We start from the raw sequence: 115,343 nt of genomic DNA, 5'->3' as shown, positions 1-115,343 counted from the left end.
ATAGAGAAATATGTTTTACGCCAGATTGATGATCACGAATGGCTTCATGAAGAACCTGACCTTGCCTATCATGAAGCAGAAAGTCTGCGTCTTGCCTTACAGTTGGATATTAAAACACCAGAAATAATTGCATGGGATGAAACAGGCAGTTCTTGCGGAGTACCTTCAGTGTTGATGACAAAGCTAGATGGGGATGTGGAGTTAACCCCGAAATGTATGGACAACTGGTTGAATGGCTTGGCAGAGACACTATCGACGATTCACATGTTAGAAGGCGTTGATTTCCCTTGGGATTATTATACATATAATGACATATCATCATTAGATATTCCGACATGGTCAGACTATCCTGATGCATGGGGCGAAGCAATTAGAATTGTGCGAGGATTTCGGCCAGAGGAAAAGTTATGCTTCATTCACCGAGATTATCATCCAGCAAACGTTCTTTGGAGTCAAAACAAAGTCGGTGGAGTTGTTGACTGGGTGAACGCGTGCTTGGGACCAGCTGGGGTTGATGTGGGACATTGTCGCCTTAACCTTGCACAACTGTTTGACGTTGCCACGGCCGATCAATTTCTAACTGCTTATCAGCATTATGCGGGTTCAGCTTTTCGCTATGATTCATATTGGGATCTCGTTTCCTTGATTGATATTCTTTTTGGACCGCCAACAGTTTATCCTGGTTGGGCAGCTTTTGGCGTAACTGGATTGACGGATGAAATGATGAAAGAAAGGTTGGATGCATATTTGTTAAGTATCTTAAGAAAAATTTAAGGAATGTGAAAAGAAAGCTGTGACAGTAAACATTGAACTTGTCGCAGCTTTTTATTGTGCTTGCAAAAGAGAGAAAATAATCAGGATTAGTGGTTAATCAATCGATGTATTGCCCTAATTAGATATAGTACCTTGACTGTCGTGGTAACTCGATGTATATTATACTAAAGGGGGTGAGCCTTTGGGAGATATTAAACTATCTTCTGATTTGCTTCGTGGCCATTCAGATACGATGATTTTAAAGCTGCTTTTAAGTGGTGATAAATATGGCTATCAGATTAGTAAAATGATCTATGCGAATTCAGGTGAACAGTATGAATTAAAGGAAGCCACCATGTATTCAAGTTTAAAGAGAATGGAAAAAGAGGGAAGTATAACGTCCTACTGGGGCAATGAAAATCAAGGTGGACGAAGGAAATATTACAAAATCACGGCAATTGGTGAAAACACATATGAACAAAATATAAAAAATTGGGAGCAGGCTAAACAGATTCTAGATGGTCTGCTTTGAAAGGATGATTTAGAGGATGCAAGAACAACTAAACAAGTACGTCCATAATATCTTTGCCCCTTATCAAGAAGTGAAAACGGCGAAAGAGTTGGAAGAAGAGCTTTTGAATAATTTAAATGAGAAATTTAATGATTATAAAAAGAGTGGATACAGTGATGAGGAAGCTTATCAAATGACGATTAACTCGATTGGTGAAGTGTCGGAATTAATCGAATCCATCAACCTCCAGCAAACTGAACTTCAAAAAGCGATACAAATGGACTTCTCACGATCAAGTTTAGTGGATTCCGATTTTCGTTCAGTTTCGGTTCACGACGGTAAGTTTAACAGCAGTGATTTAAAAGGGTCCGATTTTTCCGATTCCGATTTAACGAATAGTACGTTTAAATCCAGTAATTTGGCAGATACCATTTTTGTGAATGTGAATCTAACAGAGACGCTTTTTAAAGCAGCAAATTTAAAGGGAGCGACGTTCAAAAATTGCATCTATGAAAAAACCTTTTTCAAAACAAGCAATTTGGCGGGTCTGAATTTTGAAGGTGAGACGTTTGAGGGTACGGTATTTGAAGGGTGTAACTTAAAAAAGGCATCGTTTAAACATAGTACTTTAAAAAACGTACAGTTCCGCTTATCCGATATAAAGAAAGCTGATTTCAGCGGCGCCACGATGGATAAATTGACGTATAATTTTTTGAAGGCAGGAAAAGCGGACCTTAGTAATGTAACGGTCGTTTAAGAATTTGGAATTGGAAACCGTTAATATGATATGTAGCTCGCAAAGTTAGTTCCAGCGCGCAAATCAGAAAAGCGGCTCGCAAAGTGTTGAATCCGGTTCGTAAATCAGATGTCGGTTCAGAAAAGTGGGTGTACCACATCATAATCACGATTTTCGTTATAGATAGTACGTTAAAGCAGTGAGAGTTGTCCATTCTCACTGCTGTTTTGCAATTTTTGATGAATCGACACTTATTCCACCGCTCCACTTTCGAGAATATTCAATTTGACATTCACTTGAAAAGGGATATTTGGATATAATTTCTCCCATTCCTTCTTATCCCAGCTTCTCGTTCTTGTTCGTACTTGTTCACCAACTCCAAGCGGGTCAACATCAAGTTTCTGAAGTTTTACAATTAGTTTTTCAGCTCGTTTTTTTAATACATTTTCCATCTTCTTTTCAATTTTTCTGATCTCTTTTTTATCAACCTTATCACCAGTGAACTCTCGTAAAACCGCTTCTATGTTTAAATTAATTATGATAGGCGAATTGGTCATCGGTTCAGGGATGTTGTATGAAACTTTTGAGGCAATATTATAGACGGACGCAAATAACTTTTCCCCTAATTTCGCTGAAAAGCCTTCTTTGTTAGAAGATTGTTCTACTAACATTTTAAAAATGACATTTTCATGCTCTTTTGTTTGATACACGAATTCCCCTTGATTAAATAGGGCGACACCAGTAATGAGTGGATTCCCATTTTTAGGCTTGATTATTGGGAGAAAAGGGTCCATACCTTCTGCATTCTGCGCATATGAAAATAAATGCAGATTAGTTTTTGGGAGAATTCCGCTTTGGATATTATGTTCAATTGCATTTGATAAGTATGTGCCTTTATCTACGTTTCCTAATTGTTTGATTAAGACATCCTCAGCCTTGCCATCTACAATGGCTAAATACACGGTATTCCCAACAGAAGGATCGCGAATTAATGTATCTGTCATTCGCGTTAAATCATGTTTAGCAAGCTCCTTACTATATAAGATGACTTCTATTTTTCCACTGTAAATGGGTTTATCCGTTTGTTGATTCATTTTTTGTCTGACGTCTTTGCTCAAAGAAGCAGTCGCCGTAAAGGTAACATTATTTACTTTCTTATCCGGCATATAGTAAGGAATGACAGCGGTAGATGTAAAATGGTCTTTATCGATGTAATCATAACTGACGGCTGTTGCTATGTTAATTTCATTTAATACTGTAGGTTCGATATCCATACACCCCGAAAGAAACAAGCTCATAATCGAAGATAGTACTATGGTTTTAATTCTCATGCGTTTTTTTCCTTATTTTTGACATAATGTATGATAGACAAAGCAGGATAGGGATATAAACTGTATAAAGAATAAAACCAACATAGGACATATAATCTTGAAAGGTATTGACAGTTTCACGATCTTTCAAAGCGAGTGACATAACAATTAATATCACTAGAAAAAGAATGGATATCCTGTTAGGTTCTACTTTAAATAGGACAGACGTTCCTTTCGTAGCTGCCCAAATAAATAGGCAAATATTAGGGAGGATAAAGATCACCCACGTTGCGATGCCGATATATTCAAACCGTTCTATAAAAGGAACTTCGACGATACTCCAAAAAGACAGTGTAGCCCATACATACCTGCTGATTTGATTTTCGGAGTAAAATCCGATTGAAACAATCGTCAGCAATAAATACGATAGGATTGATAAAATATTTGCCAGTTGCGCCCATTTATTTGCTTTTTTTTGATGCTTGATTAATGGGTAGAACATGAGTAAAGTCGAAAAGCCCATATAGCTAAGTGACATATCTCTCGTTGCCAAAGCTATTTCTTTATATGAGTGATTCCATACTGGTAATAAGTTGCGAAATTCTGTATATTCCAATGGGAAAAAGATTGTTAATATCAAATAAGAAGGAATGATGACGCCCAAAAAGCATATTCCAGTTAAAACTTGAAAACCTCCAGAAACTGTATAATAAATTAAGAGTGCAAAAACGATACTAAAAGTCATTACATTAATTTGTGGAAACATCCATGCCTGAACAACTTCAACATAGGCTCGATAAACAGCAATGCCCATGAGCAGCCAATAGGTGATCCAGATCATATTCAAAAAGCCACCTAGGACTTTTCCGAAAAGCTGAGTATGGATGCCCATTAAGTCCTGCTTCTGCGAATTTAGAAGAGTAAACATACACCAAATTACGATTGAGAACAGGAGTCCAGCAGCAATGACTGCAATCCAGGCATCGTTTCCGGCTGATTTTATGATGAGTCTTTGAAAGCCCAGAACTCCTACCCCAATTTGTACTTTTAAAACGAGAAAGAAGACTAAGAATGGAGAAATTTGTTCATTTTTATTAATCATATGTGAATAGAGTCTCCTTTTACTTAGTCTTTCTGTTTTGGGGCAGGGCGTTTAGATAGCAATGAAAATGGCAGACGGATAAGAGAATCCTTTAAGCTATGAAGCTTTGGCGGGTATAGTGGCTCAAGATAAGGTCTTCCTAGTGTCGTGATTCTTAACAAATGTATGAGCATAAAACAAAAGCTAATCGCAACACCTAATATTCCAATATAATAAGCCATTAACAGAAATGGGAATCGAATGAGCCGAATCGTATTACCCATTTGATAAACAGGTGTTGTAAAGGAAGCAAGAGCTGATAATGCTACAATAATTAATAGTACATTACTCGTTAAACCTGCTTCGACCGAAGCTGTCCCGATGACGATACCACCAACGATACCAATTGTTTGTCCAACTTTGGTAGGTAGTCTTGCCCCTGCCTCACGGAGTAACTCAATGACCAATTCCAACACAAGTGCCTCTAGAATAGGAGGAAAAGGAATTCCACTTCTTGAAATAACGAGCGTATTGATCAGATTTTTAGGAAGCAATTCGTAGTGATAAGTCAAAATTGCTACATATATCGGTGTAATTAAAATCGAGAATAAGACAGCAAAAAATCGGACGAGACGAAAAAATGAAGCCATTGTCCAATTAAGAAAATAATCCTCAGAGGCAGTAAAAAATTCCACCAACGTAGCTGGTCCTAGAAGTCCGTGTGGTGCACCATCTACTAATATGACTAGCTTGCCTTCACCTAGCACGGCAGCTAATCGGTCTGGTCTTTCTGTATCAATAAACTGTGGAAACGGCGTATTTTTTTTATCCACTATCATTTGAGAGATATAGGAACTATCAATAATCTGTTTCACATCTAAATTCGAGATTCGTTGAATAACGGTGGAAACATTCTTTTTGTTACAGATGCCATCAATATGGAGGACCGCCACTCTTGATTTTGATAATTTTCCTACAGTTAACTCCTCCACCTTTAACTCTTGGATCGGTAATCTTTTTCTAATGAGATTCAAATTCGTATCGAGAGATTCTACAAGCGATTCCTTTGGTCCAATTACGCTAAACTCTACCTCAGGCAATGAAACAGTTCGGGACTTTTGTGAATCAGCTTTTACTAAAACGGCCTGATCTTTTTTCCCTTCCATCGTTATTGAAATATAGCCAGTTAATAAATGCTTTTGCATATCGGCAGGTTTCTGAGTGAAAAGTAAATTTTCAATCGGCAAGGCTGAAACAGCAGCTTCAAGAGTAGACGAAGATTTATTTAAATATGGAAGCAGGTCTCTGTGTAAAATATCCGTGTCGATTAAAGTATTAAAATAAGAAATACAGAGAGTATCATGCTCTATGCCAAACATAAAGATTGTAAAATCTTTAGACTCCTTTAACTGTTGTATGACTTCATCAAACTGAGGTGCTAGCGAATGATTGCTTTTTTGGAAAGGGAACTTTTTCATTTTTCGTCACCTCAGATTTCTTCGTTTGACATATATTTTAAGCAAAGTGGAAATTATTATGCGTATTAGCTAAATTAGTCATCAACAAGATCATTCATTTTTATCCATATAGAGTAGGTAAATCTTGTGAAAGAAAGGCTAGACATTGGTTTAGTCTTTTTTTATTTTGAATTTTCTGAATTTTATCGTTAGTTTGTGTAAAATAATGTTAAAATGATCGTAATGAGTCCAATCTAATTGTTTGGAGGTAAATCAAAATGACAATTGCAGTTAAACCAAAAAAGTTGAAAGCTAGTCGTATCAGAGCTATTAGTAAATTTGCTGCTTGGTGTTATCTTGAGTCGTATCATATCGTTGCAGAAGAAGAGCTGGATGATATTTTTGACAACGAAGATGAAACATACATTAAAGAATTGTTGTTACATGGTTTACAATCTAAAGGATTACTGGTAAGAGACTGAAAGATTTATAATTTAGCTACTAATAATTGGTGGAATTTAAGCTAGAAGGCAGAATTTATAGGTAATTTTTACAATGAAAAATATTTAATCACATATTCAATTAATATTGCAACCTTCTTTCTAACCTGATAATATAAATATCAATATAATATTTCCTTTTAATACGGTCCAGAGAGGCCGAAAAGGGTGGCTTGATAGTCTTATATTTTTAAGTCTAACTACGTACATTCATGCCCTTTTGTCCTCTGTGACGGAAGGGCATTTATTTTTGTTTGAATAGCACCTCTTTTAAATAAAGTCCTGTGAGACTTGAAAAGAGAATGGAAGATATTCTTGTAATTGATCAATTGCATATCCATTCCCTCAAAGCATAAAAAGTTTTTTTACTAAAAGAATAAACTGGAGGGTAAAACAATATGAATTATCGTAATAAAACAGTTGTAGCGTCAGTAGCGGGTTTAACGTTAGAAGGCATGGACATCATGTTTATCTCTTTTGCCATGTCAATGATTATTGCAGAGTTTCACATTGATTTAGCAACGGGAGGGCTTATTTCTTCCATAACGAATATCGGCATGCTTGCTGGCGGGATTATCTTCGGAATCTTGGCAGATAAGTTTGGCCGGGTGCGAATTTTTACCTATACGATTATATTGTTCGCTATAGGTACAGCTTTAACAGGACTAGCTACAAATATCGAGCAGGTGTACGTGTTTAGATTTATCGCTGGATTGGGTGCAGGAGGAGAGTATGGGATTGGGATGGCTCTTGTTAGTGAGGCGTGGCCAAAAAATAAACAAGGACGAGCTTCTTCTTATGTAAGTATTGGGGCTCAATATGGTGTCATTCTCGCAGCATTGCTTAGCGCCATCATTCTGCCTACCTTGGGGTGGCGCGCATTGTTCTTCGTTGGTGTCCTTCCAGTTATATTTGCTTTTATTGTGAGGAAGAACCTAGATGAATCTCCTGAATGGATGGAAGCTCAAAAACAGAAAAAGTTCGTCAGCAAACAAGAGAAAGGCAAACTGCTTCAATTATTTGAAACACCTAGAACAACGATGACGACGATCTCCCTAGCAATTATGGCAACGGTGCAGATTGCAGGCTACAATGGTTTAATGATTTGGTTGCCATCCATGCTGCAACAATCTCAAGGCCTATCTGTTTCAAGCTCAGCCCTTTGGACAATCAGTACAGCAGTTGGCATGATCATTGGGATGTTAACCTTTGGACAATTCATGGATCGAATTGGAGCGAAACGAGCCTTTGGTATTTTCCTTCTTGCCTCCGCATGTGCTGTATTTCTATACTCGTATGCAGAAGGCAGTGCAGGGGTATTAATCGGTGGTGCTATTGTCGGCTTCTTTTCCAATGGGATGTTTGCCGGATATGGAGCCTTGATCAGCAGTTATTATCCTGTTCAAATTAGAAGTACAGCTACCAACACAATATTTAACTTTGGAAGAGCGATAGGTGGACTATCACCAATCCTCGTTGGTTATATTCTACAAAGCTATGATATGACAGTAGCTATGACTTATTTAGCAGTCTTATATATCATCTCTTTTGTTGTGATGCTTAGTCTTAAGAAAAGACAGCCTACAACTTTAATAAATGGATTAAATCATTAACAAAAAGGGTGTCCGCTTTTGGGCACTCTTTTTTGTGCGACAAGCAGTCGCACAAAAAGTTGAGTTTCATGTCAGATGGACGTTTGTGAGTTATTTTTTCACAAAAAGCGTGTTATGTGCCAAAAAAATGATTCAATAATAACTCTTTCAATCCTCGTTTTTTTATTGTGTTTTTAGTGATCATCTACTTTTAATTAATATTGACAACCTCTGCCCGAACATTTACGATGTAGTTGATTAGTGAATAGATTATTATTCTTGTTATGTGAGGCTTCTATGCTGGAGATCTGCTGCTCTGAAACGGCCAAAGACACCGATGGGTCAACAGGAACCATCGACATAAGGTCGTTTGTGTTTCATGTAGCTTTAAAAATCCTTTGCAGTAGTGTTAAAGCTTAAACGATTGAAGGATTGTATGGACGCATTATTCATCAATCTCTAACTTAATTGATTGCCAGGCTTAGTCTTGTTATACACATCTTTCACAAGATCGTGTATTTTTTATGTTTCAATTATCTAGAGTTATGCGTACTTTACCGATTTTTGGGTATTTATGAACAAAGGAAATTCATCCTTATGATGAAAAACAAATGGAGTGGTGAAAATTTATTGAAGAAACATGAACAACAGCTTGATTATCTATTGTTATTTACTTTATTCTGTCTATTTATTTATAGCTTACTAGCTGTTTACAGTGGATCAGGCCAGTATGAAACCCAGGATCCTTTTTATTTTGTAAAAAGACAAGTAATTTGGTATGTCATCGGCACAGTGGTAATGGTCGCGGTAGCGAAATTTGATTTTGAATTGCTAGAAAGATTGGCAGCTCCACTTTATTTTATAGGGATTGGTTTATTACTTCTCGTTCACATGTTTGGAACGTTTAAAAATGGGGCTACAAGATGGATTAGCTTTGGCTTTTTTGAATTACAGCCATCAGAGTTTATGAAGGTGTTTTTAATCATCTATTTAGCAACCATTTTACAACGGCTTGCCAATCGGAATCTTACTTTCAAACAAAGCATTCTCATTACGATAAGAGTTGTCATCCTCATGATGATTCCGTTCTATTTAATATTGGTCCAGCCTGATCTAGGTTCAGCACTTGTCATTGCTGCCATCACATTTAGTTTAATTATTGCATCAGGAGTCTCATTCAAAATGATTGCTCTCTTGGCGTCTTGTTTTACAGCTTTAATTGGCTTTCTCGTCTATTTACACAACCATTTTTTCGACATTTTTTCAAAAGCTATTAAGCCCCATCAATTGGAAAGAATCTATGGCTGGCTGAGTCCAGAAGAGTTTGCTTCAAGTTATGGCTATCAACTAACTCAAGCCATTTTGGGAATTGGCTCTGGACGTATGGCTGGAAGTGGATTTAATCAGGGAACGCAAGTCCAAAGCGGTAAAATACCTGAAGCACATACGGATTTTATTTTCTCTGTCGTTGGGGAGGAATTTGGTTTTATTGGCTCATCTATTTTAATAAGTTTATATTTTATTCTTATTTACCGAATAACGGTTATTGCTTTTAATTCCAATCATCTGTTTGGTACATATATTTGTGCTGGAGTTATAGGGCTAATCACTTTCCAAATCTTTCAAAATATATCGATGACCATTGGTTTAATGCCGGTTACTGGAATTGCTCTGCCGCTTTTGAGTTATGGAGGAAGTGCGCTATTAACGAATATGATTGCATTAGGATTAGTATTAAGTGTGAACATACGATCAAAAAAATATATGTTCAGTAGGGATTCAAATCTGTGAGTCCATTAAAAAAATTTGCATGAACTGTTGACATTTTGTCAAAGTTGCCATATATTGATTAAAGTTTAATAGTATTATAAGGATTCTGTTAGGTGAGGCTCCTGTATAGAGAAACGCTGCTGCCCAGAAATGTCGAGAGACGCCAATGGGTCAACAGGAAAGATCGGAATAAGGTCTTTTTTAATGTAGCTGGTAATAGACCTATGCTATACAGTGCTAAAACTAAAACGAGGGAAACTGGTAAACACCGAATTATGCTATGTTCGTTATTTGTTTTGAACAGCTTATACGGTTTATTTGATGCGAAAACCAAGCCTTCATTTCCTCTTTTTTGGAAATAAAGGCTTTTTTAATTATGTTAATAATTTATCTCTTACAAGTTAGCAACCTATTTTTCATATTCATGGAGGTGATGAAGATGGACGGAGAACCCAGTTCGAAAGTGATAGGTAAAAAAGGTAAAAGAGGAAGTAGGGTGACATTTCAGTCATCGTCTATCGATTCACTGAAAAATTCGATCCTATAGCCCTTTTTACAATGATTTGATTGGGGGTAATGACGATGGATCAAAACATGATTCAGGAAATAAAAATAATTTTACAGGAACAAAATCAACAATCTTTAATGGATTTTCTATCTCGTTTTCAGCCTTTTGATATTGCGACAATGTTAAGTGAACTTGAACAGGAAGAACAATTAACGTTTATTATAATATGTCCTAAACCACTCGCAACTGAAATCCTTGAATACTTAGAGCCAGAATTGCTGTATGTAATTTTACATCGAATCAAGGATGGTTTTACATCTGCGTTGTTAAATGAAATGTCAAGTGATACTGTTGTTAATTTACTGTTATCGATTCATCCTCATCAAGCAAAAAAGTTGATGGCGTTTTTATCAGAAAACTATAGGAGAAAAATTAATACGCTGATGAATTATGAGCCGAATACAGCCGGGAGATTAGCGACAGTCGATTATATTGCCGCACGCATTAGCTGGACGGTCGAGCAAGCTTTGCAACACGTAAGGAAAGTGGGACATGGAGCTGAGATCGTTTCATATATTTATGTGTTAGGAAGCCATGGAGAACTTGTTGGCATTGTATCGTTGAAGGAAATTATATTAGCGAAAACAGGAACAAGGTTAGAAGAAATTCTTCAAGGAGAGCCCATTTCGGTTACCGTAGATATGCATCAACAAGAAGCAGCTGATGTCTTGTCAAAATACAATTTTGTCGCCATTCCTGTGGTTGCCAAAGATCAAAGAATGATTGGCATTATAACTGTTGATGATCTAATTGATGTCATTCATGAAGAAGCAACAGAAGACTTTCAAAAGCTGGGGGGCAGTCAGCCTTTAGATGAGCCCTATTTTAAAAACTCCATTTGGAGCCTTTTTAAAAAGAGAATTGGCTGGTTATTGATCTTATTTGTTGCGGAAGCCTATACAAGTAATGTACTGCGGCATTATGAAGACACACTCTCACAGCAAATTGCCTTAGCCTTTTTTGTTCCGCTTTTGATTGGGACTGGTGGGAATACGGGCTCTCAAACGGTCACGACATTAGTTCGGGCACTAGCGGTTGGGGAAGTGCAATTTAAGGATATGTTCAAGGTTTTTAGAAGGGAAGTATCTACAGGGCTTTTTCTAGGGATAACTATGGGAATTGTTGTACTCTTTCGTGCCTATTTACTTGGTGTCAGTATGAATATAGGGCTTGTTGTCGCAGTGTCCGCTCTATTTATTGTGATTTGGGCGTCGATGGTTGCTGCTGTTTTACCGTTAATTTTGCATAAGTTAAGAGTCGATCCAGCGATCGTTTCCGGGCCCTTTATTACGACCTTAGTTGATGGAACAGGTCTAATCATTTATTTTACGATGGCAAAGATTGTACTTCAGCTCCAATAGATGTATTAAATCTGCCTGGTTCCCCCCTTACTTGCAGCAGGGATCAGGTCGTTCTCATTCTTTTTGGGGGAAAAGTGGCGGGGCTTTGCAAAAGAACAGTACCGTACCGCCACTTTCATAAGGAGATGCAATTTTTAGAACCTGAATCTTTTTCATCGTTTTAGTTGGGACCAGATGCTCATGGATGTTTATGATCCAATTTCGCCAGTCGACCCAAGCCGATTTGAACGACTAAGCAATCGTCCAAATAACCAAATGGAAACACGTAATCGGGGATAATATCAGTGGATAAAATAAAATATAAAAGAACACTACCAAGGATTGTACGCTCTTCTGATGAGATATTTTCTTCCAAATACCTGTTGTACATCTTGTTTAATTCATTAATAAACGGACCTGCCCCTCTAACTTGATCGACCTTTTGTTCAAACTCATCCAAAATCTTATGCTCCCCTTCTTTTGTAAGAGCAAATTGTTCATACTTCGTTAATTCATGATGAATTTGCTCTAGGTTAAATTGATGTTCTAAATGATTAGCCGAGACAAGAATTTCTTGGATCGTTTCGATCGAAATAGATAAATCTGAAGTAGCGTTCTTTTCATGTAGTTCAACATCGTAACCAGCCGCCTGAATGAATTTGGCTAAAGGAATGCCTAAATGATGAGCGAACAGTTGTAAATGCGATGGCTTTGCTTTTTGTTTATTATTGGCTATTCGGGATATGGTCGCGGTATCAATACCGGTTAACATACTTAGCTTACGCATGGAAAGGGAGCGCGTCCTTAACAATGTTTTGATCAAGGAACCAAGATTTCGCTCTTCTTCATTCTTCATCGACATCACTTTTCACTCCTTTATGAATTTTTAATGAAGTGTTGATTTTTTCTCAACAGTTTTGAGAGGAACAAGCACTTTTTGTCAATTCGAACAATACAATGTAAAAAAAGAATAAGGAGTGTTTCGACATTGTCTTGGCTAATCATTTTGGCTTTTGCCGTTTCATCAAGTATAGATAATTTAGGAGTAGGAATTTCTTATGGGATTCGCAAGATCCGGGTTGGGATTGGTGCTAATGTATTAATCGCTGTGATTTGTTTTCTTATGAGTATAACAGGAATTACATTTGGAATGTGGCTCTCCCAGATCCTTCCAGGTATGTTCCCAGTTATTATTGGAGCCCTTTTATTAGTCATTATTGGGGTTCGAATCATTCTTTTGGCCACCCCTCGTAAAAAAGAAAAATCACAAGTCGTTCAAGATTCAAATACACAGTCAAAAAGTATAAAAGGTATTTTAGAAAATCCTGAAGTGGCTGATCTCGATCAGTCTGGAGCAATTGGTTGGGGCGAAGCTGTGGTTCTTGGTGTTGCATTATCCGCCAATGCACTGACGAATGGTTTAGGTGCTGGTTTACTTGGATTTTCACCGCTTGCTATTTCCTTAACAGCTGCAATTGGTAGTTTCATCAGCGTGTGGATAGGTGTGAAGTTAGGGTACAAATTGGCAGATGTCCGGATTGGTTCATTTACTTTAGGTCAATTTGGAACCATCTTGAGTGGAATCATTATCTTAGTGCTTGCATTTACAGCATTCTTTTAATGTAGGCAGATGTTCATCAGGAGCTGTGAAGTTTAAGAAAAATGTCTTAGTGAAAGAAAAGACAGAGTGATCAATAAACTCACACGCCCCTTTACATAAAGTGAAACTAACCATCAATGGGGGGGTTCTTCATCCCCACTGATGGTTAGTTGAACCAATCGGGGATTTACAGGCTGTTTATCCTCCACCTACTTTTTCTTGATTCTCTCACAAAAATTGAGGTGGGGGTATTACAGCCTGTTAAACCGGGATAAATGGATGTTACTTTATAATACGATAAATCAATATGCAGTATGCCAAGTGGAAATGCGGAGCGTGTTTTTCTAATATAAATATTGGGGAATAATGGAGGGATTTAATAACAGAATATGACTATATTTGACAAGATCATTCACGAACGTTGACAAAACGTCAACGCGCATGTATATTTCCTATTAGCACGTACTTTTCTAACTACATGGCTATGTTAGTCAGAGTTCGATAACGTAGTTCACTAAATATAGATGTTGGACGATTTTCCTAAATCATTTCTTTATTATCTGTAATTCCTACATATTCGCACCGCCCCGGTGGTTATATAAAAAAACGATGAGCATCTGATGCTAATCGTAAGATGAAAAAGGTTTACTTCAGAAAATATGAACTCAAAAACTTCTATCTATGTTATGTATGGGAATAGGGAGTGTTTTTATTTTAACTAAAACCATTCACGTTGTTTAATAGATTATAGAAAGGAGGATTAGTATGTTTGAAGAAATGAGCAAAAGTAATCTTGGTTCGGTGTTAAAAGGAATCTTGAAGGAACGGTCATTATCCATGCGCAAACTCAGTGAGCTCACTGGAATCGATACGGCTACGATCTCGCGGATCATAAATGGTAAAAGAAAAGCCAATCCCGAGCACTTACAAAAATTTGCTCACAGTCTTGGTATGCCTACCGCAGAATTATTTGTAGCGGCTGGTTATGATATTGAACAGAAGCCGAAGCAGGAAAAGCTAGATTCAGATATTCAGAGGTCTGTTAACAGCATACAAAATCTTCTTGAATCCTCGAATATCGATATGAAAAATTTTACGATAACAAGTGTGGAACAGAAATTAGCTAGTTATGAACAATATACACAAACAGAGGAAGGGAAGGAAACCATTCTTAATAGCTTTGGAGAGAAGCTTCAAAAAGTAGGGAGCATCGGTCCGTTTATTAATCGGTTAAAGGATATGTATGAGAAATTTCGTTTGATGAAAGGAACACCAGGTGAACTTGCCTTAATTGGAAGTGCGCTCCTATACTTCATTTTACCAGTAGATGTCATTCCGGATTACATATTTCCGATTGGCTATTTAGACGACGCGATTGCTGTACAACTTGTAACAAATGTACTATCAATAAAAAAATGAGACTAAAATATCTCTAATTTTTTTAACTTATTAAATACCTGAATTAACTTTTATAAATTGGTTTTTTAACAACTGTTTCGGTAAGATTTTAATTTAAGTGATAGGTGATGTTATACATGAAGAGAAGAAGGGTGAAAAGAAAATGGAAAAGAATTCTTTTCCTGTTGGTTACTCTTACAGCATTAATGGTGGTTCTTTATAGTATTTATCAATATAAACAAGGATTGTCTGTTGCGAGCGATGGGATGTATAAGGATGACGGAACAACGTTTGATCCGTTTCAAGGTGCGGATCCTCAATTTGGGGAAATTAATATTCTATTAATTGGAAGTGACACTAGAGGTGAAGACATTGGGAATTCTGATTCCTTAATGATAGCTCACTATAATCAGAATACTCATGATTTCAAAATTGCTTCCATTATGCGAGATACATATGTTGATATTCCCGATCATGGGAAGCATAAAATTAATGCGGCTTTTGCTTTAGGGGGACCAGAATTATTAAGGAATACGATTAAACAAAACTTTGATGTGGATATTAATTACTATGCGATTGTTGATTTTGACGGTTTTTCGAAAATTGTCGACATTATCGCACCTAACGGGATAGAAGTGGATATTCCATATGAAATGTCTTATGGAATTGATATGACATTACATCCAGGAAAACAAACTTTGCATGGGAAAGAAATGTTAGGATATGTTCGTTTTCGCCAAGATCGCTTAAGTGATTTTGGTCGAGTGGCAAGGCAACAAGAAGTGGTGTCTAAGGTTAAGGAACAGGCTGCGACTATGCAAAGTGTAGTTAACCTTCCAAAGTTACTCGGAGTTGCGGATCCATACATTGATACTAATGTAGATATAGGAACAATGTTTGCAATCGGAAAAGGTTTAATTGCTGGAAAATCTAAAAAAATGGAGTCTTTAAGAATACCTATTAAAGATTCTTATGAGAATGAACGGGTTAACGTGGGGGCCGTCCTAAAAATTGATTATGAGAAAAACAAACAAGCTTTAAAAGAATTCTTATCACAGGACAATGAAAACCTCGCTAATCAGGAATAAAAAAGCAAAAAAAGGTCTGATATCACTGCTTTAGTTCATTAAGGCAGTGAGCGTCAGACCCTTTTTGGGATACCCCTTTATTCCATTACATAATTCTCCGTAAAATATGGTCTCGATTCTGAGTTGAAATCGACACCAACTCCAAGCTCTTGATATTCAGGGCGAAGCTTATTTTCCCGGTGACCGAGTGAATTCATTAACCCTTCGTGAGCAAAGATGCTGCTTTGCTGGCCTGCTGCAAGATTTTCTCCTGCCATTTTAAATGTGATGGCATCCGCTGCCATTCTGTCGAAAGGAGACTTACCTTCGAGGTCGGTGTGGTTGAAATAGTTGTGAACGGCCATATCAGTACTATGATGGCGAGCTGTTTCACGAATTGCATCATTCCAAGAAAGCACACCAAGGTGATGATTCACCCGCGATGCATTCGTAAGGTCGAACAATTGGTACTCAAACCCTTCCTTTAACTCAGAGCTAGGATTCCCAAAGAAATCTTTCTTTTTTGCTTCAAGTTTATCACTGATAATTTGCAGCGCGGTCACCGTATTATCTTCATGCTTGTCGTAAAAAACAGTTACATAGCTATGATCGATATGAAAAGTATGGTATTCATCATTGTCCATTTGATAAAATACAAACCCTTTTTGAATTTTCGTTAGCGGGTTCCCTAACTGCGATAGGACTGTGTCTTTTGCTGTGCCAAGTTTCAAGCCCTGTTTGGATGAAATTAGATCTTGGTTTGTATATAACCCGGCCACTTTTCCTTGTTCATCATAGGCGACCATGAAGAAGTTTTGATAATTTTCATGATAGGCATGCCAATCCACTCCGTATTCATTTAGAGAAGAGCGTTTCGGTGCTCCAACCTGATTTTCTACATCCGTTTTCGAATCACCGAGCTCAATGTTATGAATGGAAAAGGCTTGCTTTGGTGTAGCTAACGGAGGCTTAGTAACTGGGTTAACATCAGGCTGCTCTTCATTTGATGTAGAATGTAATTTTCCATTCACCATGCCAACGAGATTCCCCATGCCATCCTTCAGCTTTTCAATTCCAGATGAGACCTCTGGTGAATTTTTGAGAGATGTTACGTCTGATTTCAGCTCTGAGAATGCAGCCTGAAAACCCGATTCCTTCAGCTTCTCTCCATAAAAAAACCAAAATACACCAATAATAATCAATATAGTAAAAAGAAAGCGCACCTTTCTCAAAAATTATTCCACTCCTATCCGCCAAGTCGGTATCTGTGACTATTCTAGTTGTTTTATTGTACCAGTTTGGAAAAAAGCATGCATACTTTGTTAACTGGGTTTTTTTGGTGGAATGAAAAAATAGGTCCGATGCGTTAATTGTGAATATATTTAGAATAAACATGTAAAAGGAAGTGGATCGAAGTGAGATATAAACAACTTGTTTTTATGGAGCCTATTTTTACCTAATGTCTTTATGTTCCTTATTCCACAAGGCCCAGCATTCGGTTTTCCATTCACATGGTTGACTTATCATGGAAAGGAATCGTTAGAAACAAGCTTTCAAATTTTGAAATGGAGCCGTTTAAAGCAAACGAATTTTCATAAACTACCTTTATTAGTGAATAGCTTTGTTCTTTACTACTTCTTGATTCTTTTGAATAAAGGGTTGAATGCGATGATGAATGATGAGAGAAAACTTTAACTTATCCGCTAAAACGAGAGCTATTAAAAGAATGAAAGTAGAAATTATCAAGTCATACGATCTCCCTCTATCTCACAAAAATGTCAATCCACTATAAACCTTGCTATAATATACGGGAAAGATCAATCCAGATAGAGGTGCTTATAATGGAAGAAATTAAAACAATCAAGCCAGAAGAAGTAGAAGCAAAGTTAGAGGCAGGCGAGAACCTAGAACTTGTCGATGTTCGTGAGGATGATGAAGTAGCAGAAGGAATCATTGAAGGGGCTAAACATATTCGAATGAACGAAATCCCTGCTAATCTTGACTATTTTGATAAAGAGAAAGAATATATTTTCATCTGCCGCTCTGGTGGCCGCAGCGGAAACGTGGCACATTACTTACAAGAACAAGGCTACAAAGTTGTAAATATGGAAGGCGGAATGCTTGAGTGGAATGGTGAAGTCATTGTGAAATAAGGAAGATTTTGACGGGCTATTCCGATAAAGATGGGTCAGACCCCACATTACTATATATGGTTTATATAATGTATGACACAATAAACCGTATGTAGAGTGTGAGGCCAGACACATTTTTTACTAAAAGATGAATAGTATCATTAATTTTGGGGAACCCTGTATCTAAAAAGGCAGGGGATAGCCGATGATTCAAGTGAAATTGTTTGATCATGAGCATGAAAAGGATCTAGAAGATGAAATGAATGTATTTCTTGAAGACATTCGTGATAATAAGATTGTGGACATCAAATACAATATTGCGACGACTGGGGAAGAAGAAGATGATCAAATTTATTGTTTTAGTGCGATGATTATCTATAAGAAGTGACAGAAGTATGTAGAGAAAAGGAATTCAGCTCACGGCTGAAATATAAGAAAAATGGCTGATATAATTGGCTGATATATGAAAAAAGCGGCTGATATAGGCAAGTATTCTGACTGACTCAGGCGGCCGAACTGCTTCATTTAATAGAATATTCCCGAAGATCATTTATTTATGCGTCAAAATTGAAAAAGAGCAGACCCCAAATGAACTGCCCCGTAAATGTTAGACATTACACTAACATTTACGGGGTGTTTTTTATGGCCAAATTTACAGCGGAAAAGAAATTAGAAGCCGTTCAAAAATATTTACATAATGAAGGTGGTTATGGGACCTTTAGTGAGATCTATTGAACCACTCCTAATACAATCAAAAAATGGGTTTTACAGTATCGATATCATGGTGAGGAAGAATTTATAAAAAACTATACAAATTATACAGCTCCGTTTAAACTAGACGTACTCAATTATATGAACGAGCATGGGACATCTTTGTATGAAACTGCTGCTATTTTCAATATTCCAGCACCTAGTACGATTTCGACTTGGAAGCTGAAAGTTGAAACAGAAGGATTAGATGCCTTAAATTGAAGAAAAAGGGGCGTCCATCCATGCAAAAAGAAACAAAGAAACCAACCAGTAGAAGGATCATTAGAGGCCTTACAAGCAGAAAATGAACGTTTACGAATGGAGAATGCTTACTTAAAAAAGTTGAATGCCTTAGTTCAAGAACAGGAAAAGTTACAGAAAAAATTAAAGCGCAAGTAATCTATGAGCTAAGGAAACAATGCAAAGTTATCGACTTTATTAAGATTGCAGGTATTCCAAGACGTACTTATTATTATTGGGTAAAACAACTGAATCGTCCTGATAAATACCGAGATGTTAAAACAGTCATCGAAGAATGGCTAAAGAATTAAAGAAACGCCAGATTCTATTGGACCCGAAGACCGTACTTCGTTTAATGAATCGATTGGGACTGAAATGTCTAGTACGTTTGAAAAAATATCGTTCTTATCGTGGAAATGTAGGTAAAATTGCACCGAATATTTTAAAACGTGATTTTTCTGCAAAGAAACCGAATCAAAAATGGGTAACGGATGTAACAGAGTTCCATTTGTTTGGAGAAAAACTGTATCTATCCCCTATTTTGGATTTATTTAATGGAGAGATCATTGCTTACAATATCGAAAAACGCCCTGTTTATCCACTTGTTTCAAGGATGTTGGACCAAGCACTTAGACGATTGAAACCAGGAGACGAACTCATCCTTCATTCAGATCAAGGCTGGCAGTATCAAATGACACTCAAACAAAACAATAGTACTCAAAGTATGTCCCGTAAAGGAAATTGTTTAGATAACGCAGTTATTGAAAACTTCTTTGGCTTATTGAAATCTGAGTTACTCTATCTCCAAAAGTTCGAAAGTATGGAACACTTCCAGCAAGAACTAGAAGAATATATGTACTATTACAATTACAAAAGAATGAAGGCAAAATTAAAGGACCTGATCCCAGTAGAATACCGGATTCAGGTCCAAGAAGCTGCCAAGATTTTTTGTCTAACTTTATTGGGTCAGTTCACCCATATGATTTTGGTATCTGCTCTTAATATTATGCGTGACCCTTAGCATGGAGAGCTGCGTTCATTCCAGCAAGCCGTCCTGTTACAAGCGCAGAGGTAATATTGTAGCCTCCTGTGTAACCGTGAATGTCTAAGATCTCTCCGCAAAAATAGAGGCCTGGCATGATTTTCGAACCCATTTCCTTTGGTTGGATTTCTTTCACAGATACTCCGCCACCGGTAACGAAGGCTTTTTCAATGGAATGAGTACCATTAACAGTGAATAGAAAGTCTTTGCATAGCTCAGAAAAACGGCGGACTTTTTCATGTGATAAATTGCCACCTTGTTCTTGCAAATCGATGCCGCTTTTTTCAAGCAGGAAATGTAAATAACGTTCTGGAAGCAGGCCTTTTAAAGTGTTCTTAATCGCTTTTTTCGGGTCTTCTTTCATTAATTTAATCACTTCTTGAAAAACTTCTTCTTTGTTTGCATCCGGCAAAGCGTCGATTTTCATCGTTACAGCTTGCGATTTTGCTTTTTTTAATTCTTTGACGACAAATTGACTACAACGAAGAACAGCAGGGCCTGAGATACCAAAATGGGTGAAGAGCATATCCATTCTGTGCGTGATCAGCGTTTTGCCCTTTGCGTTCAAGACGCATAAGGCAACGTCGCGAAGTGCAAGACCTTGCAGAGATTTGTCCTTAATGAATGGCTCATTGCTTGTTACAGGTACTTCGGTTGGGAAAAGCTCGGTAATCGTGTGACCTGCTTTCTTTGCCCATGCATAGCCATCACCAGTAGAACCAGTTTGTGGTACAGATTTGCCGCCCACTGCGACAACAACGCTACCTGCTGTGAAGGTTTGTCCATCTTTTAAAAGCACACCTGCTGTTTTGTCATTTTCATAAAGCACCTCTGCAACAGGGGAATTTTTATAAACCGTTACTTTCAAGCTGTTCATGCGTTCAAGCAACGCATCGACTACGCTTTGGGCACTGTTATTAACAGGAAACATCCGCCCGTGATCTTCTTCTTTTAACTCAACACCAAGCTTCTCAAAAAATGCAATAATATCTTCATTATTAAATTCGGAAAAGGCACTATATAAAAAGCGTCCGTTTCCCGGAATATGTTTAATAATTTCATCTATCGAAAGACGATTGGTTACATTACAACGGCCACCGCCTGATATGGCTAGCTTTCGTCCGAGTTTCTCTCCTTTATCAATAAGAAGCACATTCGCTCCTTTTTCTCCAGCGGCAATCGAAGCCATTAATCCAGAAGGGCCGCCGCCAATTATGATTACATCATATTTCATGTTTTCACCAGCTTTACTATTTTCATTTCTTCATTATATAGCATAACTAGCTAGTAAGTAAAAACGACAATTGAAAACATTTGCTTGTACCTCATGTGAGATTTTGCTAAAATCTTTGAGATAATAAAAAAATGCTTATTTTTAAAGATCAATATAAATTTTTAATAAGAAGGTAATATGGTAAGATAAAGAGCGTGAAAACGTAACTGACATAGGCAGGAAGGGATTAGATGTCTTCAAAGCTTTTAAAAGGAGCGTTCATATTAACGCTCGGTTCGGTTTTATCGAAAGTATTAGGGCTATTTTATGTTATTCCGTTTAATAATATGGTGGGTAATGATGGTGGAGAATTGTACCAGTTTTCATATGTCCCATATACAATATTCATCAGTTTAGCCACGGCAGGGTTACCACTTGCTGTATCGAAATTCATTTCAAAATACAATGCATTAGAAGAATATGCAGTCAGTCAAAAGCTGTTTAAATCAAGTCTGAAAATAATGATTGTAACAGGATTTCTTGCTTTTTTAATGATGTATTTGATTGCCCCTGTATATGGCGAGTATGTAACACAGGGAATAAAACTGAAAGCTGATGATGTAACGGCCGTTATCCGAGCTGTTTCCTTTGCATTACTCTTTATACCGGTTATGAGTTTGGTTCGCGGCTATTTTCAAGGTCAGCAATTAATGGAGCCAACGGCAATTTCGCAAGTTATTGAACAAATTGTACGAATTGCTTTTCTTTTATCAGGTGTATTTATCGTGTTAAAAGTAATGGATGGCGATTTGGTGACCGCGATTAGCTTTGCGACCTTTGCGGCTACGGCCGGTGCAATTGGGGGAATGTTTGTTCTTCTTTGGTATTGGAGAAAGCATAAGCCAGTATTAAAAGAACAGTTGTTGGCAGATCGAGGGCAAATGGACATATCATTGCCTGAAATTTATAAAGAGGTCTTTGTATCATCGATTCCGTTTATTTTCGTCGGAATTGCGATGCCGCTTTTCCAGCAGGTGGACTCACTAACCTATTCGAAAGCTATGGTTTCTATAGGGCTCGCTGAAGAAGCAAAAGGTGCGCTTGGGATTCTTAATCTATATGTTCAAAAACTCGTGGTGATTCCGATGACACTGGCTACTGCTTTTTCAATGGCATTGATTCCGGCTGTAACAAGAGCTTATGTAAATCAAAATATGGGTGGTTTCACACGACAGCTTAATCAAGCATTTCAAATCTTATTATTCGTAACCATACCAGCAGTTATCGGCATGTCCGTTCTTGCGGATCCAATCTATTCATCGTTTTATCAACATGATCCAATTGGGGCAAGCATCCTACAAGCCTATGCTCCGACAGCTATCCTGTTTGCCTTGTTCTCTATCTCAGCTGCCGTTCTGCAAGGAATTAATCAACAAAAATATACGGTATTAAGTTTACTTGTAGGATTGCTAATTAAACTAAGTATAAATATTCCATTCATTCAAACGTTTCAAACAAAAGGAGCGGTTTATTCTACAACGTTAGGTTTCTTAGCAGCGTGTATTCTAAATTTGTTTGTGATTCGTTACTTTACCCAGTTCAGTTATAGACTTGTTCTGAAAAGGAGCATACTCATTTGCATCTTTTCAGCAATTATGGCACTTGTTGTATGGGGAATCGAAAGTTTATTATTTTTATTAGGCTTCCAAACCGAATCTCGATGGCAAGCGATTATTATGACAATAATTTCTGTAGGTTTCGGTGGTCTTGTCTACGCAGCCTTCTCCCTAAAAAGTAAATTAGCACATCGCTTATTTGGGAGTCGAATTGATCGTTTAGCACAAAAATTGGGAGTAAAGGCGAAGGGATAAGTAAAAAGAAACTGGGGAAGAGTAATCATTCTCCATAATAGTGCGTGTTCAAAAAGGGAGGATAAAAAGAGCCGAGAAATCCGCAAGCTTTTTTACCGGACTATTTGAACAATCTCTAATAGTTAGAGGATGTCCCAAAAGGGTCTGGCCTCACATCTACGATATATCGTAGATGTGCGTCTGACCCTTTCGTTGTTGGATTGTATGTATTTATTATTAGATTGATTAGATGACTGAATTAATGGGGACCATTTGCATGGAACTTTTATTTCTTTTAGAAGTATCCTGTTATAATGAAATATGCGCATTTAAACAATAAATGTTAAAGAGATGCAAGAACAAATAGTACCGGAGGAACTTATGAGAATTGATAAATTATTAGCAAATGTCGGATATGGTAGCCGAAAAGAAGTGAAAAGTTTGCTTAAATCAGGCGCTGTCATCGTGAATGAGCAAGTTGTGAAAGATGCGAAGGCACATGTTGACCCAGAAGTGGATCATGTAACGGTACATAACGAACAAGTGGTATATAGAGAGTTCATTTATTTGATGATGAATAAACCACAAGGACTTATTTCTGCTACGGAAGATAATTTTCAGGAAACGGTCATTGATATACTTGAACCAGAGGATGCAGCAATGGAGCCCTTTCCTGTTGGTCGTTTGGACAAGGATACAGAAGGGTTACTTTTGATTACAAATGATGGCCAGCTCGCTCACCAGTTGCTTTCCCCAAAAAAACATGTCCCGAAAACGTATTTCGCAGTCATTAACAGTGAAGTGACGGAGAGTGATATTGAGGAATTCAGTAAAGGTGTAACACTGGATGATGGCTATCATACGAAGCCAGGAGAGTTGAAAATTTTAAAATCAGGACTTACTTCTGATATTGAATTAACGATTATGGAAGGGAAATTTCATCAAGTAAAAAGGATGTTTGAAGCAGTGGGCAAACGGGTTGTCTATCTGAAGCGTATTTCGATGGGGAGCCTTGCGCTGGATGAAGGACTTGAACTTGGAGAATATCGTGAATTGACCGATGATGAACTTGGGGCTTTACGGACAGGACAACAATAATAGGCAAAAAAATGAGGCGGACTGTATGAGTCGGCCTCATTTCTAGTAGATGGGTACGATTCTTATATTTCTTTAACTTGTAAATTCATGGTGAAAAATCTTTAAAAAACTGCAGATTTAGCTTTAAGATGACAACTTTACTTTTTTGCTTGTTGTGGTCCATAGTCCGCGGCTTGGGCTTTTGACTAAGTCGTTATAAGCTAACACATTTAAATCGCGCTGTATTGTTCGAGGAGTGATGCCAAATTCTTCTACAAGGTCCTGAGTAGAAACCGTACCGTTATTACTAATAAACATATAAACGGATTTAATACGGGTTAACATGCGATTTGTTGAAGGTTTCAAAAAATCACTCCTTATTCTTTTTCATTAGCATCAATACAAATGAAAACAACCGATATGATGGACAGCATTTCAACTGCCACTATGTACTTGCTTTACCCATCCTAAAAAACTCCCCTGAAACATGACGCAAAATTCAAGTTGTCATTTGTCTTTATTCTACCTCTTTATTCATTGAAATTCTAGAAAAAAACTATGGAATTTACAAAAATTTTACTTTTCATCGTTAATCTATGCGTGTATTCTTATTTTATTCATCTTCAATCGCTTTTTTGGGGGAAATACTGATTGGTTCTATGTGAATTACTAGGTATAATTCCAATGTATTCAATTATTGTTAATAGGGGGAAAAGGGTTGCTAGAAGAAAGATTTAGAAATGATCTTGTTTACCGGAAAGAGAAAGTGTATTTTATTTTCACAATGATTTTTAGTATTATGATGTATGTATTTTTAGCCGTTAGCATTATTGGAATTGTGATTGTTGGAGCGCTCATTTTATTGTCATTATTTGTCCATGGCTTATCGATGGCCCATATTCGTCGTAATGGCGTTCGGATTAGTGAAATACAATTTTCTGGCGTTTATGAAAAAGCAGAATTACTTGCGAAAGAGATGGATATGAAGATACCCACTATGTACGTGTTGGAGTCTTCGGGGATGTTGAATGCGTTCGCCACTCGTTTTTTTGGGAAAAATATGGTTGTTATTTATTCCGAGCTATTTGATTTGACAGAAGAAGGAAAGGAAGATGAGCTGATGTTCGTGCTTGCTCACGAATTCGCTCATATTAAGCGAAGACATGTGTTGGTGCATATGCTTGTTCTTCCTGCAATGTTTATTCCACTAATTGGCGAGGCGTATATGCGCGCTTGTGAATATACATGTGACCGCTATGCGGCTTATCATGTAAAGAATATTGAAGCATCTAAGCGGGCTCTTACTATGCTTGCCATCGGAAAGAAACTGGCTCCGAAAGTAAATCAGGATGCCTTTGTGAATCAAATTCGCGAAGAGTCGGGATTTTTTGCTTGGTTAAGCGAAAAGCTCTCCACACACCCTCACCTTCCAAAGCGCTTAAATGCGTTGGATAATTGGTCATTTCCGGAAGAAAAGGAACTAATTAAAGAGAAAAAAACAACTGTCATATTAGGGATTAGCCTCAGTATCCTGCTATTTGCAGCTCTGCCTATTGCAGCAGGGGTCGGTATTGCTTCAGCGATCGATTCTCTTTCGAATAGTGATTTTGCTGCTATGTTCCAAGAAGACTCTGGAATGGAAGGCTATACACCGCTTATGATCGCAGTCTCAGAAAATGACACGGAGATTATGCTTTCGCTTCTTGCAGATGGTGCAGATATGAATGAGACCGACGATTACGGCCAAAGTGCACTTCATCTAGCAGTGTCCAGTGAAAATACCGAAACAGCTAAAATACTGCTGGAAAAGGGTGCAACTGTTGATTTATTAGACTCGTATGCCACGACACCGCTGAATCTTGCAGCTTATTTAGAAAATGTGGAACTAGTTGCATTACTTCTTGAGTATGGTGCTGATCCAGCCATAAAAGATATGGAAGGCTTATCGGCTATGGATTATGCGCAGGACTTACAAAACAAAGAATTAATCGAACTTTTTAATAAATAATTGGAAAAGACTTCTTTCTTTAATTGGAGAGAAGTCTTTTTTATTAAAAGGTCTTGCATATTAAAATAAAATATGCTAATTTTGTTATGACTTACAAAACGTAATAATTACGATTTGTAACGTGGATGAGATGGAAATTAAGTACTTAGTTACCATTTGGTGACGAGAAAATCGTAAATCCGGCTCGAAAAGTACTCATTCTGGCGTGAAAAACTCAAATCCGGCTCGAAAAGTGCTTAAAGCGGCACGTAAACCTTAAATTTGGTTCGCAACGTGCTCATATTGGTGTGTTTATCTCAGATAATAGACTACAACTTTTGTGAATAAGTGTATTTCTATTAAAGATTACTTGTAATCAGAAAAAATTTAGAAAGGAAGATTCGAATGGAAAAAATACCAGTTACAGTACTAAGTGGCTATTTAGGAGCAGGTAAAACAACATTGCTCAATCATATTTTACATAACCGTGAGGGACTTAAAGTTGCCGTCATCGTAAATGATATGAGTGAAGTGAATATTGATAGTGAATTAGTGCAAAAGCAAGGCGGTTTTTCTCGAACAGAAGAGAAGTTAGTGGAAATGTCCAATGGTTGCATTTGCTGTACATTGCGTGAAGACTTGCTTGTTGAAGTGGAAAAGTTAGCAAGACAAGGTGATGTTGACTACATATTAATTGAATCCTCTGGGATTAGCGAGCCTATTCCAGTTGCTCAGACATTCTCCTATATTGATGAAGAACTGGGGATTGATTTAACCAGATTCTGTAAACTGGATACAATGGTAACGGTAGTCGATGCGAATCGATTTTGGCATGATTTCGAATCAGGTGATTCACTGCTTGATCGTAAAGAAGCGGTGGGAGAAGACGACGTTCGAAATATCGCCGATTTATTAATTGACCAAATTGAATTTTGTGATGTTCTTATTTTGAATAAATGTGATTTAGTTGCACCTGAAGATTTAGAAAAACTAGAAAGAGTTATAAGAACGCTTCAGCCTCAAGCGAAGATTATTCGTTCTGTTAACTGTACAGTTCAACCGAAAGAAATTATGAACACGGGGTTGTTTGATTTTGACAAAGCAAGTGCCGCGGCAGGTTGGTTAAAGGAGCTTAATCTAGGACCTGCACAACATACGCCCGAAACGGAAGAATATGGAATAGTATCTTTCGTATATGAAAGAAAATTTCCTTTCCATTCAGAAAGATTTAATAAATGGGCCGGATCGATGCCCATTCAAATTGTACGTGCAAAAGGAATTGCCTGGTGTGCAAGCAGAAATAACGTAGCCTTGCTACTATCACAAGCCGGTCCATCTGTAAGTATTGAGCCAATCTCCTATTGGGTAGCCTCTTTGTCAATATCGCAACAGGAAGAAATCTTACGACAAAATCCAGGTTTGAATGAAACATGGGATGAAGAATTCGGAGACCGTCATACGAAACTAGTGTTCATAGGGATGGAGTTAAATGTTGAAATGATTACAAACGAATTGGATAAATGCTTACTTACGCCAGATGAGTTCAATGATGAATGGAGTAAACTTAAGGACCCGTTTGTCTGGCAGCTGACTCAGCAATAAGTAAAAGAACTAGGAAATGATATGAAGTCATATTTTGTAAATCTTAATAATTATGATTTAATACTGTATTAAATGTTGTACGAAAGATTTTCGTTTTTATTTTCACTTCAGATCGAAAAAAACGGCTTTGGTTTGTGAATTTCAGGTTCCGGCGCGCAATCTTGATTTCAGCTCGAAATGATCTCTTTACGTGTCCCTTGATTTTGCTCTGACCTCGTATTTTTCAGTCGTAATTACAGGTAATGGCCTGGAGAATCCCAAAAAAGAGGGGTATCGATCGTTCATGGTATATAGAAACTAAAACAGACTTGTTCAATAAGTGGCAAGTCTGTTTTAGTTTTATTCTATTTTATAGATACCTATTTCAAAAAATATTAAGTTAGTATCTTTTCATGATTCGGTAATATTGTAAATTCCACCGTAATTCATCCTAATGGTTTTAAGGTGGGATTTTATGTTGGTTTTTAAAGATATTTATCTTTTCCCTTTCATTCTTAATGGAAATTAACTAAAATAGGGATTAATAAAAACAGAAGATGTAGACGTTTTCAATGATTTGAATTAAAAGGGGCCTGTGATGATTACAACCATGAATAGTTATTCTCCTTATATGACATTTACCAAAGAGGAATGGGCAAGATTACGTTTTAACACACCGATGACATTGACAGCAGATGAGTTAGAAGAATTACAAGGAATCAATGAAAATATATCAATGGATGAAGTTACAAATATTTACGTTCCGTTAGCGAGGCTTATTAATTTATATGCGACGGCTTCTCAGCAGCTTCACTCTGTAACTGATACCTTTTTTGGAAAAAACACCCGTAAAATACCTTATATTATCGGGATTGCGGGTAGTGTTGCGGTTGGGAAAAGTACGACATCAAGAATAATTAAAGCTTTGCTCTCGAAATGGCATAATCATCCAAAGGTTGAAATTGTAACAACAGATGGCTTCCTTTTTCCGAACTCCGTATTGGAGCAAAAGGGGTTAATGCAAAGAAAGGGATTTCCAGAAAGCTATGATATTCGTGAACTTATAAAATTTCTGGCACAGTTAAAATCAGGCGCTCCAACCATTTCAGCACCAGTTTATTCACATTTGTATTATGATGTCCTGCCAGGTCAAAATGAGATCATCGATCAGCCAGATATCGTGATTGTAGAAGGAATAAATGTGTTGCAAACCCCTATACTTCAGGATCAGTCATTACCAAGTGTATTTGTCTCAGACTTCTTTGACTTATCCATTTATGTGGATGCAGTGGAGGAAGATTTGAAGGAATGGTATATAGACAGGTTCATGAAACTAAAGGAAACAGCTTTTCACAATCCGAAGTCTTACTTCCATCGTTATGCGTCTCTTTCCGATGGTGAAGCTTGCATTGTTGCTGCGGATATTTGGAATCGGATTAATAAAGTAAATCTGCTTCATAATATTGAGCCGACTAAGACGCGAGCTGATTTAATTCTAACAAAGGCTGCCACTCATGATATTCGTACCATTAAGTTGCGGAAGATTTAAGCCGACTTTTTATAAGAGAGAAGAAAGGAAACGTATAGATGACTGCTGACCACTCCCATGGCTAAAGCCGAAGGGGTTCTTTCTCACAAACATCTCACTTACTATCTTCCATAAGAAATGGCAGTGGTGAGCAATACTTGAAAGAATTTCACTTAAGGGGCAAGGTCGGTGCCGACTACGCCGTTCAATCGACGATACTTTTTATAGGGTTGTCATTTAAGATGACGATATGTTGAACGTTGAAAATTTTACATGACAGACGTTTTTCCTAACACAACTCCCTATTTTCAGTTTTCAAGAAACATCCTAGATAGGGATATTATATAATTGTCGTTGTATTTTTCAAATACTTAAAGTATCACACACCTTGGGTTTTAGTGGTACTCCGTATGTGACCTCACTATTATCCCGTGTCTAAAGCCGTGCTAACAGCTTGCACGGGCAAATCTTCAGTAAAAAATAACATCTAGGAGGTACCACCATGAAAGTTGAAGTATGGTCTGATTATCAATGTCCGTTTTGCTATATTGGCAAACGCCGTTTTGAAAAAGCAATGTCCCAATTCGCACATCAATCAGAAGTAGAGGTTGAATTTAAAAGCTTTGAATTAGATCCACATGCCAAAAGAGATACGGGGATGAATATTCACGAAATGCTGGCAAAAAAATATGGTACATCAGTTGAACAAGCGAAAGAAATGAGTGCCAATGTAATAAGCCAAGCAAAAGGAGAAGGATTAGACTATCACTTTGATACGATGATACCTACCAATACATTTGATGCGCATCGGTTGATGCAATTTGCTTTTGCAAAAGGAAAAGAAAAAGAGATGAACGAGAGGCTATTTCATGCGTACTTTACAGAATCCCAGCATATCGGGAATCAAGAAACACTTGCTTTACTTGCTGAACAAGTCGGTCTGGATAAAACAGAAGTAACTGACATGCTTGCGGGTGATCAATTCACTGAAGAAGTAAGGGCAGATGAACATGAAGGAAGTCAATTGGGAATTTCAGGGGTACCATTTTTCGTTATTAATCGAAAATACGGCGTTTCTGGTGCGCAACCGACCGAATTGTTTTTAGAAACATTAAATAAGGTTTGGGCTGAAGAAAATCCACTGCAAATCTTAAATGAAGCTTCAACGGATAATAGTTGCAGTGATGGTTCTTGTGCTGTTCCCGAAAAGTGATCACATTTAATAGAAATGAATAGGTACGAAAATGTTAGACCTCCCGTCTACTATATATCGCTTATATGACGTGTAAGTGACACTATAAACGACGTATAGAGTGTGAGGTCAACTTCTTTTCGTTTTATACTTTTTTTAAAAGTTATGAATTAATCCGTTTGATTCGGATAATCACAATATTCAATAATGGTTCCTTCAGTATCAGCTGGATTTAAATAGATAAGTCTTCTGCCATGTTTGTTGATACGTAAGGAGTTTTCCAAAATCCGAATGCCTTGTTGTTTCAGTTCGAGTAAAGCTTCATCCAAATCTTCAACTCGATAAGCAATATGATGAACGCCTTTGCCTTTTTGCTTAATGAATCGGGCAATCGGAGAAGTCGTGTTGTTTGTTGGTGCAAGCAGTTCGATTCTTTCCCCGTTTAATTCAATTATTGCAATTTCACTTTCTACACCAATCACCTCACTTTTGTAACGATCTATTAATTGCCCACCTAACACCCTCAGGTAAAAATCAATACTATTTCCTAAGTCACGTACAGCTATCCCAATATGATCAATTTTTTTATCCATATAAACCTCCAAGTTTAAATCTATTCCTATAGTAGCACATGCCATTGACTAACTAAGCACAATGATATTGCCTCTTCTTAAATGATTAATGAGGAGCAATTTTGATTGCGTGAATCGTAATAAATCTAGTACCATAAAAGGAGAAAAGAGCCTATTCATTTGAGATGATTTCTTCAATTGGTTTTACTCGAGACGAGCACTTTTTTATCCTACAAGGTTTCTAGAGAAGTATTGGGTATTTTTAATAGGCTTGGTTCTCAATATTGCCATAGGTCGATAATGATTCAGAATGAAGTTGAGTGATTAATTTAGGGGGGATTAATTTGAAGCGTACAGGTGAGTATATACTAGCAATTGTTGGAATTCTACTTTCAATAATACTGACTTTTATCGGGATTTTCTTTATAGCTTTGAAGCAAAATGATGGAATTAGACAAGCAATAGAAGGGGAGTTAACCAATGATCCAACCATTACAATGGAAGATTTCTCTATGGTAATGGATGCTATCGGAGGGTTTGGCTGGATGATTATAGTTGCATCAGGAATTGGCATTGTGCTTGGTCTTGTTTCTATTTTCATTCTAAAAAGTGAGCGTCAGACGATGGCTGGAGTTTTCTTCATCATAACGGCTGTGCTCGTTGGCTTGTTATCGGTCGGTTTAGGATTGCTTCAGGCAATTTTATTCCTGATTGCTGGAATCATGTGCCTCGTTCGTAAACCGAAAAATATAGAAAAAGATCCATATGTAACGGTGTGAAAGAATTTATAGGAGGGTGTCTCATAAGGGCCTGGCCCTTGCTTTGAGACCACCCTTTTTTTCATTGCTTCTGGATTGGGAAATATTGTCTAAGGGAAGGCGGCCGCCTTCTTGGGCACTTTCGAAGTTGTGCTTTAACTTCATGATTCGAATAAAGATTTGTAAAGTAAAGTGTAGAAAAAATTGCACGACACTAAACAATTTTGGCATTTAATGTGTCCAAGCAATACGATCACTTTTAAACATAAGCGTGAAATCAATTATTTAACCCAAATACCCTTTTGCTTCTATATTTCGCGTATAATGAAAGCTTGGACAAATGGGAAACATAATAAAAATTCATAATAAATGAGGCAAACTGATGAAAAGTTTTAAAGAATATAGATTAAGTGATGAAATAGTAAAAGCGTTAACGAGTATGAATTTCACGGCTCCCACAGAAGTTCAAAGCAAAGTGATTCCGCTAGTGCTTGAAAATAAAGATCTTGTTGTGAAATCACAGACAGGGAGTGGGAAGACGGCTTCATACGGAATTCCTATTTGTGAAAAAGTGGATTGGAATGAAAACAAGCCACAAGCACTTGTCTTGACTCCGACGCGAGAGTTAGCGGTTCAAGTGAAAGAAGATATTATAAACATTGGCCGTTTCAAACGAATTAAAGCGACCGCAGTTTATGGTAAGCAACCATTTGCAAAGCAACAAGCTGAGTTAAAGCAAAAGAGCCATATTGTTGTAGGGACGCCTGGCAGGGTGCTTGATCATATTGAACGAGGGACAATTGCTTTAGATAAACTAACTTATCTTGTGATAGATGAAGCAGATGAGATGTTGAATATGGGTTTCATTGACCAAGTAGAAGCGATTATTCAGGCGCTACCAAGAAATCGTGTAACCCTTCTTTTCTCCGCAACACTGCCGGAAAGTATTAAGAACATGACGCATAAATATATGAATAAACCAAGTGATATTGAGATTAAGGCAACAGGCCTCACGACAAATACAATCCATCATACCGTTATCGAAGTTAACGAACAGGAGAAATTTAAACTTCTTCAAGATATAACGGTTGTAGAAAATCCAGATAGCTGTATTATTTTCTGCCGAACGAAAGACCGCGTCGATCAGTTAGTTGATGAGTTGACCGATTTGGATTATGACTGTGATAAAATTCACGGAGGGATGGTGCAGGAAGATCGTTTGGCTGTCATGAATGATTATCGTAGAGGGGAATTCCGTTATTTAATTGCAACTGATGTGGCAGCAAGAGGAATTGATATTGATAGCATTACACATGTAATCAACTATGATCTTCCATTGGAAAAAGAAGGATATGTCCACCGTACTGGAAGAACAGGGCGTGCTGGGAAAACAGGGCAGGCGATCACATTTGTCACGCCTTTTGAAGATCGATTTTTAGCAGATATTGAAGCATATATCGGTTTTGAAATTGAAAAAAGAAAGGCCCCATCCGACGATGAGGTTGCCGGTAAGCAAGCAGCTTTCGAAATGAAAATGAATGCTCAACCAGTGTTGAAGAAAGATAAAGCAGACACATTAAATAAAGGAATCATGAAACTCTATTTTAATGGTGGCAAGAAAAAGAAGTTACGGGCAGTCGACTTTGTTGGAACCATTGCAAAAATTAGCGGTGTATCTGCTGATGATATTGGGATTATCACCATTGAGGACCATGTATCCTATGTTGAAATCTTAAATGGAAAAGGTCCGCAAGTTTTGCGGGTGATGAAAGATACGACAATTAAAGGGAAACAACTAAAGGTAAATGAAGCAAAAAGGAAATAACAAAGAAGGTTTTAAAAAAAGGGTCGGGCCTCGCACAAGTGGTTGTGGTGTCTGACCTTTTTGTTATGAGGTGGTTGAAAAATTAGATGCAACTAACCTTATCGAATATCGACTCAATTAATGCTATATTTGTTAAAGGGAAGCAAGAGAACAAATTGTCAGCCAAATAAAGTGAAAATGGAAATTAAAAACATAAGAGTGCGATATGCGTATTGGGAATAATAAATATTGGATTTCTGTAGATGTTTTGAGGTATAAATAAGTCAGGGTTTTTAAGAAAGAGGGGAAAAGAATTTGGAAGAGCGCAAAGAGATATTTTCATGGGTAAAGGCTATATTAATCGCCGTTTTACTTGCATTTGCTATTCGTACCTTTATATTTGCTCCAATTATCGTAGACGGTGAGTCGATGATGCCCACATTACACAATCATGAGCGTGTTGTGCTAAATAAAATGGGAACCGATATTGAAGACATTCATCGGTTTGATGTTGTCGTTTTTCATGCGACTGAAAAAAAGGATTATATTAAACGGGTCATTGGACTTCCAGGTGATCGAATTAAATATGAAAACGATGTTTTGTATGTCAATGACAAACCTGTAGAAGAACCCTATTTAAATGAATACAAACAAATGACGGACGGAGTATTGACATGGGATTTCACCTTGGATGAAACCGTTCCAGAAGGTCAATTATTCGTCATGGGAGATAACCGTCAAAATAGCCTCGATAGCAGGGAAATTGGCACCATTTCCATTGATCAAGTCGTCGGAAAAGCAAGCTTTGTCTATTGGCCGGTGAAAGAAATTAAATTAATAAAGTAAGACAAATGAGGATGTCTGAAAAGGGTCTGACCTCACTACCTATATACAGGTAGTGAGGTCAGACCCTTTTTCTTTGCTTGTGCTGAATTTTCATAAGTCCATCTCTAAAAGACGTGATGCTTTAGTGTTAGTTAAACCCATTCATCACTTCACATTTGAGATTTTCGTATTATAAGAATGTAACGATCATATCCTGCGCCAATAAGGAATATACTCTATGGTTCTGCTTGCTAAAGAACTAGAAAAGTTTTGTCGTTTTACTTGATAAAAACGGATAATATATCATTGCCGAAAAGGAATTAACAGGTTACAATTGGAAATAAATCAGGTGTTTTTTAATAAAAATGTTAGAAAAGTAATAGTCTAGTAATAAATAGAAGAGAAAATCTGGGGGAAATAGGTGGGGGAAAATTGAAAAAATATCTTGTGCTGTTTGCGGTAATTGCAATGGTCGGGGGATTGGTTCTGCACGTAAAGCATGGAGAAGCAGCTACTCATGTAAAGCCTAGTGAAGTTCAAGGCGTTGGTCAGCATACGAAGCATGGACTTCTGCTTTCTAAGAAAGAATGGGTCGAACAGGAAATAACATTGATTGATTCGAGAGATGGAAGAGAAATACAAAAAATAAAACCTTCTTCATTTAATAGTGAAGAAAAAGCAGCGAGTCTTGCCCGTGAATTGGAACAGAAATACGATCAGCCTATGGTCCCGGCCCGACTAAATTCTGATGGGACAATGAAAGCAGGCAGTAACAGAGTCGTGGTAGATAAGGCAGCCTTTGTAACAATGCTACAGAATGTTACATTTTTTCAAAGAGAAATTGAAGTACCTATTACGGAAAGTGCGCCTAATATAACGGCTGAAGCGGCTGCAAATGTGAATCAAGATGTGCTAGCCTCTTATAAGACCCACTTCAATGCTTCTATTAAAGGAAGAACGACCAATATTGTTTTATCCGCTAAGGAGATTGATGGGGTCATATTAGGTCCTGGAGACAGGTTTTATTATAATTTAGTTGTCGGTGAAGCTACTGCTGAAAGAGGCTACCAAAAAGCTATGGAAATTGTGAACAAGGAAATGGTAGAAGGAATTGGCGGTGGAATTTGCCAGACATCTAGTACACTCTACAATGCTATAGACAAGTTAGGCCTAGAAATTGTAGAGCTGCACCACCATTCGCTGGGTGTTTCCTATGTTCCGGTAGATCGTGACGCTACCGTAGCGTATGGAGGAAAGGACTTTAAGTTTTTAAATAATAAAGACTTTCCTGTTATGATTAAGGCCATAGTGGATACAAAAAATGGAACGCTTGAAGTCCAAGTACGAGCAGCCGACCAATCTGTTGCAAAAAAAGGCTGAGTATAAAGTGAGAGATTGTAGAACATCGGTTAACATCAAAATTCAAAATCAATGATATAATATATAAGTAGAGCCTAGCCTAGACAAAATTATTTGTTTAGGTTTTGTCTTTTTTATGTGACATACATAAAGGAAACATCCATCAGTGGGTTTTTTCATCCCCCACAGATAAGTAGTTCAACCGGGATAAAAGAATAATGTGGACGGAGTGTGATGAGTGATAGTGAGATTTAAAAAAATGATACCGAATTTTGTTACGTTAGGAAATTTGTATTGTGGTTTTTTATCGATAGGCTTTGCGGCAAATGGTCAATATAGTAATGCTGCCATCTTAATCTTGATTGGTATGATGCTGGACAGTATGGATGGCCGGTTGGCACGAATGTTACAAGCGGACAGCGCATTAGGAAAAGAACTAGATTCATTGGCCGATATTGTTACATTTGGTGTTGCTCCCTCGTTTCTTGTTTATTATACATATTTTTTCCATTTTGGTTTGTTAGGATTGATTGTAGCTGGACTGTTTCCACTATTCGGTGCATTCCGCTTAGCAAGATTTAACATTAGCTCAACGAAATCATCGATGAATTATTTTATCGGAGTTCCGATTACAGCGGCCGGTGGAATTCTGGCGTTACTTACCTTATTTGGAGGTAAACTACCCAATATCATTACGACAGTTGTCTTTACAGCGCTTTGCTTTTTAATGGTGAGTAAAATCCGAATTCCTAGCTTGAAAGAAATACCACTTCCAAAATACGGTACAATTGTAACCGCATTTCTTGGCTGTTCTCTATTTGCGATTTATAAAGGCACCTATCAAAACTTTCCTTATCTCATCTATATCGCCACCCCGCTTTATATCACGTATTTAGGGTATCGATTCGTGAAGAGCAGGAAAGATTCAGAATGAAATTGGAGATTGTCTAAAAAAGGTCTGAACCTTTCGTTATGGGGCAGTCCCTTGTCATTTATTTTATATCTTTTTAAATTGAAGGGAATTTTGAGGAAATGTTAAAATAGAACAGTGATGTGAATAGGAGTGAGCGTACTGTGAATAAAATAAATTGGCGTAATGAAATAGAGAGCCGTAAACTAGATTTGTTGCAAGATACACAAAATCTCTTAAAGATTAAAAGTGTTTTAGACGAAGAAAATGGAACAAAAGAAGCTCCATTTGGCACAGGTGTAAAAGAAGCGCTCGACTACATGTTAAGGCTTGGAGAGAAAGCGGATTTCACAGTTAAAAATGTAGACAATATCGCTGGTCATATTGAAATGGGAGAAGGGGAAGAGGTCGTCGGAATCCTTTGCCATGTAGACGTGGTGCCAGAAGGAGACGGCTGGAGCTCAGACCCATTTGGAGCTGAAATTCGCGATGGAAAAATCTTTGCCCGTGGCGCGCTTGATGATAAAGGGCCGACAATGGCGGCTTTCTATGCGATGAAAACAGTGACAGAGCTTGGTTTACCTTTAAGTAAGCGTGTCCGAATGATCATCGGTACAGATGAAGAATCCAAATGGCGTTGTGTGGACCGATATTTTGAAGTAGAAGAAATGCCATCATTAGGCTTCGCACCAGATGCTGATTTTCCAATCATAAATGCGGAAAAAGGAATTTGGGATTTTGCGATGATTCAAGAGCCTGCAAATATGAATCAGAAGACAGCCATAGTAAATGTGAAGAGCTTTATATCTGGCCGAAGAACGAATATGGTCCCTGATTTTGCAACAGCTATTGTGGAAACGGCTAATCAAGAAGAAGTAGCACGTCTTTTCAATTCGTATGTAAAAAAACACTCGTTAATAGGTAATGCCACATCTACGGGGAATGAACTATTATTTGAGGTTAAAGGTGTATCAGCCCATGCGATGGAACCAAATAATGGTGTGAATGCAGGGTTGCGCCTAGCAAATTTCCTATCAAGTTTAGAACTGGATGAGCACGCTAATACGTATTTTAGTTTTATTAATGAATATTTAATTGACGATACACGTGCGAGCAAACTTGGAATTGCCTATAGCGATGAAATGACGGGGGAGTTGACGTTGAATGCGGGCAGATTCAATTATTCGAAAGAAAGTGAAAGCAGCATCGGCTTCAGTATGCGTTATCCGGTTACGTATAAATGGGAAGAACAGACAACGAAGCTCAAAGCTCATCTGAAATCCTTGGATTGGCGCCTTGTAACGAACTCTCACTCCACTCCGCATCATGTGGATAGTGAAAGCTTCTTAATTAAAACACTACAAAAAGTATATGAAGAAGAAACAGGTGAAAGAGCTGAATTGCTTTCGATCGGCGGAGGTACTTATGCCCGTTCATTGACAGAAGGAGTCGCATTCGGTCCGCTATTCCCGGGCAGTGAGGATCGTGCTCATCAAAAGGATGAATACATGGTGATTGAGGATCTGGTAAAAGCGGCAGCTATTTATGCTGCAGCCATCTATGAATTGGCAAAGTGATGACAAAGGGGGAATCTAATATGGAAAAGATGCTTCTTGATGGTGAAATGCGTAATCGTAGCGAAATAAAGGTAGAATTTGAAGATAGAGGCTATCAATTTGGTGATGGTGTATACGAGGTCATCCGAGTTTATAACGGCAAGCTGTTTACGAGTGAGATGCACCTGACGAGGCTAATTGAAAGTGCGAACAAAATCAGTATCAAAATTCCATATACGGTAGAAGAAATCGAGGCTCAGCTAAAGGAACTTGTAGCCGAAAATGAGATCGCATTTGGTACGGTCTATATGCAATTTACAAGAGGAGTTTCGCCTAGAAATCATCCATTCCCAAGTACGGATGTTGCACCGGTTTATGTCGCTTACACAAAAGAAGTTCCATACAATGGCGCACTAAAGCCAGGAGCGAAGGCAATCACAATCGAGGATATCCGCTGGCTTCGCTGTGATATTAAAAGTCTAAACTTGCTTGGAAATATTCTTGCCAAACAAAAAGCGGCAGAAACGGGCTGCTTTGAAGCGATTCAGCATCGTGGCAGTACGGTAACTGAAGGAAGCTCATCGAATATTTCTATCGTAGTGAATGGTGAACTGAAAACACATCCAGCTACTAACTTGATCTTAAACGGGATTACTCGACAAGTGATGCTTAAGATATGTGAGGATTTAGGCGTTGCTTATAAAGAGGAAGCCTTTACTTTAGAAGAACTCGTGGTAGCTGACGAGGTCATCATGACGAGCACTACGGCTGAAATTACGCCAATTACTGAAATAGATGGTCAATCAATTGGCAGCGGTGAACCAGGTACTGTGACACGTCAAATACAACAAGCTTTTCATGCAGAACTCGAGCGTCAGTGCGGTCATATTATTGAATCCGTTGCGAAATGATCCAAAAATTTTTAGTCCCAAAATAACGAAACCAACGCCAAAAAAATCTGATGATAACTAGTTAGATTACAATATGAAGGTACGCTTTCCGTAATCGAGGGGACAGAGCAGTCTGTCCTCTTTTTTTGAATGTAATCAACTTGCATATAGTGAAACTTCAATCAGAGGGGGCTTCTTCATCTCACACCTATTTTTATTCTCTCGCGAAAAGTAATACAGCTTGTTAAATAAGGATAAAATAAAAAATAAAAGGAAGTTGGAAGATGACGAAAACACATTTCTTTTATGCGTTAACTTTGCCAGATGAAACGAAAGGATTTTTGAAGCAGACAAGTGAAAGGATCAAGAGTGAATTCGCTTTTAAAAAATGGCTGCACCAAGATGATTATCATATCACACTTGCGTTTCTTGGAGATGCACCAGAAGAAATGAGACAAAAGAGTTTGGAATTCGTGAATGATGCTCTTACGGAAGCATCTCGGATAGATCTGCAATTGGATAATATCGGCATCTTTGGAAATGTTGAAACGCCCCGGATTCTGTGGGCGGGGATGAAGCCGTCTGAACAGCTGAACAATCTGCGGAAAAAGATATATGTAGCATGTGAGGAAGCTTGCTTTACTTTGGATAAAAAGCCATTCAAACCACATATTACGCTCGCAAGAAAGTTTACTGAAAATGCTTTTCAACTTCATCGAATGCAAGAACTTGCCGATATATCTAATAGAGCCCATCGATTTCAAGGTGCTGCCGTTACGTTATACCAAACTCATCTTGGTCAAGCGCCATCCTATCAACCAATCGCAACATTTTCACTAAAAAAAAGGGTCTGACCTCACTCTGACCCCTAGTTTATAGTGTTATAGATATATTGTAGTTGTGGGGTCTGACCCTTTCAATACCCTCGATAAAATAGCCTAGGACGGTGATGAATATGGGACAGCTGATAAAGCTTCAAGATTATATATCAAGATATGAGCAGGATATATATCGTTATCCCAGCCAATTTGTTCGGCTCAAGCAGCAGCAGTGGGAGAAACTGAAAACAGCTTACACAGCTGGCGAGCTTGTGACGCTTTATGCAGAACAAGAATATGTTGGACAAATGGAAGCAGAACGTGGTGAAAAAAAAGGATTATTTAACAAAGTAAAAAGTCTAATAGGAAAAGGCACTAAAGACCTGCCAGAATATAAGGAAAAGCCTTCTGATGAGACGAATGTTTTCTCGTTGAAATTTCCTACAGAGCCAAAGAGTCTAGATGATTTAAAGCAAAACTACTTGAATCAACTTTTGAAGTTTCAATTAAAGTGGGGAAGCTCCACGATTCATGAAAAATCATGGATGGATAACTCCTATATTTTAGATGAAAAGTTACGTTTCTTTTTACAACGTTTTCCCGATACATATCTAGTCCTCTACAAGCCAATCTTTGTGTTGAAAAACGCCCCAATTGAATTAGAGGTCATTTTATTAGGACCTACCGATGTATGGTGCATAACCTTTTTGGAGGCAGAAGAGGATGCAGCTTTCATTGGGTCGAATGAACGGTTTTGGCTACGTCGGCACCATCAATATCCGGATAAGAAACTATTAAATCCATTAATTGCCTTGAATCGGACCGGAAAAATTGTTTCCCAGTTATTTGAGTTGTATGAGATTAGCCTACCCATTCATAAGGTTGTCTTATCACGCAACGGATACATTGATTATCCGCAAGCTCCTTACGATATAACGTTTCTCGACAAGCGCATCTTTCCAGAATGGTTTGAGAAAATGAGAAGCGTACAAACGCCATTAAAGCACCAACAGTTAAAAGCGGCACAAGGATTGCTAGAATACTGTCAGACAACATCGAGCAGAAGATTGGAATGGGATGTGGATCAACATAATCAATTTGTAAGTGAAGATGAATCCCGAAAAAGCTGACTAGAGGTATTAGACCTGAAGCACAGAATATGAAAAGTAAGTTTCACTTTATTGGGGATTTGCACGTAAAGATCAATCAAGCTTTACAGGAAATATAGACATAATTTCATGTGTTTTGATGATACCACTTGACGAAAAACTAGCTTTTAACTAAAATTTAAAAAGGATAGCTATTGTTAAATTGTTCAATAGCTATCTTTTTTATTCTAACGATACATTTATCATGTATAATTAAAAAATGGATACCACGACTTACTCTTGGATTTTATTGGATGAGAAGCGATAAGTTTTTAGGAAACACTAAGATTATATACTCAATCTGAAAGTGAAGTTTTTAAACAGCTATTATATAAAGAAAACACCACGAGGCAATTAAGTGAGGAAATTGAAGGTGAACCAATTGGAACATTTATTAGGGCAGGAGTGGGAGATATTTCCTGCTGGAGGAGCAACAGGAGAAGCCTTCATTGCTGTCAACAATGATGAAAAACTTTTTCTAAAACGGAATTCATCTCCATTTCTTGCTGTCCTATCAGCAGAGGGCATCGTGCCTAAGCTCATTTGGACAAGAAGGCTTGAAAATGGAGATACCATTACAGCACAGCACTGGTTAGACGGCAGGGAGTTAACGCATGAAGAAATGAACGAAGAGAACGTTGCTCATCTTCTACGGAAAATTCATCAATCTAAACCGCTATTAAGCATGCTGAAAAGACTGGGAAAATCGCCATTGCTGCCCGACATCATGTTAGAGAATATTACAAATAACCTCGACTTGGAGATACAGAGCATTTCGTCGATACAGCGAGCGTTGTATTTTTTACAAGAAAATTTATCTTTGATTGAATGTGATGATAAGGTTGTCTGTCATTGTGATGTAAATCATAACAACTGGATGGTTACAAAGGAGAATAAGCTGTATTTAATTGACTGGGATGGCGCTATGATTGCAGACCCGGCTATTGATTTAGGCATCCTCCTTAACTCATATATACCAAAAGATCAGTGGGGATCTTGGCTTGAGCGGTATGGAGTGAAGCTGGAGCCGGGCCTTCAATTGAGGATGAAATGGCATGTGTTAGCGCAGTTGCTAATTTCGATTCAATGGCATAAACGTAAAAGTCGGTTAAAGGAAATGGATATTCTCCTTAAAAACCTTGAATCCATTTTAGAATAGTTATGAATATTGATTCATACCATCCACCCACTGTGTTAGCTGGTCTTGGTGAGTTTGGATGTGTTCGTCTAAATCCGAAGTGGAAATGCCACTCTGACTATATTGGTACACATCCTGTAAAATCGATTTTACATTTTGATTAACGCCGTTGTTGACCAATAATGACTTCACAAGTCGTTCTACCTGCTCGTATTCTGAAATAGAGCCACAGCAGTCTGTTTGATGGTTGCTTAATATATCTTTTAATAACGTCATTTGATGCTCGTGTGAAAGCGGCATAGCGTCACCCTTTCTGAAGTTTCTTTTAGGGTACGCTCTGCTGCTTTTCTTTATTCATTTGATAAGTCGTCGATTGTGCACACATGTAGAATAAATTCATCTTGCAGAGGTGTACAATTCCGTGTTATGGTTTGAACGAATCTTTTTATTAGGGGTGTCATCATGCGTTTAAGAAATAAGCCCTGGGCTGACGAGAAATTAAATGAATTCTCCCATTATGTTATTGCAAACCCAGAAGAGCAAAAAGGGAAATGGCAAGCTGTATTTGGGAACGATAATCCGCTTTATATTGAAGTTGGAACAGGGAAAGGTCGCTTTATTACTGAAATGGCCAAAGCTCATCCAAATGTGAATTTTATTGGAATTGAAGTATATAAAAGCGTCATCGTTGCTGCGCTTGACCGTGTCATCGAAGCAGATATTCCCAATCTAAAGCTGCTCAGTGTGGATGCAGCCGACTTACTAAAATTTTTTGCGAAAGGTGAAGTAGACCGAGTGTATTTGAACTTCTCCGATCCATGGCCAAAGACACGTCATGCAAAACGTCGGTTGACCTACAAAACGTTCCTGAGCATTTATGAAGACATTTTACCACAAAACGGTGAAATTCATTTTAAAACCGATAATCAAGGATTATTTGAATCATCGTTAAAGAGCATTTCCGAATATGGAATGCTACTGTCTTATGTCAGTCTGGATCTTCATCATAGTGATTTTGAAGGCAATATCATGACGGAATATGAGGAAAAATTCTCGAATCTAGGTAGTAGAATTTACCGAATGGAAGCTCAGTTTCGATAAAAAAAGTGCAGCCTGCCTATGAGCAAGGCTGCACTTTTTATTGCTCAGGAAACAAAATTAATTATCTGAATCACTTAATTTGTAAGCGCTCTTTCCAAGATCGAATCCAATCAATCTGATGGAGAGAAGGCGCTTGTACTTTTTATTCAACATTTCCAATAATTAGATAATAATGATACACTTGACTTGTATAAAAACAGACTGGTGACGGTTTTAAAAGCGGGGGAAATCTATGGAAACATTACAAATTGGAGAAATTAAGCTAACTTGGTTGAATGGTGGCGTTACTTATATGGATGGGGGAGCAATGTTTGGTGTTGTTCCTAAACCGCTCTGGTCAAAAAAATATCCAGTGAATGACATGAATCAAATTGAATTGCGGACGGATCCCATTCTTATTGAAGCGAATGGATTAAAGCTGCTGATTGATTCAGGAGTGGGAAATAGCAGATTTTCAGAAAAACAAATACGAAACTATGGTGTAAAAGAAGAATCAAGAGTGGCCGAAGATTTAGCAAAGCTTGGGCTAAAGCCATCCGATATTGATTATGTGTTAATGACACATTTACATTTTGATCATGTATGCGGACTAACTAAGCGTATAGGAGAAGAGTGTGCACCTGTTTTTGAGAATGCTTCCATAATTACATCTGATATCGAATGGGAAGAAATGCAAAATCCAAACATTCGTTCAAGAAATACATATTGGCGGGAAAACTGGGAAGCTATTGCCCATTTAATTCAGCCTTTTAGTACAGCTATGCAAATAACAAAAGGGATCAAAATGATTCATACAGGCGGACACAGCGCTGGCCATTCGGTTGTCGTCATCGAAAGTGGCGATGAAATGCTCATTCACATGGCTGATACTATGCCAACGCACGCACATAATAACGTTTTATGGGTGCTTGCCTATGATGATTACCCGATGGACTCCGTCTATCAAAAACAGAAGTGGATGAAAGAGGGGCTAGAAAAAGGAGCATGGTACAGCTTTTATCATGATGCCTATTACCGAGCAGTAAAGTGGGACAAAACGGGAAAAGAAATTCTAGCCGAAGTAAAACGCGAACGACCATAACAGATAAGGAACCATTCCACAACGAAAGGGTCAGACCCCACAACTACAAATACAGTTCAAATTAAGTGTATGTAACACTGTAAACTGTGTATGGAGTGTGAGGTCAGACCCTTTTGTGACAGTTTATTTTTTCGAAATTAAATCAATAATTGTTCCAGTTGTTGCATCGGCAACAAATTCGAATTGTTCTTGGGTATTGTTAATACTCCTTGTAATGCCACCCTTATACACTTCATAATCGAGGTCGTACTTTTGATACGTTTCAGGCTTCATCAAAATCCAAGAACCGTAAATTTTTCCATCCTTCTTAACGGCTGCTTTCACAACATCTAATATCTTTTCAGGAGAAGGAGGTCCTGATTGCTCCAATACTTGTTTCGTTGCATAGCCTGCAGCAAAACCTGCAGTAACCCCTAGTATGAATGTTTTCCAGTTCATTCTCTGATCCCCTCCATTTTCTCACGTGTAAATCTATCTCTTAGTATACAAAAGATTGTCATCACTTCCCAATAATTAGTCACTGATATAATGTTCTATGGTGTACGTGTTCATATTATGCAAACTATTTTATTGCTAGGGCAAAATAATCTGTAAGTGGTAACGAACATCAACTTTCTGTAAAATGGAGGAGTACATAAAATAGTCAGATTCGAGGTAGAGAAAATGAATCAAGAAACTTTAGCGTTATTTAAGACGTTGACTGAGTTGCCAGGCACTTCTGGGAATGAACATGCCGTCAGAAAATTTATGAAATCTGAGCTTGAGAAATATTCAGATGAAATTGTTCAGGATCGCCTTGGTAGTATTTTTGGTCTGAAAAAAGGACCAGTAGATGGACCGACTGTACTAGTTGCCGGTCATATGGATGAAGTAGGGTTCATGGTTACATCGATTACGGATAATGGAATGGTTCGCTTCCAGCCACTTGGCGGTTGGTGGAGCCAAGTTTTACTTGCGCAACGTGTGCAAATTATTACTGATAACGGTCCGGTAATAGGGGTTATCGGTTCGATTCCTCCTCATTTACTTGAGGAGTCTCAACGTTCGAAGCCAATGGATATTAAAAATATGCTGATTGATATCGGTGCCGATGATAAAGAAGATGCGATGAAAATCGGCATTATCCCTGGTCAACAAATTGTCCCGATCTGTCCATTTACACCGATGGCAAATGAAAAGAAAATCCTTGCGAAATCATGGGACAACCGCTATGGTTGCGGTCTTTCCATAGAACTTTTGAAAGACTTACAAGGGGAGACGTTGCCAAATAATTTGTATTCAGGAGCAACGGTTCAAGAAGAAGTAGGCCTTCGCGGTGCACAGACTTCTGCATTCATGATTAAGCCAGATATTTTCTTCGCTTTGGATGCGAGCCCAGCAAATGATATGTCCGGTAATAAATCTGAATTTGGACAGCTAGGTAAAGGAGCTCTCTTAAGAATCCTTGACCGTACGATGGTGACGCATAAGGGGATGCGTGAATTTATTTTAGATACAGCAGAAACCCATTCAATTCCATATCAATACTTCGTATCACAAGGTGGTACTGACGCTGGACGTGTGCATCAAGCGAATGAAGGAATACCAAGTGGAGTAATTGGCATTTGCTCAAGATACATCCACACAGCTGCCTCTATGATCCATGTCGACGATTATGCGGCAGCACGTGAGCTGATTGGGAAATTAGTACGTGCATGTGATAAAACGACGCTTGAAAGCATTCTAAATAACGGGTAAAGGTGTTTGATAAGTACGATGTTACGAATTGTAGTCGGGAGTTATAACCCAGCAAAAGTGCAAGCAGTGAAGAATGCATTTTCAGGAGAACTTGTTGAAATCTTATCACTAAATGTTCTATCTGGTGTACAGGAACAGCCCTTTTCTGATGACGAAACGATAGAGGGAGCCGTGAATCGGTCTAGAAACGGCTTGAGTGAAAGTGATGCACAAATTGGAATAGGCCTTGAAGGCGGAGTTGTCGAAACAAAACATGGATTGTTCCTCTGCAATTGGGGAGCACTAACAGTCCGGGAATCATCAGATGTGTTCATTGCGGGCGGTGCGAGAATATTGCTACCAGATGTAGTAGCCAAAAGATTGCTCGCTGGAGAAGAGCTTGGACCGGTTATGGATGATTTCACAAATCGTGCCGGCATTCGTAAAAAGGAAGGCGCGATTGGCGTATTTACAAATGAACGGATTACCCGAGAAGACATGTTCAGCCATATTATGAGCATGTTGGTAGGGCAATATGAATATAAATTTGGACAACAGCGATAATTTAAAAAAAGGTTCTTTCTTCGTAATGAAGGAAGAACCTTTTTCTGTTAAACGAACGGTTCTCACATACATGCAATATTTGAAAATATGAATTTATGGGTCAAAATCAAAAAATATGCGTCAAAGTAATTGTTCGATAAGCTATAGAGCTCTCAAAAAACATCCATGAGCGTCTGCTCTAAAGCTCAACGATGAAAAAGGTTCAGGTTGTCGAATTGTATAACCTTATGAAGGTGGCGGTGCGGAGCTGATTTTGCGAAGCCCCACCCCTTTTCTGCAGAAAAAAGAAAGAGATTGTCCCAGAAGGGTCAGCCGCTTTCTCCTTTGTACTATGCGTTTTTCTTTAGCTTTGGTAACTTAGTTTTTTTCTCTTTTTTGCTTCTATTAAACTTCATGACAGAAGATGGTTTCCAATGAATCTTCTTTCGTTTTAGGTTCGTCTTTTTTGCTCTTTTCTTTTCAGAATGGATTTCGCTAACTTCTTTCTCAAGATTAAACTGGGAAACGACCGTTTGTAAATCAGCTGCGATATGGCTTAGTTCTGTTGCGGCTTCGCTTACCTGTGTAATTGCCATTAATTGGCTTTCGCTTGAGGCACTGACTTCTTGTGAAGCGCCGGTGGTTTGCTCTGATATTTGATACACATCCCCCATTTTTTGAACGAGAATGGTGTTTGCGTTTTGGACATCTTTAATGGAACGTTGGATGGTACCAATTTTCAAGCTGATTCGTTCCACATGTTGAACGATATTTTCAAACGCGCTCTTTGTATAGTCGACTGAATGACTTTGAATCGTTTTATATTCATTAAATTTCTGCGATTCAATCATTAATGCATTCATTTGTTCATTCATTGTATGGATGACATCTTGGATGCTATTGGCTTCATGTTTGGAACGTTCCGCAAGCTTTCGTACTTCGGTTGCCACTACACTAAATCCTCTTCCAGCATCCCCAGCTCGTGCGGATTCAATGGCTGCATTTAAGGCGAGAAGATTTGTGTTTTCAGCAATGTCTTGGATTGTTCCAACAATACCTGATATTGCAAGTGATTTTTCAGATGCACTCTGAATTTGCATCGTCAAATGTGTAGCCAATTGTAGGAATTGTTCAGATGTCACCTGAAGGCTTGCGACTGTTTTCAGTCCAACATGCCCTTCATTCTCTGTTTGTTTTGCCTCTATAACAATTTCTTTACTTATAATTTCTGTTTCTGAGATGGAATCCGTTACCTTTTGTAAAATAACATTGCTTTCCTCAAGCTCTAAAGATTGTAGTGTCGCGCCAGCTGCAACTTGTTTAATGGCTGCATTTACTTGATTGGATTGAGCAGAAGTTTCTTCAGAAATAGCGGCTAGATTTTGTGAAGAAGAGTTCAATTGATCAGCTGAATTTCTAACTTCAAGTAATGTGTGTTTAACTTTTTCCGCCATTTTATTAAAAGTTTCTGCTAAACTCATCATTTCGTCTTTTCGTTTGATGACTACTTGATGTGCCAGATTACCGCTACCGATTTTATCTGCGCCATGTTTTAAAGCGAAAATGGAAGAACGCATCGATGCCATTAATAGATAGCCAATGGACGAGAGAATCAAAATGATAATAACGCTGATTACAACAAGAGAAATAGTAATCCGTTTGACCTTTTCTTCATTTGCACGTTTCATTTTCGTTTCTTGCTCATGCACAATGGTTTCTAAATCAGAAGCTGATTTTTCAACTGTACGTGCTGATGTATCAAATGCCAACGTCATGGTTGTTGTGTCCAGATAGGTTGTTACGATCGATCTCATTGTCTTTCTATATTTGCTTAGTTGAGTAATAAGAGCCTCTTTTTGCACAAGAGGAATGGCTGAACTAGCTATTGTATTCTCTAGGTCAGTTATCCGAGACGAATATTCTGTATATGGAGTATGTTCTTTCGTTGCCATGTATTGTTGTTCGAATAGCCGAATCATATAGAATTGGTTGAAAAGCTCTTGCTGATTCGAATGTTTAAGCAGATCCGCCACTTTATTTCCGTCAGTTTCAAGCTCTGCTCGAAGGCCTTCCGTGTTGAAATAGCCCGTTTTTTCATATAGTTGAACAATTTGCTTAAAGCTCTTTTCGTAGTCTTTAGAATGAATCTCAATGAGTTTGAATTGCTGAACCATGTCAGGGTAGGAGATGTATTCTGCTTTTAATGAAGCAGAAGTATCGATAATTTTCCTGACACGCTCGAATACAAATCTTGCATTGGAAGCTTTCGGATTTTTCAAATACTGTCGCTCGAATTTTCGCGTATCCGCCATTTCATATTTAAGATCTTTACTATCCTCAATAGCTTGATTGAGAATCGACTGTTCTTCTCTAACGTTATTTTGCATTCTCATTGCGATCATGTTAAAAACGATTAATAGAAGAACACTAACTAATGATATGAAAATAATAAGTCCGATTTTTGCTTTAATTGTTTTCATGAACTTCCTCTCTTTCCGAATAAGTAGGTAATTGTATGTACTATACTATTGCGATATAAGAAATATTTCCTATATTATAGATTTTTTAGTTGTTGATAACAATAGAAAGTTGTAAAAGGCAGACGATCATATAAAGAAAAAATCGGCAAAAAGACTTAGGTTTATAGTAGGGTGTAATACTTGCCAATTTAAATGCAAAACAACTATGGCGTTAAAACGCCACCCTTTATCATGTATCATGAAGGATTCATCCTGTAACACGCTACACTCCCCTAATCACAATGGTGGCGGTGCGGAGCCGAATTTTGAAGTATTTTCTTAATAAAGTACGTATATCTGCAATGTAGATTGGCTATAGTAGTAAGTTGCGAAGCCCCGTCCCCATGTCCTTCATACAAACAAGTTTGCGTATTGTTGGTTTATCCTGAAGTAGTTTGGTATCATCAAAATAAGTGTTGAGGGATAAAATTTATCGAATACATGGAGGGAATTAGAATGAAGAATTTAGAATCTATGGAGCAATTTACAACGTTAAAAAATGAAGGGAAACATATTTTCTTGTTTTCAGCAGATTGGTGTGGAGATTGCAGAGTGATTGAACCGATTTTACCAGGCATTGAAGCGGCATACGCTGATTATTCCTTCGTACATATTGACCGTGATAAATTTATTGATCTTTGTGTAGAAAATGATGTTTTTGGCATTCCAAGTTTTATTGCGTATGATAACGGAAAAGAGCTGGGGCGTTTTGTTAGCAAAGACCGTAAAACGGAGCAAGAAATCAAAGACTTTATCGAATCCTTATAATATTTCATATCAAGTATGAAGAGCGTCTTATTTTAAAAAGCTAAACCAACTCAAAATAAAGTACGTAAGCCTGAGCTCCGTCCTTGTTCCTTCATACAATAATCAAAGGAGTGAAGAATGCTGAATGAAAATGGATAGTAAGAAGATCATGAAACTTATGAAAGAGCGGTTAGGTTCGCAATACCGCAGCTATGACTTTAATAGTAAGACAGATGTTCTTCGAATTGAAAACACGGTAACTGGAAAAGGCATTTCAATTGAGTTGCCAAAAATCGTTGCAAATTGGGAAAATTCAAAAGAAAAAGCGATTGATGAAGTTGTTTATTATGTAGAGGAAGCATTGCAGGTGATGGGTGAAGAGCACACATTGATTGGTAAGGAAAAAAACATCTTTCCAGTCATTCGGTCCACCTCATTTCCTACAGAAGCGACATCTGGGAATCCGTTTTTATTTGATGAACATACAGCTGAAACACGGATTCTGTATGCGCTTGATTTGGGAAATACATACCGGCTAATCGATCGTCAGATGCTAGAGAAAGAAGGGTGGGAACCTGAACGGATACGACAAATTGCAAAGTTTAACGTCCGATCGCTCAAAACACCCTTGAAATCTGATACGGTTGCTGGTAATACATTTTACTTCCTGAATACGAATGATGGTTACGATGCAAGTCGTATCGTCAACGAAACTTGGTTAAAAGAAATGAAAAAAAACATGAAAGGTGAGATGGCGATTAGTATCCCGCATCAAGATGTAATCATTATCGCAGATGTCGAGAATGATACTGGCTATGATGTGCTTGCACAAATGGCGATGAGCTTTTTTGCAAGTGGCCATGTCCCAATCACCGCTCTTTCTTTCTTATACGAAAATGACGAGTTAGAGCCAATCTTTATCCTCGGCAAAAATAAAAAGAGAAGCGAGTAATCAAGCAAAACCTTATAGGATGCGCATTCTGACAGTGAAACATCACTGAGTGGGATGTGCTTCTTTTTTTATCCCGGTTTAACAGGCTGTAATACCCCGACTGATGGAAGTTTTCCTCTTTTATCATGAAAATATAATATGACTGTATTGATACTGAAATAGAATCCACGTATACTAGGTCACCTAGAGAATATGAAAATATCACAAATAAAACGGTTTCCTCACATAATTTTGTGAAACTCATTGATTAATTGGTGTATACTGGGTATATTCCAACTGGCTTATGATGCAGGTAATGGGTACGCATAATAGTTGGTTTACCTATATTTTATAAAAAAAAGATCGTTGACTATAAGTTGGTAGAAAGAGTGATTGTATTGAAATGGCTCAAAAAAATAAAGAAATGGTTTCAAGATGAAGAAATTATTGAAATAGAAGAAATTATGATAGATGAAGAGATTGATAAAGAAACCTTAAAAACAATGGATTTGACCCAACTGAAAAAGGTGAAAGAACTTTCAGTCTCCCATGATGAACCCGTATCCTCCCGTTTAGACCCGGATACTCGGATATTATTTCAATACCCAAAGGGTGAATTTAAATTCCCTATTATCCCAGATAGTAAATTGAGAGAAAGGCGTCCCAAAAAGCCTGTCCGTCCAATAAACAAAGAAAGAAACATAAATCATCGGGAGAACAGTTCGGAAACAGTTCACAAGCAACCAGTAAAGCCGGAAGAGAAGAAACAGGAAGTAGCACCAAAAACGACTAAGATTATTCCGTCCAAAAAACCGTTTCGGCCAACTGAAATTCCATCTCCTATTTATGGGTATAAACGACCGGAACCCTTTAATAAGACCGAAGATGACCATGTTGAGTATGAATTAGAAAGCTCAATAGAATTACATGTTCCCGATCCAATAGAAACTAAAGCGATACTTCGAAAAAATGATAGGGAAGAACCAGAGGAAAAGCTTGAAACGATAGCAGATACAGAGTTTGAAGAACAAAAGGTCGGCGAAGATGTATCAGAATTAATCGATGTCTATGATGAGAAAGAAAAAAATGAGAATTTGACGGACTTAATCAAAGAAGAAGAAAAAGCGGAGCTTAAAGAAATAAGTATTGATACTACCGCTGCTACAATTGAATCGCTAGTACCAAATGTAGAAGAAACCGAACAAAAGACTGCCACGATTTCTGTACATGAAGTTGAATCAAGTGATACAACGACAATCGCAGAACCTTCTCTTGAACAGGAACATTTCGTTCAACCAAAACCTACAAAAAAACATATTCCCTTTAATGTAGTTATGTTGAAGCAGGATAAAGAAAAGGTCGATAGGCTGAAACCTTTCGGGTCGACGAGGAAATCTATTGTCGAGGATTGGAACATTTCCCGGGAAAATGTCGAGTCAGGGTCTGAAGTTAAGTTTGAACAAGATGCGAATGAAGTACATAGCAAAGAAGCTCGTGTAATAACTAAAGACTTAGTTGAATCGAAATCCGAAGTACACCTTACTTCTATTCAAAGTCTTGTACATACCGAAGAACCGGTAAAAGAGATCATTCCTGAAGACATTCCTACAGAACCGTTAGAAATGAATCTACAAAATCAAATTGTATCGAATCATACAAAGAGTGAGGAAGAAAATCCATATTACGCATTTCCTTCCATCGACCTATTAACACCAGCAGCAACTACAGAAAATGACAATGAATGGCTTGAAGGACAAACGGCACTATTGGATGATACATTGAAGAACTTTAATGTTCGTGCGAAAGTCGTCAATGTCACGCAAGGACCTGCTGTTACAAGATTTGAGGTCCAGCCAGAGCCAGGTGTGAAGGTGAATAAGGTTACGAATTTAATGGATGATATTAAACTAAGTCTTGCAGCGCAGGATATTCGGATGGAAGCACCGATTCCCGGTAAGCATACAATTGGCATTGAAATTCCAAATCGAAAAAGTATGCCTGTTTTTTTGCGGGAAATTCTCGAAAGTGATTCATTCAAACAAGATCCATCCCCGTTGACAGTTGCACTTGGACTTGATATTTCCGGTGAACCGATTGTGACTGACTTGAAAAAAATGCCGCACGGACTCATTGCCGGGGCAACGGGCTCAGGGAAAAGTGTGTGTATTAATTCTATGCTAATTAGTTTACTGTACAAAGCTACACCACAAGAGGTGAAACTGCTACTCATAGATCCTAAAATGGTCGAACTTGCTCCATATAACCGTCTCCCTCATCTCGTTAGCCCGGTTATTACAGATGTAAAGGCAGCTACTGCTGCTTTGAAATGGGCTGTTGAAGAAATGGAACGGCGCTATGAGCTATTTGTTCACGCGGGAGTACGTGATATCGGGCGTTTCAATGAAAACGCAGAGGCTGCGGGTCAGCACGCGAACAAACTGCCATTTATCGTGATTATTATTGATGAGCTTGCCGATTTAATGATGATGTCGCCTGCAGATGTGGAGGAGGCCATTAGTCGAATTGCACAGAAAGCACGTGCTTGCGGAATTCATTTGATTGTTGCAACTCAGCGTCCTTCAGTTGATGTTATTACTGGATTGATTAAGGCAAATATCCCGACAAGAATTGCTTTTTCAGTCTCATCTCAAGTGGATTCACGCACAATTCTCGACAGCGGTGGTGCAGAAAAGCTGCTAGGTAGAGGCGATATGTTGTTTGCAGAAAATGGATCTTCCAAATCGGTTCGGCTTCAAGGTACGTTCGTCACTGATCATGAAATTGATGAGGTTGTCCATCATGTGAAGAACGAGCAGCAGCCGCAATACTTATTTGAGCAAGAAGAATTATTAAATAAAGTACAAGTTACGGAAGAAATCGATGAACTATTTTTTGAGTCATGCGAATTTGTCGTCTCTCAAAATGCTGCTTCAACCTCAAGCTTACAAAGGAGGTTCAAGATTGGTTACAATCGGGCAGCTAGATTGATGGAAATGATGCATGAACAGGGGATTATTTCTGAATCCAGAGGTAGTAAACCGAGGGATGTGCTCATCAATGCAGAAGAATTAGAATACTTTTTAGAGGAAAAATCGGTGATGTAAGAATCGGGCAGTAATTCGCCGACTACAGTATGTGTGTTGCGGCCACTAGTAGGATGGGCTAACGTGTACAGACAATACTCTTTTGAAGGTGTTTCTGTTCTTTGTGTAAAGGAAATAGGAAGAGCTAGGTTTACTTAAAAAGTAGAAACAAATAACACGGGGAATTTAAGGGGTTTTGTAAGAGGATGTATGGAAGTACTACTCACGCAGGCCATATTACTGGAGCTAGTTTGTCTAACTAAGATGACTTTAATACTAGATATGGGTGTTTAATAGCCATATTCGTGTCTTTTATAGGTGAACATCCTAGACGAAAATGTATATACTAAGAATTATAACGTATTAATTGGCAAATGAAGGGTCGATAAAATCAACTATGTTAAAATGGTAATATTGTGTGATGGTTGATTTTTTTAAATAGTGATATAATGAATACTCATGTATTAAAAACGTGAAGTTAAGATTTCTATTCTATGGGAGATACTGAAAGGGAAGCCATTAAGCTCCCTTAGAACTTCCAAATTAGTTAACAAGTAAAACAAAAAATGACATCATATACCGTGATACAGATAGACGATTGGTGGAGGATCTATTTATGACTGTTTACCATTTTGTAGGAATTAAAGGCTCTGGGATGAGCGCGCTTGCTCAAGTACTTCATGATATGGGGTATGTTGTTCAAGGTTCTGACTATGATAAGAAATTTTTTACACAAATTGCATTAGAAAATGCAGGCATTACAATTCTACCTTTTGCTGAAGAAAATATTCAGCCTGGAATGACAATTATTGCAGGAAATGCATTCCCAGACACTCATCCGGAAATTGTTGCAGCGATGAAGCTGGGATTGCCAATCCTTCGCTATCACAAATTCCTCGGAGACTTATCGAAGGGATTCATCAGTGTGGCTGTAACAGGCGCACATGGGAAAACATCGACGACAGGATTACTTGCCCATGTAATGGGAGGAGCAAAGCCAACTTCGTATTTAATCGGTGATGGTACGGGGAAAGGGATTGCTAAATCGGACTATTTTGTATTCGAGGCGTGTGAATATCGCCGCCATTTCCTTTCTTATTATCCTGATTATGCAATCATGACGAATATTGATTACGACCATCCAGACTATTTTGCCAACATTGAGGACGTATTCGAGGCGTTTCAGAAGATGGCTCTGCAAGTGAACAAAGGAATTATTGCTTGTGGCGATGATGAACAACTTCAAGGAATTCAAGCAAAAGTTCCAGTGATCTTATACGGATTTGCGGAAGAAAATGATTTTCAAGCACGGAATATTCAAGTTTCCGAACAGGGCACAACATTTGATGTTCATGTGCGGAATAATTACTATGAGACGTTTACGATTCCGACCTATGGTAAGCATAATGTGTTAAACGCTGTAGCCGTTATTGCACTGTGTCAATATGAAAATTTGGATACGGAAACGGTGAAGGCGCAATTGACGACATTTACTGGGGTGAAACGTCGTTTTTCTGAGAAAGAAATTGGCAATCAAATCGTTATTGACGATTATGCCCATCATCCGACTGAAATTACAGCAACGGTTGATTCTGCACGTCAAAAATATCCCAATCGTGAAATTGTGGCCGTATTTCAGCCGCATACGTATTCAAGAACTCAGGCATTTCTAAATGAATTTGCCGATAGCTTAAACTTAGCTGATCAAGTATATCTATGCGAAATCTTTGGTTCGGCACGTGAACATCAAGGGAAGCTTTCCATTGAGGATCTTCAAGAGAAAGTCCCAGGAGCTGAGCTGATTTCAGAGGAAACAACAGAAATCCTTCGCAAACATGACAACAGTGTCATTCTATTCATGGGCGCCGGAGATATTCAGAAATTCCAGGCTGCATATGAGAAATTACTAGAAGTGAAATAATATAACAAATGCCATCGGAGATTATTACCCGGTGGTTTTTTTGTGTTATAAATAAAAAACTCAGATTCCCTATATGGAAAATCTGAATTCAAGATACTCAATGGAGGAAATGGTGCCTTGTACAAAGGTGGAAAAACGTTATATTTTTGCTCCCTTTTTTATATGATTCCAGATGATGGAATCATATAGGAAAACAGTCTTAGACATCTGCCTTGAATATGCTATTCATGCTATAAGAGCATCACTTCTGTATTTGGGGGTTAATAAATATTAGTCTAGTTGATTAGTGTCCTACTTGTAAATCTTTTATAGAATTTCATTGGTAAATCACGAAGTACGTTGCCATCAATGTTTATATGGTAGAGGCAATTCTAATGAGGTTAAGACAATTCGAAATGATATTTGACCTTACACTTCAACTCTAACTTATCTTTCTTTTTGTTATCGTATTCACACTTTGACTCTGACTTGTTTTTTTTATCTTTCTTTTTGTTATGGCACTCACATTTCAGCTCTGACTTATCCTTTTTATCTTTCTTTTTATTATGGCACTTGTTTTTCTCAGGATCAGGACAGTAATCACGAGCTTCCATATAATACTTATTTTTCTTTGGGTTATAAAGTTCCATAAAATCACCCTTTCTATCGCCTTAATACAGGGTATTCAATGAACGAAGGGGATGCTTGTACCAAGCAGGAAAATCACTCTATTTTTGCGCCTTTTTCTATAGAAAAGAGGAGAGGCTTCGCAAATTCAGCTCCGCAATTGCCATCTTCATAAGGTGATACAGTTTATAGAACCTGACCCTTTTTCAGCGTTAGGTTAGAGCAGGCGCTCGTGGATGTTTTATGTCGGACCATGCATGTGTCTTTGTTAAAGTAAAAATAGAATGCTATATTTGAACAAAAACAGCTTGTGCGATTAATCCTTTAAGCTTTCTTTTTAGAGTGTTAATGTATTGGTTTCGTTCCTTTAAAAAAGGCAAGATCATTGAGAAATCCATTTAATAAAAAGATGGGCGCAATATATTCGCATAACTGGAATAAACATGCACCCATTCATAAGCCCTTTATATAAGTACATCCTGTATCGATAAAAACAAAATCTATGGTCAGACGATTTATTAACACTGATTACTATCCATGTTTTCATCATTATTTTCAATTTTTGTCTCTTTATTTAAATACTTCCAATAATATGCTTCTATGGCAGTATCAATCATCCGTTGTTTAATAAAATGGTCGAAAGTCTTTTTCCCTTTCTTTTTTTCTTCCAACGCTGCATTTCGATCCTTCTTGAGCTCGTCAATCCACTCCAATAATTCCTCACGGTTGGAATCAAGAAAATCGTTATAAATTTCTCTGAAAGGATGTGACTCAGGAATTTTAGGACGCTTTTTCCATTCTGACATAACGATTTATCCCCTCCTCCTTTGAATAGGGTATTCATCTATCTGTCCAAAAGCTCCCAAATTTTTAAAAGAGAATGGGAATAATAATTAGTTTGCCCATAATAAGGCGAACAAAAGACTTATTATTTTAAATAAAAATAAGCTCTTGTCCCTTACAAAACTACGCCTACTTGCATTATATAGCAGGGAAGACATATTAAAGTGTCAAACTTATAGGGAGATGAGAGAATGGGTTATATTGCAAGATCATACAGTGGTGAGGAATATTACGAAAGTTGTCCGAGAAAAGAAAGTAAGAAAGATAATAGGAAAGATCACGACAAAAAAGATGATAGGAAAAACCAATGTTTTATTTCAACTCATGAGTTCAAAAAGGATGACATTAAACTTCCGCAGAACACACCTCTAACACTTTTTGAAGATTTTACAAACAATCATAATAAAACATTTATTGTATTAACTCCAGACCATGATGTACAGGTAACTATTAAAACAAGAGAAAAAAAAGAAAAAGATTGTGACAGACATTGTGACAGGCATTGTGACAGACATTGTGACAGACATTGTGACAGACATTGTGACAGAGTAATTAAAGAAGATATCATTAAAGATAGTACAAAAATATTTCAAGTTGAGGATTTTAAAAGTCTTGTTGTTACACCTAGACATGGAGATTTTACAACGATTGATGTAGATATCCAAAAAACGTTCTGTATCTGCTGTCATAATGAAAATGATGAGAAACATGATAAGCATCATGATTGTGATTGCTAATAAGCATGAATAAAAAACCCCCTTGATATACAAGAGGTCATTGGAAGAGGGCATGGTTAAATGAAATCATGTCCCTTTTTTTAGGAGATAGGCACGTTACTTAGTAAAGATATATTTAACGGAGCGTCTCTAATACCTCTAAATAAAATTTCTTATTAATCTCCTGCATCTGTGTTATATCTTCACTTATTTCCTCCAACTTGCTTTTAGTTGTAAAATTACTATTTTCCTCCACGTCCTTTGATCCTGTTGTAGAATGTTGTCCAAGCAATAAATATAGCAAGGCATATGAGCTTAAGCTATGGTCAATATTGATGATAGTTTGCCCGTTATGCAGCATTGTGGTATCGTTCTCGTTTTTATTAATTTTTCTTTCAATTTCTTTTTGTAGCAGTGTTTCTAACAAATCCTTAATTTCCTTATTCTTCGAAGAAAACAAATTCCTCACCCCATTTCTAATAATTTATGCTGATGGAATTCAAAGAAGCAATCCCTTCCATTCTTTCTTTGTAATAAATAAACCCTTCAACCTGTATATAGGCGGGTTCAACGTTTGTGAAACGAAGCTGGAAGTTCGAGAATGAGAAGGTTTCATTTGGCGGAATTATCTCATTTGAGACTGGCTTGAATAAGTACTCCTTATCCCTATTACTTTTTGAATTTTCGATCCGTTCCCAAAAAAAAGTTTCGTTTTGAAGAGGTTTATTAGGAAGGACGTATTTTCCGGAAAAGTCGTATGGTTTGTCCGAGTTAATCTTGAGTAAGATAACTGGACTGTGTAGGGGAAGAGCCGTTTGATTATGAAAATGAAAGGTTCCTATAACGGTATGCTCCTGATTATTTTCTTGATCTATAATCGTCGAATAATTGAAATAGGAAATGGGATTTGACACTTGAACTTGCTTTTTATTATGTAGACATGTCCTTATTTTTTCCTGAAATTCGATACTTTCGATTTCCATTTCCTTGAGTTTATTTTCTAATTCTTGAAGTAGTTTGTCCGTCATATTTTCACCAGCCTTAAAAAGAATGAAGAGAGGAAATCTCCTCTCTTAAATCTTATGCAAGCTTATTAGTTATCATGACCAGGGAAAATGACTGGGCATTGTGGAGGAACGACTGGTGCTTGGCATTGTTCTGTCAAGATATCTCTTGGCTGGCAGAAGTCTGCTTTCACTTCGATCGTAACGTCAGCAACTGCTTGAATGCTTTGGCATGTTGTTAATGTAAGATCGACGCTTTTTAAACGATCATCGTGGAAATTAAGCTTAGCAGTGCCATCTAGATCTGTTATTCTAACTACTAATCTTGTGCCTTCTGGCGCACATAAGAATAAACTTTCATGAGCTTCTACACGGATTGGGCAAGATTTAAAGACGAAATGTGTATGATCATGAATACCTCTAAATTCAATGACAATGAAGAAGACCTTTACGAAAGAGACTTTTTCCAGTGTTACTAAGGCACCGTCAATGACAAACGTTTTTTCCTCACGCTTATCGATTTCTTTTACCTTAACCTCAGCATTTGGACCAAGCGGTTTTCCACGCTCATCAGTTAAAATGAAGTGTGTTGTTAAATGCTTTACATTATCCAGTTCATGGTCAATTTCAAGCTCTTCGGCTGAAACAAATTGTCTAATCGTATTCTGTAATACAACCCAATCATATACTTTTTCAGCATTGATACATAAAAGCTCTTGAGTGGGCCGTGGTGAATGACTCATATGATCGACTCCCTAATAAAATTTTTATTGTACAGTACAAAGTATGTAGACCCCCTAGTCCTAGTTACGGTATGAACGCCCATTTTCTGAAAGGGAATCATCAGAACTTTGAAATGATTCTTTCTGCACAGCCTAGATGGAAGAACATACAATACTCTATATCATTTTTAATGGGGGGGTAAATGTGTCCAATTTCACTGAGGAAAATCAGCTCAGTACGCTGATTCGCCAACTTAAAAAATACAAAAAAGTGTTAAAAAGCTATCGGGAGAATGATATCACAGAGGAATATTTGACCTTAAGACATCAGCATGAACTAATTGCAGCTGAAAGGGAGGTTGAAAAGCGAGTCCATTCAGAATTAGTCGAACAGATTCAAACCATGACCAATCAAGTAGAGGAAATGAAAAATCAATATACCATTTTAGAAAAAGAAAATGAGGAATTAAAAAGGAAACATACAGATCAGGAAAGAGACGCTGATGCTGTAAATCAAAAAAATATCGACTTGAAAGAAAAGACGCAAGAACTAGAGGAATTAAAGCAATCATATGAAGCTCTAAACCAAGACTTAGAAGAGTTAAAACGGTCTTATGAAGAAATGAAACAAGAGCTAGCAGAATCCAGGTTGTCAGAACAAGACCAGAAACGAGTCCTTGATGTGTTAAAGCAAACTCATCAAGAACTGAATCAGGAACTTACAGATTCTGGTTTGACCCAACAGAGTCAAGAAAAAGAACTTGAAGAAGTAAAACATGTGCTTCTGGAAACCAGAATGGCTCAACAAGATCAGAGCCAAGAGCTTGAAGAGATAAAGCAATCATATGAAGAGATGAATCAAGAGTTAGAAGAAACTGCATTGAGGGAACAAAGCCAAAAACAAGAACTCGAAGAATTACTTCATGCTTATCAAAATCAGGACCAAGAGCTTGAAGAGATAAAGCAATCATATGAAGGTATGAATCAACAGCTAGAAGTAACTGCATTGAAGGAACAAAATCAAAAACAGGAACTCGAAGAATTACTTTATGCTTATCAAAATCAGGACCAAGAGCTTGAAGGGATCAAACAATCTTATCAAGAAATGAACCAAGAGTTAGTAGAATCCAGAATGGTAGAACAGAACCGTAGCCAAGAGGTTGAAGAACTAAAGCAATCATATGAAGATGTGAATCACCAGCTAGCAGATTCTAAACTGAAGGAACAAGACCAACGACAAGAGCTCGAAGAATTACTCCAGTCTTATCAAAATCAGGACCAAGAGTTAGGGGAACTAAAACAATCCTATCAGGAGTTGAACCAAGAGTTAGCAGAATCTAGATTAGTGGAACAGGATCAGAGCCAAGAACTTGAAGACCTAAAGCGATCATATGAAGAACTCGATCACCAGCTTGAATCTTCAATATTGAAGGAACAAGACCAAAACCAAGAGCTAGGCGAACTAAAACAATCCTATCAAGAATTAAACCAAGAATTAAAAGAATCTAGAATGGTGGAACAAGAGAAGACTCAAGAACTTGAAGACCTAAAGCAATCACATGAAGCAATCAATCACCAGTTAGCAGCTGTCACATTGAAGGAACAAGACCAACGACAAGAGCTCGAGGAATTACTCCAGTCTTATCAAAATCAGGATCAAGAGCTTGTAGAATTAAACCAAAAATTAACAGGATCTAGAATGGTGGAACAAGAGAAGATTCAAGAACTTGAAGACCTAAAGCAATCACATGAAGCAATCAATCACCAGTTAGCAGCTGTCACATTGAAGGAACAAGACTATCGACAAGAGCTCGAGGAATTACTCCAGTCTTATCAAAATCAGGACCAAGAGCTAGGTGAACTAAAACAAACGTACCAAGAATTACTAGACTCCAGAATGGCGGAACAGAACCAGAGACAAGAGCTAGAAGAATTACTCCAATCTCATCAAAATCAGGACCAAGAGCTAGGTGAATTAAAACAATCCTATCAGGAATTGACCCAAGAATTAACAGACTCCAGATTAGTGGAACAGAACCAGAGTCGAGAGCTAGAAGAATTAATGCAAACATATGAAGAAGTGACCCAACAGCTTGAAGTAATCACATTGAAGGAACAAGATCAGGAGCAAGAGCTAGAAGAATTACTTCAATCTTATCAAAATCAGGATCAAGAGCTAGGGGAACTAAAACAAACGTACCAAGAAATGACCCGAGAATTAATGGAATCCAGAATGGTGGAACAGAACCAGAGCCAAGAGCTAGAAGAATTACTCCAATCTCATCAACAACAGGACCAAGAGTTAGGGGAACTAAAACAAACGTACCAAGAAATGACCCAAGAATTAACGGACTCCAGAATGGTGGAACAGAACCAGAGCCGAGAACTTGAGGAATTACAGCAATCTTATGAAGCGATCAATCAGCAGTTAGCAGATGTAACTTTGAAGGAACAAGACCGTCGACAAGAGCTAGAAAAATTACTCCAATCTCATCAACAACAGGACCAAGAGCTAGGCGAATTAAAACAATCCTATCAGGAATTGACCCAAGAATTAACAGACTCCAGATTAGTGGAACAGAACCAGAGTCGAGAGCTAGAAGAATTAATGCAAACATATGAAGAAGTGACCCAACAGCTTGAAGTAATCACATTGAAGGAACAAGATCAGGAGCAAGAGCTAGAAGAATTACTTCAATCTTATCAAAATCAGGATCAAGAGCTAGGGGAACTAAAACAAACGTACCAAGAAATGACCCAAGAATTAACGGAATCCAGAATGGTGGAACAGAACCAGAGCCGAGAACTTGAGGAATTACAGCAATCTTATGAAGCGATCAATCAGCAGTTAGCAGATGTAACTTTGAAGGAACAAGATCAACAACAAGAGCTAGAAGAATTACTTCATGCTTATCAAAATCAGGGCCAAAATCTTGGAGAATTAAAAGAATCTTATCAAGAATTGAGCCAAGAATTAACAGACTCCAGAATGGTGGAACAGAACCAGAGCCGAGAGCTAGAAGAATTAATGCAAACATATGAAGAAGTAACCCAACAGCTTGAAGTAATCACATTGAAGGAACAAGATCAACAACAAGAGCTAGAAGAATTACTTCATTCTTATCAAAATCAGGACCAAGAGCTTGAAGACCTAAAGCAAACATATGAAGAATTACTCCAATCTCATCAACAACAGGATCAAGAGCTAGGCGAACTAAAACAAACGTACCAAGAAATGACCCAAGAATTAACAGACTCCAGAATGGTGGAACAAGAGAAGATTCAAGAGCTAGGCGAATTAAAACAATCCTATCAAGAATTGACCCAAGAATTAACAGACTCTAGAATGGTGGAACAGAACCAGAGCCGAGAGCTAGAAGAATTAATGCAAGCATATGAAGAATTGACCCAACAGCTTGAAGTAATCACATTGAAGAAACAAGATCAACAACAAGAGCTAGAAGAATTACTCCAATCTCATCAACAACAGGATCAAGAGCTAGGGGAACTAAAACAGACCTATCAGGAATTGACCCAAGAGTTAGCAGAATCCAGATTAGTGGAACAGAACCAGAGCCAAGAGCTTGTAGACCTAAAGCAAACATATGAAGAAGTGAATCACCAGCTAGCAGATTCTATCTTGAAAGAACAAGACCAACAACAAGAATTTGAAGAATTAAAGCAGACTTATCAAAATCAGGACCAAGAGCTAGGCGAACTAAAACAATCGTACCAAGAAATGAACCAAGAATTAATGGGCTCCAGAATGGTGGAAAAGAACCAGAGCCGAGAACTTGAGGAATTACAGCAATCTTATGAAGCGATCAATCAGCAGTTAGCAGATGTAACTTTGAAGGAACAAGACCGTCGACAAGAGCTAGAAGAATTACTCCAATCTTATCAAAACCAGGGCCAAAATCTTGGGAAATTAAAGGAATCTTATCAAGAATTGAGCCAAGAGTTAGCAGGATCTAGAATGGTGGAACAGAACCAGAGCCAAGAGCTTGTAGACCTAAAGCAATCATATGAAGAAGTGAATCGCCAGCTAGCAGAGTCTAGGGTGAAGGAACAAAGTCAAAAAAAGGAGTTTGAAGAAGTAAAACAATCCTATGAATTACAGAAAAATGAGCTAGCAACATCAAAATTTGCTGTACAGGTTCAGAAAGAAGTACTCGAAGTATTGAGACAATCTTATGAGGCGCAGAACCGAGAGCTAGCAGAAATCAGACTTGCTAAACAAAGCCGATATCAAGAGCTTGAAGAAGTAAAACAATCTTATCAAAATCTAAAGAAAGAACTTGAAGAAACCAATTTGACGAAACAGGATCAGCACCAAGAGCTAGAGAGGTTAAGACAATCTTATGACATGCAGAGCAGGGAGCTAGCAACATTCCAGTTGATTGAAGCTAATCAAAAACAAAAAAATGCAGAATTACAGCAATCTTATGAAGAACTGAAGCAAAAACACAAGGAATTAATCGAAACAAATAAAATCGAAACAGAGGAAATGATGCATTGTAATAATACCGATAAAGCCCATGCATCAATGAGAACGCCATTGGATTTAATGAGGTCGTCTCAGCAGAAAAGTACTCAGCAGAATAATGTCCAGCAGCAGATTCAACCTAGGCGAATGACTTTTCGAGAAATGCAATCGAGTCCTATGCTTCAACAGGAGAAAAAACAATAAACCCTTAAAATGGAATCAAACAAACTCGCTATAACAAACCGTTATAGCGAGTTTTACAGACTTTTTCGAACGAGAAAGCCCACTTCTTTAGAGGTGGGATGGTAGTGAGGTCGAAACAGGCATGTCTTTAGACATGTTCATGTTTCGTTTTTTTTTTGCTTTAAGTGAACGTATCATTTGCGAATGGAACAAATGTTCTGTATGATTGAATTGTGGAGTTATTTGAATAATAAGAAAGGAGGAGAACACCGTGTTTGTGACTCATTCATTTAAAATCCCTTATGATAAAAAATTGTATTCAGAGTTAAGGTTCATGCAACGAGAAGCAGCTTCCGTTTGGAATGATATTGTCAGAGAAGCAACTTCTTATTATTTTTCCTTTAAAAAGTGGTTAAGTAAAACGGAAATCCAAGCGATTCGGAAACAAACGTATCATCTTCATTCTCAAACTGTTCAAGCTATTGCAGATAAATATGTTGCCAATCGTGAAACCATTCGTCAGCTACGAGTAACGGACAAAAAAGCAAAATATCCGTAGCGTAAAAAATACTATTATTGTATTCCGTTAAAACAAACGTCTATGGAGATTTCAAACGAAGCGATCAAAATTAAAAAAGTAGAATACGAAGTAAACCTCTCTACCCTTTTAACGAAAAAGAAAAAGAAAAACTGGAATGAAAAAGTTCCTAAGAAAAACAAATCGGCCACCATTCCTAATCTTTCAAAAGAAGATTTAAAAAACTGTAACTACGCTGAGATCGTTTGGAGGAACGGAGCCTACTGGTTTTGTTATTCGGTATCTGTACCAGAAAAAGACACTTCAACGTATGCTTTTAAAGCGGCGGGTGGAGATTTGGGTGAAATTCACTCCGTAACTGTAGCGACCGAGGATAAGGCATTATTAATTTCGGGTCGAGCGATGCGTAGTATTTCTCAATTCCGTGCAAAGGTATTAGCCGATTTGAGTAAAAAAATGTCTCGTTGTAAAAAGGGCTCTCGTCAATGGAAAAAATAAAAGACAAAAAATCAGCTTGAAGAGTTGGAACATAAGACAACAAAAGAAGCCGTTTCTTTTTTAGAAGAAGAAAAAGTAACGAACTTTGTCATCGGAAACGTATCTGGTTTGGAAAAAAACACAAAGAAAAATAGGAAAAAGAAACGGAAATACAATAAAAAAAGACGACAACAATTATCGCTATGGAATCAGGGGAAAATCAAACAAAAGCTGAAATACAAAGCCCAATTAAAAGGGATCAGCATGGAAGAAACAGAAGAAAGCTATACCTCCCAAGATTGTCCGTTTTGTGGGGGGCGACACCAAGCAAACGGAAGAAACTTCATATGTTCTGTTCACAAAACAGAAATCCATCGTGATGTGAATGGAGCGCAAAATATTGTGCGCAAAAAATATCACATGGAAATGAAACCACTTCTTTCGGTTTTATATAAGCAACCGGTATGGAATAAGCGTTTTTTGTCCATGGAAGAAAGACAAAAAGCAAAACATCCAAAGGATCAACCGAAAAAAGAGAAAAGTATCGCCGAACGAACGGCGTAGCAGGCACAGACCTTGCCCTTTCGATGGACTGTTTTTTATCGAGAGTTGTTCGCCCAAGTTTTGCCTCTGCGACTTCCTTTGGGAGTTTGTAAGTAAAATGTTTGCGAAAAAGAATCCCACTGCTTTAGCTGTGGGATTGGTCAATCATTACTTCAAGTTTTCCGGATTTAACTTCTCAAGCTCTGGAATGACAAAGCGGCCATCTTGACGGATTAAGACGTCATCAAAGTAGATGCTTCCGCCGCCGTAATCAGGGCGTTGAATGTTCACTAAATCCCAGTGAATGTTGGAATGATTGCCATTATAAGCATCATCATAGCATTGACCTGGTGTGAAGTGGAAGCTACCGTCAATTTTTTCATCAAATAGGATGTCTTGCATCGGATGAAGGATGAATGGATTCACACCAATAGCGAATTCTCCAACGAACCGAGCTCCTTCATCTGTATCGAAAATTTTATTTATGCGCTCTGTATCATTCGCCGTTGCTTCAACAATTTTGCCATCTTTGAACGTTAATTTCACATTTTCGAATGTAAATCCTTGATAAGGTGATGGCGTATTGTATGTAATCGTTCCGTTTACTGAATCACGGACAGGAGCCGAATATACTTCACCGTCAGGAATATTTAATTCTCCAGCGCATTTAATTGCCTTGATGTCCTTGATAGAAAACGTTAAATCGGTGCCAGGTCCAGTTAAGCGGACTTTGTCGGTACGATTCATGAGCTCAACAAGGCTGTCCATTGCCTCGCTCATTTTGCCGTAGTCTAGATTGCATACATTAAAGTAAAAGTCCTCAAATGCCTCCGTACTCATTTTAGCCAATTGAGCCATTGAGTTTGTCGGGTAACGAAGCACAACCCATTTTGTTTTAGGAACACGGATTTCTCTATGTACTTTTTTACCGACTGTATTGCCATGAATGGCCATTTTTTCTGCAGGTACATCTGATTGCTCATTGATATTGTCACCTGCGCGCAGGCCGATATAGGCATCCATATTTTTCATAACATTCGCTTCGAATTCAGCAATCATATCAAATTGATCTTCTTTTGCACCCATCAGTAAGGCGCGATCTACTTGATGGTCTTTTAAAGAAACAAATGGGTATCCACCTGCTGCATATGCTTCTTTAACAAGGGCATTGACGAGCTCGCGTTGTAGGCCGAAGTTTTCGATCAGGACTTTTTCCCCTTTTTGTAGCTTAACAGAGTAGTTGATTAAATTTTTTGCCAGTTGTTCAATTCTAGGATCTTTCATTAGTATGGCCTCCATAAAAATAAGATAAAGAGATAGGAATTCACTCAAATTGTTAAGAAAACGTAGATTTGTTGCGTACCTCTATCACATCATTATTGTAACCGATTTTCTGTATTCTGTTGCATGTAATGGTTCGAGAGGAGAAATAATTTTCACTCGTGAAAAAATTTGTTATTCTAAGACTACGATGAGGAAGGAATATGTATCATAATTGTGGAAAATGTTTAGGGATGATGTTTATCTCAGAACAGAAAGGGTATTGATAAGAACAGACAAAATATTGTGTAAACATAAGTGAAACATTTTTCGGAGGTATGGACATGGAAATAATTTTATATTTAAGTGCTGCCGTTTTCGCAATCGCTTTTTTCATTTTAGTTGTTTTTTTAGCCAAAACATTAAAGTCGCTACAATTTACACTTGATAGTGTGTCGAAAACACTAACTGGGTTAGAAAGCCAAATGCAAGGTGTGTCACTTGAGACGACGCAATTATTGCATAAAACAAATGCACTCGCAGAAGATTTACAAAAGAAATCAGAAAACCTAAATACCGTGGTAGATGCAGTGAAGGATGTGGGAAGTTCCATCCAAAACTTTAATACATCTGTTCAAAAAATTTCACAGAAAGTGCAGCATGAACTCGAAAATAATCAAGATAAGATTTCCCAGATTGTACAGTGGACAAATGTTGCGATGGAAATCCGCGATAAGTGGAAATCTAAGAAAAAGCAGACTATGTCAGCTGACGAACCATCTTATAGTCAACAAGAGGAATTAGCATCAGACAAAGTAGTAAAAAAGCGTTTCTTACGTTCTAGATAATACGTAAGAAAAAGAAAACTATTAAATACAAAGTTGAGAGGAGAAAGAACATGGCACAAAAAGAATTTCCGGTTAAGGATTATACGAAGGATTGCGAAAGGGCAAATGAAGATCGTAATTCTGGTAACTCTTCAGGATTTATCATTGGGGCTGTGGTTGGAGGCGTTATTGGTGCTTGCTGCGGCTTATTCATGGCTCCTAAAACGGGGAAAGAATTGCTGCGCGACCTCAATGAACAAGCGAAATCTTTAGGTGAGAAAACAGAAAAACTCCGTCTGGTTGCGATTGAAAAAGGCAACGGAATTGCTGAAACGGCTAAAGAAAAAAGCAGTTCTGTAACACAGCTTGTAAGTAAAGGTTCTGACTTATTGGATAAAGTATCAAGCTTAAAGCCTGGCGTTAAAACAGGAGAAGAATTAAGTAAAAAAGAAGGTATCGAAAGTTTGGCAGATGATAAAGGAAGTTCCAGTCATCATTCAAAAATCAAAAGTGTTGAAGTGAAGCATGTACCAGATACAGATAAATCAACAGTTAACGATTCGAAAAAGAGCGACAAAAGCGCGGCTCAATTGCTCGATGAGACCGAAAAGGCATTCGAAGAAACGGAAACGAAGTATAAACAGTAAATTTGTCAAAACTGGCGCTGAAATGATAGGCTAATTTCAGCGCCAATTTTTTGTGAAATGGGTTAACAATCTATAGAATAATGCCTAAAAAGGAGTTGTTGAAATGACATTAGTGAAAATTGAAACAGAAGAACAGTTTAATGAATTAGTTAAAGAGGATTCATTCCTTCTCTTTAAGCATAGTTTAACGTGCCCTGTTAGCGCAGAGGCCTTTACAGAGTATCAAAGGTATATTGATGAGCACAATGATGTTAAGACAGCTTATTTAGCTATTCAGGAAGCACGTCCGCTTTCTGCTTATATTGCGGAAATCTTCGATGTGAAACACCAATCACCACAGGCCATTTATTTTAAAGATGGCAAGCCTGCTTGGAATGATTCACATTGGAGAATCACTGTGACTTCACTCGAAGACGCAGTAGGGAAATGATATAACAGGCTATCACGTCGTAATGAAGGGTCAGAACCCCACATCTCCATATACCGTTTAGAGGACATAATAAACGGTGTATAGAGTAAGGTCTGACCCTTTTTTACTTTTTTTCATGTCGGTGATGATGTCGGCCATAAAATGTTTAGTTCATCTCCAGGAGCTAATGTTTCGTTGAAGGTTGTCTCTTGTTTGTTTTTCATTAACAGAAATCCTCCTACGATGTGTTCTGGCATGTCAATGTCAATATGCATAAATACATCCTGAAAAATAAACGGCTCCATTTTATTTTGAACGAAGCTAAGAGTATCTCCATGGTTGATGACATCTTCGCTCGTTAAAGTATGTCCATCGCGATAAAACTCAGCGAGCTTCTTTGTAAGCCGTAGTTTTTTTCCGTTGAATGTAACTGGGATTGAAAATGTGAGCTGTGCATTCATCGCATAGGCTAAATCAGTAGTGAGTGGCCGGGACGACTTCATTTCAATCACATCACCATCTTCGTATGTACTTGTGGGATTTGTTGGAATACCGTTTTTGACAATCTTGCCTCCGAATGCAGGGAGGGTAACTTCCTTTTCATTCACTGTAACCGTAAATGGCTTTACACTTCTCAATAGATCTTCTTTATTGGTCTTAGTAAAAAGTTCTTCTAGTGTACCTGGTATTGTACATGTAATTCTATCATTGTCATGAAGAAATTCCTCACCTGTAACAACTTGATCATTACGGCGTAGTTCGGCATGAATCGTGTGTTTAGCGTCATTGATTGTGACCTGTTTACTTGGCAATCCATCTGCAAGGTCTTTAATAGACAATCTAGGTGACCTGCCATCATCTCCTTGTTGGACTGTGATTTCATCGCCATCTTGAACGGTGTAATCTAATGATACGTCCTTGCCGTTTATTGTCAGGATCGGTTTTGTCCCATGCTCACCTGGGATTGTAATTAATTGTCCGTTGAACTTAACCATCATGGCCATGCCAGGTCTTCCATATAATTTATTCAATTTAATTCCTGCAGTTAGCAGACAATCCCCTACTGTCATTTCTTTCATATCAAAGAGGCGGATCGTTTGACCGTTTACATTCACACTCATATATTGAATCGGACTTTTATGAGCGGCTAAAGCAATCCCGATTGGTGTTACGAGCTCAGGGCCACTGTGTACATGATCAGCAATTGTGAGCTGTCCAATGGCTTCAATCCCTCGAATAGCGACACGGTTTTTCGGAAGATTTAATTTATCAGCCAGAATTTCAGGGAGCTTGGGGGTTAGACTGCCACCGCCAACTAGCATCACTGCCTTTGGTGGTATGTTGTTATTTAATATATATATTTCCTGGCTAATAGCATCTGCCAATTTTTCAATGGAAGGCATAATACTCTCGACGACCTCAGTACTTGGTATTTCCGTCTCGAAACCAAGGATATCGGTTACAGTAATTATCTCTTGATCAATCAACTGTCTTTTAGCGGTTTCTGCTAACGGAAAATCAAGTAGAAGCGAATCGCTGATGGCTTCTGTGATTTCATCACCAGCAATCGGTACCATCCCATAGGCAATAACGGTTCCTGAGTCTGTTAAGGCAATGTCAGAAGTCCCGGCTCCGATATCCACGAGCGCGACATTTAATCTTCTCATCGACTGTGGGATGAGAACATTGATTGCAGCAATTGGCTCAAGCGTCAAAGCTTGCATATGTAAATCTGCTCGTTTCAAAGCGGCAAGTAAGCTTTCAACAACCGCTTTTGGAAGGAATGTTGCAATAATTTCGACTGAGACTTTTGTTCCACTCTGATCGATTAAGCTGCCGATTTCTTGATCATCAAGTCGATAATATAAAACGGAATATCCGACACAATAATAATGATGGTTTGAACTTGAGTTGTTTTTTTCAGCCACAATGGCTTGTGCTTTTTGAACGGCACTTAATTCGAGATGCAGAATATCATCGTGTTGGAGTATTGATTTCCCGTTAATATCGATACTAATAGAGGCAGGCTCTGTTTTTAGTGCACGCCCAGCTGCAGCAACCGACACATTATGAAGTGAGCCGTGTTTCTTTTCCAATATGTCTTTAATGGTTTGAATGACTTTTGAGACAGCGATCACATCGTGAATTTGCCCATCTAGCATAGCTCGTTCTTGATGTTCCATTGAAACAATATCTGTTACTTCAAATGAATCAGCCGTTTTTTCTAAAATAATTCCTACAACGGAACGAGTACCAATATCAAGCGCGAATAGTTTTTCGTGCACAAAGAACACCTTCTTTAGACTAAAATTTACTTTAATGCTTAAAAGCGTTTAATTAATAAAGAAAAAAATAGTGACAATTCAAAAATTTTCATTTATAATGAATGAAATTATATAAAAACAGTAACATATTTTTTCAATTCATAACAGATTCCGGATGAGAATGATAAAAACTTGTCAGCATCTCATTAATTATGAAGAAGCTATGTTTTTCAATTGGTTGACCGGAAAGGAAAGGGTGGATTATTTTGAGTAATAATAATTTGGAACTTTTGCGTGAGAAACTAGATGATGTGAATTTGGAGTTATTGCATCTTATTAACAAACGTGCTGAACTTGTACAAGAAATTGGCCAAGTGAAAGAAAAACAAGGGATTAACCGATATGATCCAGTTCGTGAACGAAAAATGTTGGATTCAATCGAAGATCATAATCAGGGTCCACTAGATCCTGCATCACTTAAACATATTTTTAAAGAAATCTTTAAAATGGGTCTCGGTTTACAAGAAGAGAATCAGAAGAAAGCGTTGCTTGTTTCTCGTCAGAAAAAAGCAGAAAATACAGTGATTGATTTGAAGGGCGAACTAGTTGGAAACGGTATTCCAAGCTTCGTGTTTGGTCCTTGTGCAGTTGAATCTTACGAACAAGTAGCTCAGGTTGCTGAAGTTGTCAAAGCAAAAGGTCTGAAACTACTTCGCGGTGGTGCATTTAAACCACGTACTTCTCCATATGATTTCCAAGGTCTTGGCCTTGAAGGATTAAAAATATTGAAACAAGTCGGTGATAAGTACGATCTAGCTATCATCAGTGAAATTGTTAGTCCGAATGATATTGAAACTGCTCTAGATTATATTGATGTGATTCAAATTGGCGCACGAAATATGCAGAACTTTGAATTATTAAAGGCTGCTGGTAAGGTGAATAAACCAGTTCTTTTAAAACGCGGGATCGCAGCTACGATCGATGAGTTCATCCATGCAGCTGAATACATCATGTCACAAGGAAATGGCAACATCATCCTTTGTGAGCGTGGAATTCGTACGTATGAAAGAGCAACGAGAAATACATTGGATATCTCAGCTGTTCCAATTTTAAAACAAGAAACGCATTTACCTGTCATGGTTGATGTTACACATTCAACTGGCCGCCGTGATCTATTGCTTCCAACTGCAAAAGCAGCTCTAGCTATTGGTGCAGATGGTGTAATGGCAGAAGTTCACCCTGATCCAGCAGTTGCACTTTCTGACTCTGCGCAACAAATGGACTTCAAACAATTTGATGAGTTTTATAAAGAAATTCAGAAAATGTTGACTGGCGTAACTGTATAAATTGATTTATTAAAGAGAGGCTGTCCCATAATATAAGGGTTAGACCCCACATCTCCTATATATCGTTTAAATGATACAATGAACGGTATATTGAGTGTGAGGTCAGACGCTTTTGGGACAACCTCTCTTTTTATTTGTTTCTAGGACCTTATTGCTGTGGGGAAGAACGGTGAAGTTAGAAATGTGACGTAATCTGTCGTTTTTTCTTCAACGAAACGCTTGTATTTTTGTTGAATGTATTATGAAAAAGAATCATTTCATCCGATTTGTACGCAAAAATGGCAAGATTCGTTGCAGTAATGCGTCACTTATCGTATGATTAAAGGAATCTTTACGAAACAATTTTTTCTTATTAACTTTTTACTAGGAGTGAATAGGAGAGTTTTGTCGAAAAGTATGTTATAATTTGTATGTTTTTCTTAAAAGACGTTTAAAGTGTACGGCATGAATTCTCATCATGTTTAAAAGATAGGGACAGTGCCTTTTTGACTTGGCATATATACTTTTAATAAAAACTTTCATCAGTCGAGTTTTTTTCATCCCATTGATGGTTAGTTAAACAGAGATAAAGTAAGAAATTATTTTTTTTTCAATGAATTTTAGTATCTAGCTCAAGTAAATGAAAAATGATAGTAGTGAAGGAGTGGTTTGATGAATAATATTACAATTTATGATGTTGCGCGTGAAGCAAATGTATCTATGGCGACCGTATCACGTGTTGTCAACGGCAACCCAAATGTTAAGCCAGCAACAAGGAAGAAAGTTTCGGAAGTCATTGATCGCTTAGGTTATCGTCCAAATGCTGTTGCCAGAGGACTAGCAAGTAAAAAAACAACAACGGTAGGCGTGATAATACCCGATATTTCAAGCATTTTCTATGCGGAATTGGCACGTGGAATTGAAGATATCGCCACGATGTATAAGTATAATATCATCTTGAGCAACTCTGATGAAAATCAAGATAAAGAGTTTCGTTTATTGAATACAATGCTTGGGAAACAAGTGGATGGAATTGTATTCATGGGATCAAACATTACTGAGACTCATATTTCAGAGTTCCAAAAGTCTCCTGTTCCAATCGTGCTAGCAGGAACGGTTGAGGATACGAAGCAAATTCCGTCTGTTAATATCGACTATGAAGCTGCAGCTTTCGATGCAGTCTCGTCTTTCACAGGGAAAGGCCATACTCAAATTGCTTTTGTTGGCGGGAATCTTGAAGATCCAATTACGAAAAAGAAACTAGAGGGATATAGGCGTGGACTTAAAGCTGCCAATATTTCGTATAACGAAGAATGGATTGTAGAAGGGGATTACACGTATGATTCAGGAATCGAATCATTAGAAAAATTACTTGAATCTCAAACTAAACCGACTGCGATTATTGCTGGTACAGATGAGATGGCACTTGGAATTGTTCATGGAGCGCAAGATAAAGGCTACAATGTCCCGGAAGATTTCCAAGTCATCAGTTTTGATAATACACGCCTGACTTTAATGGTACGCCCACACATTACAACCGTTGTACAACCTCTTTATGATATCGGTGCTGTTTCCATGAGATTGCTGACGAAATTGATGAACAAAGAAACGGTAGAAGGAAATGAGGCTGTCATTCTTCCTCATCGAATTGAAGAAAGACAATCAACGAAATAAGAATTTGAGGCTGTCTCAAAAGCCAATGTCAGACCCACAACAACGCATTCAGAGTATAACTGTTATGCTGTGTAGTGAGGTCAGGATCTTATGAGACAACCTCTCTTTTTTTTCGTTTTGGTGCATGAATACCTATGATGAAGCCGATTTGTTTGACCGAATGGGATATAACGCCTTTGCTACGGTTTGTGCATTTTTCTCCGTAATTTCCGCTCGCCGGGGAATCGGCTCATAGATACCTTCTGGATCCTCCCAAGTAGTAGGGAGTGTAACAGGTGTCTCAGTTTGCCAACGGTCAATCCAAGATTGTGGCAATGGACCTGAATTTCTATTGTTATCGGTCATTTCCAACCAGATAAATGACCAAGCACGGGGTACCACCCTCCAGATATCATAGCCGCCACCACCGACCGCAATCCAGCGCCCCTCGCAATATTTATGAGCGAGTTCATGGGCTATTTTAGGGATTTCTTTAAAAATACGCATTGTGGCTGATAAGTGTGTCAAGGGATCGTAATAATGTGAATCTGCGCCATTTTGAGTAAGGATTACATCCGGTTTGAAATACTCAATAATTGCTTTAAAAGAAGTTCGGTATGCATCAAGCCAAGAATCATCTTCTGTAAATGCATCAACGGGAATATTGAATGTGAAACAATACCCATTCCCTTGTCCACGTTCATGAATATTTCCGGTCCCAGGGAATAAATAACGCCCTGTTTCATGAATCGATAACGTACAGACATCTGGATCATCATAGAAGGCCCATTGCACGCCATCACCATGATGGGCGTCGGTATCGATGTACAAAACACGCGCATGATATTTTTGCTGCAAATATTTAATGGCTACAGAGCTGTCATTGTAGATGCAAAACCCAGACGCTTTCCCAGAAAAGCCGTGGTGTAGTCCTCCGCCTAGATTTAAAGCGTGCTGAGCTTGTCCTGACATGACAGAATCAACAGCTGTAAGGGTGCCGCCGACCAATAAAGCACTTGCCTCATGCATCTGCTTGAAAATAGGTGTGTCTTCGGTGCCGAGTCCAAAATTCTCCGCTTTTTCCGGAGATAGCTTGCCTTGACTTGCAAGTTTGACTGCGTTTACATATTGGGGGTCATGAATCAATTGAAGTTCTTCGTCTGTCGCCATTCTCGGTTTAATGATATCTTCATTAGCTATTGCTTGATGGGTTTGTAATAAATCAAGTGTGAGTTTTAGCCGTTTTTGGTTGAAAGGGTGATGATCATGGAATTTGTAAGTTAATAGCTCATCTGAATAAATGAATACGGCATCCTTTTTCCTGATTTGTTTGTTAATCATTTCCATTCCTCCTAAACACACTTAAACCTTAATACATGAAACGGTTCATAAATCTAAGTTGATCAAATTTCTGAACGGATTCAAGGGGGATGTGTTTGCCAATCCGAGCCATTAAGCAATTGGCTGGATGTGAGCTTATTTCTGGATCGTCCGTTGCATAATAAACAAGACTTCCAGCATTCATCATTTTTTCCATCACTTTTCGGTACTCCCATACATTCAAGCCTGTTCCTTTTAAATCCCAATGCCAATAATATTCAGTCGTAATAATGATATAGTGCTCCATATTCTCATCCATCATGGATACTCTTAATAAATTTTTTCCTACTGAAGCACCACGGAAATCGGGGATCACTTCGATGGCACCAAGTTCTATCAAATCCGGCATTTTAATCTCTGACCATCGCTCCAGCGGATCTGGATATAAGTAGGTCACATATCCGACGACTGTGTTCTCACTTCGGGCAATGATAATCCGGCCTTCAGGAAGATCCGCAATTTCAATTAAAGCTTGATGTTGCTGTGCTGCGGGTCGAAATGCAACTAAGTCCTTGTGAAATTCATAGGATTGTAGTTCCCTTGCAGTTATCGGCCCTTCGATAATTAATGTTTGATGCATCGTGTTTAATTCCATTTTGTTATATGTCTGGTTGTGCTCCAATTCTTCACCACCTAACAAGTCGTTTCTTTCATTATACATAAAAATAAGTTTTTTAAATAAATCAAATATAACAAAATCAGTGACATTACCAAATTATGTCTACTGAATATTAAAAAAATTGTGAAAAAAAGTTAATTATATTATAATGAATCTAGAGAGTATGCGGAGGGGGATGAATGTTTATGAAAATGGAAGCGTTACCATCGGTTAAAGGGGATTATAATCTAGGAGATTACGAGAATACTTACAAGCATTTCGACTGGTCTGAAGTCGAGAAGGAATTTACTTGGTCAAAAACAGGAAAGGTAAATCTTGCTTATGAAGCAATTGATCGTCACGCTGAGTCATTCCGGAAAAATAAAGTGGCCCTCTATTACAAAGATGAGAATCGAGCTGAAAAATATACATTTAAGGAATTGAAAGAGTGGTCCAATAAAGCAGCGAACGTCATTAAGGAGTATGGGAATATTGAGAAAGGGGATCGTGTGTTTATTTTTATGCCACGTTCACCAGAGCTTTATTTTGCTGTGCTCGGCGCGATCAAAACAGGTGCGATTGTCGGCCCGCTCTTTGAAGCTTTTATGGAAGGCGCTGTTCGGGATCGTTTGACTGATAGTGGGGCTAAAGTGTTAATTACAACGCAAGCTCTTATTTCACGCGTTCCTGTAGACGAACTTCCCGATTTAAAACATATTTTTCTTGTTGGAGAAAATATTGAAGAAACCGAAACGCAGTATGATTTTATGAAAAAAGTCGCAGAAGCAGATAAGAACTGCTCGATTGAATGGGTGGACCGGAACGATGGGGCGATCCTTCATTATACATCTGGTTCAACAGGGAATCCTAAAGGTGTACTTCACGTACATAATGCTATGATACAGCACTATCAAACCGCTAAATGGGTACTGGATTTGCAAGAAGAGGATGTATATTGGTGTACTGCAGATCCTGGCTGGGTTACAGGGACTTCTTATGGCATATTTGGGCCGTGGTTAACGGGAACGTCGAATGTGGTAGTAGGCGGTCGCTTTAAGCCAGAATTCTGGTATAAAACGATTGAAGATTATGGAGTAACGGTTTGGTACAGTGCTCCAACTGCATTCCGCATGCTGATGGGTGCGGGAGATGAAGCTGTGAAGCAATATGATTTACGTTCACTGCGCCACGTTCTAAGCGTAGGTGAGCCTTTGAATCCTGAGGTTGTCCGGTGGGGAATGAAGGTCTTTAATAGGCGAATTCATGATACGTGGTGGATGACAGAAACAGGCGCACAATTAATCTGTAATTATCCGAGCATGCTTATTAAACCAGGATCCATGGGTAAACCGATACCTGGAGTCGAGGCGGCAATTATAGATGATCAGGGAAATGTGCTTCCGCCGAATCGAATGGGGAATCTAGCGATTAAGAAAGGCTGGCCGGCCATGATGCATACGATTTGGAATAATGAGCAAAAATATGAATCGTACTTTATGCCGGGAGACTGGTATGTTTCAGGTGATTCTGCATATATGGATGAAGAAGGCTATTTCTGGTTCCAAGGTCGTGTCGATGATGTGATCATGACGTCAGGCGAACGTGTAGGACCATTTGAAGTAGAGAGCAAGCTGGTGGAACATCCAGCCATTGCAGAAGCAGGTGTCATCGGTAAGCCAGATCCAGTTCGTGGAGAAATTATTAAAGCATTTATCGCGCTTCGAGATGGATATGAGCCTACACAAGAGTTAATTGAAGAAATTCGAACATTTGTCAAGCAAGGATTAGCAGCTCATGCGGCTCCAAGGGAAATCGAGTTCCGAGAAAAATTACCGAAGACACGAAGCGGAAAAATTATGCGTCGTGTACTTAAAGCATGGGAGCTTAATTTGCCAACAGGTGATTTGTCTTCAATGGAAGATTGATATTATCAAGAAAAAAATCCTCAAAGGCACATATTGTGAATGTGCTAAAGAGGATTTTTTTATTTTAAAAAATTTATTTAAGCAAAGTACTAGTAATCTTATGTGAATCGTAATATAGTAATAAAAGATCAAAACCAACTTATCTTATATGAATAAGAAACTATAATGGTTCAGGAGGGGTATGTATGTTAGGGTATGTTCTATTGAATATTGCTATTATGCTAGTATTAGTAGCTGTTTTATTTTATATGCAAAAAAAGCATATGTCATTTACGGTAAGAGTGTTTACCGGATTAGGTTTGGGCGTTGTGTTTGGATTCGTTCTACAGTTTTTTTCAAGTCCGGATTCTGAGGTCATCGCTTCATCGGTTGGCTGGTTTAGCATTATCGGAAGTGGGTATGTGAAATTCTTGCAAATGATTGTTATGCCACTCGTCTTCATTTCTATTATTTCAGCGTTTACAAAGTTAAAACTTACGAATAATATTGGGAAAGTCAGTACGCTAATTTTAGGAATTCTAATCGGTACAACGGCCATTGCCGCAGCAATTGGGATTGGATCCGCTACCGTTTTCAATTTAGAAGCTGTACAAATTGAGCAGGGTCAAGCAGAAATGGATCGTGGTATTCAACTGGAAGAGAAATTTGGAGCTTCACTAGAGGGGAAAACGATGCCACAGCAAATTCTTGAATTTTTCCCTGCTAATCCTTTCCTTGACTTAACAGGTGCTCGCTCGACTTCAACGATTGCAGTTGTTATCTTCGCTGCATTTCTAGGCTTTGCTTTTATCGGAATTAAAAGAAAGCAGCCAGAGCATGCAGAAATGTTCGCAAAAATCGTTGATGTCTTTTATTCGTTAATTATGCGTGTCGTTACCTTAATCCTACGATTAACACCATACGGCATCCTTGCGATTATGACAAACACGGTTGCGACAAGTGATCTTGATGCTATTTACAAGCTGGGTAAATTCGTCATTGCTTCTTATGTTGCGTTAATCATTATGTTCTTGATTCACTTGTTGATGCTGTCTTTAAGTGGACTAAGTCCAGTAAAATACTTGAAAAAAGCATTTCCAGTACTTACGTTTGCCTTCACATCTAGATCAAGTGCCGGGGCCTTACCGTTAAATATTAAAACGCAAAAACAATTAGGGGTTTCTGATGGAATCGCAAACTTTGCTGGATCTTTTGGATTATCGATTGGTCAAAACGGCTGTGCGGGAGTCTATCCTGCGATGTTGGCTGTAATGGTCGCACCTACTGTTGGCATTAATCCATTGTCCCCTTCGTTTATCGTGACGCTCATTCTTGTTGTTGCTATCAGTTCATTCGGTGTCGCTGGAGTTGGCGGCGGAGCTACATTTGCCGCATTGATCGTGTTATCTGCGATGGACCTTCCGGTTGCGCTGGCTGGTGTGCTTATTTCAGTCGAACCGCTCATTGATATGGGACGTACAGCACTAAATGTAAGCGGAAGTATGACTGCTGGTGTGCTTACAAGTAAAGTAACGGGTGATTTGGATAAAGATACTTTCTTTAATGAGTCTACATCCATTGAAGTAGAGGCGTAAAAAAACTGCACCAAATTTGAAAAAACGAGGCGGTCCCACTACTAAAGGGACCGCCTCGTTTTTTTGTTTTATACTCCTAATTTTCCGATTTAGCCGGTTTTTCTGCTGGTGGCTCAGGAGTAGTAGGTGAAGTCGTTTCTACAGGTGTTACATCAGGTTTCGTTTCTTGATTGGTTTGTTCTTTACGAGTCTCAGTTGTATTACTTGGAACCTCTGGCTTTTGTTCCCACTGTTTAGTAACGGCATTAGAAGGTGTGGATTCTTTACCAACTATATCAACAGCCGTGACATAATACGTTCCGTCTTGAATGCTGTACGCTAAAGTTTCATTGGAACGAATACTAGCCACTCTTTGACCATTACGATAGACTCTATACCCGACCACATCTCTTTCAGGATGAGAATTCCATTTCATACTGTTTCCGTTTAATGCAAGGTCTGGGGCAGTAGGAGCCTTACCGTTATCAGAAAGTGTCGAACCGGTAACATTATATTTAGATATTAAATCACTCATATTAGTAATATACTTTCCACCGATTTTATTCAAATACTCAGGATTCAGCATGTAACCGCCACTTGTAAATTCACTTGGTGTCGATGATTGTGCCAAGTAACGACCGCCACCTGCATAGACATATTGCCCATTAATAAAGCTATTATCCACTTTTGATGGGACGAATTTTACGTTGAATAGATCGGTTTTGACCAATCCAGCACTTGAACAAGCATCAGATGGAAGTAAACCTGATACTGAGCAGAAGGAACGAGTCACGATTCCAGCTGGTTTTTCAAACTTGCCTTTAGGTCCAATGAGATCGGCGTTTACACTGTAAGCCGAGTTGACTAAACTTGCCCATAGCTTAATATTTCGTTGGCTATACGTAAGACCTTTATATTTATTATCAATTCTCTTTGGGGTATCATAGCCCATCCATGTGCCAAATGTTACATTCGGGTTTGTGGCCACGAACCAGGCATCTTGTGTATTGTTTGTTGTACCCGTTTTTCCAGCCCAGTCCGAAGAGAAAGATAGCTTGCCATTTAAATATCGAGCAGTCCCATTTGATATAACGTCTCTCATAATATCTAGTGTAAGATAGGCGGTTTGCGGTGAAAAGACGTCTACTGGATCCACTTTATGTTGGTAAATGACTTTCCCATCTTTTGCTACAATTTTGTCAATCATGTAAGCGTCAATGAATTGGCCGTCATTCGCAAATGTTGTAAATGCATTCACGTTTTCTTCTACTGTTACCCCGTTTGTAGGTGCCCCTAGAGCTAAAGAAGGGATTGAATAGTCTGTTTCAATTAACGAGGTAAAGCCCATTTTTTCGAGATAGGTTGCAGGGCGTTGATTTATAATGCCCATATAATAGCTTGCCGCAGGGATGTTGTAGGATTTAACGAGTGCTTCTCGTGCATTGGTTAATCCAGTATATCCTTCTCCAGCATTTTTCGGTTGCCATCCACGAATCGAAATAGGTACGTTAATTCCGACAGATCCAGGTGAAATATATCCTAGTTCAAATGCAGGTGCATACACAAGTAGCGGCTTCATCGTCGATCCGTTTGGTCTTTTAGCTATTGTCGCATGGTTGGTCTGCTCTCTATCAAAATCACGGCCACCTACAAAAGAAAGAATTTTCCCAGTTTTGTTTTCAATGAGGATGGCTCCTGTTTCTACTGGTTCTTGAATCGTGGTTTCTTCACCAGTTTCATGATTGGTCACTTGCTGGGGTTTATCTCGCCCGAAATATTCATAGTTCTTAACGACCTTTTGCATGTTATCGTACATGTCTTTGTTAATCGTTGAATAGACTTTGTAATTATTCTGTTTCAGTTCTCTTCTTGCTAGAGTAGTATATTGTTCTTTTAAATCTTTATCTGTTTCCAGGTCTGATTTTTCATAGCCTGCCTGCTCTGCGAGAATTCCTGAAAGAACCTTGATCGCCCGTTCTTCAAGCTCCACAACCAACCATGGATATACTTTGGAAGGTGCTGTTTTCGGTCCGATGAAATCTTTGGTAATATCATAATTCAGGGCATCGTTGTATTCTTGTTCTGTAAGGTAATTTCCTTCCCGCATTCTTTTAAGTACGGTTTTCATCCTTAACAATCCTGGCTCAAGACTCTCTGGACTTTTCAATTCCCCTTTTTGCGTATAAGGCGTATAACGAAAAGGACTTTGAGGTAGCCCGGCGATAAAAGCTGCTTGTGGAATGGAAAGATCCTTTGCTTCGATTCCAAAGATTCCTTTAGCTGCTGCCTGGACACCAGCGATATTTTGGCCAGAAGAATTCCTACCTAGGGTTGATACGTTTAAGTATGTTTGCAGGATTTCGTCTTTTGTAAAGAAATTTTCCAATCGAAGAGCGAGTAGAATTTCTTTTGCTTTTCTATCAAAGGATACTTCATTCGTTAAGATTTGGTTTTTGATCAATTGTTGTGTTAATGTACTTCCGCCAGATTGAACGGATGCGTTTGTCATTTCTTGAAAAATCGCCCGCATAACGGCCTTAGGTACGACACCTTTATGCTGATTAAAGTATTCATCCTCTGTTGCAACGATGGCATTGAGCAAATGTGGTGACATTTCATCAATAGTTATTTCTTCGCGATCGAGATCTGACTTTAACTTCCCGAGAAAAATGTTATCAGCAAAATATAAGTCTGATGATTCTTCGTAATTATAAATATCTTTTCTGAGTTCTTCTTTTGAGCGAACCGGTTCATCTTTGACTAAAGCGGCAAAATAACCTGCACCTACACCGCCGGCAAAGGAAAATCCTAAAACAAGGACTATAATAAACAAAAGCAGTATATTCCAAACTACATGATATGTAACTCTGGAGTATTTTTGCGTTTTTTTACTACGAAAGAAATTGGTGAATTTCAACCAAAATGATATAGGCTCATTTTCATTATTTTTCATCTATCATACCCCCTGAAATCAGATACATTATAGCATATATCCGTATTTAGAAGGGAAATTTTCAAGTATTTCTATAGGATGCTGAACTTGACATAGCATGTAATATATGATAAAAAATCATTAACTGGAATTTTATTAGGAAAGCGATGAGAGGACTCAGTAGTTAAACTATCCCTGTTTTAGAGAGCCGGTGGAAGGTGCGAATCGGTACACATAGTTTTGATGAATTACTTCCTTGAGCATTTGCTGTGAACGCTAAGTAGCAGTAAACGGTAGACAGCCGTTAACGGTCTTAAGACGGAGGATGAAGTATGTCCTCAAGTTGGGTGGTACCGCGAATATATTCGTCCCTTCATTGATGAAGGGGCGTTTTTTATTTGTCATTTTTTGAAAAACAGGAGGAAATCAGATGGAACTGCTTAAAGATTTAGAATGGCGAGGAATTATTTACCAACAAACAGATGAAGAAGGAATGAAGGAACTTTTAGAAAAAGAAAAAATTGCGTTATATTGTGGCGTGGATCCGACAGCAGATAGCATGCATATTGGCCATTTATTACCATTCTTAACCTTGCGACGTTTTCAACAACATGGTCATCGTCCGCTTGTTTTAGTGGGTGGAGCAACGGGATTAATCGGTGACCCGAGTGGAAAAAAAGAAGAGCGTTCCCTGCAAACATTGGAAACAGTTTTGCATAATGCTGATTGCCTGAAGGGTCAATTAACGAAAATTTTTGATTTTGATGGCGACAATGGTGCAATCATGTTAAATAACTATGACTGGATTGGCAAGATTGATATGGTTACTTTCCTGCGTGATTACGGGAAATATATCGGCATTAATTACATGCTTGCGAAGGATACGATTGCTTCAAGATTGGAAACGGGGATTTCGTTTACAGAGTTTACTTACACCATTTTGCAGGGAATTGATTTTAATCATCTATACGACAATCATAATTGTAAGCTTCAAATTGGCGGAAGTGATCAGTGGGGCAATATTACAACGGGTTTAGAAATGATTCGCAAATCTCATGATGAAGCTGTTAAAGCATTCGGGATGACAATTCCACTTGTAACAAAAGCAGATGGCACGAAATTCGGAAAAACAGAAGGTGGAGCAATTTGGCTTGATCCTGAGAAAACGACACCGTACGAATTTTACCAGTTCTGGATTAACGCAGCAGATGCTGATGTAGTGAAATACATGAAATTCTTCACATTCTTATCACATGAAGAGATTGAGGGATTAGCACGATCGGTAGAAAGCGAACCGCATTTACGCAAAGCACAAAAATCATTGGCAGAGGAAATGACCCGTCTAATCCACGGTCAAGCTGCTTTGGGCCAAGCGATAAAAATTTCCGCTGCGTTATTCAGTGGTGACGTGAGAAACTTAAGTGCTGCGGAGATCGAAGTTGGTTTCAAAGACGTTCCAAGTTTCAGCCGAAACAATACCGATGACATCAACTTAGTTGAACTAATTGTTGAAGCGAAGATTTCTCCATCTAAACGTCAAGCTCGAGAAGATATCCAAAATGGGGCGATTTCAATTAATGGAGAAAAGGTGACAGACTTAGAATATGTCGTAACAGAAGCAGATAAGATTGAAGGGCAGTTCATGCTCGTTCGCCGCGGGAAAAAGAAATATACGTTAATTAAATAATAACTAAAGTTGTCTAAAAAGGGTCAGACCTCATCTACTATACACTGTTTAACCCAGTATAATAGTAGATATGGGGGTCTGACCTTTGTTTGGATAAGTAGGATTTAGGTCTGGCGCGCAAAGTAGCTATTCCGGCGCGACCTTTATGAAGGACATGTCTACCGAATTTCTATGGAGTATTGCCCTGCATCGACCTTATGAAGGACGATTCGAAATCTAACTCGCAAATCCCCAAAAGCGTCTCGCGGTGTACCCACTCCAAGCTGGTAAGCCATCTATTCTGGCTCGTAAAATCATAGATTTGTTCAGAATAACACTTTCTAAGACAGATGTTTCAAAGCCTCTCGCTTGCTCAGCGGTTTTAATTGGTTTTGAGAAACAAATAATTGAACACTGGAAGCGTTCGTTTTGGCGTATTCGCGTAACACCCAGCCAATCGCTTTTTGTACAAAAAATTCATTGCTATGTGCTTGGCGTAAAATGTAATCATACAAACGTTTTTCATTCACATGCTCTTTATAGTAAAGCTGATAAAGAATGGCAGACCTTTGTAACCAAATATAATCATCTTCAATCCATTGATCAGGGTATAAGGGGATAAGATGAGGGTATTGTAAAAAGATATATCCCATGATGTGAGGGGATAGGACGTCGATTGTATCCCACCAAGATTTACTCTTGAGCAAACTGACTAGCCAGCGCATGTCATCGGGAGTAAGGTTTTTTTTAGTCTTTTCCAAGATATCAAGGGCAGCTTTTTGGTATTCTCGTTCTGGCTTTTCCCATAACGTAAGAATAACTGTTTCAAGTTCCTCTTTTGATGGTAATCCGTATTCTTTCAAAAATTGCTTGGTCAAATTTCGTCTAATGGGCGTTCGGATACCTAAAAAATCAAATTGATTTCTCATATATTTTTTAGACCACTTTGCATATTCTGCCTCGGCGTTTTCAGAGTATAATTTTTCTAATTTTTGAATATAAAAGTCCATAGGCCCCTCCATGGTATGTCAGATTTGGTTGATAATGTTTCTACTGAAACAGAAACTATGTATAAAAAAACCCCCATCCAAGGATGAGGGCCAAAAGCAAAATCGATTAACGAGAGTAGAACTCAACGATTAGAGCTTCGTTAATTTCAGCAGGAACTTCAGAACGTTCTGGTAAACGAGTGAAAGTACCTTCTAATTTGTCAGCATCAAAAGTCAAGAAATCAGGAACGAAGTTGTTTACTTCGATTGATTCTTTGATTGTGCTTAGGTTACGTGATTTTTCACGAACAGAGATTGTTTGTCCAGGTAACACTTTGAATGATGGAATATCAACGCGTTTTCCATCAACAAGGATGTGACCATGGTTTACAAGTTGGCGTGATCCACGACGAGTACGAGCTAGACCAAGACGATAAACAACGTTATCAAGGCGAGATTCAAGAAGAATCATGAAGTTTTCACCGTGTACACCTTGTAGTTTACCTGCACGGTCGAATAATGAGCGGAATTGACGCTCAGTAACTCCGTACATATGGCGAAGTTTTTGTTTTTCTTGTAATTGCAATCCGTATTCGGAAAGTTTTTTGCGTTGGTTTGGACCATGTTGTCCAGGAGCGTAAGGACGCTTCTCTAATTCTTTACCAGTACCTGTAAGGGAAATTCCAAGACGACGGGATAATTTCCAGCTTGGGCCAGTATAACGAGCCATAGGATGACTCCTCCTTCAAATGTTTTTATTTGGGTAAAATAAAAACCGTTGCGATTCACGATTATGGTCATTTTGTTTTCATGTATCTTCGCCCTAGCAGCTGAGGGTTACGGGGTACACCTCTATAAAGAGGAACAAAATGAGACCGTAAAAGCACTCACATAGGCTGCACTATTTTACACAAGTAATAGTATATAATTTAAAAGAAATATAGTCAAGTCTATTTCCAGATAGTTAGTGATGTAAATAATAAATCATCATGGTAGAATTACTTTAAAATAAGAATATTTTTAGCCTGCACTTTTTATAGGTATAAAGAATCGAGTCTAAAAACATGGGCTTTTACGTTTATTAAATAGAAATTTCTAAAATTTATAAAGATATTTTTTGTATACACGTATATAATGATAAATATAGAAAAAAACGGAAAAGTGATAGTTCTTTTTTCCTGCGTGTTAGTGAGATTTTAAAGCTTCAGCATTACTTATATAGGGATGAGATAAAGATGAGAAGTATGACTCAGTTACTATATGAATTAAAAACGTTATTAATTAATCAAATGGATGATTCAAAGGGAAGAATGGAAGACACTTCTTTTTTTGAAAAATTTGTTCTTGAAATATGCGACGCTTTTTATGCTGATGAAGTTACCTACTTTAAGCTAGACTATGGACGGAAATATTTACATATTGAAGCTTCTACCGAGCGTTATCTGGAGCGAAGATATATCCCGCTAGGAAGCTGTGCAGTATTTAATGATGGTGAACTGTATTATTATAAAGATTTTCAAGTAGAAGCGTTAAAGGATTTCCAGCTGTATCTGCCACTAAAACGCGAAAATGGAATAGTAGGACTTCTTGCATTAAAAGAAGGGATTCCTGGTTCTTTTGAACAGATCACTTCCGAGGAAGGCGAGGCGTTCTCAAAAGAAGTGCTGAAAATCTTAAATGCGGCGATTTATATGTCAGAGATTACGAGTGAAAGAAGGCGCTATAAACAGCTATTTCGCGTGACTGAAAAATTTCATGCATCCATGAGTATGGATGCAGTACTCGGCGAAATTATCTCAACACTACAAGAAGTTTATCCGTCTTTCACCTATTTTCTTCTTCTTTCTCATGATAATGCAAACCACGAAAACCTTCCGATAAAGGATCTCGGTTATGATAGTGAGAATGTGGCAGTTATGCAAGCGTATGTTACAGGAACTGTTCAAATCGAAGACGAGTGGACTGCACGAAAAACAAATCTATATGCACCGCTAAAAGGAAAACAAGGCGTGTACGGAGTTCTTCAAGTAATTGCTCCGAATGCTCGTATGTTTTCAGAGAAGGAAGTCGAATTTATTTCTTTATTAGCAAATACCGCTGGTGGCGCTTTTGAGAATGCACAGCTGTACCAGCAATCTCGCCGTTTAATATCTGATTTGCAGCTTATTAATGAAACATCCCATAAATTGAATTTAAATCTGCGCTTAAGTGAAACCATGGAGTTCATGAAAGAGCAAATTATGGATTCTTTTCATGCGGATGAGGCGGGGTTTGTATATATTTTACCCGATGGAACGGCTAATTTCTTGGCGGGCAGCACAGAATTTTTTCATTCTGATAGATCGGGATTATACGTCGATTTTTTGAAAGAAAAGATTTGTTCTACGATGGAATCCCTGTTCATTGGAGATTTACAATTGAAAATACCTAATAAAGATGTGAAGTATCGTTCGATGATGGCTGTTCCTATGATGGAAAGTGAGCAAGTACATGGATTCGCTCTTGTTTTACATAAAGATCCCTATTATTTTTCCTTTGATACATTCAAGCTTTTACAATCATTGATTCATCATACTAGTCTGGCATTGGCGAATTCGATGCTGCGCGAAGAACTGGAGAAAATGGTCATTACCGATCATTTAACAGGCTTGTATTCACGGAGTTATTTAGATGAGAAAATGTTGGAGTCGATGGAAAAAGATCATGAGGGAACATTTATTTTGGTAGATATTGATGATTTTAAAAAAGTGAATGATACTCACGGTCACCAAATTGGCGATGATATTCTCATTCAAGTTTCCATGATCATCCAGTCAAGCATACGAGAAACGGATATTGGGGCCAGGTGGGGTGGAGAGGAGTTGGCAATCTATCTGCCGAATTTCTCCATACACGTTGGGCAAGGGATTGCGCAACGGATTCAGGAGAAAGTAAGCGAACAAACGGAACCGAAAGTGACCATATCATGTGGGGTCTCCTATTGGACGAAAGGACACAAGGATCACGTTAAAGCCTTATTTAAGCGTGCGGATGATGCTTTGTATGTAGCCAAGAATACAGGGAAAAATAAAGTGCTTGTTCAAGACTAAACAGGTTTTATTCATATATACGATTCGGTTGTGGATGTCCAAAAGGGTCTAACCTCACACTTTATAGTGTCGAGTTAGACCCTTTCCTTTTATTTTGAGACAGCCTCAAGTATTTGTTGAAAAGTTTTGATTTTCTGTGCAGGCGACTATTTTTTCAATGGTCTTCCCGGTTTTTATATTACAAATATTTCACTAATGTATGCGTGAATTTCTCCAGCATTTCTTCGTCTATAGCATCGAAGCGATTTGTGATTGGACTATCAATATCGAGTACACCGATTAATTCGTCGCCTTTTATAAGCGGGATGACAATTTCTGAACGAGAAGCGGCATCACATGCAATATGCCCTGGGAATTGATGAACGTCTTCTACACGATAAGTTTTACGTTCAGCAGCTGAGGCACCGCAAACACCTCTACCAAACGGAATACGAATACACGCCGGTAATCCCTGGAAAGGACCGAGCACTAATCCGTCATTTTCTACTAAATAGAAACCGACCCAGTTCACTTCATCCAAAAGCTGATTAAGGAGTGCGCAAGCATTGCTAAGATTCGCAATCCGATTTGGCTCCCCTTCAACAAGCGCAATTAGTTGTTTCTCAGCAAGTGAGTAATTTTCCTGCTTACTCCCTTTATATTGTTCGACATTAAACATAAACATTCCCCCTGCTTCATGATAAAAATACAACTTTCAACATCGTTAGAAAGTATCCTGTGTAAGTTGTCGAGAAGTTCTAACAGGATATTGTAAATATTCCGAGAATAACTTATTTTAAGACTTGAAATTAGAGGAGGAATTCAATCATGAACCGCCCAACTCAAACGAAGGAAGCAATTCTTGAATCCGCCCTATATTTATTTCACTTGAAAGGTTACCATGCGACTTCCATACGGGATATAGCTCATAAAGCCAAGGTCAATTCCGCTAATATTGCTTATTATTTCAAAAACAAACAAGGATTGCTAGAATATTGCTTCACTGCATATTTAGAAGCATATATTCAACTGTTAGAGAAAAATCTTGTCCAACTTGATCGTATTGGAGCACAAAACGGTTTACTTGCAATACTTACAGATGTCTTTGAATTTCAACGGAAAAACTTCTTGGCTGCGAGTTTTATTTATGGAGAATCCGCCCTTGACTCTAATCTTAATCGAGAAGTTTTATCAACTTATTATATGAAAGAAAACTCTTATTTTCAGTATGTCTTAGAAAAAGGAATAAAAGAAGGAATATTTCGTAAAATCCAACCAGCAATTTTCACTTTACAAATAAAAGGACTGCTTTCAGCTCCAATCATACATGCCCACTATGCAAGAGAAGTGTTGCATGTATATACGCAGGAAAAATATTATACAGATAAATATCGTGATGAAATCTGTTTGTTTTTAGAACATAGTCTGTTTGTTAAACGTGATATACAAGAAGAATTGCTGTACAATGTTTCTTCTATTTAGTGAAAGCTTCGGCCAAACATGTATCATACCCTTGACCTAGATCCGAGGCTTGGTGGGCATCAGACCCATACCGTACAGGGATACCTAGATGCAGGGCATATTTGACAAAACGTTCAGGTGGATAGGGTTCCAAACAAAGTGGTTTAATCGCCCCTGCACCATTATAGTCTAGCTCATATCCCTGCTTGTTCATTTTATCTAAAATGGAATATAGTTTCTGATCATAATTTTTTTTCGGTAAAAAACGCTGCTGAAACTTATGAACAAGGGTTATATGGCCGATTCGCTTTGGTTTGAAATCCCCTAAATCAGCAGCAATACTATTCTCTAATGTATCGTAATAAGATGAATAAACGGCATCCACGGACCCCAATCTATTGGCAATGCTTTTAAACATTTCGTCACTAAAGTCGATGCAATGCCACTCATTTTCATGTCGAATAAAATGAACCGATAGGATACTATCATCTAAATATTTGCCAAATTTGTTAAGGAAATTCTTAGTTTCTGTTTCAAATCCTTCGATATAATCTACTTCGAGCCCTGTCTTAATCGTGATTTTTTCCTTGTATCTCTCTTTTAATAAAGCAAGTTCTTGAAAATAGTCTAGTAACTGACCACGTTCCATTCCACTATCACGATCTGGTGTAGGATCAATGAAACCATCTGGCAAAGGTGCGTGCTCTGTAAATGTCAACTCCTCAATTTCAAGTGTGATTGCTTGCTTGATATATTCTTCAAACGAATCGCCAGACCCATGAGGACAGTATGGACTATGAACATGACCGTCAATTTTCATCAAAATCCCCCCAATAAATTCAATTACAAGCACATTTCTGTAAAAAATATATATTTATTAGTCAAAAATTATTGCTAACATGGTATCATAAAAGCATTGAATTGAACATGTAAACATTTATATAGATTGTTTTCGACTTGCGCGGCTTAGAACTGGGGGGCATATGATGGAGTACATACTAGGTATAGTTATACTAGTTATTGCGTTAATAATATGGGGATATTTTTTGAAAAGGAAACACTTTAAAGAAATTGACCAGCTTGAAGCTTGGAAAATGGACATTATGAACCGCCCAATATTGGAAGAGCTTTCTAAAGTAAAGCAATTAAATATGACTGGTGAAACAGAAGAAATGTTTGAAAGATGGCGTAAAGAATGGGATGCCATTATTACCATCTACCTGCCGGATGTTGAAGATTTATTTTTCGATGCAGAGGATTATGTCGACAAATATCGCCTCGGTAAATCGAAAGAAGTCCAGCGAATGATCTCGACTAAGCTTACTAATATTGTAAAGATAATCGAAAAGATCCTCATGGAGTTAAATGAATTGGTTGGTAGTGAAGAGAAAAACAGAGTTGAGATTGAAGAGATTAAAGAAAGTTACCGTAAAATTAAGAAAGACTTGCTAGTTCACCGCCATACATTTGCAAAAGCGGCAGATCCGCTTGATGACATGCTCGATGAAATAGTGGAAATTCTTAAGCAATATGAAGAAGCGACTGAAAATGGGAATTATTTAAACGCGCGAGAGCTTGTTTTATCGATTAAAAATAAACTTGCCACCATTCAAACAAGAATGGAAATCATTCCTCAATTGCTGCTTGATGGGCATTCTTCACTTCCAACATCCATTTCGGAGCTGAAAGATGGCTTCAAAGAGATGGTGGAACAGGGGTATTCTTTAGAGCATATTGAATTTGAGACAGAAATTTTAAGGCTTGAAGCAGACCTTGAACATTATAATGTTCAACTTAATCTTGCAGAGGCGGAAGCTGCTGAAAAAGGAATAAATGAAATTTTTGATCGTGTAAACCTTCTGTATGATTTACTTGAAAAAGAAGTGCTTTCCAAACAGTATCTAATAAAAAATGAAAATCTTTTGAAGGAAAACCTTGAAGCATTTGAATATGAGAATGATAAATTGAAAGCTGAGACAGCGGTTGTCCGACATAGCTATCATGTAACAGAAAGTGAACTAAGTGCTCAGAAGAAATTAGAAAAACAAATTGATAAATTGATCAAAAGGTTCCAATTACTAACCTTGAAAATTGCAGATAATGCTACTATCAGTTCTGTCCTAAGTGACGAAATGAAGGGAATTGAAGCGATTCTAAACGAACTGAAGGTGGAGCATGAAGTCTTTTCTAAGAAACTTCATGCACTGAGAAAAGATGAATTGCAAGCACGTGAGGTATTACAAGAACTTAGAAAGAAAATGGGAGATACTAGCAGGACAATCTCGCAAAGCAATGTCCCTGGTTTGCCTGAAAGGTATCGGGATTTGTTATCTGAATCAAAAGAAAGCATGGAAGACGTTCAAAGTAAACTAGAGGAAAAGCCTTTGGATATGGGCTCTGTTCACATTTTTCTTGAAAAAGCGATAGCTTCTGTCACGAGGTTATATGAAAACACAGAAGTTCTGATTGAAGAAATGCTGCTTGCGGAGAAAGTAATCCAATATGGAAACAGGTATCGCAGTAGGTATCCAGCTGTTGCTGAGGCATTAAGGACTGCAGAACAGTATTTTCGGGATTATGAATATGAGCGGGCGTTAGAAGTCGCAGTATCGGCCATTGAAAAAGTGGAGCCAGGAATTTTAGATAAAATCGAGGCGAATATGGGAAAAGTTTATTCGTAATACAAAAAATGGATTAAGAGGATGTCCCAAAAAGGTCTGACCCAGCACTCAACATACAGTTTAAGCTAACACTTCATTTAAACGGTATGTAGTAGGTGCGGAGTCTGACCTTTTATTTATGGGACATCTTCTTTTTTACGTATTCCGCAGGTATAAGACTGATTTTGGCAACATGAATCTTTTTCAATAATCATGATTTATGGTAAAATGACGTGTCGTTAATAATTAAATTGAAGAACGAGAAGCTACACTAAGTTTTTATCCCGCATTAACGTGCAATAAAATACCCACTGATTGAAGTTTCACTTTATATAGATGAAATCTAAAAGTGAGTGTTCAAAAAGGAGGATAAAAAGAGCTGAGAAGTTCGAGGAGCGGATCGTCTCTAGACCTGCGTATATACAGTAATACGTGAGGACGGGACTTGCGCAGGATGTGCGCGATCTTAACAGAAGGTCATTCATGAGCTTTGAAGCAATTCGTAAGCTTTTTTACCAGACTTTTTGAACATCCTCTAAAAACAAATTTTAGTGCCAAGAGAAAGTAGCCTAGCCCCTCCAAGTCCTACAAGAGGTCAGGATGGCGTTTGCTACACGATGTGGCAATTTTATAAAGCCGCTTTCCTCTTTCAAGGCGCTTTTAGCTTTTCTATTAGGAGGTTCATGCATGATTTATTTTGATAATAGCGCGACGACGAAGCCGTATCCGGAAGTCATCGATTCTTTTATAAAGGTGTCTACAGAATATTTCGGTAACCCTTCTTCTTTACATGGTTTAGGGGTTAAAGCTGAAAAACTGCTAACTCAATCGAGGAAGCAGGTAGCTGACCTTCTTCAGGTGAAAAGCATGGAGGTTTATTTTACTTCTGGAGGAACGGAAGGAAATAACCTGGCCGTTAAAGGAACAGCACATGCGTATTCTAAAAGAGGTAAGCATATTATCACCACCGTTATGGAGCATGCATCCATTAAAGAAACCTGTAAGTCGCTTGAAGAAGAAGGGTTTTGTGTCACTTATTTACAAGTTGATTCGAATGGGCTTGTTTCTGTGGAAGACTTGAAAAATGCTTTACGAACAGATACGATTTTAGTGTCAATCATGTCTGTGAACAATGAGGTCGGTTCAATTCAGCCGATAGTAGAAATCGGTCACTTGTTAAAAGAACGTCCACAAGTGCTCTTTCATGTCGATCATGTGCAAGGTATTGGGAAGATTCCATTAGACTTAGCTGCTGCCGGGATTGATTTATGTACGATTTCTGGTCATAAATTTCATGGCTTGAAAGGTACGGGTGTATTATATGTTAGAGATGGCATTAGGGTTTCGCCGCTCTTCACTGGGGGCAATCAGGAGGCGAAGCTAAGGAGTGGAACGGAAAACGTTGCTGGGTTCGTAGCCTTAGCTAGAGCATTACGACTTACTTTACAAAAAAGTGCTCAGGATTACGGTAAGCTAACAGAAATTAGAGATATGTTATGGAATGGGCTGAACGAAATAACAGGTGTAAAAATAAACAGCCCATTACATGGTGCTCCCCATATTATCAATTTTTCCATTCCAGGCATGAAATCGGAAGTATTCATCCATTCGCTTGAAGAAAAAGAAATATATGTTTCAACTACAAGTGCCTGTTCGTCTAAGAAAAAATCAATCAGTGATACCGTATTTGCCATGTTCCATGATCAGAAAAGGGCAGAGAGTATCATCAGAATTAGCACTTCATACGGAAATGAGCTCTATGAAGTGGAGCTTGTACTTCAGGAAATAAAGAACACACTTTCAAAACTACAAAAGGTAATGAGGTAAAATACATGAAATTTGATCATATTATCATTAGATATGGTGAGATTTCAACAAAGAAACGTAATCGAAAAAGCTTTGTTGATAAACTCAAAAATCATATTCGCTGGGCATTAAGAGATTTTAAAGCTGCCAAACTGCAAGCGAGTCGGGAACGGATGTACATTATGCTAAATGGTGAAGATCACCAGAAGATCATTGACCAAATAAAAGGTGTATATGGCATCCAATCATTAAGTCCGGCTTTAAAAATAGGCCGTGATATTGAAGAAATTAAAGCGGCTGCATTACACTATGTCGACCAGTTATCAGGAGAAATTGAGACGTTTAAAGTTTCAACAAAACGGTCAGATAAAGATTTTCCATATGATACGAATGAAATGAACCATCTTCTTGGTGGACATTTGTTACGAAATAAAGATGGAATTTTAAAGGTTGATGTGAAAAAACCAGATTTAGATTTACGTGTAGAAATACGTAAGGAAGCAGTCTATTTATCGGGGGAGAATATTCATGGTGCAGGTGGTCTTCCATTTGGCTCGAGCGGCAAGGCGATGCTCATGCTTTCAGGCGGAATAGACAGTCCAGTTGCAGGCTTCCTTTCCATGAAGCGTGGTCTTGAAATTGAATGTATTCATTTCTACAGCCCACCGTTCACGAGTGAACGTTCCAAACAGAAGGTCATGGACTTAGCGGAAAAACTTGCTTTAGTGAACGGAAGCATGAAAGTTCATATTGTTCCGTTTACAGAAATTCAAGTGCTGATCCAAAAGCAAATACCAGAGAACTATACAATGACTAGCACACGTCGTTTAATGCTGCGTATAGCTGATGCGATAAGAGAAAGAGAAGAAGCGCTTGCCATCATAACAGGTGAAAGTCTTGGGCAGGTAGCAAGCCAGACGATGAATAGCATGTTTGCGATAAACGAAGTGATCTCTACGCCAGTATTACGTCCACTTATCGCGATGGACAAATTAGAAATTATTGAGCTTGCGAAGCAATATGATACATTTGAGATATCGAATCAGCCATATGAAGATTGCTGTACGGTATTTACACCGGCAAGCCCTAAGACAAAGCCGAAGCTTGAAAAGGTTCAGTATTACGAAAGTTTTGTTGACTTTGATAAGTTAATTGAAGAAGCTGTGGAAAAAACTGAAATCAGGAAGCTTCACTTTGGTGAAAAAGCTACTGGGGAAGAGTCAATAGAAGACTTATTCTAAGTTGGAAATGCTGACTATATTTACCAATAAATCAATGAATGAAGCCATGTGTTTTTACACATTCTATATTTACAAGGAGGTGAAAAACACATGGCAAACAATAACTCAAATCAACTTGTCGTACCTGGTGTACAACAAGCTCTAGATCAAATGAAATATGAAATCGCATCTGAATTCGGTGTGCAGCTTGGCGGTGAAACAACTTCACGTGCTAACGGTTCAGTTGGCGGTGAAATCACAAAACGTCTAGTTCAAATGGCTGAACAACAATTAGGCGGGTACCAAAAATAATTTCATAAAAATGGCTGCAGAAAGCGGGCGATTTCGCCCGCTTTCTTTCATTTGTTTTCATTCCATCTTATTTTCTGATAAGATAAGAAAAATATTTATTATTTTACATACTTATAAAACTGTATAATGTATCTTGAGGTTTTGTATGGAGGAAAAAGGGACGGAGCTCGCTAATTTAAATAAAAAGTTAAATGAGAATTTTATGTGAAAAGTTATAAAAGTTGTGGAACTGTGCCGCCACCAATTAGAGTTAGTTCCCTCATTTGAAAGAGATCTTCCTTCATACTAGATCGTGGCGTTTTAACGCAATGTTTTTATGATAAGGGAGGATATATAGGATGAGAAGAGAAGATTTGATTGCTCCAGAGAAGTATAATCTTGTTAGTGAAATGGAAATATTCGCAAAAGACAAGAACCGTTTAGCCCTAAAATGGGAATCTGAGGATGGAGTAAAGAAAGAAGTTACATACAGTGCTTTAATGAAACGTGTTAATAAAATCGGTAATGTCTTCAAAAATGCAGGATTTGAAAAAGGAGATATTGCCCTCATCATCATCCCGAGACTAATTGAAGCATATGAAGTCTATTTAGCTGCACTTAAGATTGGGGTAGTGGTTATCCCATGCTCAGAGATGTTAAGGCCAAAGGATATTGAATATCGAATAAGGCATGCTGAAGTTAAAGGAGTCATTTGCTATCATCAATTTTGTGATCAAGTAAATGCGGTTAAAGATGCGGAACAGCTTGTGAAATTTTCAGTTGGTCAGGAAGTCCCAGGATGGTTGTTTTTGGAGGAACAAATAAAAGTAAGTAATGACACACTTGTCCTAGCTGATACGAAAAGCTCAGACATGGCTTTTCTCTCCTATACATCTGGTACGACCGGCAATCCTAAAGGTGTAGTACATACTCATGGCTGGGCATATGCTCATTTAAAAACAGCTGCCGCAAACTGGCTTGGTGTTCGTGAAGGGGATACGGTATGGGCAACCGCAGCACCAGGTTGGCAAAAGTGGATTTGGAGTCCGTTTCTTGCTGTACTAGGATCAGGTGCAACCGGCCTAGTGTACCATGGCAAGTTTGAAGCAAAAAAATACTTACAGCTGCTTCAGGATTACAAAGTGAATGCTTTATGCTGTACGCCGACTGAATATCGCTTAATGGCAAAAGTGGATAATCTGGCGGATTATAGTCTTACAGATCTACACAGTGCGGTATCGGCAGGAGAGCCCTTGAATCGTGAAGTGATAGATGTATTCGAAAAGTATTTCAATATTCAAGTAAGAGACGGTTACGGACAAACAGAAAATACGCTTCTTGTCGGGATTTCTATAGGGATGGAACTGAAACCTGGCTCAATGGGGAAACCAACACCTGGTAATCGAGTTGAAATCATTGATGAAGATGGAGCACTTTGTCAAATAGGTCAAGTCGGAGATATTGCTGTGCATATCGAAACACCTGCTTTATTCAAAAGTTATTATCGTGATCCTGAACGTACAGCTATGCAATTTCGCGGCGATTATTATGTAACAGGTGATAAAGCAAGAAAAGACGAAGACGGCTATTTCTGGTTTGAGGGACGCGGCGACGATATGATCATCAGTTCTGGCTACACAATCGGGCCATTTGAAGTTGAAGATGCACTAATTAAGCACCCTTATGTAAAAGAATGTGCTGTAGTAGCAAGTCCAGATGAAGTAAGAGGAAATGTTGTCAAGGCATATATCGTGCTTCAGGACCATGTGGCTGAAAGTGAACCACAGTTGGTGAAAACCCTTCAAGAGCATGTAAAGAAAGTAACGGCACCATATAAATATCCACGGAAGATTGAATTTATTAAAGAACTGCCAAAAACTACTTCGGGGAAAATCCGTCGTGTAGATTTACGCCATTTGGATGAGAACCATACTATTTAAATAAGGAGAGGTTGCCTTATAACAAAAGGATCAGATCCCATATCTATTATCATCGTTTATACGACATGTAAATGACATAATAAACGGTATATAGAGTGTGAGATCAGATCCTTTGTTGAGACAACCTCATTTTGAACTATTGAGGTGTTTGCTGATTATCTTTTTAAAGAAAATAACTTTAACAATGGATGCTTTTTTTTATCTACAATCTTTAACTCATGCATGACAAGATGATCCTCGTGATCCGCTATCCACTTCTTAAGCGCCTCTTTATCCTGACAATGGGTCAAGTATGTCTGTCCGCCTTTACCTACGGCGTTAATTACATATCTGTTGGAAATATTCCCCATATTTATTCACCTTCATATTCATAATGAAATTTCAACTTACAAAAAGGTCTTGCGATTCATATATAGTATACAAGCTATGAATCTAAATAAATGTATTTCTTTTAGTCAAATAATTACAAACTTCGACAACGTGAAGGTTGCTAGTATTGTAGACTGAAAGACCCGATTTTAAAGGCTCTTCTCTAAGTCTTTATCCATAATAAAAACTTCGATTCTCTCCCCAGTTTTCGTACTAATATCACTATGAGAGGAAAGAACTTTACAGTCAGTATAATGCTCGACAATTTTTTCATAGTCTTCACTGTACATTTCGCGGAGAAGCTCCCGTATTTGTTTGACAAGCTTTTTACCAGAATCACGATTGACAAGATGCTTTTCTTCTACCGTTAGAACACCTTTGAAACGGGTAATCAACATGTCTAATGATATACGTTTTGGCTTCCTGTGGTCCCCTGCCGATCAAATCTCGCTGGAATTTAATAAACGCAGCACTAATTTCAGCCTCTAGTTTCTTTTTGGAATTTGACATGATGCCTCCAGTTATTTTCTGAGATTTATGGAGTTATCATAATGTCCAATGTGAGTTCTTGTCAATGCAAAATAAAAATCTTTATAAAACTTTAATAACCTGTAAAATCTGTAGAAATACTACGTGAAATAGTGTTATTGTACATAAATTTGATAAATTTGGCCATATTTGGATGGATTTGAACGAATTTAGTACTTTTAATGAGTTTACAATGATTGAATAGCAGGCGTAGAATAATTCTCATAAATAACAAATTTGATATCGGCCAAATCTCAATTAATTGAGAACGGAGGACCCATTATATTGGGGTTAATACTGCATTTGCAGTAAGGATGAGATACTCTTTCGCCATCCTACCCGTCAGCTAACTTCGTCGGCTAAAGCGAAGGAGGTCATAAGACCACCTTAATTCGGGGGGGCTTTTTTGTTGTATTTGAAGCAAGAAAGCAGCCTGATGAACGATACGTAGGTCTTTTTCTGTGGAAAAGGGGCGGGGCTTCGCAAGATCAGCTTCGCACCGCCACCTTCATAAGGTGATACAAGTTGAGGACCTGAATCTTTTCATCGTCGGACTTTAGAGCAGACACTCATGGATGTTTTTTATGCGTAACTATGAAAAGATTTCTTGGGTGACAGAACGCAAAGAGAGTGTATAACTTGCTGGGCGTTAAGTAGACCAATGAGTTCTTTTTCTCCATTCAACATGTTGTTTTTGCAAGTGTTCAATACCATTGTGTGAATCGTTTGGTTTACCGCTGGAATCTTGAATGATATTGCATGATTGCGTTCTGGAGAAAAGTACCATTGGTCTTTTTGTGTTCACTCTACTATTCACTTAACGTTAAATGATTTCAAACAACTAACTAGTTGGATATTTATTAAACTAACTTCTTACCTCGTAGAACGGAATTGTCCATAGAAGAAACACTTGCTTGTTTCAATATTTTAATAGGTAGGAGATCATTATGGAAAAAATAACAGCGTTTCTAAACCCACCAAAAGTTCTTGTATTGGGCTTTGCGGCTGTGATTTTAATAGGTGCATTATTATTGACCCTTCCCCTTTCAACAGAAGATGGGGAAGGCCTCTCGTTCTTAAATGCTTTATTTACCGCAACATCTGCTACATGTGTGACAGGGCTTGTCGTCGTAGATACAGGAAGTACATTTAGCAGATTTGGCGAGATTGTCATATTAATACTCATTCAAATCGGTGGATTAGGGTTTATGACATTTGCAACTTTTATCTTTTTTCTCTTAGGCAAAAGAATATCACTGAGAGAAAGATTGTTACTTCGAGAAGCGTTAAATCATTTATCGATGGCGGGAATTGTCAGATTAGTGAAAAGAGTGTTGATTTTTACAGGAATGATCGAGCTTGTCGGTGCAATCATTTTATCGGTTCGTTTTTCTTTGGATATGCCAATCGGTCGAGCCATCTATTTTGGTATTTTTCATTCAATCTCCAACTTTAATAATGCAGGTTTTGATTTACTAGGAGGATTTCGAAGTCTGACCCCTTACGCAGAAGATCCAACGGTCGTGCTAACCGTCTGTGCGCTTATCACATTAGGGGGAATTGGTTTTATCGTCATGAATGAAATGTATGAATATCATGATACAAAACGTTTATCTGTGCATACGAAAGTGGTATTACTGACTAGCCTAATTTTAACTGTAAGTGGAGCCATCTTAATCTTCATGTTTGAATATGGTAATGAGAAAACGTTAGAACCTTTATCCTATCTAGGAAAAGGATTGGCAGCATTGTTTCAATCGGTGACTGCGAGGACAGATGGGGCTAATACAATGAGTATTTCAGACTTAACACAACCAACGTTATTTCTGACCATCATTCTCATGTTTATTGGCGCTTCTCCAGGTTCAACAGGTGGCGGAATTAAAACGACTACCTTTGCTACTTTACTTGGAACCGTCTGGTCTCAGGTTAAAGGAAAAGAAGATGTCATTTTCTTTCGTAAACGCATTGTTTTTGACACGATATTTAAAGCTCTTACTGTAACTGTAAGTGGATTATTTCTTGTTATTACAATTACCATGCTACTGAGCATCACAGAAAAAGGGCATGAGTTTATCGTGTATTTATTTGAAGCGACTTCAGCGTTCGGCACCGTAGGACTATCGATGGGATTAACTCCTGAACTATCACCTATTGGTCGTGTTCTCATTATATGTACGATGTTCGCAGGCAGATTAGGCCCTTTAACGATCGCTTTTGCCATTGCTTTGAGGCGTAAACCAGATGCGTTTCGTCACCCAAAAGGGAAAATAATGATCGGTTAATTAAAAAAATAGGGAGTGTAAATAAGATATGGTCAAACGACAATATGCGGTTATTGGTTTGGGGAGATTTGGAGTGAGTGTAGCCCGAAAATTATATGAGGCTGGGCATGATGTCTTAGGCATTGATTGTAATGAGGAACGGGTTGAAGATGTTGAAATAGCTGTTACTCATGCAGTCGTAGCTGATACTACAGAAGAAAAAGCGCTGATTTCAATCGGTATTCGCAATTTTGATTGTGTAATTGTAGCAATTGGGAATGACATGCAATCGAGCATTTTAACAGTGATGCTTTTAAAGGAATTTGGAGTGAAAAAAGTAATTGCGAAAGCTCTAGGAAAGCACCATGGCCGGGTTTTAGAGAAAATCGGGGCTGATTGGATCATTTATCCTGAAAGAGATATGGGGGAACGTGTTGCAAATCAGCTCCTCTCACCGAATATGTTGAACTACATTGAACTGTCAAAAGAATTCAATATCGAGGAAATCCTCATACCACTTAGCATGGCTGAAAAAAGTTTGCGAGAACTTGATATTCGTGCCAAATATAATGTTAGTGTCATTGCCATTGTTAGAGAAGGAGAAATAATCGTATCCCCATCCTCAGATCAGATTATTCATAAAGGAGATTTATTAGTGGTGATTGGGAACAGAGAAGATCTAGCTGAATTTTCAAATATAGAATAACAGTCGTAGGGCTTAACATTTTAAGGTGTAGCTAGTGTAGGGCGACAATGTTACATAGAAAAGTCAATCAAATTCAGCTGCTTCAATCATTCGATTTTTACTCTCGTATGTTTTTAGGTAAACGCTCCAACCATATAGAGATATTGGTCATCAACATAGATCTCATACATTTTGATAACAATGCCACTTAAAAGTATCATTTTAGAGGTTGTTCAAAAAGACCGGTAAAAATAGCTGTCGAATTTCTGAGGGTACTGAAAAAGTCTGTATACAGAGGGAAATAAGCTAATGACCTACTACATACTGGTCGTTAGCTTATTTTATTATTTGTATATTGATGAAAATTTTCAAAACTGTTAATAAGAATTACTTTTCCAGCGGCCATGAATTTCTCGGCTCTTTTTATCCTCCATTTTAAACCAGCGCTTTTAGATACAAATTATAAATCTGTCATGCCCCCACTGATATTCCTTCCACATAAGTTTTCTTATGTAATATTCTGATTTTGGTGATACACTTTATGAAGAAAACAGTCTGGTCAAATATAGAAAAGTACGCAAGGGGGCAAACGATGGGAACGCTTTGGCATAACGGAAGCATTTATACCATGCAAACAGAATATGATCGAGTAGAGGCGATTTTTACCGAAAATGGCTTAATCATTGAGGTTGGAGAGGCTTCTACACTAAGAAATACTTATCAAGACATGATTACGAATGAAATCAATTTACAAGGTCAGATGCTTATTCCAGGACTTGTGGATAGTCATCTGCACTTAATCGGACATGGTGAAAAGCTAATGAGGCTGGACCTCTCAAAGATGAAGAGCAGAGCTGAAATCCTACAGGCTTTACTTGAAAAATGTGCGCAAACGCCTGCTGGAGAATGGATTATAGCAGAAGGTTGGAATGAAAATGAATGGCAAGATTCTACACTTATATTGCGAGATGACTTAGATCAACTTTCGAATGAACATCCGCTCATCTTAAAACGGGTTTGTCGCCATGCTGTCGTTGTGAATTCCTTGGCTATGACAATTAGTGGGATTGAGGAAAATATCGAGCAGCCGTTTGGAGGAGTGATTGGGCGGTATAAGGATGACCGCTTAAACGGTATGTTTAAGGAAGACCCTGCTCTGAAACTAATCATGAATCATTTACCGGGAATTACGGAGGAATATGTGAGGCGGGCACTGACGGTTTCGATTCGTGATTGCCATAGACTTGGCTTAACTGGGGGTCATTCGGAAGATTTACATTATTACAATGGTTTTTTGCCAACTTATCAAGCATTTGTTTCAGTTATTGAGGAAGCGGGATTGCCATTCCGTGTCAACCTGCTTGTCCATAATAAAGTGGTTGATGATATGAAGGAGTCTGGGTATGGATATCGCAGCAAACGAGGGTTGATTGAATTAGATGCGATGAAAATATTTGCAGACGGATCACTTGGCGGCAATACGGCATTATTAAGCCATCCGTATCATGATCGTCCGGAAACTCAAGGTGTGGCGATTTATACTGAAAATGAGCTACACGATCTTGTTCAAAAAGCGAGGAATTATGAGATGCCAATCGCTGTGCATGCAATTGGTGATCTGGCCTTCGAAATGGTACTGAATGCGATTTGTACCTATCCACCAAAGCTTGGATTGAGAGATCGGCTTATTCATGCACAAATTATGAGACACGATTTATTAGATCGTGCCAAAGAATTACCGGTGATTTTCGATATTCAACCTGGCTTTGTCCCTTCTGATTTTCCGTGGGTTATTGATAAAGTTGGAAAAGATCATATGGCAGCTAACTATGCATGGAAAACGTATATGGAAAAAGGCATCCAGTGTGCAGGCGGTTCAGATGCACCGATTGAACCGGTAGATCCGTTGCTTGGTATACACGCTGCTGTGACAAGAAGAAAGCCATTTGATGCAGACCAAACGATTTACGGTGAAAAGGAGTGTCTATCGCTATTTGAGGCGCTCTCCTTATATACGACGGGTAGTGCTTATGCGATTGGTCAAGAAGAGTCACGTGGCAAGATTGCACCAGGGTATATAGCGGACTTTACAGTTTTTGAAAATGATTTGTACACCGTCCATCCTGATGAATGGCTTGAAATAGAAGCAGCTATGACTGTTGTAAATGAACAAATTGTCTATGTGAAAAAATAATAATAGAAGCAGTACAAACTTGCATGTATAATAAATATATTTCGTCATCTGAAATATAATAGAAAGAAGGCATGCAGGTCATGAAATTAGAAAGTCAAAGAGAAGGTGCCTTTTTTGCGGCATTATCTTATTTAATGTGGGGAATCATTCCGATGTATTGGAAGATGATACAAGATGTATCTGCTGGAGAAATCCTTGCCCATCGGATTATTTGGTCGTTTGTTTTTATGGTCATTCTTTTGTTGGTTTCGAGAAAATGGAAGAGTTTTGTCGGTTTTCTAAAAGAGATTGCGCAGAATCGAAAAATCCTGTTCTCGCTTTTTCTTGCTTCGGTTCTAATCAGCGTCAATTGGGGAACGTTCATCTGGGCTGTGAATGCAGGTAAGATTATGGAGACTAGCCTTGGGTATTATATCAATCCATTAGTTAGTGTATTGCTTGGAGTTATTGTCTTAAAAGAAAAATTAAGCAAACAACAGGTCATTGCTTTTGCGTTTGCTGGTGCAGGTGTGCTCATTCTCGGTATTTACTTTGGCTCAATCCCATGGATTTCCCTCATTTTGGCTGTTACATTTGGATTGTATGGTCTTGCAAAAAAAATGATAAAAGCCGACTCAGCTATGGGGCTCACGCTAGAAACCTTAATGGTTACACCATTTGCGTTAGGATATCTTATCTATATTCTGTCTACATCAGGTGCAGCGTTCTTTACAGCACCTCATATAGCACTCCTATTGATGGGAGGAGGCGTTGTCACAGCGCTGCCACTGTTGTTTTTTGCAAAAGGAGCACAAAAGGTTCCGCTATCCATGCTCGGAATTTTGCAATACATTGGTCCAACTCTTTCATTGATGCTTAGTGTATTTGTCTACCATGAGACATTTACGAAAGTTCATTTACTGGCGTTCATCTTTATCTGGAGTGCACTAGTCATCTATACGCTCTCGATTACAAAAAAGAGAGTCATAGGCAGCAATAAAGTAAAAAAACAGGTAAGCCATGGTGCTTGATCTTTATTGAAACAAGGAGGTTGCCGAAACGGGCAACCTCCTTATATTTAATTATAAAAATGTTCTTTTTACTTTTTCCCAAAATGAGTTGTCTTTTAGTTTGATCGTTTTAATCGATTTTCCACTTAGTTTTATTTGAATTTTCTCAATGTTGCGGATGCTTACTGCTTCGTTGTCGAGACCGATTGTTGGGTAATCGTTTTCATTTTGCGGCATTCTGACGGATAATGTTCGTTCAGGCCCGAGAATAAAAGATGATCCAAGTGTCCGATAGGTATTGTTGTTGATCGAAGCAAGCTCGCTCACTTGAAAGCATGGCAAAGTGGGATCCACAACCGCGCCATTTACCGATTTGTTATAGGCGGTACTTCCGGTTGGTGTAGCGACCACGATACCATCCCCCCGGAACGTTTCAAAATGAATCGAATCAATAAAGAGATCCAGTACGAAAGTTTTTATAATCGCAGACCGAATGCTTAGTTCATTGAGCGCAAAGAAAGAGGGTTGGTTATCCAATTTAATTTCAATCGTTGGATAGCGCCGTACTTCTATTTGATCTGTTTCTGTTGATTCAATCATTTTGTTAGTATCTTCCAAATGGAAGTCGCAATACATATTTAAGTTCCCAGTTGTAGAAATCCCCGCATATAAGCAATCTTCTCGGAAACCCGTTTTTCTGACTGCTTGAAGAAATGTTCCATCGTCTCCGATGCTAACAATGATGTTTGCTTGTTTAAAATCAGGTACAATATTGTACCCATAGCGTAGAGCTATATCCCGTAGTGGCTGTACTTGAGCAATAATATCTTCAGATTGCGCATGAAAGAAATATAAGTTACGACGATGATCCATAGTAAAAACCTCCAACAGTATTGAAATTATTTTCCAAAAAAGTAGATTGTTTGTTACAATATTAGGGTGTTTCCTTAGTTTATCATGAGATGAATATTTTTGAAAATTCTAACACAAAAAACTATTAGTGTAGAGAGAGGATGAAGATAATGAATGGAAAGCGTTGGGCTGCTTTGGGGATTGCGGTAGTACTATTTGGCTTCTCAATCGGTTTCAATTTTTTGACTACAGCCTTGTTTGTTGATGTAGATAAGCTTCTTAATGGTTTACTTGGGTCAGATGGTGAATTTATGACAGAAGTGATTGAACAAGGTACAGGCTTTGACGAAATTGCTGTGCTTGATATTGAGGGAGTCATTCAAGATACAGGAAATTCTAGCTCCCTATTAGGTACAACAGGCTACAATCACAAAGCATTTATGGACAAATTGGATATGGTGAATGAAACCTCTGCAATAAAAGGAATGATTTTGCGCGTTAATTCACCAGGTGGCGGCGTTGTTGAAAGTGCTGAAATCCGTGATAAAATTCTAGAAATTCAAAAAAATGGCGTGAAGGTTTATGTATCAATGGGCTCCATGGCTGCGTCTGGTGGATATTATGTGTCTGCACCTGCTGATAAGATATTTGCAAGTCCTGAAACATTAACTGGGTCACTTGGTGTCATCATGCAAAGTGTGAACTACGGGAAATTGGCAGAAAAATACGGCGTTGACTTTGTCACAATTAAAAGTGGTCCATACAAAGATATAATGAGTCCGACACGAGAGATGACAGATGAGGAAAGAAAAATTCTGCAAACATTAATTGATAATTCATATAATCAATTCGTAAAAATTATTTCAGAGGGTCGCGGTATATCAGATGCGGAAGTCCGGAAATTAGCGGACGGTCGAATTTATGATGGGCGCCAAGCGTTGGATGTGAAGTTAATTGATGGTCTAGGCACATTAGATGATACCATAGCCGCGATGCAAAAAGATTTGAAATTGAAGAATGCCTCTGTGATAAGATACACAGATCAAGCTGGACTTGGTTCTCTGCTCAATATGAGTGCAAGAAAGTTAATGGGGACTGATCTTGAGAAAGAGGGTCTTACTGAATTACTTTCGAGAACGAATTCTCCACGGCTCATGTACTTATATTCACATTAAGGAGGCGGGAAGAATGAATGAGGAAAATTATATAAATACTGATGTAAATCTTGATGAAAAACAGGATAAAGAAACACGCCATGCTCCTTTTGATGAAACATTACAAAAACAAGAGCGGATCTCACCAAATGAAGTGGTAGAAGATTTATATCGGGGAGAACATCTGTCAACAGTTGCTTATGCAGGATTTTGGATGAGGTTTTGGGCGTATTTAGCCGATTTATTAGTCATTGGCAGTTTGAATCGAATTTTAATTAGTCCCCTTTCCATGGCGATTACGGGAAATGTATTTAGTGGCTCCTTCTTTTCATTTCAAGCAATTGGAACTACGATTATTTTTTACTTGTATTTCGTGCTGATGACTCGATTCTTTGGAAAAACATTAGGGAAAATGATATTTGGCCTGAAAGTTGTCAGTCTAAAAGAAGAAAAGATCTCTTGGGGAACATTGTTTTTTAGAGAATTCATTGGCCGATTCATTGCGAAGTTTCTTTTTGCAGGCTATATTATTGTCGGATTCCTCCCGAAAAAACAAGGACTTCATGACATCTTTGCCGATACAACCGTTATACTAGATAGAAGGTAACAAGAAAAGCGAAAGTACTTTTGAAGCTAAAAAAACAAAAAATAAACCTGTGGGATTTTATCTATCCTGCAGGTTTATTTTTTGCATGAAAGGCAACAATGAGAAGTTGAAGGGGTGTGAACCGATGAAGTGGTTTATCTTAATAATCACAATCTTGCTATTTATATTTATCCTTATTTTCATAACAAAATTAAACATCTACATTACATACTCCCATATACAGAAAGACGACCACTTTCATCTGAAGTTACGTGCCTGGGGTGGGATTATACGCTATAGCATAAAGATTCCGGTCATTAAAGTAGCTGAAGATTCCGCATCCCTTGTCTATAAAAAAGAAAATGGAATCAATGCCAATAACGCTGGAAAAGACGATGTAAAAGACTTTACGGTCGAAGAAATGCTTATTAGTTTTGAAAATATGAAGAATTTGATCAAACATGTATTTGGGTTTCATATACTAGTCCGTAAATTTCTAAATAAAGTAAAGGTTAAAACATTTCAGTGGCATAGTTTAATTGGAACAGGGGATGCGGTATTAACAGGAATCAGCGTTGGCGGATCCTATGCAATCAAAGGCTCGATTATTGGTCTGTTAAGTAGGTACATAAGATTTAAAGAAATGCCGATTTACTCGATAACTCCTGACTACCAGAAAGCATCAGCAAGTACTTCGTTTTTTTGCATAGTTGAGTTTCGAATCGGACATGCTATTGTGGCAGGTATCAAAATATTCCGCTACTGGAAAGGCGGAAAGGTAAAAATTTCTTCCGAACAAGTAGCGAAAGATTCAAGTTAGAAATTGATGCAGAGTGGAGGAAATAAGATGTCAGATCATCCGATTCAAGGCTTGATGACAGCCGCAATGGAAAATCTTAAAGAAATGGTAGACGTAAATACAATTATCGGAGATCCAGTTGAGACGCCGGATGGAAGTGTCATTCTAACGGTATCAAAGGTTGGATTTGGCTTTGCAACAGGTGGAAGTGAGTTTATGATGGATGGTGGCCATAAGGCTGAGTCTGGAGGCAATCAACCGTTTGGCGGTGGAAGCGGAGGTGGTGTTTCCATCACACCAATCGCTTTTTTAATCGTTGGTTCACATGGAGTAAAAATGCTACACCTTGATCAAGGCACACATTTACTTGAAAAAGTTCTTGATCTCGCACCGGCCGTTGTCGAAAAAATTCAATCAATTTTGTCCAAAAATGATCAGAGTAACCCAAAAAGCCCACCGCAAAAATTAGATGATTTAGGTATTTAATGAATAGCTAGTTGCCATTAAACAAGAGTAAAAGTGTGTTCATAAGGGTCAGACCTCGCACCCTAAATCAGTATGTAGTGTCTCATACACTTATTTTATACTGTATTTAGTTGTTGCGGGGTCTGACCCCTTTGCTTTAGGATTCCCTCATTTTCACGGACATTTGTCATTGTAATGTTAAACAATTGCAAAATATGGTGGAACAATCTATCATTAAACAGTAGTAAATAAAGCTTTAAGGGAGGAATTATTAATGGCATCTGTTACATTTAAGAACAACCCGATCACACTTGTAGGCGAAGAAGTGAAGGTAGGCGATCAAGCTCCTAACTTTACCGTATTGGCAAATGATCTTTCAGAAGTAAAAGCTAGTGACTTCGACGGTTCCGTCCGTATTATCAGTGTAGTTCCTTCCATCGATACTGGAGTTTGTGATGCACAAACAAGACGCTTTAACGAAGACGCTTCGAAAGTGGCTGGCGTGAAAGTGTTAACAATCAGTGTGGATCTTCCTTTTGCACAAGGCCGCTGGTGTGCAGCGAATGGCCTTGAGAATGTTCATACATACTCCGATCACAGAGACCTTTCATTTGGGACTGCATTTGGAGTCGTTATAAAAGAGCTTCGTTTGCTTGCTCGTGCTGTATTTGTTATTGATAGCAATAATCAAGTTACATATGTGGAGTATGTGAGTGAAGGTACTTCACACCCTGATTACACAGCAGCAATTGAAGCAGCAAAAGCAGCAAAATAATGCCTCAGAAAGGGTCTGACTTCATACTCTATACACCGTTTATTGCGTCATGTTCACGTTATAAACGATGTATAGTAGCTGTGGGGTCTTGACCCTTTCGTTATAGGGTCAGCCTCTTGTTTTAACATTCCCCTTTGATGAATCCCAATTCTATATTAAAAGGCTAGTTATATGATAAGATTGATTTTTGTCTCTTTTTTTTAATGCGTTCTTAAGCGAATGAGTCAAGAATCGTTTTCTAAAATAATATTGTGGAACAAAGCTATGTAAAAAGCCATGGCGCTTGTGTCTCTAGCCTAAGAGTTTTAGAATAATACACGAGAATGAAACAGGAGGAAGTATATTTTGAAATTTGCCCCGATAGAAGAGTTATTCCATATCTTTGATGAAACTGCTCACATTTTACAAGAAGAGCTATCATGTACGTATTTAGATGCTCTTGGTGAAACAGGAGAAAATATATTTCACGGTAAAGTATTGCAGGAAGAAGTCAGCGAGTTAGCACAAAAAAGATTGATGAAGCATTATCAAGAATTTACGCTTGGTAAGTATCAGAAAGAAGAAATTCGGAAAGCCTATCAATTAGCCATTCTAAAAGGCATGAAAGAAAGTATCCAGCCAAACCATCAAATGACTCCTGATGCTGTGGGGATGTTTGTCAGTTATTTAATTGGGAAGTTCACTAATGAACAGGCTACATTGTCGATGTTAGACCCGGCTGTTGGCACAGGGAATTTAATGTACACCATTCTCAATTATCTCACAGACAAAAATATCGCTTCCTATGGAGTTGATGTGGATGAAACGCTGATTAGGCTTGCATATGCAGGAGCGAATCTTCAAGAACATGAAGTTCAGTTCTTTAACCAAGATAGCCTAGAGCCGCTGTTTATTGACCCTGCCGATGTAGTGGTGAGTGATTTGCCGATTGGTTATTATCCAAATGATGTACGAGCTAGTGAGTATAAGCTTGCTGCTGATAAAGGGCATTCATATGCGCATCATCTCTTTATTGAGCAAAGTATTATGCATTTGAAAGATGGGGGATACACATTCTTTATCGTTCCGAATAATCTTTTTTTATCTGAAGAAGCTCCCAAGTTAAATGGGTTCTTAAGAAAATACACGCATATTCAAGGACTTGTGCAATTGCCCCTTTCCATGTTTAAAAACGAGCAATCAGCGAAAAGTATTTTAATTTTGCAGAAGCATAAAGAAGGACTTCGTGCACCAAAAGAAGCCCTATTAGTCCAGCTCCCCAAATTATCTGATGCTGTGAAGACAAAATTCATCATGGACCAGATTGACACGTGGTTTCGCCAAGAAAAACAAATGGCAAAATAATAGAATAAGTGGTTATGTTTAAGACGAGTTTTGATGTCAAGCGAAAGCAGCTTAAGCCCTACTAGATCAAATGTTCTCCACCCAAAAAGTCAGGGAATGACTTTCCGGGTGGAGAGTATTTGCTTGTCGGACTTCCATGTTCGCCACAGGACGTGACGGATCTTAGTCGAAATTCCTCTAAGGTGCTTGCGTGTTCTTATAACAGGCGGGGAAATACGTATATTTCCTCGTATGTTTTCTGTGGAAAAGGGACGAGGCTTCTAAAAAATCAGCTCCGCCCGCTACTCATAAGGTGATGCAATTTTTAGAACCTGAACCTTTTTCATCGTTTTAGTTGGGATCAGATACTCATGGATGTTTTTTAGAGAAAAATCTGAATATATTTTCTTCTCTATTGTAAGCGCTCTATAGACGGCTCGCTCTTGAAAGCTCTTTGATTCAATGTTTAAATGAGAATAGAAGCATTTGTTCTTAAGTGATCATTGTAAATACGTGTAGAAAAGAGGCTGTATAATGTCTAAAGTTATTGCGATAAATGCAGGCAGTTCTTCATTAAAATTTCAATTATTCGACATGCCAAGTGAGGATGTTATTACTAAAGGTCATGTGGAAAGAATCGGGTTGAAGGATTCAGTCTTTGTTATTTCAGTGAATGATGAGAAAATCACTGAAACATTGGATATCCCGAACCATGAAGTGGCTGTAAAATTATTATTAGAAAAACTAATTAATTATAAAATCATCTCTTCTTATGATGAAATTAATGGTGTAGGACACCGAGTTGTCCATGGTGGAGAAGTTTTTACAGATTCTGTATTAATCACAGATGAAGTATTAGCTCAAATTGAAGTACTTTCTGATTTAGCACCGCTTCATAATCCAGCTAACATTACAGGAATTCGTGCATTCCAACAAGCGCTTAAAAATGTGCCAGCTGTTGCTGTATTCGATACGGCATTTCATCAAACAATGCCTGAGAGCTCTTTTTTATACAGCTTGCCTTATGAATATTATAAAGAGTACGGAATTCGAAAATATGGTTTCCACGGAACTTCACATAAATATGTAACAGAGCGTGCAGCAGAAATGCTTGGACGTCCAGTTGAACAGCTGCGCTTAATATCTTGCCATTTAGGAAATGGTGCAAGTATTGCTGCTATCAAAGGTGGAAAATCGCTTGATACCTCAATGGGATTCACGCCACTTGCAGGAGTAACGATGGGTACGCGTTCTGGAAACATTGACCCTGCTCTTATTCCTTTTATCATGGAGAAAACAGGAAAAACAGCAGATGAAGTTCTTGATGTGCTGAATAAGGAAAGTGGAATGCTTGCTATTTCAGGCTTTTCAAGTGACTTGCGTGATATCCAAATTGAAGCTGACAAAGGTAATGAACGTGCAGAATTGGCACTTGAAGTTTTTGCTGGCAGAATCCATAAATATATCGGTTCATATGCTGCAAGAATGAGTGGTGTCGATGCAATCATTTTCACAGCAGGTATTGGTGAGAACAGTGCAATGGTGCGTGAAAGAGTCCTACACGGTCTTGAATTTATGGGGATATATTGGGATCCTGCTTTAAACCAAACGCATGGAGAAGAAGCGTTTCTCAACTACCCGCACTCTCCTGTTAAGGTAATGGTCATTCCTACCAATGAAGAAGTCATGATTGCCCGTGATGTACAACGCATTGCGAAAAAATAAGTGATACGCACAAAATAAGGTTGTCCTAAAAAGGTTAGGCCTCACACTCTACACAGTTTATCTGAACTGGATATAGTCGTCGTGAGTTCTAATCTTTGATTGGATAGCCTCTTTTTGCATTTTGCGCAGGAGTTGCGCCAAGAATGTGGCTATGTAGCTCTCTGTGTTATACTAAAAGGAAGAATCAGCCAATATAAAAGGCATGGAGGAGGTTGGGATATGGGAATGACAAATCGGGAAAATCAAGTCTGGAATGAAATAGGTGAATGGGAGCAAAAGCTTTATCAATATGAGCCGACAGATTTTACGGTGATGTATAATAGATGGCTTGAACAAAGTTTTTCCTTGCTTCCAGAAGAAGTTCGGACACGATTTTTTGCGAAACTGGATACAATGCTCTTTCATTTACATGCATTGGTGCAAAGTTCGCACATTCAGATGGATGCTAGAGACAGAATTTTAGATGCTGCACGGGTTTATAATCCTGAAATTGAAAAGATTACTGATATGAAACTTTTACCGATTGATCAATTGAATTACATAGCGGCACAGCAAATCGCGAGACATAGACTTTATTCATTTGCCCAAGGCGGAGCAAGTGGGTCAGGAGGCCTCGTTCTATTAGGAAGCGATATTCCAGCCATGACGGTCATCAATGTTCGTGTTGTTCAGTTGACAGCCATAACGTACGGCTTTGAAGTGAATACTCCATTTGAAATGATGATGGCCCTTAAGGTCTTTCATATTGGCAACATGCCGAGACGCCTTCAAGGTGCCGCATGGCAGGGATTAATCAATGAAACACATCAGGACGGTGAAGAATATTTTTACGAAGGAAGCGATGATTTAACAAACATGACTTGGATGGAGCAGCCTTTAAAGCAGTTGCTGAAGGCGGGAGTGATTACCATGTTTCGAAAAAAACAAATCCAAGGTGTTCCACTTCTTAGCATGTTAATTGGGGCCGGCTCTAATTATCGAATGACGCGGCAAGTGAGTGAATTCGCGCAAAAATATTATCAATATCGTTATTTGCAGAAAAAACATCCATGAGCGTCTGCTCTTATGGCTAACGATGAAAAGGGTTCAGGTTCTTAAAATGTATAATCTTATGAAGGTGGCGGTGCGGAGCAGATTTTGCGAAGCACCGCCCCTTTTTCGCAGAAAAAGAGAGTAGTCAGTGAATGAAGGGCACTGTATCGTAACGAAGGGCATATTTAAACGGAGGTGTCTCATAAGGGTCAGACCTCGCACTCTAATTCAGTATGTAGTGTTTCATACACTTATCTTGTACTGTATTTAGTTGATGCGGGGTCTGACCTTTTGCTTTTCAGTATGTAGGGAGTTATGAAAATACGTTTAGCGCCTTTCTTTTTCAAATCAAAGGAATCTTCAGAAAAATCCCCGTTTAATCTCTAAATTGTGCTTGCAATCTTTTTTTAAAACTGGTAAAGTACTAATTAAGAGATGTATAAAAATAATAAATTATGAATTTTTATTCACATAAAAAGGGGACGATACAATCATGTCAAATCAAAAAGTAGTGTTAGCATATTCCGGAGGTCTAGATACTTCTGTCGCGATAAAATGGTTACAAGGTCAAGGATACGATGTTGTAGCATGCTGTTTGGATGTTGGGGAAGGAAAAGACTTAGACTTTATTAAAGAAAAAGCACTTCAAGTAGGTGCCATTAAATCCTATGTAATCGATGCAAAAGACGAGTTTGCGGATGATTTCGCACTTGCCGCACTACAAGCACACACGTTATACGAAGGGAAATATCCACTTGTCTCTGCGCTTTCTCGTCCGTTGATTTCGAAAAAGCTTGTAGAAGTGGCTGAGATGGAAAATGCTATCGCAGTGGCACATGGTTGTACGGGAAAAGGAAATGACCAGGTCCGCTTTGAAGTGTCGATCCAAGCATTGAATCCAAATCTTACGGTTCTTGCTCCAGTGCGTGAATGGAAATGGTCTCGTGAAGAGGAAATCCAATATGCGATTGAAAATGATATTCCAATTCCAATCAATTTAGACAGCCCGTACTCTATCGACCAAAACCTATGGGGCAGAAGCAATGAATGTGGAATACTGGAAGATCCATGGGCTGCTCCACCAGAAGGTGCATATGATCTAACGGCAAGACTTGAAGATACTCCGGATACACCTGATGTGATTGAAATTGGTTTCGAACAAGGTGTTCCTATTACACTGAATGATAAACAGTATAAACTCGCTGACTTAATTGTTGAATTGAATGCACTAGCTGGCAAACATGGTGTTGGCCGAATCGACCATGTTGAAAATAGATTAGTAGGAATTAAATCGCGCGAAGTGTATGAAGCACCTGCTGCGATGACATTAATTACTGCACATAAAGAACTTGAAGACATTACTTTGGTTAAAGAGGTCGCTCATTTCAAACCAGTCATTGAGAAGAAGCTGACTGAGCTTATTTATGAAGGACTATGGTTCTCACCTCTTCAAAGCGCACTATCAGCATTTTTAAAAGACACACAAAAAACGGTAACAGGTACAGTGCGTGTGAAACTATTCAAAGGCCATGCGATTGTGGAAGGTAGAAAATCCGAGTACTCTCTTTATGATGAAAAATTGGCAACCTATACGAAGGACGATGAATTTGACCATGATGCAGCTGTCGGCTTCATAAAACTTTGGGGTCTACCAACAAAAGTTAGCAGTATCGTAACGAACCAAAACAAGAAGGTGACTGTGTGAGCAAGTTATGGGGAGGCAGATTTACGAAGTCTGCTGAAGAATGGGTAGATGAGTTTGGTGCTTCCATCTCGTTTGACCAAGAACTCGTACTTGAAGATATTAGAGGCAGTCTCGCTCATGTTGCGATGCTGAAGAAATGCAGTATTTTACCTGGAGAAGATGCAGACCTGATTACGTCAGGGCTGCTTACTCTTCAAGAAAAAGCCGAAAA

Annotated in this window: 96 protein-coding genes, 3 pseudogenes, 3 riboswitches and 1 other annotated feature (2 of these 103 only partly in view); of the genes and pseudogenes, 71 read left to right on the top strand and 28 right to left on the bottom strand. The window is 38.3% G+C overall.

Annotated elements, in window-relative coordinates:
* The 3 genes from AC625_RS18770 to AC625_RS18760 form a co-directional block, all read left to right on the top strand.
* On the top strand, positions 1–774 hold the 3' portion of the coding sequence (locus AC625_RS18770) for a phosphotransferase family protein (RefSeq protein ID WP_049682681.1). Its footprint begins 141 nt before the window's first position; the window shows 774 of its 915 coding nt (coding positions 142–915); its start codon lies off the left edge, out of view; the stop codon is at positions 772–774.
* Positions 775–955: 181 nt separating this feature from the next.
* Positions 956–1,285 carry a PadR family transcriptional regulator gene (locus tag AC625_RS18765; protein ID WP_049682680.1) on the top strand — a complete coding sequence of 110 codons (330 nt, stop codon included), beginning with the start codon at positions 956–958 and terminating at the stop codon, positions 1,283–1,285.
* Positions 1,286–1,301: 16 nt separating this feature from the next.
* Positions 1,302–2,021, top strand: coding sequence for a pentapeptide repeat-containing protein (locus AC625_RS18760; RefSeq protein ID WP_049682679.1), 720 nt, complete (start codon positions 1,302–1,304; stop codon positions 2,019–2,021).
* Between the two features lie 230 nt (positions 2,022–2,251).
* On the opposite strand, the gene AC625_RS18755 is transcribed toward AC625_RS18760, so the two are convergent.
* From AC625_RS18755 to AC625_RS18745, 3 genes are read right to left on the bottom strand one after another with little or no spacing between them, the layout of a single operon-like run.
* A complete protein-coding gene (locus AC625_RS18755) occupies positions 2,252–3,331 on the bottom strand; it encodes a Ger(x)C family spore germination protein (protein WP_049682678.1) in 1,080 nt (359 codons plus the stop codon).
* Positions 3,321–4,412 (bottom strand): GerAB/ArcD/ProY family transporter, encoded by a 1,092-nt coding sequence (locus AC625_RS18750; protein ID WP_049682677.1) that lies wholly within the window; start codon positions 4,410–4,412, stop codon positions 3,321–3,323. The genes AC625_RS18755 and AC625_RS18750 overlap by 11 nt, the downstream gene beginning before the upstream one ends.
* A gap of 23 nt (positions 4,413–4,435) precedes the next feature.
* Entirely contained in the window at positions 4,436–5,869 is a 1,434-nt protein-coding gene (locus AC625_RS18745) for a spore germination protein (protein ID WP_049682676.1), read from the bottom strand.
* Positions 5,870–6,126: 257 nt separating this feature from the next.
* Between AC625_RS18745 and AC625_RS18740 the strand changes: the two genes are divergently transcribed.
* From AC625_RS18740 to mgtE, 4 genes are all read left to right on the top strand, one after another.
* On the top strand, positions 6,127–6,330 hold the full coding sequence (locus AC625_RS18740; protein WP_049682675.1) for a hypothetical protein: 204 nt from the start codon (positions 6,127–6,129) through the stop codon (positions 6,328–6,330).
* Between the two features lie 416 nt (positions 6,331–6,746).
* On the top strand, positions 6,747–7,961 hold the full coding sequence (locus AC625_RS18735) for an MFS transporter (RefSeq protein ID WP_049682674.1): 1,215 nt from the start codon (positions 6,747–6,749) through the stop codon (positions 7,959–7,961).
* Positions 7,962–8,211: 250 nt separating this feature from the next.
* Positions 8,212–8,377, top strand: a riboswitch (M-box (ykoK) riboswitch).
* Positions 8,378–8,537: 160 nt separating this feature from the next.
* Positions 8,538–9,731 (top strand): rod shape-determining protein RodA, encoded by a 1,194-nt coding sequence (gene rodA, locus AC625_RS18730; RefSeq protein ID WP_245645038.1) that lies wholly within the window; start codon positions 8,538–8,540, stop codon positions 9,729–9,731.
* Between the two features lie 77 nt (positions 9,732–9,808).
* Positions 9,809–9,973, top strand: a riboswitch (M-box (ykoK) riboswitch).
* Positions 9,974–10,292: 319 nt separating this feature from the next.
* Positions 10,293–11,639 carry a magnesium transporter gene (gene mgtE, locus AC625_RS18725; RefSeq protein WP_082191166.1) on the top strand — a complete coding sequence of 449 codons (1,347 nt, stop codon included), beginning with the start codon at positions 10,293–10,295 and terminating at the stop codon, positions 11,637–11,639.
* Positions 11,640–11,817: 178 nt separating this feature from the next.
* On the opposite strand, the gene AC625_RS18720 is transcribed toward mgtE, so the two are convergent.
* On the bottom strand, positions 11,818–12,474 hold the full coding sequence (locus tag AC625_RS18720; protein WP_049683813.1) for a DUF1232 domain-containing protein: 657 nt from the start codon (positions 12,472–12,474) through the stop codon (positions 11,818–11,820).
* Between the two features lie 114 nt (positions 12,475–12,588).
* On the opposite strand from AC625_RS18720, the gene ytaF reads away from it, so the two are divergent.
* The 3 genes from ytaF to AC625_RS18705 all read left to right on the top strand — a co-directional run bounded on the left by ytaF (position 12,589) and on the right by AC625_RS18705 (position 15,704).
* A complete protein-coding gene (gene ytaF / locus AC625_RS18715) occupies positions 12,589–13,239 on the top strand; it encodes a sporulation membrane protein YtaF (RefSeq protein ID WP_082191285.1) in 651 nt (216 codons plus the stop codon).
* Positions 13,240–13,983: 744 nt separating this feature from the next.
* Positions 13,984–14,637, top strand: a complete 654-nt coding sequence (locus tag AC625_RS18710) for a DUF1232 domain-containing protein (protein ID WP_049682672.1) — start codon at positions 13,984–13,986, stop codon at positions 14,635–14,637.
* A 116-nt stretch (positions 14,638–14,753) separates the two neighbouring features.
* On the top strand, positions 14,754–15,704 hold the full coding sequence (locus AC625_RS18705; protein WP_049682671.1) for an LCP family protein: 951 nt from the start codon (positions 14,754–14,756) through the stop codon (positions 15,702–15,704).
* A gap of 77 nt (positions 15,705–15,781) precedes the next feature.
* Here AC625_RS18705 and AC625_RS18700 read toward each other — a convergent pair whose 3' ends face one another.
* Positions 15,782–16,906, bottom strand: a complete 1,125-nt coding sequence (locus AC625_RS18700) for a CAP domain-containing protein (protein WP_342671016.1) — start codon at positions 16,904–16,906, stop codon at positions 15,782–15,784.
* Between the two features lie 618 nt (positions 16,907–17,524).
* Between AC625_RS18700 and AC625_RS18690 the strand changes: the two genes are divergently transcribed.
* The 3 genes and pseudogenes from AC625_RS18690 to AC625_RS26060 all read left to right on the top strand — a co-directional run.
* Positions 17,525–17,836, top strand: a complete 312-nt coding sequence (locus tag AC625_RS18690; RefSeq protein WP_049682668.1) for a rhodanese-like domain-containing protein — start codon at positions 17,525–17,527, stop codon at positions 17,834–17,836.
* A gap of 184 nt (positions 17,837–18,020) precedes the next feature.
* Positions 18,021–18,203 carry a sporulation protein Cse60 gene (locus AC625_RS18685; protein WP_028392317.1) on the top strand — a complete coding sequence of 61 codons (183 nt, stop codon included), beginning with the start codon at positions 18,021–18,023 and terminating at the stop codon, positions 18,201–18,203.
* A gap of 254 nt (positions 18,204–18,457) precedes the next feature.
* A pseudogene (locus AC625_RS26060) lies at positions 18,458–19,745 on the top strand (IS3 family transposase); the annotation flags it as partial.
* Positions 19,746–19,809: 64 nt separating this feature from the next.
* Here AC625_RS26060 and AC625_RS18670 read toward each other — a convergent pair.
* Complete coding sequence (locus AC625_RS18670) at positions 19,810–21,081, bottom strand: BaiN/RdsA family NAD(P)/FAD-dependent oxidoreductase (protein ID WP_049682667.1); 1,272 nt, start codon at positions 21,079–21,081, stop codon at positions 19,810–19,812.
* A 230-nt stretch (positions 21,082–21,311) separates the two neighbouring features.
* Here AC625_RS18670 and AC625_RS18665 point away from each other — a divergent pair, with 230 nt between their 5' ends.
* Positions 21,312–22,931 carry a putative polysaccharide biosynthesis protein gene (locus AC625_RS18665; RefSeq protein WP_049682666.1) on the top strand — a complete coding sequence of 540 codons (1,620 nt, stop codon included), beginning with the start codon at positions 21,312–21,314 and terminating at the stop codon, positions 22,929–22,931.
* A gap of 360 nt (positions 22,932–23,291) precedes the next feature.
* Positions 23,292–24,008: a pseudouridine synthase gene (locus tag AC625_RS18660; protein WP_049682665.1), complete on the top strand. Its 717-nt coding sequence runs from the start codon at positions 23,292–23,294 to the stop codon at positions 24,006–24,008.
* A gap of 123 nt (positions 24,009–24,131) precedes the next feature.
* Here AC625_RS18660 and AC625_RS18655 read toward each other — a convergent pair whose 3' ends face one another.
* Complete coding sequence (locus tag AC625_RS18655; RefSeq protein ID WP_049682664.1) at positions 24,132–24,353, bottom strand: DeoR family transcriptional regulator; 222 nt, start codon at positions 24,351–24,353, stop codon at positions 24,132–24,134.
* A 352-nt stretch (positions 24,354–24,705) separates the two neighbouring features.
* On the opposite strand from AC625_RS18655, the gene AC625_RS18650 reads away from it, so the two are divergent.
* The 4 genes from AC625_RS18650 to AC625_RS18635 all read left to right on the top strand — a co-directional run bounded on the left by AC625_RS18650 (position 24,706) and on the right by AC625_RS18635 (position 30,296).
* A complete protein-coding gene (locus tag AC625_RS18650; RefSeq protein WP_049682663.1) occupies positions 24,706–25,995 on the top strand; it encodes a M48 family metallopeptidase in 1,290 nt (429 codons plus the stop codon).
* Between the two features lie 384 nt (positions 25,996–26,379).
* Entirely contained in the window at positions 26,380–27,576 is a 1,197-nt protein-coding gene (locus tag AC625_RS18645) for a GTP-binding protein (protein WP_049682662.1), read from the top strand.
* Between the two features lie 577 nt (positions 27,577–28,153).
* Positions 28,154–29,104, top strand: a complete 951-nt coding sequence (gene coaA, locus AC625_RS18640) for a type I pantothenate kinase (protein ID WP_049682661.1) — start codon at positions 28,154–28,156, stop codon at positions 29,102–29,104.
* A gap of 481 nt (positions 29,105–29,585) precedes the next feature.
* Entirely contained in the window at positions 29,586–30,296 is a 711-nt protein-coding gene (locus tag AC625_RS18635; protein ID WP_049682660.1) for a DsbA family oxidoreductase, read from the top strand.
* A 149-nt stretch (positions 30,297–30,445) separates the two neighbouring features.
* On the opposite strand, the gene AC625_RS18630 is transcribed toward AC625_RS18635, so the two are convergent.
* Positions 30,446–30,868, bottom strand: coding sequence for a VOC family protein (locus AC625_RS18630; RefSeq protein WP_049682659.1), 423 nt, complete (start codon positions 30,866–30,868; stop codon positions 30,446–30,448).
* 323 nt (positions 30,869–31,191) lie between these two features.
* Between AC625_RS18630 and AC625_RS18625 the strand changes: the two genes are divergently transcribed.
* The 10 genes from AC625_RS18625 to AC625_RS18580 all read left to right on the top strand — a co-directional run bounded on the left by AC625_RS18625 (position 31,192) and on the right by AC625_RS18580 (position 42,074).
* On the top strand, positions 31,192–31,626 hold the full coding sequence (locus AC625_RS18625; RefSeq protein ID WP_049682658.1) for a DUF4064 domain-containing protein: 435 nt from the start codon (positions 31,192–31,194) through the stop codon (positions 31,624–31,626).
* A gap of 361 nt (positions 31,627–31,987) precedes the next feature.
* Positions 31,988–33,430, top strand: coding sequence for a DEAD/DEAH box helicase (locus AC625_RS18620; protein WP_049682657.1), 1,443 nt, complete (start codon positions 31,988–31,990; stop codon positions 33,428–33,430).
* 294 nt (positions 33,431–33,724) lie between these two features.
* A complete protein-coding gene (gene lepB / locus AC625_RS18615; RefSeq protein ID WP_049682656.1) occupies positions 33,725–34,255 on the top strand; it encodes a signal peptidase I in 531 nt (176 codons plus the stop codon).
* 411 nt (positions 34,256–34,666) lie between these two features.
* Entirely contained in the window at positions 34,667–35,614 is a 948-nt protein-coding gene (locus AC625_RS18610) for a VanW family protein (protein ID WP_049682655.1), read from the top strand.
* A 223-nt stretch (positions 35,615–35,837) separates the two neighbouring features.
* Positions 35,838–36,527: a CDP-diacylglycerol--serine O-phosphatidyltransferase gene (gene pssA, locus AC625_RS18605; protein ID WP_049683812.1), complete on the top strand. Its 690-nt coding sequence runs from the start codon at positions 35,838–35,840 to the stop codon at positions 36,525–36,527.
* A gap of 140 nt (positions 36,528–36,667) precedes the next feature.
* A complete protein-coding gene (gene pepV / locus AC625_RS18600; protein ID WP_049682654.1) occupies positions 36,668–38,080 on the top strand; it encodes a dipeptidase PepV in 1,413 nt (470 codons plus the stop codon).
* Between the two features lie 20 nt (positions 38,081–38,100).
* The gene (gene dat, locus AC625_RS18595; protein WP_049682653.1) at positions 38,101–38,970 is read left to right on the top strand and encodes a D-amino-acid transaminase; all 870 of its coding nucleotides are present in this window, start codon (positions 38,101–38,103) and stop codon (positions 38,968–38,970) included.
* Positions 38,971–39,233: 263 nt separating this feature from the next.
* Entirely contained in the window at positions 39,234–39,803 is a 570-nt protein-coding gene (gene thpR / locus AC625_RS18590; RefSeq protein ID WP_049682652.1) for an RNA 2',3'-cyclic phosphodiesterase, read from the top strand.
* 101 nt (positions 39,804–39,904) lie between these two features.
* On the top strand, positions 39,905–40,897 hold the full coding sequence (locus tag AC625_RS18585) for an NERD domain-containing protein (RefSeq protein WP_049682651.1): 993 nt from the start codon (positions 39,905–39,907) through the stop codon (positions 40,895–40,897).
* A 400-nt stretch (positions 40,898–41,297) separates the two neighbouring features.
* Positions 41,298–42,074, top strand: a complete 777-nt coding sequence (locus tag AC625_RS18580) for a phosphotransferase family protein (protein ID WP_049683811.1) — start codon at positions 41,298–41,300, stop codon at positions 42,072–42,074.
* On the opposite strand, the gene AC625_RS18575 is transcribed toward AC625_RS18580, so the two are convergent.
* On the bottom strand, positions 42,075–42,353 hold the full coding sequence (locus AC625_RS18575; protein WP_049682650.1) for a YtzH-like family protein: 279 nt from the start codon (positions 42,351–42,353) through the stop codon (positions 42,075–42,077). It abuts the gene before it with no gap.
* Between the two features lie 162 nt (positions 42,354–42,515).
* On the opposite strand from AC625_RS18575, the gene trmB reads away from it, so the two are divergent.
* Both trmB and AC625_RS18565 read left to right on the top strand, forming a co-directional pair.
* Positions 42,516–43,154 (top strand): tRNA (guanosine(46)-N7)-methyltransferase TrmB, encoded by a 639-nt coding sequence (gene trmB, locus AC625_RS18570; protein ID WP_049682649.1) that lies wholly within the window; start codon positions 42,516–42,518, stop codon positions 43,152–43,154.
* Positions 43,155–43,386: 232 nt separating this feature from the next.
* Positions 43,387–44,235 carry a YtnP family quorum-quenching lactonase gene (locus tag AC625_RS18565; protein ID WP_049682648.1) on the top strand — a complete coding sequence of 283 codons (849 nt, stop codon included), beginning with the start codon at positions 43,387–43,389 and terminating at the stop codon, positions 44,233–44,235.
* Between the two features lie 123 nt (positions 44,236–44,358).
* On the opposite strand, the gene AC625_RS18560 is transcribed toward AC625_RS18565, so the two are convergent.
* On the bottom strand, positions 44,359–44,673 hold the full coding sequence (locus AC625_RS18560; RefSeq protein WP_049682647.1) for a PepSY domain-containing protein: 315 nt from the start codon (positions 44,671–44,673) through the stop codon (positions 44,359–44,361).
* Between the two features lie 225 nt (positions 44,674–44,898).
* Between AC625_RS18560 and AC625_RS18555 the strand changes: the two genes are divergently transcribed.
* Both AC625_RS18555 and AC625_RS18550 read left to right on the top strand, forming a co-directional pair.
* Positions 44,899–45,972 carry a M42 family metallopeptidase gene (locus AC625_RS18555; RefSeq protein WP_049682646.1) on the top strand — a complete coding sequence of 358 codons (1,074 nt, stop codon included), beginning with the start codon at positions 44,899–44,901 and terminating at the stop codon, positions 45,970–45,972.
* An 18-nt stretch (positions 45,973–45,990) separates the two neighbouring features.
* Positions 45,991–46,515, top strand: a complete 525-nt coding sequence (locus AC625_RS18550) for a DUF84 family protein (RefSeq protein ID WP_049682645.1) — start codon at positions 45,991–45,993, stop codon at positions 46,513–46,515.
* A 329-nt stretch (positions 46,516–46,844) separates the two neighbouring features.
* On the opposite strand, the gene AC625_RS18545 is transcribed toward AC625_RS18550, so the two are convergent.
* Positions 46,845–48,974, bottom strand: coding sequence for a methyl-accepting chemotaxis protein (locus AC625_RS18545; protein ID WP_049682644.1), 2,130 nt, complete (start codon positions 48,972–48,974; stop codon positions 46,845–46,847).
* Positions 48,975–49,469: 495 nt separating this feature from the next.
* On the opposite strand from AC625_RS18545, the gene AC625_RS18540 reads away from it, so the two are divergent.
* The 4 genes from AC625_RS18540 to murC all read left to right on the top strand — a co-directional run bounded on the left by AC625_RS18540 (position 49,470) and on the right by murC (position 55,695).
* Entirely contained in the window at positions 49,470–49,781 is a 312-nt protein-coding gene (locus tag AC625_RS18540; protein WP_049682643.1) for a thioredoxin family protein, read from the top strand.
* Between the two features lie 124 nt (positions 49,782–49,905).
* Positions 49,906–50,712, top strand: coding sequence for a DUF1444 domain-containing protein (locus AC625_RS18535; RefSeq protein ID WP_245645037.1), 807 nt, complete (start codon positions 49,906–49,908; stop codon positions 50,710–50,712).
* A 377-nt stretch (positions 50,713–51,089) separates the two neighbouring features.
* Positions 51,090–53,795 (top strand): DNA translocase FtsK, encoded by a 2,706-nt coding sequence (locus tag AC625_RS18530; RefSeq protein WP_053178142.1) that lies wholly within the window; start codon positions 51,090–51,092, stop codon positions 53,793–53,795.
* A gap of 595 nt (positions 53,796–54,390) precedes the next feature.
* Positions 54,391–55,695: a UDP-N-acetylmuramate--L-alanine ligase gene (gene murC / locus AC625_RS18525; RefSeq protein ID WP_049682642.1), complete on the top strand. Its 1,305-nt coding sequence runs from the start codon at positions 54,391–54,393 to the stop codon at positions 55,693–55,695.
* Between the two features lie 380 nt (positions 55,696–56,075).
* On the opposite strand, the gene AC625_RS18520 is transcribed toward murC, so the two are convergent.
* Together AC625_RS18520 and AC625_RS18515 are read right to left on the bottom strand one after the other, a co-directional pair.
* On the bottom strand, positions 56,076–56,324 hold the full coding sequence (locus AC625_RS18520) for a hypothetical protein (protein WP_049682641.1): 249 nt from the start codon (positions 56,322–56,324) through the stop codon (positions 56,076–56,078).
* Between the two features lie 495 nt (positions 56,325–56,819).
* Entirely contained in the window at positions 56,820–57,107 is a 288-nt protein-coding gene (locus tag AC625_RS18515) for a hypothetical protein (RefSeq protein ID WP_049682640.1), read from the bottom strand.
* 228 nt (positions 57,108–57,335) lie between these two features.
* Here AC625_RS18515 and AC625_RS18510 point away from each other — a divergent pair, with 228 nt between their 5' ends.
* A complete protein-coding gene (locus AC625_RS18510) occupies positions 57,336–57,881 on the top strand; it encodes a hypothetical protein (protein ID WP_049682639.1) in 546 nt (181 codons plus the stop codon).
* Between the two features lie 115 nt (positions 57,882–57,996).
* On the opposite strand, the gene AC625_RS18505 is transcribed toward AC625_RS18510, so the two are convergent.
* From AC625_RS18505 to AC625_RS18495, 3 genes are all read right to left on the bottom strand, one after another.
* Positions 57,997–58,320, bottom strand: a complete 324-nt coding sequence (locus AC625_RS18505; protein WP_049682638.1) for a hypothetical protein — start codon at positions 58,318–58,320, stop codon at positions 57,997–57,999.
* 16 nt (positions 58,321–58,336) lie between these two features.
* Entirely contained in the window at positions 58,337–58,888 is a 552-nt protein-coding gene (locus tag AC625_RS18500) for a hypothetical protein (RefSeq protein WP_049682637.1), read from the bottom strand.
* 65 nt (positions 58,889–58,953) lie between these two features.
* Positions 58,954–59,607 (bottom strand): BMQ_0737 family morphogenetic spore coat protein, encoded by a 654-nt coding sequence (locus AC625_RS18495; RefSeq protein ID WP_049682636.1) that lies wholly within the window; start codon positions 59,605–59,607, stop codon positions 58,954–58,956.
* Positions 59,608–59,791: 184 nt separating this feature from the next.
* Between AC625_RS18495 and AC625_RS18490 the strand changes: the two genes are divergently transcribed.
* From AC625_RS18490 to AC625_RS27885, 4 genes and pseudogenes are all read left to right on the top strand, one after another.
* The gene (locus AC625_RS18490) at positions 59,792–64,276 is read left to right on the top strand and encodes a hypothetical protein (RefSeq protein ID WP_049682635.1); all 4,485 of its coding nucleotides are present in this window, start codon (positions 59,792–59,794) and stop codon (positions 64,274–64,276) included.
* Positions 64,277–64,526: 250 nt separating this feature from the next.
* Positions 64,527–64,814: a hypothetical protein gene (locus AC625_RS27895; protein ID WP_245645036.1), complete on the top strand. Its 288-nt coding sequence runs from the start codon at positions 64,527–64,529 to the stop codon at positions 64,812–64,814.
* A 42-nt stretch (positions 64,815–64,856) separates the two neighbouring features.
* Positions 64,857–65,291, top strand: a complete 435-nt coding sequence (locus AC625_RS27890) for a transposase (protein ID WP_245645035.1) — start codon at positions 64,857–64,859, stop codon at positions 65,289–65,291.
* Between the two features lie 18 nt (positions 65,292–65,309).
* Positions 65,310–65,834 (top strand): annotated as a pseudogene (locus AC625_RS27885) (transposase); the annotation flags it as partial.
* A gap of 147 nt (positions 65,835–65,981) precedes the next feature.
* Here the strand turns inward: AC625_RS27885 and AC625_RS18480 are convergent.
* Positions 65,982–67,097, bottom strand: a complete 1,116-nt coding sequence (locus AC625_RS18480) for an aminopeptidase (protein WP_049682634.1) — start codon at positions 67,095–67,097, stop codon at positions 65,982–65,984.
* A 320-nt stretch (positions 67,098–67,417) separates the two neighbouring features.
* Between AC625_RS18480 and AC625_RS18475 the strand changes: the two genes are divergently transcribed.
* From AC625_RS18475 to ytxJ, 3 genes are all read left to right on the top strand, one after another.
* Positions 67,418–67,921, top strand: a complete 504-nt coding sequence (locus tag AC625_RS18475) for a DUF948 domain-containing protein (RefSeq protein WP_049682633.1) — start codon at positions 67,418–67,420, stop codon at positions 67,919–67,921.
* A 50-nt stretch (positions 67,922–67,971) separates the two neighbouring features.
* Entirely contained in the window at positions 67,972–68,547 is a 576-nt protein-coding gene (locus AC625_RS25170) for a YtxH domain-containing protein (protein ID WP_053178140.1), read from the top strand.
* A 103-nt stretch (positions 68,548–68,650) separates the two neighbouring features.
* Positions 68,651–68,977 carry a bacillithiol system redox-active protein YtxJ gene (gene ytxJ, locus AC625_RS18465; RefSeq protein WP_049682632.1) on the top strand — a complete coding sequence of 109 codons (327 nt, stop codon included), beginning with the start codon at positions 68,651–68,653 and terminating at the stop codon, positions 68,975–68,977.
* A gap of 113 nt (positions 68,978–69,090) precedes the next feature.
* On the opposite strand, the gene AC625_RS18460 is transcribed toward ytxJ, so the two are convergent.
* Entirely contained in the window at positions 69,091–71,241 is a 2,151-nt protein-coding gene (locus AC625_RS18460) for a cell division protein FtsA (protein WP_049682631.1), read from the bottom strand.
* A gap of 245 nt (positions 71,242–71,486) precedes the next feature.
* On the opposite strand from AC625_RS18460, the gene AC625_RS18455 reads away from it, so the two are divergent.
* On the top strand, positions 71,487–72,566 hold the full coding sequence (locus AC625_RS18455) for a bifunctional 3-deoxy-7-phosphoheptulonate synthase/chorismate mutase (RefSeq protein ID WP_049682630.1): 1,080 nt from the start codon (positions 71,487–71,489) through the stop codon (positions 72,564–72,566).
* A gap of 651 nt (positions 72,567–73,217) precedes the next feature.
* Positions 73,218–74,219 carry a catabolite control protein A gene (ccpA, locus tag AC625_RS18450; protein WP_049682629.1) on the top strand — a complete coding sequence of 334 codons (1,002 nt, stop codon included), beginning with the start codon at positions 73,218–73,220 and terminating at the stop codon, positions 74,217–74,219.
* A gap of 132 nt (positions 74,220–74,351) precedes the next feature.
* Here ccpA and AC625_RS18445 read toward each other — a convergent pair whose 3' ends face one another.
* Positions 74,352–75,539, bottom strand: coding sequence for an acetoin utilization protein AcuC (locus AC625_RS18445; protein ID WP_049682628.1), 1,188 nt, complete (start codon positions 75,537–75,539; stop codon positions 74,352–74,354).
* A gap of 28 nt (positions 75,540–75,567) precedes the next feature.
* Positions 75,568–76,200, bottom strand: a complete 633-nt coding sequence (locus AC625_RS18440) for a GNAT family N-acetyltransferase (protein WP_049682627.1) — start codon at positions 76,198–76,200, stop codon at positions 75,568–75,570.
* Positions 76,201–76,382: 182 nt separating this feature from the next.
* Here AC625_RS18440 and acsA point away from each other — a divergent pair, with 182 nt between their 5' ends.
* Together acsA and AC625_RS18430 are read left to right on the top strand one after the other, a co-directional pair.
* Positions 76,383–78,101 (top strand): acetate--CoA ligase, encoded by a 1,719-nt coding sequence (gene acsA / locus AC625_RS18435; RefSeq protein WP_049682626.1) that lies wholly within the window; start codon positions 76,383–76,385, stop codon positions 78,099–78,101.
* A gap of 185 nt (positions 78,102–78,286) precedes the next feature.
* Entirely contained in the window at positions 78,287–79,675 is a 1,389-nt protein-coding gene (locus AC625_RS18430; RefSeq protein WP_049682625.1) for an L-cystine transporter, read from the top strand.
* Positions 79,676–79,751: 76 nt separating this feature from the next.
* On the opposite strand, the gene AC625_RS18425 is transcribed toward AC625_RS18430, so the two are convergent.
* Positions 79,752–82,607 (bottom strand): transglycosylase domain-containing protein, encoded by a 2,856-nt coding sequence (locus tag AC625_RS18425; RefSeq protein WP_049682624.1) that lies wholly within the window; start codon positions 82,605–82,607, stop codon positions 79,752–79,754.
* Positions 82,608–82,744: 137 nt separating this feature from the next.
* Positions 82,745–82,962, top strand: a binding site (T-box leader).
* A 54-nt stretch (positions 82,963–83,016) separates the two neighbouring features.
* Between AC625_RS18425 and tyrS the strand changes: the two genes are divergently transcribed.
* Positions 83,017–84,273 (top strand): tyrosine--tRNA ligase, encoded by a 1,257-nt coding sequence (gene tyrS / locus AC625_RS18420; RefSeq protein WP_049682623.1) that lies wholly within the window; start codon positions 83,017–83,019, stop codon positions 84,271–84,273.
* A gap of 320 nt (positions 84,274–84,593) precedes the next feature.
* Here tyrS and AC625_RS18415 read toward each other — a convergent pair whose 3' ends face one another.
* Together AC625_RS18415 and rpsD are read right to left on the bottom strand one after the other, a co-directional pair.
* Entirely contained in the window at positions 84,594–85,262 is a 669-nt protein-coding gene (locus AC625_RS18415) for a DNA alkylation repair protein (RefSeq protein ID WP_049682622.1), read from the bottom strand.
* A gap of 106 nt (positions 85,263–85,368) precedes the next feature.
* Positions 85,369–85,971 (bottom strand): 30S ribosomal protein S4, encoded by a 603-nt coding sequence (gene rpsD / locus AC625_RS18410; RefSeq protein ID WP_049682621.1) that lies wholly within the window; start codon positions 85,969–85,971, stop codon positions 85,369–85,371.
* 505 nt (positions 85,972–86,476) lie between these two features.
* Between rpsD and AC625_RS18405 the strand changes: the two genes are divergently transcribed.
* Entirely contained in the window at positions 86,477–88,330 is a 1,854-nt protein-coding gene (locus tag AC625_RS18405) for a sensor domain-containing diguanylate cyclase (protein ID WP_049682620.1), read from the top strand.
* 178 nt (positions 88,331–88,508) lie between these two features.
* Here the strand turns inward: AC625_RS18405 and AC625_RS18400 are convergent, their stop codons facing one another.
* Positions 88,509–88,988, bottom strand: coding sequence for a GAF domain-containing protein (locus AC625_RS18400; protein ID WP_049682619.1), 480 nt, complete (start codon positions 88,986–88,988; stop codon positions 88,509–88,511).
* A 149-nt stretch (positions 88,989–89,137) separates the two neighbouring features.
* Between AC625_RS18400 and refZ the strand changes: the two genes are divergently transcribed.
* Complete coding sequence (gene refZ, locus AC625_RS18395) at positions 89,138–89,791, top strand: forespore capture DNA-binding protein RefZ (protein ID WP_049682618.1); 654 nt, start codon at positions 89,138–89,140, stop codon at positions 89,789–89,791.
* Here the strand turns inward: refZ and hisJ are convergent.
* Positions 89,784–90,590: a histidinol-phosphatase HisJ gene (gene hisJ, locus AC625_RS18390; protein WP_049682617.1), complete on the bottom strand. Its 807-nt coding sequence runs from the start codon at positions 90,588–90,590 to the stop codon at positions 89,784–89,786. The genes refZ and hisJ overlap by 8 nt on opposite strands.
* 166 nt (positions 90,591–90,756) lie before the next feature.
* Between hisJ and ezrA the strand changes: the two genes are divergently transcribed.
* The 5 genes from ezrA (at position 90,757) to mbcS (ending at position 97,687) form a co-directional block, all read left to right on the top strand.
* Entirely contained in the window at positions 90,757–92,451 is a 1,695-nt protein-coding gene (gene ezrA, locus AC625_RS18385; RefSeq protein ID WP_049682616.1) for a septation ring formation regulator EzrA, read from the top strand.
* Between the two features lie 666 nt (positions 92,452–93,117).
* Positions 93,118–94,257, top strand: coding sequence for a cysteine desulfurase family protein (locus AC625_RS18380; RefSeq protein WP_049682615.1), 1,140 nt, complete (start codon positions 93,118–93,120; stop codon positions 94,255–94,257).
* Positions 94,258–94,262: 5 nt separating this feature from the next.
* Positions 94,263–95,477 (top strand): tRNA uracil 4-sulfurtransferase ThiI, encoded by a 1,215-nt coding sequence (gene thiI / locus AC625_RS18375; RefSeq protein ID WP_049682614.1) that lies wholly within the window; start codon positions 94,263–94,265, stop codon positions 95,475–95,477.
* A gap of 90 nt (positions 95,478–95,567) precedes the next feature.
* Complete coding sequence (locus tag AC625_RS18370) at positions 95,568–95,768, top strand: alpha/beta-type small acid-soluble spore protein (RefSeq protein ID WP_049682613.1); 201 nt, start codon at positions 95,568–95,570, stop codon at positions 95,766–95,768.
* A gap of 338 nt (positions 95,769–96,106) precedes the next feature.
* Positions 96,107–97,687 carry an acyl-CoA synthetase MbcS gene (mbcS, locus tag AC625_RS18365; protein WP_049682612.1) on the top strand — a complete coding sequence of 527 codons (1,581 nt, stop codon included), beginning with the start codon at positions 96,107–96,109 and terminating at the stop codon, positions 97,685–97,687.
* Positions 97,688–97,842: 155 nt separating this feature from the next.
* On the opposite strand, the gene AC625_RS18360 is transcribed toward mbcS, so the two are convergent.
* Both AC625_RS18360 and AC625_RS18355 read right to left on the bottom strand, forming a co-directional pair.
* On the bottom strand, positions 97,843–98,037 hold the full coding sequence (locus AC625_RS18360; RefSeq protein ID WP_049682611.1) for a hypothetical protein: 195 nt from the start codon (positions 98,035–98,037) through the stop codon (positions 97,843–97,845).
* 168 nt (positions 98,038–98,205) lie between these two features.
* Positions 98,206–98,566 (bottom strand): annotated as a pseudogene (locus AC625_RS18355) (Na-translocating system protein MpsC family protein).
* A 253-nt stretch (positions 98,567–98,819) separates the two neighbouring features.
* Positions 98,820–98,960, top strand: a riboswitch (cyclic di-AMP (ydaO/yuaA leader).
* A 571-nt stretch (positions 98,961–99,531) separates the two neighbouring features.
* Between AC625_RS18355 and AC625_RS18350 the strand changes: the two are divergent.
* From AC625_RS18350 to rarD, 4 genes are all read left to right on the top strand, one after another.
* Positions 99,532–100,869: a TrkH family potassium uptake protein gene (locus tag AC625_RS18350; RefSeq protein WP_049682610.1), complete on the top strand. Its 1,338-nt coding sequence runs from the start codon at positions 99,532–99,534 to the stop codon at positions 100,867–100,869.
* A 28-nt stretch (positions 100,870–100,897) separates the two neighbouring features.
* The gene (locus AC625_RS18345) at positions 100,898–101,554 is read left to right on the top strand and encodes a potassium channel family protein (RefSeq protein WP_049682609.1); all 657 of its coding nucleotides are present in this window, start codon (positions 100,898–100,900) and stop codon (positions 101,552–101,554) included.
* A 520-nt stretch (positions 101,555–102,074) separates the two neighbouring features.
* A complete protein-coding gene (locus tag AC625_RS18340; RefSeq protein ID WP_342671002.1) occupies positions 102,075–103,727 on the top strand; it encodes an amidohydrolase in 1,653 nt (550 codons plus the stop codon).
* Between the two features lie 80 nt (positions 103,728–103,807).
* The gene (gene rarD / locus AC625_RS18335; protein WP_049682607.1) at positions 103,808–104,737 is read left to right on the top strand and encodes an EamA family transporter RarD; all 930 of its coding nucleotides are present in this window, start codon (positions 103,808–103,810) and stop codon (positions 104,735–104,737) included.
* Positions 104,738–104,788: 51 nt separating this feature from the next.
* On the opposite strand, the gene AC625_RS18330 is transcribed toward rarD, so the two are convergent.
* Entirely contained in the window at positions 104,789–105,589 is an 801-nt protein-coding gene (locus AC625_RS18330; RefSeq protein WP_049682606.1) for an NAD kinase, read from the bottom strand.
* Positions 105,590–105,738: 149 nt separating this feature from the next.
* Between AC625_RS18330 and sppA the strand changes: the two genes are divergently transcribed.
* From sppA to argH, 10 genes are all read left to right on the top strand, one after another.
* Positions 105,739–106,743 carry a signal peptide peptidase SppA gene (gene sppA, locus AC625_RS18325; protein ID WP_049682605.1) on the top strand — a complete coding sequence of 335 codons (1,005 nt, stop codon included), beginning with the start codon at positions 105,739–105,741 and terminating at the stop codon, positions 106,741–106,743.
* A gap of 13 nt (positions 106,744–106,756) precedes the next feature.
* A complete protein-coding gene (locus AC625_RS18320; RefSeq protein ID WP_082191164.1) occupies positions 106,757–107,329 on the top strand; it encodes an RDD family protein in 573 nt (190 codons plus the stop codon).
* Positions 107,330–107,453: 124 nt separating this feature from the next.
* On the top strand, positions 107,454–108,128 hold the full coding sequence (locus AC625_RS18315) for a DUF2953 domain-containing protein (RefSeq protein WP_180320121.1): 675 nt from the start codon (positions 107,454–107,456) through the stop codon (positions 108,126–108,128).
* 27 nt (positions 108,129–108,155) lie between these two features.
* Positions 108,156–108,593 carry a GerW family sporulation protein gene (ytfJ, locus tag AC625_RS18310; protein ID WP_049682603.1) on the top strand — a complete coding sequence of 146 codons (438 nt, stop codon included), beginning with the start codon at positions 108,156–108,158 and terminating at the stop codon, positions 108,591–108,593.
* 253 nt (positions 108,594–108,846) lie between these two features.
* On the top strand, positions 108,847–109,347 hold the full coding sequence (gene tpx, locus AC625_RS18305; RefSeq protein WP_049682602.1) for a thiol peroxidase: 501 nt from the start codon (positions 108,847–108,849) through the stop codon (positions 109,345–109,347).
* A gap of 345 nt (positions 109,348–109,692) precedes the next feature.
* Complete coding sequence (locus AC625_RS18300; protein WP_049682601.1) at positions 109,693–110,691, top strand: class I SAM-dependent methyltransferase; 999 nt, start codon at positions 109,693–109,695, stop codon at positions 110,689–110,691.
* Between the two features lie 513 nt (positions 110,692–111,204).
* A complete protein-coding gene (locus AC625_RS18295; protein ID WP_049682600.1) occupies positions 111,205–112,395 on the top strand; it encodes an acetate kinase in 1,191 nt (396 codons plus the stop codon).
* 219 nt (positions 112,396–112,614) lie between these two features.
* Positions 112,615–113,448 carry an EcsC family protein gene (locus AC625_RS18290; protein ID WP_049682599.1) on the top strand — a complete coding sequence of 278 codons (834 nt, stop codon included), beginning with the start codon at positions 112,615–112,617 and terminating at the stop codon, positions 113,446–113,448.
* Between the two features lie 472 nt (positions 113,449–113,920).
* Positions 113,921–115,132 (top strand): argininosuccinate synthase, encoded by a 1,212-nt coding sequence (locus tag AC625_RS18285; RefSeq protein WP_049682598.1) that lies wholly within the window; start codon positions 113,921–113,923, stop codon positions 115,130–115,132.
* Positions 115,129–115,343, top strand: the 5' portion of a protein-coding gene (gene argH / locus AC625_RS18280) for an argininosuccinate lyase (RefSeq protein WP_049682597.1). The gene runs 1,159 nt beyond the window's last position; only the first 215 of its 1,374 coding nucleotides appear in the window; the start codon lies at positions 115,129–115,131; its stop codon lies off the right edge, out of view. Before AC625_RS18285 ends, argH begins: the two co-directional genes overlap by 4 nt.

Origin of the sequence: Peribacillus loiseleuriae, assembly GCF_001183985.1 — a bacterium.
In the GTDB taxonomy this organism is placed as follows: Bacteria; Bacillota; Bacilli; order Bacillales; family DSM-1321; genus Peribacillus; species Peribacillus loiseleuriae.
The sequence above is the reverse complement of the archived record's forward strand: the minus strand, read 5'-3'. Positions and strand labels throughout refer to the sequence as shown.

Excerpts from the sequence above, each read along its gene's own strand:
- AC625_RS18760 (WP_049682679.1), top strand. The coding sequence starts at position 1,302 with ATGCAAGAACAACTAAACAAGTACGTCCATAATATCTTTGCCCCTTAT.
- AC625_RS18755 (WP_049682678.1), bottom strand. The coding sequence starts at position 3,331 with ATGAGAATTAAAACCATAGTACTATCTTCGATTATGAGCTTGTTTCTT.
- AC625_RS18750 (WP_049682677.1), bottom strand. The coding sequence starts at position 4,412 with ATGATTAATAAAAATGAACAAATTTCTCCATTCTTAGTCTTCTTTCTC.
- AC625_RS18745 (WP_049682676.1), bottom strand. The coding sequence starts at position 5,869 with ATGAAAAAGTTCCCTTTCCAAAAAAGCAATCATTCGCTAGCACCTCAG.
- AC625_RS18740 (WP_049682675.1), top strand. The coding sequence starts at position 6,127 with ATGACAATTGCAGTTAAACCAAAAAAGTTGAAAGCTAGTCGTATCAGA.
- AC625_RS18735 (WP_049682674.1), top strand. The coding sequence starts at position 6,747 with ATGAATTATCGTAATAAAACAGTTGTAGCGTCAGTAGCGGGTTTAACG.
- rodA (WP_245645038.1), top strand. The coding sequence starts at position 8,538 with ATGATGAAAAACAAATGGAGTGGTGAAAATTTATTGAAGAAACATGAA.
- mgtE (WP_082191166.1), top strand. The coding sequence starts at position 10,293 with ATGGATCAAAACATGATTCAGGAAATAAAAATAATTTTACAGGAACAA.
- AC625_RS18720 (WP_049683813.1), bottom strand. The coding sequence starts at position 12,474 with ATGAAGAATGAAGAAGAGCGAAATCTTGGTTCCTTGATCAAAACATTG.
- AC625_RS18710 (WP_049682672.1), top strand. The coding sequence starts at position 13,984 with ATGTTTGAAGAAATGAGCAAAAGTAATCTTGGTTCGGTGTTAAAAGGA.
- AC625_RS18705 (WP_049682671.1), top strand. The coding sequence starts at position 14,754 with ATGAAGAGAAGAAGGGTGAAAAGAAAATGGAAAAGAATTCTTTTCCTG.
- AC625_RS18690 (WP_049682668.1), top strand. The coding sequence starts at position 17,525 with ATGGAAGAAATTAAAACAATCAAGCCAGAAGAAGTAGAAGCAAAGTTA.
- AC625_RS18685 (WP_028392317.1), top strand. The coding sequence starts at position 18,021 with ATGATTCAAGTGAAATTGTTTGATCATGAGCATGAAAAGGATCTAGAA.
- AC625_RS18670 (WP_049682667.1), bottom strand. The coding sequence starts at position 21,081 with ATGAAATATGATGTAATCATAATTGGCGGCGGCCCTTCTGGATTAATG.
- AC625_RS18665 (WP_049682666.1), top strand. The coding sequence starts at position 21,312 with ATGTCTTCAAAGCTTTTAAAAGGAGCGTTCATATTAACGCTCGGTTCG.
- AC625_RS18660 (WP_049682665.1), top strand. The coding sequence starts at position 23,292 with ATGAGAATTGATAAATTATTAGCAAATGTCGGATATGGTAGCCGAAAA.
- AC625_RS18645 (WP_049682662.1), top strand. The coding sequence starts at position 26,380 with ATGGAAAAAATACCAGTTACAGTACTAAGTGGCTATTTAGGAGCAGGT.
- coaA (WP_049682661.1), top strand. The coding sequence starts at position 28,154 with ATGATTACAACCATGAATAGTTATTCTCCTTATATGACATTTACCAAA.
- AC625_RS18635 (WP_049682660.1), top strand. The coding sequence starts at position 29,586 with ATGAAAGTTGAAGTATGGTCTGATTATCAATGTCCGTTTTGCTATATT.
- AC625_RS18630 (WP_049682659.1), bottom strand. The coding sequence starts at position 30,868 with ATGGATAAAAAAATTGATCATATTGGGATAGCTGTACGTGACTTAGGA.
- AC625_RS18620 (WP_049682657.1), top strand. The coding sequence starts at position 31,988 with ATGAAAAGTTTTAAAGAATATAGATTAAGTGATGAAATAGTAAAAGCG.
- dat (WP_049682653.1), top strand. The coding sequence starts at position 38,101 with ATGGAAAAGATGCTTCTTGATGGTGAAATGCGTAATCGTAGCGAAATA.
- thpR (WP_049682652.1), top strand. The coding sequence starts at position 39,234 with ATGACGAAAACACATTTCTTTTATGCGTTAACTTTGCCAGATGAAACG.
- AC625_RS18585 (WP_049682651.1), top strand. The coding sequence starts at position 39,905 with ATGGGACAGCTGATAAAGCTTCAAGATTATATATCAAGATATGAGCAG.
- AC625_RS18575 (WP_049682650.1), bottom strand. The coding sequence starts at position 42,353 with ATGCCGCTTTCACACGAGCATCAAATGACGTTATTAAAAGATATATTA.
- trmB (WP_049682649.1), top strand. The coding sequence starts at position 42,516 with ATGCGTTTAAGAAATAAGCCCTGGGCTGACGAGAAATTAAATGAATTC.
- AC625_RS18565 (WP_049682648.1), top strand. The coding sequence starts at position 43,387 with ATGGAAACATTACAAATTGGAGAAATTAAGCTAACTTGGTTGAATGGT.
- AC625_RS18560 (WP_049682647.1), bottom strand. The coding sequence starts at position 44,673 with ATGAACTGGAAAACATTCATACTAGGGGTTACTGCAGGTTTTGCTGCA.
- AC625_RS18555 (WP_049682646.1), top strand. The coding sequence starts at position 44,899 with ATGAATCAAGAAACTTTAGCGTTATTTAAGACGTTGACTGAGTTGCCA.
- AC625_RS18550 (WP_049682645.1), top strand. The coding sequence starts at position 45,991 with ATGTTACGAATTGTAGTCGGGAGTTATAACCCAGCAAAAGTGCAAGCA.
- AC625_RS18545 (WP_049682644.1), bottom strand. The coding sequence starts at position 48,974 with ATGAAAACAATTAAAGCAAAAATCGGACTTATTATTTTCATATCATTA.
- AC625_RS18540 (WP_049682643.1), top strand. The coding sequence starts at position 49,470 with ATGAAGAATTTAGAATCTATGGAGCAATTTACAACGTTAAAAAATGAA.
- AC625_RS18535 (WP_245645037.1), top strand. The coding sequence starts at position 49,906 with ATGAAAATGGATAGTAAGAAGATCATGAAACTTATGAAAGAGCGGTTA.
- murC (WP_049682642.1), top strand. The coding sequence starts at position 54,391 with ATGACTGTTTACCATTTTGTAGGAATTAAAGGCTCTGGGATGAGCGCG.
- AC625_RS18520 (WP_049682641.1), bottom strand. The coding sequence starts at position 56,324 with ATGGAACTTTATAACCCAAAGAAAAATAAGTATTATATGGAAGCTCGT.
- AC625_RS18515 (WP_049682640.1), bottom strand. The coding sequence starts at position 57,107 with ATGTCAGAATGGAAAAAGCGTCCTAAAATTCCTGAGTCACATCCTTTC.
- AC625_RS18510 (WP_049682639.1), top strand. The coding sequence starts at position 57,336 with ATGGGTTATATTGCAAGATCATACAGTGGTGAGGAATATTACGAAAGT.
- AC625_RS18500 (WP_049682637.1), bottom strand. The coding sequence starts at position 58,888 with ATGACGGACAAACTACTTCAAGAATTAGAAAATAAACTCAAGGAAATG.
- AC625_RS18495 (WP_049682636.1), bottom strand. The coding sequence starts at position 59,607 with ATGAGTCATTCACCACGGCCCACTCAAGAGCTTTTATGTATCAATGCT.
- AC625_RS27890 (WP_245645035.1), top strand. The coding sequence starts at position 64,857 with ATGGAGATTTCAAACGAAGCGATCAAAATTAAAAAAGTAGAATACGAA.
- AC625_RS18480 (WP_049682634.1), bottom strand. The coding sequence starts at position 67,097 with ATGAAAGATCCTAGAATTGAACAACTGGCAAAAAATTTAATCAACTAC.
- AC625_RS18475 (WP_049682633.1), top strand. The coding sequence starts at position 67,418 with ATGGAAATAATTTTATATTTAAGTGCTGCCGTTTTCGCAATCGCTTTT.
- AC625_RS25170 (WP_053178140.1), top strand. The coding sequence starts at position 67,972 with ATGGCACAAAAAGAATTTCCGGTTAAGGATTATACGAAGGATTGCGAA.
- ytxJ (WP_049682632.1), top strand. The coding sequence starts at position 68,651 with ATGACATTAGTGAAAATTGAAACAGAAGAACAGTTTAATGAATTAGTT.
- ccpA (WP_049682629.1), top strand. The coding sequence starts at position 73,218 with ATGAATAATATTACAATTTATGATGTTGCGCGTGAAGCAAATGTATCT.
- AC625_RS18445 (WP_049682628.1), bottom strand. The coding sequence starts at position 75,539 with ATGATTAACAAACAAATCAGGAAAAAGGATGCCGTATTCATTTATTCA.
- acsA (WP_049682626.1), top strand. The coding sequence starts at position 76,383 with ATGAAAATGGAAGCGTTACCATCGGTTAAAGGGGATTATAATCTAGGA.
- AC625_RS18430 (WP_049682625.1), top strand. The coding sequence starts at position 78,287 with ATGTTAGGGTATGTTCTATTGAATATTGCTATTATGCTAGTATTAGTA.
- AC625_RS18425 (WP_049682624.1), bottom strand. The coding sequence starts at position 82,607 with ATGAAAAATAATGAAAATGAGCCTATATCATTTTGGTTGAAATTCACC.
- tyrS (WP_049682623.1), top strand. The coding sequence starts at position 83,017 with ATGGAACTGCTTAAAGATTTAGAATGGCGAGGAATTATTTACCAACAA.
- AC625_RS18415 (WP_049682622.1), bottom strand. The coding sequence starts at position 85,262 with ATGGACTTTTATATTCAAAAATTAGAAAAATTATACTCTGAAAACGCC.
- rpsD (WP_049682621.1), bottom strand. The coding sequence starts at position 85,971 with ATGGCTCGTTATACTGGCCCAAGCTGGAAATTATCCCGTCGTCTTGGA.
- AC625_RS18405 (WP_049682620.1), top strand. The coding sequence starts at position 86,477 with ATGAGAAGTATGACTCAGTTACTATATGAATTAAAAACGTTATTAATT.
- AC625_RS18400 (WP_049682619.1), bottom strand. The coding sequence starts at position 88,988 with ATGTTTAATGTCGAACAATATAAAGGGAGTAAGCAGGAAAATTACTCA.
- refZ (WP_049682618.1), top strand. The coding sequence starts at position 89,138 with ATGAACCGCCCAACTCAAACGAAGGAAGCAATTCTTGAATCCGCCCTA.
- hisJ (WP_049682617.1), bottom strand. The coding sequence starts at position 90,590 with ATGAAAATTGACGGTCATGTTCATAGTCCATACTGTCCTCATGGGTCT.
- ezrA (WP_049682616.1), top strand. The coding sequence starts at position 90,757 with ATGGAGTACATACTAGGTATAGTTATACTAGTTATTGCGTTAATAATA.
- AC625_RS18380 (WP_049682615.1), top strand. The coding sequence starts at position 93,118 with ATGATTTATTTTGATAATAGCGCGACGACGAAGCCGTATCCGGAAGTC.
- thiI (WP_049682614.1), top strand. The coding sequence starts at position 94,263 with ATGAAATTTGATCATATTATCATTAGATATGGTGAGATTTCAACAAAG.
- AC625_RS18370 (WP_049682613.1), top strand. The coding sequence starts at position 95,568 with ATGGCAAACAATAACTCAAATCAACTTGTCGTACCTGGTGTACAACAA.
- mbcS (WP_049682612.1), top strand. The coding sequence starts at position 96,107 with ATGAGAAGAGAAGATTTGATTGCTCCAGAGAAGTATAATCTTGTTAGT.
- AC625_RS18360 (WP_049682611.1), bottom strand. The coding sequence starts at position 98,037 with ATGGGGAATATTTCCAACAGATATGTAATTAACGCCGTAGGTAAAGGC.
- AC625_RS18350 (WP_049682610.1), top strand. The coding sequence starts at position 99,532 with ATGGAAAAAATAACAGCGTTTCTAAACCCACCAAAAGTTCTTGTATTG.
- AC625_RS18345 (WP_049682609.1), top strand. The coding sequence starts at position 100,898 with ATGGTCAAACGACAATATGCGGTTATTGGTTTGGGGAGATTTGGAGTG.
- AC625_RS18340 (WP_342671002.1), top strand. The coding sequence starts at position 102,075 with ATGAAGAAAACAGTCTGGTCAAATATAGAAAAGTACGCAAGGGGGCAA.
- rarD (WP_049682607.1), top strand. The coding sequence starts at position 103,808 with ATGAAATTAGAAAGTCAAAGAGAAGGTGCCTTTTTTGCGGCATTATCT.
- AC625_RS18330 (WP_049682606.1), bottom strand. The coding sequence starts at position 105,589 with ATGGATCATCGTCGTAACTTATATTTCTTTCATGCGCAATCTGAAGAT.
- sppA (WP_049682605.1), top strand. The coding sequence starts at position 105,739 with ATGAATGGAAAGCGTTGGGCTGCTTTGGGGATTGCGGTAGTACTATTT.
- AC625_RS18320 (WP_082191164.1), top strand. The coding sequence starts at position 106,757 with ATGAATGAGGAAAATTATATAAATACTGATGTAAATCTTGATGAAAAA.
- AC625_RS18315 (WP_180320121.1), top strand. The coding sequence starts at position 107,454 with ATGAAGTGGTTTATCTTAATAATCACAATCTTGCTATTTATATTTATC.
- ytfJ (WP_049682603.1), top strand. The coding sequence starts at position 108,156 with ATGTCAGATCATCCGATTCAAGGCTTGATGACAGCCGCAATGGAAAAT.
- tpx (WP_049682602.1), top strand. The coding sequence starts at position 108,847 with ATGGCATCTGTTACATTTAAGAACAACCCGATCACACTTGTAGGCGAA.
- AC625_RS18295 (WP_049682600.1), top strand. The coding sequence starts at position 111,205 with ATGTCTAAAGTTATTGCGATAAATGCAGGCAGTTCTTCATTAAAATTT.
- AC625_RS18290 (WP_049682599.1), top strand. The coding sequence starts at position 112,615 with ATGGGAATGACAAATCGGGAAAATCAAGTCTGGAATGAAATAGGTGAA.
- AC625_RS18285 (WP_049682598.1), top strand. The coding sequence starts at position 113,921 with ATGTCAAATCAAAAAGTAGTGTTAGCATATTCCGGAGGTCTAGATACT.